Genomic DNA, 108,817 nt, shown 5'->3' with positions numbered 1-108,817 from the left:
GGCCCCCCCGCCCGGCGGTTCGTGGACCCAGCTGATCAACGCCGTTCTACGAGCCCAGTGCGGCGCCCACCACCGCCCGGGCCTCCTCCTGCACCTGGGCCAGGTGGTCGGGGCCCTTGAAGGACTCGGCGTAGATCTTGTAGACGTCCTCGGTGCCCGACGGGCGGGCGGCGAACCAGGCATTCTCGGTGGTCACCTTCAGCCCGCCGACCTTCGCGCCGTTGCCCGGTGCCTCGGTGAGCTTGGCGGTGATCGGCTCCCCGGCCAGCTCGGTCGCGGTGACGTCGGCGGGGGACAGCTTCCCGAGCTTGGCCTTCTCCTCGCGGGTCGCCGCCGCGTCCACCCGGGCGTAGGCCGACTCGCCGAAGCGGCCGGTCAGCTCCCGGTGCAGCTCGGACGGCGACTTCCCGGTGACCGCCTGGATCTCGCTGGCGAGCAGGGCCAGGAGCAGGCCGTCCTTGTCCGTCGTCCAGACGCCGCCGTCCCGGCGCAGGAACGAGGCACCGGCGGACTCCTCGCCGCCGAACCCGACCGACCCGTCGATCAGCCCGGGCACGAACCACTTGAAGCCGACCGGCACCTCGCGCAACTCACGGCCGAGGTCGGCGACCACCCGGTCGATCAGCGACGAGGACACCAGCGTCTTGCCCACCGCGGTGCTCGGCGCCCAGCCCGGCCGGTGCGCGAACAGGTAGGAGATGGCCACCGCGAGGTAGTGGTTGGGGTTCATCAGCCCGCCGTCGGGGGTGACGATGCCGTGCCGGTCGGCGTCGGCGTCGTTGCCGGTGGCGATCTGGAAGCGGTCCTTCTGCTCGATCAGCGACGCCATCGCCGACGGCGACGAGCAGTCCATCCGGATCTTGCCGTCCCAGTCCAGCGTCATGAACCGCCACGTGGGGTCGACCAGCGGGTTCACCACGGTCAGGTCCAGACCGTGCACCTCGGCGATCCGGCCCCAGTAGTCGACGCTGGCCCCGCCCAGCGGGTCGGCGCCGATCCGGACGCCGGCCGCCCGGACGGCGTCCAGGTCGAGCACCTCGGGCAGGTCGGCGACGTAGGTGCCGGTGAAGTCGTAGCCCTGGGCGGCGGCGCGGGCCTGCGCGAACGGCACCCGCCGGACGCCGTCCAGCCCGGCGCGCAGCAGCTCGTTGGCCCGGCCGGCGATCCAGCCTGTGGCGTCGGAGTCGGCCGGCCCGCCGTGCGGCGGGTTGTACTTGAAGCCGCCGTCGCGGGGCGGGTTGTGGCTGGGGGTGACCACGATGCCGTCGGCCAGGCCCGAGGTCTTGCCGCGGTTGGCCCGCAGGATGGCGTGGCTGACCGCCGGGGTGGGCGTGTAGCGGTCGGCGTCGTCGACCAGGACGGTGACGTCGTTGGCGGCGAGCACCTCCAGCGCGGTGACCCAGGCCGGCTCGGACAGCCCGTGGGTGTCGCGGCCGACGAACAACGGCCCGTCGTACCCCTGGCCCTTGCGGTACTCCACGATCGCCTGGGTGGTGGCCAGGATGTGCGCCTCGTTGAACGCACCGTCCAGGCTGGACCCGCGGTGGCCGCTGGTGCCGAACACGACCTGCTGGTCGGGGTCCGCTGGGTCGGGCCGGGTCGAGTAGTAGGCCGTGACCAGGTGCGGGACGTCGACGAGGTCCGACGGCTGGGCCGGGGTGCCGGCGCGCTCGTTGCTCATGGGGTGATCTTCGCCCCGGGGGACCTCCCCCGGCGACCGGGCGGTCTCAGTCCCACCAGAAATGCCAGGTGGTCGCTCCGCGGAGCAGCGCCGCGTACTGCTCCGCGGTGTAGGGCGGCTGGTCCCACCGCTCGTAGGTCTGCGGCGCGAAGTTGTCCGGGCAGAAGGCGTAGTGCTCGTTCGCGAGCAAGCGGAGGGTGTCGTCGTCCGTGGGCGGCCTGGTGACCACGAGATCCAGGTCCGCGAACCCGAGCTGCACCAGGTATGCGCCGAAGCGGTCCTCCCAGCTGCGCAGCACACCGGAGACCTGGGACGCCGACGTCCGCCGCTCGAGGTACCGGTCTCCGAAGTCGCTGTGCCAGTTGCACGCCCCGGTCCACCCCAACCGGGCGGGGACGTCGGCCGGTCGGGGCGCGGGGACCAGCGCCAGACGTGGGCCGCAGGGGACCTCGTCGATGCGGACCTGGTCGGCCTGCTCCCCGACCGGCGCGGCCAAACCAGGCCAGGATGGGTGCGGCAGCAGAGTGCCGTCAGGCCGCACGAGGCGGGCGCCCTCCCAGCACGTCGCGAGCACCTCGGCTGCGTCCCGCGGATCGCCGACCGGGTCCGCATGGGGCAGCCGCTCCTCCGATTCGTCCCGGTAGGCACCGGCGAGCCCGGTCACCGGCCACACCCCTGTCCGGTCGAAGACCTCGGCCCAGGCCCGCCAGATCCGCCAGGGTTCTCCGTAGCGGCCATCCGTGTGGGTGTCGTCGATCCGCCAAGCCCTGGGCGGGTCGGTCATGGTGAAGTCGCCGTCGCGATGGCTCAGCGTCGCCAGCGGACGGAGGTGGCCGCCCCGGGTGCGGTCCAGGCCCATGTCCCACTCGTCGTCCGGGGAGAGCGTCCCGAGCCGCCGCCGGATGGCGGCCGGCGTGGTCCCCACCAGCTCGGACTCCGGGAGAGGGGTACGGACGGGGATGAGGTGGGTCCCCGTCGCCCTGCTGCGCGGTTGCATGCCGGCATCGAGCCACAGGACGGCGACGTGCGGAGCCGGTCGTCCACACGACCGTGCGTTGTCCACAGATCTTCCGGTCGCGCCCAGACCGTCGGTGGGCGTGGCTACCGTCGTCGTCGTGACCGCAGCGCTCGCCCTCCCGCTCGACGAGGAATTCCTCGCGTCCTGCTTCGGCGATGCCGTCGTCTTCCGGGGGCGGGCCTGCGTGCGGGGCCGCAAGGTGCGTTCGGCAGTCGTCCAGTCCACCGATCACGTGTCCGGCGTCGTGGTGGGATCCCGCGGCGAGATCTACCAGGTCGCCGCATTCGCCGACCTGGAGGAGTGGGTCGGCCGGTGCAGCTGCCCGGTGAGCGCCCAGTGCAAGCACGCCGCCGCCGTGCTGCTTTCCCTGGGCCCCGACGGCCAGGGCACCGCGTTCGACCCGGTGGGCGACCTGGTCGAGAGCTGGCCACCGACCGCACCCCGGGTGGCCCCCAAGCCCGCGCGGCCGGCCTGGGAGACCGCGCTGGCCGACCTCACGCCGAACGCGGCCGCCACCGATCTCGTCCCGGTCGGCCTCCAGTTCGAGCTCAACGCCCCCACCGGGCGCGCCGGGCAGCGCGTCCCGGTGCAGGTGCGGCTGCGGCCGGTGGTCCCGGGCCGGGCCGGGCGGTGGGTCCGCACCGGGGTGACCTGGCGTGACCTGCCCTTCGAGCACGGGCCGGTCCGGCGGGTCCCCGAGCACCGCGACGTGCTGGTCGAGCTGTACCGGGCCGCGCAGTCGGCCGGGTCCTCGGGCTACTACGGCAACCCCGACGCCGTCTTCCTCGACGAGGTCGGGCCCCAGCTGTGGCGGCTGCTGCGCGAGGCGCAGCGGGCCGGCGTCACCTTCGTGACCGCCAAGACCCCGGCCGACCGGGTGGTGCTCGAGACCCCGGCCACGCTGCGGATGCAGGCCACCGCGAACGAGCGCGGCGACCTGCTGCTGGAGGCGGTGGTCGACCGCGCCGCCGGGCTGACCCCGCTGGCCGGGCTGACCCTGGTGGGTACTCCGGTGCACGGCGCCTTCGTTGTCGACGGCGACGCGCTGCGCCTGGTGCCCTTCGACGCCCGGGTGCCGGTCGAGCTGTCCCGGATGATCGCCCGCTTCCCCCGGCTGGAGGTGCCCGCGGCCGACGGCGACCGGGTCCGCCGGGAGCTGGTGCCCGCGCTGCAGCGCATGGTCGAGCTGGTCTCGCCCGACGGGTCGGTGGAGCTGCCCTCGGTCCAGCCGCCGGTGCTCGCGCTGACCGTCAGCCACGCCGACGGCGCCCGGCTCACCCTGGACTGGTCGATCGTCTACCCGGCCGCGGAGTCGACCGGGGACGAGGTCCCCGAGGGCCGGCGGGTGCCGCTGACCGGCGCGGTCGGCGACCCGGGGCGCAACGACCGGGCCGAGCGCACCCTGCTCAGCGGGGTCGTGCTGCCCGACGGCCGCTTCCCGCAGCTGCGGCAGGCGACCGTGCAGCGTGGCCTGGCCCCCTCGGTCGAGCTGCGGGAGCTCGACGCCGCCGTCTTCTGCGAGGGCGTGCTGCCCTCGTTGCGCGACCAGGGCGTCCGGGTCACCGAGCTCGGCGACGCCCCCGACTACCGGGCGGCCACCTCGGCACCGGTGGTCAGCGTGTCGGTCACCGACCCCGCGGTCGGCGACGCCGACTGGTTCGACCTGGGCATCACGGTCACCGTCGACGGCCAGGACGTCCCCTTCGCCCACCTGTTCCGTGCGCTGGCCACCAAGCAGACGCACCTGTTCCTGCCCGGTGGCACCTACTTCCCGCTCGACGGCCCGGAGTTCGCCGTGCTGGCCGAGCTGATCGCCGAGGCCGGGGCCCTGCAGGACCGCCGCAAGCCGCCCACCCGGATCAACCGGTGGCAGGCCGGCCTGTGGGGCGACCTGCGCCAGCTGGGCGTGGTCGCCGAGCAGAGCGCGCGGTGGGAGCGCAGCACCGCAGCCCTCCTGGAGCTGGAGTCGCTGCCGCTGCCCGAGGTGCCGGCCGGCATCACCGCCCAGCTGCGGCCCTACCAGCTGGAGGGCTTCCGCTGGCTGAGCTTCCTGTGGGACCACGACCTCGGCGGGGTGCTGGCCGACGACATGGGGCTGGGCAAGACGCTGCAGGCCCTGGCGCTGCTGCAGCGGGCCAAGGACGCCGGCCAGCTCACCGCCCCGGTCCTGGTCGTCGCCCCCACCAGCGTGGTCGGCAACTGGCTCTCCGAGGCCGCCCGCTTCGCCCCCGGCCTGGTGTGCACCGCGGTGGAGGAGACGTCGGCCAAGGCCGGGGTGCCGCTGGCCACCCGGGTCGCCGGCGCCGACCTGGTGATCACCTCGTACACGCTGCTGCGCCTGGACGAGGACGAGTACGCCGGGGTGACCTGGCGCGGGATGCTGCTGGACGAGGCGCAGTTCGTGAAGAACCGGCAGGCCAAGGCCTACCGGGCCGCCCGCACCGTCGACGCGCCGTTCAAGCTGGCCATCACCGGCACGCCGATGGAGAACAGCCTGATGGACCTGTGGTCCCTGCTGTCCATCTGCGCCCCGGGCCTGTTCCCCGACGCCGAGGGCTTCAACGAGCAGTGGCGCCGGCCGATCGAGCGCGGCACCGACCCGGGCCGGTTGGGGGTCCTGCGCCGCCGGCTGCGCCCGCTGATGCTGCGGCGCACCAAGGAGCTGGTGGCCGCCGACCTGCCGGCCAAGCAGGAGCAGGTGCTCGAGGTCCGGCTCACCGGCCGGCACGAGACCCTGTACCGGACCGCGCTTCAGCGGGAGCGCCGCAAGGTGCTCCGGCTGGTCGACGACATGGACGCGCACCGCTTCGAGATCCTGCGGTCGCTGACCCTGCTCCGGCAGCTGGCCCTGGACCCCGCGCTGGCCGACCCCGAGCACGACTCCGTCCGCTCGGACAAGACCGAGGCCTTCCTCGAGCACCTGCGCGAGGTGCTCGCCGAGGGCCACCGGGTGCTGGTGTTCAGCCAGTTCACCGGCTACCTGGCCCGCATCCGGGCCCAGCTCGACGCCGAGGGCATCGGCTACGCCTACCTCGACGGGTCCACCCGGCAGCGGCCGGCGGTCATCGCCAGCTTCACCGAGGGCGAGGTGCCGGTGTTCCTGATCAGCCTCAAGGCCGGCGGATTCGGGCTGAACCTGACCGCCGCCGACTACGTCTTCGTGCTCGACCCGTGGTGGAACCCGGCTGCCGAGGCACAGGCCGTCGACCGGGCGCACCGGATCGGCCAGACCCGCAACGTGATGGTCTACCGGCTGGTCGCCAAGGACACCATCGAGGAGAAGGTGATGGCCCTCAAGGCGCGCAAACAGGCGATCTTCGACCAGGTGGTCGACGAGGACGGCGTGCTGTCCGCACCGCTCACCGCCGACGACATCCGCGGCCTGTTCAGCTGACCGGGCGCTCCACCTGGACGAGGAACCGGCGCACCGCCTCGGTGAACACCTCCGGGGCCTCCGAGTGCACCCAGTGCCCGGCGTGCTTGACCCGCACCAGCCGGACGGCGGGGAACAGCTCGGCCATCCGTGCCCGGTCCTCCTCGAGCACGTAGGTGGAGCTGGCCCCGGCGATCCACAGCACCGGCCGCTCGAACACCGCTCCCGGCGGCGGCTCGGGGAAGCCGCGCAGCTCGCCGAGGTCACGGGCCAGCAGCGGCAGGTTCAGCCGCCACCGCCAGCCGGTCGTGCCGTCCCGCACCAACGACTGCAGCAGGAACCCGCGCACCATGTCGCTGGGCACCGCGGCCCGCAGCGCGGCGTCGGCGTCCTCCCGGGTGGCCAGCGAGTCCAGGTCGATCGCCCGCATCGCCGCGATGAACGCCGCGAACGGGGAGGCCTCCTCGTCCGGGTCGTCGGTCCGGCCACCGGTCTCCGGGTAGACCGACGGCGAGATGTCCACGACCACCAGCGCGCGCAGCAGCTCGGGCCGGCGCAGCGCCAGCTGCATCGACACCTTGCCGCCCATCGAGTGCCCCACCAGCGTCACCGGCTCGCCGAACCCGGCCAGCAGGTCACCCAGCAGCTGCGCCATGTCGACGTAGTCCACCCGGTCGGTCCAGGGCGAGTGCCCGTGGTTGGGCAGGTCGACCAGGGTCACCCGGTGCCCGTCCTCGGCCAGCCGGCGGGCCACCGTCGTCCAGTTGCGGCCCTGGCCGAACAGACCGTGCACGAATGCGACCCGGGGGCCCTCGTCGCCGATCGTCCGGGTGGCCAGCTCTAGGTCCGCGGTCACCGGGCGCCGGCCTCGGGGGCGACGTGCTCGTCCACCCGGCGGGGCGCGAGCGGATCACGGGGCAGGAGGAGCAGCACGGGACCAGTGTGACGCGACCGTGATCGGCGCCCCCGTGTCGCCGCCGGGGGTCGGCCGGTGCGACGGTCATGGTGGCTCGGTGATGAGCGGGCAGGCAGTGGTCTGGGCGGGCAGCGGTACCGCCTGGTCCTCCGTGGGGTGGGGCGAGCCGGTCGCCGAGGTGCTGGCCGGGCTCGGGTGGCAGGTCGCCGTCGTCCCGTGGGGCGACCCCGCCGCCGAGCACCAGGGCCGCCCCGGCGTCCTGCACGTCTTCAGCGGCGGCCTCGAGCCGGTGGACTCCGGCACGGCGGCGATGGCCGACCGCCTGGACGCCGTCCGCGCCGGACTCGAGGCGGCCGACGCCGACCGCGCCTCGGTGGTCGGCATCTGCCTCGGCGCCCAGATGATCGCGGCGGTGAGCGGCGGGGTGCTGCCCGACCCGGTGCCCGGCGGCGGCGAGGTCGGGACGACGACGCTGCGCGGCGACGGCGAGCCCACCCTGCACGTGGCGACCGCGCACGTGCAGCAGGTCCCCGCCGCGTACCTCCGCACCCCGGGGGTGCGGCTGACCTGGACCGGTGGCGCCACCCGGCTGCAGGGCTTCACCCTCGGCTCCCGGGTCACCGGGGTGCAGTTCCACCCCGAGCTCGGCGCGGCCGGGGCCGAGCGGGCCGGCAACGCCTTCACCGACCTCACCGGCGTGCCGGCGGTCGCCGCGGCCGAGTCCGCGCTGGACCCGGCCCGCTCCCTGTCCGTCGTGCTCGCCACCGCCGGGGCGCACCGGCTCGCGCCCTCCCTCGCCGCCTGACCGACGTCCCCGGGACCGTCGGACCCCTCGCCTAGCGTCGGGGGCATCCGTCCGCCTGCGCTGAGGAGTCCCGTGCCCGGTCGTCGCCGTCGCGCCACCACCACCCGCCGGTCCACCACGACCGCCCGGAAGGCCGCGTCCCCGAAGGCCGGGGCGACCAAGGCCGGGGCGACCAAGGCCGGGGCGACGAAGGCCGCGCCCCGCAAGGCCGCGGTTACCAAGGCGGCCCCGCGGAAGGCTGCGACGAAGGCGGCACCCCGCACGGCGTCCGTCCGGCCCGTGGCGGGCCCGGGGGAGCGGGTCTGGGTGCTCGCCGTCCCGTTCCGCGCCCCGGCGCCCGGGGCGGTCTGGGACAAGGACCTGCAGGCCCACCTCTGGGTCGGGGCCACTCCGCCGCCCGAGCTCGCGCCCTACCTGCCGGGCCCGTACACCTTCGAGCGGTTCCTGGAGGACGAGCTCAACGAGACCCCCCGCCCGGTGCCGGCCGGCGACCGGATGACCCCGCGGGCCGAGCAGGTCAGCGGGGCCGCGGCGATCGCGGCGCACGAGGCCGCCGGCGGGCGGATGTTCCTGCTGGGCGACGACCCCGGCGTGGGCAAGACCGGCACCGCCGTCCTCGCCGTGCAGCAGATCGCCGCCCGCCGCGGCGCCCGCACCGTGCTGGTGGTCGCCGACCGCCCCGCGGCCATCACGATCCCGCACTGGACGCGGTCGATCACCGCCTTCGGCGCGGGTGGGCTGCGCTGGTGCGTGACCACCTGGGACCGGCTGGGCAAGGTGCGCGGCCTGCACTTCGACGTCGTCGTCGCCGACGAGGCGCACATGGTCCGGCACACCACCACGCAGCGCTGGAAGCACTGGAAGGCGGTCTCGGGCTCCGGCCGGGTGAAGGACGCCCCGTTCGTGCTGCTGGCCACGGCGACCCCGGCGCACTCTCCGCTGGAGCTGCCCTACCTCGCCCCGCACCTGGCCCAGCTGCACGACGAGCCGCTGCGCGCCTGGTCGAACCTGCCGGTGAAGCTCGCCGAGCACGGGTTCCACGTGGAACAGGGCCGCTACGGCGCCGCCTGGACCGAGGACCCCGACGAGCGGCGGGCCGACCTGGCCACCCTGCGCGGCTGGCTGACCGACACCGACCCGCCGTCCACGCTGTACCGGCCGGCGCCGTGGGGCCAGGTGCAGGTCACCGGCACCCCGGTCGCCCTCACGCCGGCCGAGCGGGCGCAGTACGAGGGCGACTGGCAGGAGTTCCGGGCCGAGATGCAGCTGGCCCGCCGGGCCCGGCAGACCGCCCGCGGCCGGGCCGCGCTGCTGCGGTTCCGGCAGAAGGCGGGCCTGATCCGGGTGCCGGCGACGGTCGACTGGGTGAAGGCCCAGGTGGAGGCCGACCGGCAGGTGGCGGTCTCGGTCGAGTTCGTGGAGACCGCCGCCGACCCGATCCGGCAGGCGCTGCTGGACGCCGGCGTGCCGGTGTCGGGCATCTACGGCCGCGACCGGTTCGACGTCGAGGCCGAGCGGCTGCGCTTCCAGACCGGGGAGTCCAAGGTCTGCGTGTTCACCGTGACCGCCTCGATCAGCCTGCACGCCGGCGAGCAGCTGCCCGGCGGCGCCACCGCGTCGACCACCCCGCGGGTCGGGCTGTTCCACCAACCCCGGTTCTCCGGGATCGGCGCCCGGCAGGTCACCGGCCGCACCCACCGGGACCACCAGGTGTCGCCGTGGCGGATCGCCTACGCCGAGGACACCGTCGAGGAGCAGGTCGCCAAGGTGATGGTCGAGCGGCTGGCGGTCACCGGCTCGACCGCCGGCGGGGACACCGCCGGCCTGCAGCAGATCGCCGAGCTGCTGGACGCCGACTGGCTCCCGTCGACCTCCCTGACGGCCGCCGACTGACCCCGCCGGTGATCATGCAGATCGGCCACGCCGCCGCGCCCGTCCCGGGCGGGTCACCGTTGCCGATCTGCAGTCTCGGCGCCCGGGGTCAGGCCGGCGCGACCACCCGCATGGGGAGGTGCGGGATGCCGTCCTCCAGGTAGTCCTCGCCCGAGCGCTCGAAGCCGAACCGGGCGTACCAGCCCTCCAGGTAGGCCTGGGCGCCGATGTCCACCGTCCGGCCCGCGCACAGCTCCAGCCCGCGGGCGATCAGCTGGGCCGACAGCCCCCGGCCGCGGGCGCCGACCGCGGTGGCGACCCGGCCGATCGCCCGGTCCTCGCCGTTCTCCAGCACCCGGATGCAGGACTGCACCTCGCCGTCCTCGCCGGAGATCCAGACGTGCACCGTGCCGGGCTCGGTGTCCCGGCCGTCCAGCTCCGGGTAGGGGCAGGTCTGCTCCACCACGAAGACGTCGACCCGCAACCGCAGCAGGCCGTAGAGCTCGAGCGGGGACAGGTCGGCGAAGCGCTTCTCCACGATCACCGCCCCATCCTGCCGCCCGGGCCCGGGCGGTCAGACCGGGTGGCCGTCCACCGACCCGTCCACCGGCACCCGGGTCACCCCGTCGCCCACCGACTCGGCGGCGGCACCGGACAGCCGCTTGAGCAGCGAGGCCATGTCGATACCGGTCAGGTCACCGGACAGCTGCAGACCCTGCGCCACGTTGGAGGCCACCGAGCGGGACAGCGACCCCGGACCGTCGGCGCTGATCACGGTCATCTTGTCCACGCTGGACAGCGGGGCGGCCGCGGCGGCGACGACCTCGGGCAGCACCTTGACCAGCAGGTCCAGGATCGCGGCCTCGCCGTAGGTGCTGAAGGCCTGCGAGCGGGCGTCCATCGACTCCGCCTCGGCCTTGCCCTTGGCGAGGATCGCGGCGGCCTCGGCGACACCCTCGCGCTCGACGGCGTCGGCGATCGCCTGACGGCGCAGCTTCTCGGCCTCACCGCGCTTGGCGCCCTCGATCGCCTCGGCGTCGGCCAGCGCCGACCGGCGGGCCCGCTCGCCCTCACCGGAGAGCTTGGCCTGCTCGGCGGCGGCCTGGGCGGCGGCGATGGTGGCCTGCCGGTCGGCCTCGGCGGTGAGGATCTTCGAGTTCTTGCGGCCCTCGGCCTCCTGCTCGACCCGGTACCGCTCGGCGTCGGCCGGACGGCGGACCTGGGTGTCGAGCTGGGCCTGGGTCAGCGTCGCGGTGCGGGCAGCGACCTTCTCCTGCTCGGCGAGCACCTGCTGGTCCTGCGCGGCCTGGGCCAGCGGGCCGGCCGCGGCGGCGCGGGCCTTGGCGGCGTCGGTCTCGGCGGCGATCTCGGCCTGCTTGAGCGCCAGCTGCCGCTGGGAGACCGCGATGGCCTCGTCGGCCAGCAGCTGCTCCTGCTGCGCGGCCTGCCGGGCGCGGGCCTCGGCGATCGAGGCCTCCTTGAGCACCCGGGCGGCCTCGGGGCGACCCAGGTCGGCCAGGTAGGTGCCCTCGGCCTGGATGTCCTGCAGCTGGAAGGTGTCCAGCACCAGGCCCTGGCCGGTGAGGGACGACTCGGCCTCTTCGGCGACGGCGGAGGCGAACGCCGCGCGGTCCCGGATGATCTCCTCGATGGTCAGCCGGCCGACGATCGAGCGCAGCGCACCGGCCAGCACCTCCGAGGTGAAGGTGTCGATGCCGGCCTGCTGCTGCAGGAAGCGCTGGGCGGCGGCCCGGATCGAGGACTCGTTGCCGCCGACCTTGACGATCGCCACGCCCTCCAGGTCGCACTTGACGCCCTGCTTGCTCACCGCGCCGCGGATGCCGACCGGGATGCGCCGGCTGGACAGGTCCAGGGTGTGCAGCTTCTGCACGACGGGGAGCACGAAGATGCTCGCGCCCATCACGACCTTCTGGCCGGACATGTCGCGGCTGATCGACCCGTCGGCACCGGTGACCGACCGGCCCTGCCGCCCGGTGACCAGGAACGCCTGGTTGGGGCCGGCCACCTTGATCCGGGACAGCACCAGCAGGACGAGCAGGACGACCAGGACGGCGATGCCGCCGATCGCGATGAGCAGGGTCACGTGGGGGTGCCTCCAGACGGTTCCGGTGCGGTCGAGACGACCTCCACCGAGGTCGGCGACGGGGTGTCGACGACGTAGACAGGGGTGCCGGTCGGCAGGGCGACCTCGCTGCGGGCGGCGTACTTGAGCTGCTGGCCGCCCAGGGACAGCCGGACCTCGCCGAACCCGCCGGCCGGGACGGCGGAGACCACCACGCCCTGGCTGCCGAGCAGGTCGCCCTCGGTGAGGGTCGGCGCGGTGGGCATGTCGCGCAGGCCGCTGGCCAGCTTCACCGCACCGGCGGCCAGCGGGAGCGCGACGACCACCCCCACGACCAGGCAGAGCAGCACGGTGACCACGCCCGGCAGGTCCGGCAGCAGGGCCGACGCCGCCGCGCCGCCGAAGCCGACCCCGCCGACGAAGGCGGCGATCGCCGGGAGGGAGAACGGGCCGTCGGCGTCGGGGTGGCCCAGGTGGCCGATCTCCCCGCCGACCAGCGCGAGCACCAGGACGAGCACACCGACGCCGCCCACGGCGAGGAACGCGAGCGCGGTGGCGTCCAACGGGCTCCTCTCGGGCGGGCTGCGGGCGCCCCAGCCTCACAGGTGGGCGGCGTTCCGATCAAGCCGGGTCCCGGAACGGTCCGCCGGCCTCACCCGTCCGAGCGCCAGTCCGGTGGGTCGGCGGGGGACAGGTCGGGGTCGTCCCCGGCGTAGGTGCGCACCGGTCCGGGGGCGGTCCGCGGGCCCTCGAACCGGACGGTGACCCGGTTGAGGCCGCTGCCCCACACCCAGCCCCGGCCCATCTCCGCGTGCTCGACGTCCTGCCCCGGGTGCCACACCGGGACCGCCCGGACGGCCTCGGGCTCCGGGACGGCGTCGATGTCCTCCTCGAGGTCGGCGACCGGCTCGGGGTCCTCGGCGAACAGGTCGCCCTGCACATAGGTGGCCAGGCCGGAGACGCCGACCCCGAGCAGCCGCACCCCGCCGGTGCGGTCGATCCCGGCCAGCAGCCGGCGGGCGACGTCGGCGACCGTGCGGACGTCGTCGAAGGGCTGGGTCAGCGTCTGGGACCGGGTGAGGGTGGTGAAGTCGTAGCGGCGGAACTTCAGCGTCACGGTGCGCCCCGCCGTCCCGTCCTTCTGCAGCCGGGTCACCACCCGCTGGGCCAGCGAGCCGATCTCGTGCTCCAGCGTCGCGAGGTCGGTCAGGTCGGTGGCGTAGGTGCGCTCGGCGGAGACGCTCTTGGCCTCGCGGTCGGGCACGACCGGCCGGTCGTCGTCCGCCCGGGCCAGGCGGTACAGCCCCGACCCGTGCGCCTGGCCGACCAGGGTGACCAGGTCGGTCAGCGACCGCTCGTGCAGGTCGGCGACCGTGCGGACGCCGACCGAGGACAGCCGGTCGCCGGTGGCCGGGCCGACGCCGGGCAGCGACCGCACCGGCAGCGGGTGCAGCACGTCGAGCTCGCTGCCGGCGGGGATGACCAGCAGGCCGTCGGGCTTGTCGAGCTCGCTGCCGATCTTGGCCAGCGTCTTGGACGAGGCGATGCCGACCGAGCCGCGCACGCCGCCGGTGGCCGTGTGGAGCCGCTCCTTGAGGTCGTGCGCCAGCGCGGTCAACGACTCGACGTCCAGGGCGTGGCCGCCGGCGGCCAGGTCGACGTAGGCCTCGTCCACGCTCACCTGCTCGACCAGCGGCGACAGCTCGCGCAGCAGGTCCATGACCACCCGCGAGGTGAGGGAGTACGCGGCGAACCGGCCGCCCAGGAACGCCGTCCCCGGGGGGCACCGGCGGCGGGCCTCGCCGCTGGACATCGCGCTGCGCGCCCCGTAGGCGCGGGCCTCGTAGGAGGCAGTGGCGACCACGCCCCGGCCACCGGTCCCGCCGACCACCACCGGCTTGCCGCGCAGCGAGGGCTTGTCGCGCTGCTCGACGGCGGCGAAGAAGGCGTCCAGGTCCAGGTGGAGCACGCTGGCCTCGGATCGCACCCCATGGATGATGCCTGCATGTCCGACCACGCGAGCTGGGCCGAGATCGTCGCCGAGGACCCCAAGCACTCCCAGCGGTACGTGGACCGGTTCCGCACGCTGGCCGCCGAGGGCGCCGACCTGGACGGCGAGGCCCGGCTGGTCGACGCCCTGCTGCCGCGCGGCTCGCGGGTGCTGGACGCCGGCTGCGGCCCGGGCCGGGTGGGCGGCGCGCTGCACCGCGTCGGGCACGTCGTCACCGGGGTGGACGGCGACCCGGTGCTCGTCGCGGCCGCGCGCACCGACCACCCCGGCCCGACCTGGCTGGTCGGCGACCTGACCACGCTCGACCTGGGGACGACGTTCGACGGCATCGTCTGCGCCGGCAACGTGATCACCTTCGTGGCGCCGGACCGGCGACGGGACGCGCTGGCCCGGCTGCTGGCCCACCTGGAGCCGCCCGGTCGGCTGGCGATCGGGTTCGGCGACCACCGCGGCTACGGCTTCGCCGAGTTCCGCGCCGACGCCGCGGCGACCGGCTGGGCCGAGGACCTGCTGCTGGCCACCTGGGACCTGCGCCCGTGGACGCCGCAGTCGGACTTCCTGGTCGCCGTCCTGCGCCCCGCCTAGACCCCCGGCTGGACCAGCCGCAGCCGGCGAGCCGAGCGGCCGACGGTCACCTGCTGCCCCCAGGACAGCGTCAGGTGGTCGTCCTCCAGGCCGTCCCCGAAGACCACCAGCTGGTCGCTCTCCACGGTCAGCGCGAGCCGCTGGTCCCCGGTCAGCAGGCCCTCGGTGCAGGTCGTGCCGGTGACCGGCGAGGGCCACGCCTCCCGGACGAACCAGGCCAGGGCGTCGTCCGTGGGCCCGGGCAGCGCCAGCCCGCTGCGCCGCTCCAGCGCCGCGGAGCGGCACCAGCCGGTCGCCCCGGTGCCGGTGGAGACCAGCAACCCGGACGACGCCTGCCGCTCCGGCTCGCCGCCGGGCGCCCGCAGCCGGTACCGGGCCGTCTGGTGGGTGGGCTGACCCAGGTAGACCTCGTTGAGCGCGGTGAGGGCCTGCCCGTCGTCGGCTCGCGCCTCGACCATGGTCAGCTCGTCGGCCCGGTCCCGGTGGGCCAGGAGGCCGGCGACGTCGTCGGCCCGGTGCCGGACCAGGACGCCGGCGTTGCGGCCGGGCTCGGGGTCGACACCCACCACCGGCTGGCCGTCGAGGTACTTGGCCACGTTGGCCACCAGCCCGTCCTGGCCGACCACCAGCACCACGTCGTCCGGGGCGAAGAGGAACCGCGGCAGGTCGCCCCGCTCCACGCTGCCCCGCCGCCAGTCCAGCGGCACCTGCGCCAGCGCAGCGGCCACCGCGGCCCGCTGGGCGGCGTCGTGCGCGGCGACCTCCTCGACGTCCCGCCCCCGGCTGCGCAGGAAGAACGCCGCCTGCCCGCGGGTGCCGTGCCGGGCCACCACCTCGGTCAGCTCGGTGGCCCGGTGCACCAGCACCACCCGCGGCGCCAGGCTCACCGCTGTGCCCCCAGCTTGGCCAGCAGACCGGTCAGCAGCTCCGGGGTGATGGTGAGGTTCTGGATCTGCGGCAGGTTGTTCGCCAGCTGCCGCAGCGCCAGCGCGTGCACCGTCTCGATCGGCAGCTCGGCCCAGGCGGCCAGCTCCGCCCGGTTGGCCGCGCCCGTCGCCTCGCCGAGCACCCGCTTGCGGTCGGCCTCCACCTCCATGGCGGTGCGGTCCCGCCGGGCCTTCGACCCCGCCGCGACCTCGGCCGCCTCGGCCGCGTTCTCGGCCTCCCGGCGGGCGTTCACCCCGCGCTGGCCGACCAGCTCCTCCTCGCGGCGGGCCAGCTCGACCTGGTTGGCCAGCTCGTTCTCGCTGATCGCGCGCTCCCGCTCGACGGCGGTGGCCCGGCGGGCGTAGGTCGCGGCGTCCGCGGCGGCCTGCACCTGCTCGCGGGTCGGCGTCCGCAGCGCCCGCTCCATCTCGGGCTCGGGCCGGATCGCCACCACCCGGACGTCGACCACGGCGATGCCGGTCTCCACCAGCCGGGCGTCGGCGGCCAGCCCGGCGGCCACGGCCGCCCGCACCGGGCCCACCCCGGCGGTGAGCACCGTGGTCAGCACGCCGCCGGCCAGCAGGTCGATGGCGTGCTGCTGGGCCGACTCGGTGAGCAGCCCGGCGACCTGCTCCAGCGGGGTGCCCCGCCAGGTGCCGGTGTCCGGGTCGACGGAGAAGTCGACCCGACCGGCGGCCAGCACCGGGTCGGCGAACCGGAAGGTCAGCGTCATCTGCACGGTGACGTCCTGGAAGTCCGCCGTCCGGGCGTGGAACAGCAGCGGGAGCTCGCGGTCGTCGACCGGGATCTCGCTGAGCACCGCCGACAGCGGGCGGAACCAGAAGCTGGCGCCGGTGCCGCCGTGCCGCAGCCGGCCGGCGGTGACGTGCTGGACGTGCGCGGTCGCCGAGCCGCGCAGGTGCCGCACGAAGGGGTAGCGGGCGATGTCGGCCATGTCTGCCTCCTGAGGTTGTCGTCAGCACGACGATAAGCAGCAGGAGGGCTTGTCGTCAATTTGACGCTAGGGTGGCGGCGTGGCGCATCCCTCCTTCGCGGTGACCGTGGACCTCGTGGTGCTGACCGTCCGCACCGACGAGCTCTGCGTGCTGCTGGTGCGCCGCGGGGTCGAGCCGTTCGCCGGGCAGGACGCCCTGCCCGGCGGTTTCGTCCGCCCCGACGAGGACCTGGGGACGGCGGCCGCGCGCGAGCTGGCCGAGGAGACCGGCCTGGTCGTCGGCCACCTGGAGCAGCTGGCCTCCTACGGCGCGCCGGACCGCGACCCCCGCCAGCGGGTGGTGACCGTGGCGCACCTGGCCCTGGTGCCCGACCAGCCGGTGCCCACCGCCGGGTCCGACGCCGCCGAGGCCCGCTGGGTGCCGGTGCACGAGGCCCGCGGGCTGGCCTTCGACCACGACCGGGTGCTCGCCGACGGCGTCGAGCGGGCCCGTGCCAAGCTCGAGTACACCGCGCTGGGGACGGCGTTCTGCCCGGCCGAGTTCACCGTCGCCCAGCTGCGCCGGGTCTACGAGGTCGTGTGGGGCCGCGCCCTGGACCCGCGCAACTTCCACCGCAAGGTCACCGGCACCCCCGACCTGCTGGCGGCCACGGGGGAGACGACGACCCGGGACGGCGGCCGCCCCGCGCAGCTCTTCCGCCGCGGGACCGCCGACCAGCTGCACCCGCCGCTGCTGCGCACCGACACCTAGGGCCGGTCGGCCAGCAGCTTCTTCGGCGCCCGGCACCGCCAGGCGCCGACGACCAGCTCGGCGAGCAGGTCCTCGGCGACGTCGTCCAGCCGGACCAGGACGGCGGGGAACCCGTCGAAGTGCGGGATGGTGAAGCAGACCTCGGGCTCGGCGGCGAGCAGCTCGGCCTTCTCCCCCTCGCCGGCGACCCGGACGCCCAGGATCTCGCCGTCCGGCGCGTCGTCCCCCAGGTCGGCGCGGTCCTTCTTCCCCCAGCGGCCGGACCCAGACGATGGCCATGCCGGCCACCCTGGCGGGATCAGGCCGCGCCGGCAAGGGCTGCCCGCAGGCGGTCGGCGACCTGGGCCATCGTGTCCCGGGCGCGCACCGGGTCCTCGGTGAGGAAGTAGTGGTCGACCCCCGAGGTCTCGTGGTGCCAGACGTCGACGCCGGCCGCCCGCAGCCGCTCGACGTAGCGGACGCCGTCCGGGCGGAGGGTGTCCCGCTCGGCGGTGAGCACCAGCGCGGGCGGCAGCCCGGTGAGGTCGGGGGCCAGCAGCGGCGAGGCGTACGGCTCGCGGCGGCTGGCGACGTCGGGGAAGTAGACCCGGCGCACCAGGCCGCGCAGGCCCGGGGAGATCATCCCGGCACCGGCCGGCACCTCGGCTGCCATGTCCAGCGCGGGGATGCCCAGCACCTGCAGGACCGGGGTGAACGACCCGCGGTCACGGGCCATCAGGGCCACCGCCGCGGCCATCCCGCCGCCGGAGGAGAAACCGCCCACCGACACCCGCTCGTACCGGCCCGCCGCCCAGGCGGCGACGGCGTGCGCCTGCTCCTGGGCCACCGGGTAGGCGACGTGCGGACCGGTCCGGAAGTCGACGTTGAGCACCGCGGCCCCGGTGGTGGCGGCCAGGTAGCGGCACCACCAGTCGTCCATCTGCGGGTACCGCATCAGCCACGCGCCGCCGTGCAGGTGGACGTGCGCCGTCGTCCCCGTGCCGTAGACGTGCACGGGCACCCGGCCGTGCGCGGTGTCGACCCGGACCACCTCCGGGTCGGGCAGGTCCGAGCCCGCGAACCGCAGCTGCTCGCCGTAGCTGACCGTCCACCGGGCGGTCGCGTGCATGAGCGTGGCCTGCACCCGGTCGCTGATCCGCATGCCCGGTGTTCGGTGCGTCCGGCTCGGCGGTTCGGGTAGGACGCACCCGTGAGCTACCTCCCCGACCCGGCGACGACCTCCCGGCACGCGGACCAGGAGGTGGCCGGGCAGACCCGCTTCGTGGCCACCGGTGCGCAGACCCGCGGCGACTTCGGCCTGTTCGAGGTCACCCTGCCGCCCGGCGGAGGCGGACCGGGCCCGCACGTGCACCGGACGTTCAGCGAGTCCTTCCACGTCCTGGAGGGCCGGCTGGCCGTGCTGGACGGCGACACCTGGACGACGGCGGGTCCCGGCGACCTGGTCTACGTGCCGCGGTCGGGGGTGCACGGCTTCCACGCGGCCGACCAGGACGCCGGCTGCCGGTTCCTGATCCTCTTCACACCCGGCGCACCGCGGGAGGACTACTTCCGCGGCATGGTCGAGCTGCGGGCCGGCGGACGGGTGCCGACGACCGAGGAGCTCGACGAGCTGGCCGCCCGGTACGACCAGCTCAACCTGCGGGACTGACCGCCGGGGACGGCGCGTCCCGGTCCTGCGCATCCCGGTCCTGCCAGGTGCAGACGCAGACCTCGTTGCCCTCTGGGTCGGCCAGCACCCAGAACGCCCGGGCCTCGTCGTCGGACAGCAGCGTGCCGCCGGCGGCCAGCGCGGCCGCGACGCGGGCGTCCGCGACGTCGTGCGGCACGGTGATGTCGAGGTGGATCCGGTTGCGCTGCGGGCGGGCGGCGTCCATCTGCTGGAACCAGACGGCCGGGAGCCGGCCCGCCGGGTCGACCAGCGCCTCGTCGTCCCCGGGCTGGGGCACCATCGCCAGCACCGCTGCCCAGAACGGACGGACGGCGGGGATGTCCAGGGCGTCGACGGCGATCTCGAGCTCCTGCGCATCGCCGACCCGGCGGTCGCCGACCGGGGCCACCGGGCGGTCCAGCACCGCGGTGATCCGCCGCGCGAGGTCGACGTCGGCGGCGGTGACCGCCCCGCGGGACCGGTCCTGCAGGGTCAGGCGCAGGTGGTCCGGGCGCAGGTCGGCCCGCAGGTGCGCATCACCCTGCGCACCGAGGTCGGCGGTGACCGCGGCCAGCAGCCCGGCGCCCTCGGCCAGGGAGTCCAGCGGCACGGCGGTGACCAGCTCGCCGAGCAGCAACCGCCACCCGATGCCCTCCACCGCCTCCTGCGCCTGCGTCCGGGTCAGGGCCTGCGGGGGATCGTCCACGTCCGGACATGCTGCCCGGCCCCTCCGACAGCCTGGACGGCGGACACCCCTCGATGTGGCACGTCGTCGGATCCGGACACGCGGACCCGACGCGATGTCACATCGAGCGGTCGGTGAGGAGGGCGGCGAGGGCGCGCTGCTGCTCCGCCTGGAGCAGGGAGTCCGGACCGGTGATCAGCGCCTTCCACGGCGGGGACCGGGTGCACCCCGGCCAGCCACCCCAGGGCGTCCCGCTCACGGTCCAGGTCGACACCGGCCGCCATCAGCGCACGGCCGGCCCGCCCGGCGCCACCGCTTTTACCGGGTCAGTTGGCCATGTCCACGAAGCGGGAGTAGTGGCCCTGGAAGGCGACCGTGACGTTGGCGGTGGGGCCGTTGCGGTGCTTGACCAGCATGATGTCGGCCTCGCCGGCCCGCGGGGACTCCTTCTCGTACATGTCCTCGCGGTGGATCATCATGACCATGTCGGCGTCCTGCTCGATGGAGCCGGACTCACGCAGGTCCGACAGCATCGGCTTCTTGTCCTGGCGCTGCTCGGACCCACGGTTCAGCTGGCTCATCGCGATCACCGGGACCTCGAGCTCCTTGGCCAGCAGCTTGAGCGCACGGGAGAACTCCGAGACCTCCTGCTGACGGGACTCGACCCGCTTGCCCGACGTCATCAGCTGCAGGTAGTCGATGACCACCAGCTTCAGGTCGTTGCGCTGCTTGAGCCGCCGGGCCTTGGCCCGGATCTCCATCATCGTCATGTTCGGGGAGTCGTCGATGTAGAGCGGGGCGTCGGCGACCTCGCCCATCCGGCGGGCCAGCTTGGACCAGTCCTCGTCGCTGAGCGAGCCCGCGCGCATGTGGTGCAGCGGCACCTTCGCCTCGGCCGACAGCAGACGCATGGTGATCTCGTGCTTGCTCATCTCCAGGGAGAAGATGCAGGCGGCCTGGTGGTGCTTGACCGAGGCGTTGCGGGCGATGTCCAGCCCGAGGGTCGACTTCCCCACGCCGGGTCGGGCGGCGATGACGATCATCTGGCCGGCCTGCAGGCCGTTGGTCAGCTCGTCGAGGTCGCGGATGCCGGTGGGCACGCCGCGGGCGGTGCCACCGCGGCTGGCGATCGCGTCCAGCTCGTCCATGGTGGGCTGCAGGACGTCCTCGAGGCGCGAGTAGTCCTCGCTCATCCGCTTCTCGGTGACGTCGTAGATCTCCTGCTGCGCCCGGTCGACGATGTCGTCGACGTCGCCCTTGCCGCCGGCCGCGCCGTAGCCGAGCTGGACCACCCGGGTGCCGGCCTCGACCAGGCGGCGCAGCACGGCCTGCTCGGCCACGATCGCGGCGTAGTAGCCGGCGTTGGCCGCGGTGGGCGTGGACTGGATGAGCGTGTGCAGGTAGACCGCGCCGCCCATCTTGGACAGCTGGTCGGTGCGGTTGAGCTCGGCGGAGACGGTGATCGCGTCGGCGGGCTCGCCGCGGCCGTAGAGGTCGAGGATGCAGTCGAAGACGATCTGGTGCGCCGGGCGGTAGAAGTCCGCGCCGTGCAGGACCTCCACGACGTCGGCGATGGCGTCCTTGCTCAGCAGCATGCCGCCGAGCACCGACTGCTCGGCAGCGACGTCCTGGGGGGGCTGGCGGTCGTACTGCGGGGCCGAGGCCACCGGCCTGCTGATGTCGTCGAGCACTGCCACTGTCGTGAGCCCCCATCTGTTGCGCGCGCCTACCGGGACGGGGTCACCGCGGGGTGCCCCGTCCGTCGTCGTCCTTCGTAGCGCGGGGCACCGACAGAACCGGTGCAGACCACCCCGCGCGGTGGATTCCCGGGTGACGCTAGGCAGCCGGTGGGCCGTCGTCCACGAGCGCTGTGCACAGGCCTCTGCACAACCTGGGGACAGAGCCGTGGACGGAGGCGGCCAGCGTGTGGAGGGACCCGGGACGGGCCACCGTCATCCGCTGGCCCAGCCCCCGTCACCTGCCCGTCTCCTGCGCACGGCCTGTGGACGGAAGAAATATCGTGCCCCCGGAGTCACCCGGGCGCGTCGCGCAGGGCACCGTCCACAACACCTCACCACCGGCGCCGGCCCACCTGTCACACCCGTCCCACCGCCCCCTGCGCCGGGGGTGGATCAGCTACGACGACCGGTGTGCATCCTCCGCCGTCGACGTCGGTGGCGGAGGACGCACGTCGGTCGTCCCACCCGATCCACGCCGCGGGGAAGGCCAGGGGAACGCCGCAGGGGGCGCCGGACCGCGAGGTCCGACGCCCCCTGCGGGACGAGCGAGGTGGTGACTACGCGGCGACGACCTCGATGGCCAGCGTGGCGCTGACCTCGGGGTGCACGCGCACCGTGACGGTGTGCGAGCCGGTCGACTTGATCGAGCTGGGCAGCTCGACCCGGCGACGGTCCAGCGCGGGACCACCGGCGGCGGTCACCGCGGCGACGACGTCGGCCGTGGTGATCGAGCCGAACAGCCGACCGCCGTTGCCGGCCTTGGCCGGGACCGTGACGGTCAGCGAGGACAGCTGGCCGGCGACCTGCTTGGCCTCGTCCAGCGTGGCCACGTCGCGGGCGGCACGCGCCCGGCGCAGCCCGGCGACCTGCTTCTCGGCACCGCGGGTGGCCTTGATGGCCAGGCCGCGGGGCAGGAGGTAGTTGCGGGCGTACCCGCCCTTCACCTCGACGGTGTCCCCGGCGGAACCGAGGCCGGTGACCTCCTGGGTCAGGATCAACTTCGATGCGCTCATGGTCAGCGCGCCGTGGAGGTGTAGGGCAGCAGGGCCATCTCGCGGCTGTTCTTCACGGCCACGGCGACGTCGCGCTGGTGCTGGGAGCAGTTGCCGCTGACGCGACGGGCACGGATCTTGCCGCGGTCGGAGATGAACTTCCGCAGCAGGGTCGTGTCCTTGTAGTCGACGCCGGTCGCCTTGTCCTTGCAGAACTGGCAGACCTTCTTCTTCGGCTTGCGAATGGGAGGCTTGGGCACAGGGTTCTCTTTCTAGGCTTGCGAGATCAGAAGGGGGGCTCGTCGGACGACGATGCCGGGGTCGACCAGGGGTCGCTGCTGGAGGAGCTGCCGCCCCCGCCGCCGGAGGAGCTGAAGCCCCCACCGCCGCCGGAGCCGCCGCCGAACCCGCCCCCGCCGTCGCCGCCGCGGTTGGCCTTGGTGACCTTCGCGGTGGCGTAGCGGAGCGAGGGGCCGATCTCGTCGACCTCGAGCTCGATGACGGTGCGCTTCTCGCCTTCCTTCGTGTCGAAGGAACGCTGCTTCAACCGACCGCTGACGATGACCCGGGAGCCACGGGTGAGGGACTCGGCGACGTTCTCGGCCGCCTGCCGCCACACGTTGCACCGCAGGAAGAGGGCCTCGCCGTCCTTCCACTCCGACGTCTGACGGTCGAAGGTCCGCGGCGTGGAGGCCACGGTGAAGTTCGCGACGGCGGCGCCGGACGGCGTGAATCGCAACTCCGGGTCGGCGGTGAGGTTGCCGATGACGGTGATGACGGTTTCGCCGGCCATGGTCAGTGGACCTCGGGCCGCATCAGCTTCGTGCGCAGGATGGACTCGTTCAGGTTGAGCTGACGGTCCAGCTCGGCGACCGCTGCGGGCTCGGCCTGGATGTCGACGATGGCGTAGATGCCCTCGGCGTTCTTCTTGATCTCGTACGCCAGGCGGCGACGGCCCCAGATCTCGGTCTTCACGGTGCCACCGGAGTTGGTGACGACGGAGAGGAACCGGTCCAGGCTGGGAGCGATGGTTCGCTCCTCCAGCTCGGGATCGAGGATGATCATCAATTCGTAGTGACGCACGGAGAACCCCACCTCCTCTGGTCTTGGCGGCTGCAGGAGATCTGCAGCAGGAGGGCTTGCACGCGTCGCGCGTCCGGGCAGGTCGAAGGGACGACCGACCGGACGCGCACCGCCGAAGGTACCAGCAGCTAGCTGCGGGAGGCCGCCCGCTGGCCCAGGTGGGTGCGGACCAGCGCCGCGGTCACGCCGGCCAGGGCGATCACCGCGGCCAGGGCCGGCACCGACAGCGCCGGGTCCGGGGTGCTGGCCGAGGAGTCCGAGGCGATCTCGACGTCGTCGCCGCTGCCGGACAGGCTCGAGCCGTCGAGGCCGGCGAGCTGGCCGAACACCGGCACCGAGGCGCCGTCGTAGCTGCCCGGCACGCCGCCGCCGCCGCTGCCGCCGGCCGAGGAGGCCGCGTCGCTGAACACGAAGCGGGACGGGTCGAACGCCGCCGCCGCGGAGGTGTCCAGCGGGGCGAGCTGGCCGGCCGAGCCCGGCAGGCCGTAGGTGTAGCCGGTGCCGTCGGTCGTCGGCGCCTCGGCGGCGGGGGCCTCCGCGGCCGGCGCCTCGGCCACCGGGGCCGAGGTGCCCGGGACCTGCGGGGCCGGCACGGCGGCGGAGGGGACGCCCGGCACGGCGACGGCCACCGGCGGCAGCTGGGGCAGGTTGGCCGAGGGCAGGTTCGGCAGGGGAACGAGGGTGTTGACCACGAACGGGGTGCCGACCGGCAGCGCCGGCAGCGTAGCGATGATGCCGTTGACCAGCTGGCCGACGAGGGCGCCCGGGGTGTTGGCGGCGGGGACCACGCGGTAGGTGTAGGTGATCGCGCCGACCGTGCTGGCCGGGAAGGTGTAGGCCGCGGACTGGCCGGGCTGCAGGGCCTTCGTGGAGCCGTTGAAGGTGACGGAGATGTCGGTGTAGACCGTGCCGCCCAGGGTGCCGACCACGGGCAGGGTGAGCTGCGCCGGGTAGGAGGCGACCGAGTTGACGAAGGTGGCGGTGCCACCGGCGTCCAGGCTCACCACCGGCGGGGTGAGCGTCCTGATCTCCACCGTGGCCGTGGGCGCCGCCTGGGCGGGCGGGGTGGCGAGCACCGAGCCGACCATCGCCAGCAGCCACCCCAGCGTCAGCACGGCGATGCCGCGCCTGGCCGACCGGCCGATCCGTCCGCTCTGCATGTCCTGCGCCTCTCCGTCGAGACCCCACCGCGGCTGCCCACACTGGCAGTACCTGCGGGTAACACCTATCACGTGCGACAACGAGTGTGTGACCTGGGAGATACGCGCGCATCTCGATGTCACCCCCACCGCCTACGTTCGGGGGTATGTCGTCACACCCGGTAGGAGTGCACGTCGGATCCGGGCTCACGGAGTCCGGCGAGGTCGAGGACGGCGGGGTGCTGGCGCGCGCCGCCGAGGTCGACGCCACCGCCGTCCAGGTGTTCCTGGCCGACCCGCAGGACTGGAAGGCCCCGGCCCCGCGCCCGGACGCCGAGCAGCTGCAGGCCTCGGACGTCGTGGTGTTCGTGCACGCGCCCTACGTGCTCAACGTCGCCTCGACCAACAACCGGATCCGGATCCCCAGCCGCAAGCTGCTGGGCCAGCACGCCGCTGCCTCGGCGGCGATCGGGGCGGCCGGGATGGTCGTGCACGGCGGGCACGTGACCGGCAAGGACGACCCGGTGGCCGGGTTCGACAACTGGCGCAAGCTCTTCGAGCGGCAGGCCCGGGACGGCGGCTTCCCGGTGCCGGTGCTGATCGAGAACACCGCCGGCGGGGACAAGGCCATGGCCCGCGAGCTCGAGGCGCTGGCCCGGCTGTGGGAGGCCGTCGGCGAGTTCGGCGCCGGGTTCGTCCTGGACACCTGCCACGCCTGGGCCGCCGGCTGGGACCTGGGCACGGTGGTCGAGGACGTCCGGGCGATCACCGGCCGCATCGACCTGGTGCACCTCAACGACAGCCGCGACGAGGCCGGGTCGAACCGGGACCGGCACGCCCCGCTGGGGGAGGGCTCGATCCCGGTCGAGCTACTCCTGGAGGTGGCGCGGACCGCCGGCTGCCCCGTCGTCCTCGAGACCCCCGGCGACGTCGCCTCGCACGCCGGGGAGATCAGCCTGGTCCGGGACGCCCTGTCGTGAGGAGGGGGCCCGGAGGGTCCCCGATCGATCGACGGACGCGCTCGACCCGAGCGGAGCGGGCTCCTGGTCGCGGTGCGGTCCGGAGGACCGCGGTGTGCGCAGCCGCAGCCGGAAGCGGTCGGCGGTGTGGTCGAGGATGCCCCCGGCCGGGTCGTCGGTGCCCGGCCAGCTCCGCCGCACCCGGTCCAGCTCGGGGTGCCACACGTCGCGCACGACCAGCGCCATGAGCACCACGACGGCGACGTCGCGCACGCCCACGGCCAGGAAGAACCACTGGACGTCGATGCCCTTGTTCTCGGTGCCCAGGTACCAGAGCAGGCGGGGCACCCACAGCACGGCCTCGGTGGCCTGCCAGAGCAGCAGCGACTGCCAGGCCGGTCGGGCCAGCACGGCCAGCGGGAGCAGCCACAGCGAGTACTGCGGGCTCCACACCTTGTTGACCAGCAGGAACCCGGCCACCAGCAGGAACGCGAGCTGGGCGACCCGGGGCCGCACCGGGGCCGACAGCGCCAGCCAGCCGACCGCGGCGCAGACCAGCAGCGTGGCGACCGCGACCCAGGTGTTGAGCACCGTCGGGCTCTGACCGGGGTCGAGCGGGCCGTCGAACAGCGCGTCGTCGGTGGCGGCCAGGGCGATGTTCCACAGCGTGTCCGGGTCGGCCGGGCGGCTGTCGTTGAGGCTGAAGAACAGCCGCCAGTTCTCCGGTGCCAGGAGCGCGATCGGCACGTTCACCACCAGCCAGGCGGCGGCCGCCGCCAGGGCGGTGCCGGCCCAGACCTGCAGCCGCCCGGCCCGCAGGCACAGCACCAGCAGGACGCCGAGCAGCAGCACCGGGTAGAGCTTGGCCGCCGTCCCCAGGCCGATGAGCGCGCCGGCCAGCACCGGGTGCCGGGTGGCCCACGCCCACATGGCCAGCGAGGCCAGGGCGACGGCGAACAGGTCCCAGTTGGTGAAGGCATGCACGACCAGCAGCGGTGACAGGCCGACCATGGCGGCGTCCCAGGGCCGGCGCCCGGCCAGCCCGACCACCGAGCGGGTGATCAGCAGCGCGCAGACGCTGAGCATCAGGCAGGTGACGACGTAGTAGCTCTGCACCGGCACCACGGTCGGCAGCAGCCCGACCGCCTGGGCCAGCGAGTCGTAGCCGCGGGACAGCACGGCGGCCAGCCACATGAAGCCGCCGGTGAGCACCGGGTACTCCATCGCGGAGTCCAGGTAGGGCACCTGGCCGGTGTCCAGGCCGCGCAGGCCGAACAGCGGCACGGTGTCGGAGTAGCAGAAGTGGGTGTACTGCTTGGAGCCCACCCAGTTGCCGTCCGCGCACGGGTTCTGCTTGGCCCAGGCCAGCGCGAGGCCGAGCACGGTGAACAGCAGCGCGATCCGCAGCGGGGTCCAGAACAGCGCCCGCCCGGTGACCGCGTGCCGGCCCCACGGGCCGCCGAACGCCTCGCTGGCCTGCGCAACCACCCGGTCGGTCCAGGTGGGCACCACCCGGTCCGGCCACGGCGGCGCGGCCACCTGCGGCGGCTCGCTGACCTGCGTCCCGACCTGCGCCGGGGACGGGACGGGCCCGCCCTCCGGCTGGTCGGCCGAGGACGGGCCCGTGTCCTGCGTGCTCACCGGGTCAGTGTGCCTAACGCGTCGGCTGGCCCGGCGGGATGACCGCACCCGGTGGGGCGACGGTGGTCGTCGGCGTCGTCGTGGTGGGCGCCGCCGTCGTCGTCGGGGCCGGCGTCGTGGTCACCGGGGCCGGCGTGGTGGTCACCGGAGCCTGGGTGGTGGTCTCCGGGGCCTCGGACGTCGGACGGGGGGCCTGCGACGTGGTGACCGGGGCCTGCGTCGTCTCCTCGGGCACCGAGTTGCCGGTGTCCCCGTCGATGATCTGCTCGGTCGGCAGGTCCTCGACCGGTGTGCCGTCGAGCACCCGGTCCATGAACTCCTGCCAGATCTGCCCGGGCAGCCCGGAGCCGAAGATCGGGCCGCCGTCGGCGTTCTCGATCGCTGACGGGGTGTCCGACCCCATCCACACCGCCGTCGAGATCGACGGGGTGTACCCGACCATCCAGGCGTCGGTGTTGTCGCTGACGCTGCCCTGCAGGCCCTGGGTACCGGTCTTGCTGGCCACCGGGCGGTCGTCGTCCAGGCTGCGCCGGGAGTACTCGGCGACGCCCTCGGTGGACAGCGTGGTGTCGCTGGCGACCTCGGCCGGGATGGCCTGGGTGCCGGCGTCGACCACCGACTCGGGGGTGACGACGAGGCCGCCCTCGGAGTCGGTGACCTGGGCGATGTAGTGCGTGGCGTGCCGGACCCCGCCGTTGGCGAGGGTGGCGAAGCCGACTGCCTGGTCGACCGGGCGCACCTCGTACTCACCGATGCCGATCGCGGCACCGGTGAAGCCCTCCCGGTTGGCCAGGACCTTCGCGCCGTCCAGCGTGCCGCCCTGCCAGGTGTCGCCCAGGCCCATGGCGGCCAGCGCCGTCGTCCTTACGTTGTCCGGGCCGACCTCGTAGGCCAACCCGTAGAACGTCGTGTTCAGCGACCGGGTCATCGCCTGCACCAGCGTGCAGGAGGCGCAGGAGGCGCCCCCGGAGTTGCGGACCGGCTGGGTGCGGTCGGGGAAGGTCTGCGGCGAGCTGCCGTCGCGCCGGGAGTTGATCGCGATGCCCTGCTCCAGCGCGGTGGCCATCGCGTAGGGCTTGAACGACGAGCCCGGCGGCCGCTGCGCCTGCGCGTAGTCGAACCCGGTGCCGCTGGTGCCGCCGTAGTAGGCGAGCACGGCGCCGGTGCGGGGGTCGACGGCGACGAGGGCCTGGCGCAGCGTCTCGGGCTCGCCCTCCATCACCGAGTTCACCGTCTCCACGGCCGCCTGCTGGTAGGTCGGGTTGACCGTGGTGGTGATCCGGTAGCCGCCGCTGAGCACCTGGTCCTGGGTCAGGTCCAGCCGGGTCTGCATCTCCGCCAGCGCCTGCTGCACGATCAGCCCCTCGGGGCCGTCGGGCAGGCCCAGGGAAGACCCGGTCACCGGCAGCACGGCCGGGTAGGTGGACGCGCTGCGGTCCCCGGAGCTGAGCCAGCCCTGCTCGACCATGCCGTCCAGCACCAGGCCCCACCGGTCCTGGGAGCCCTCGGGGTTGTTGGCCGGGTCGTAGGCGCTGGGGCTGCGGACCAGGACGGCGAGGACGGCGCCCTGCTGGGCGGTCAGCGCGCTGGCGTCGACCCCGAAGTAGGTCTGCGCGGCGGCCTGGATGCCGTAGGCACCGCGGCCGAAGTAGATGGTGTTGAGGTACCCCTCGAGGATCTCGTCCTTGGAGTAGTTGTTGTCCAGCTTCACCGCCAGGAACAGCTCCTGGAACTTGCGGCTGAACGTCTGGTCCGCCGTCAGCAGGGTGTTCTTCACGTACTGCTGGGTGATCGTCGACCCGCCCTGCGTCGACCCACCGGTCAGGTTGTTCCAGGCCGCCCGGGCGATGCCGGTGATCGAGATGCCGGGGTCGTCGTAGAAGTTGCGGTTCTCCGCGGCCAGGATCGCCTCGCGGGCCGGCTCGGACACCTGGTCCAGCGTCACCGCGATCCGGTTCTCCGAGCCCAGCCGGGCCATCTCGGTGGTGCCGTCGGAGTAGTAGACGATCGTGGTCTGGGCCTGCGAGACGTCGTCCAGGCTGGGCACCGTGGTGTTGGCGTAGACCACGCCGACGAAGACGCCGAGCAGCACCAGGCCGCCGACGACCAGGGACGCGAGGACCTTGTAGATACGCCGGCGCTTCTGCTTCGCCGTCCGCTTGCCCTTGCCGCGCTTCTTGCCGGCCGGCCGGGCGGAGACCTTCGGGCCGTCACCGGTGCGGGATGCCGTCGTCCGGCCGCGGTCGGCCCGCTTGGCCGTGCGCGGGTCCGGGCGCCGGGGGTCGGGTCGCCCACCGCCGCCACCGGAGCGGGTGGCCCGGGCGGGCGGGGGTCGGCGGACGGAGCCGGCGGGCAGCCCGACGGGTGAGGTGTCGTCGTGGGGAGGCACGGCGGTGGCCCCTCTCTCGAGTCGGTGGGCGGCGGACGTCGGACGTCCCGGCGACCCGGGTGGGACCCGGGGTGCCGGGTCCAGGATGACGGGTGGAGCTGTGGAAGGTCGGGACCGTTCCGTCCACAGCGCGGCGCAGGTCGGCGGCCCGGTCAGTCCCTCGCGGTTCGGCGACGGGTACCGCGCCGGGCCCGGCCGGGCTCCGGCACCGCCCCGAGGACGTACGAGGTCGCCAGGTGGTTCCAGCCGCAGCTGCGGCAGACCTCCACGGCGTAGACGGCGAACTCGTCCTGCATCGCATCCATGCGCGTGAGCTCCGCCTGCCGCTTGGCCTGCCCCGCCACCGTACCCAGGGCCTCGCCGTAGACGTAGTTCACCCTGGTCAGACGCCTGCGGCTGCAGACCGGACAGGTCTCGTCGGTCTCCTCGCCGTGGTGCCGGGCGGCCTGGGTGAGGTAGGGCGTGGCGTCGCAGACCTCGGCCAGGGACGTGCGCCCGGAGCGGACGTCGGCCAGCAGCGCGCGCTTGCGCAGTGCGTAGTCCACCGTCGAACGCCGAGGCACGCGGACCAGCCTACGACCGCCGATCACCCCCGCCGACATGACAAACGAACTCGTATGTTCGTATGGTGGTCGGGACGGCCCGCCCGGCGGGCCAGCGGAGCTCCAGCGTCGGAGCCCGGCAGCGGGCACCCGGCAGCGTCGCCGGGGTCGGTCGCACGACCACCTGCAGCACAGACATCAATGCCGGCCGTCGTGCCGGCACGAGGAGGACCCATGGGTTCGGTGAAGGTCGCCATCGTCGGCGTCGGCAACTGCGCGGCGTCGCTGGTGCAGGGCGTCGAGTACTACCGGGACGCCGACGAGACGAAGTCCGTGCCGGGGCTGATGCACGTCCGGTTCGGCGACTACCACGTCTCCGACGTCCAGTTCGTCGCCGCGTTCGACGTCGACGCCAAGAAGGTCGGCCGCGACCTCTCCGAGGCCATCGTGGCCAGCGAGAACAACACGATCAAGATCGCCGACGTCCCGCCGCTGGGCGTGACCGTGCAGCGCGGCACCACCCTGGACGGCCTGGGCAAGTACTACCGCGAGATCGTCGAGGAGTCCGACGACGAGCCGGTGGACATGGTCACCGCGCTGCGCGAGTCCGGCGCCGACGTCCTGGTCTGCTACCTGCCCGTCGGCTCCCAGCAGGCCGCGGAGTTCTACGCGCAGGCCGCCATCGACGCGAAGGTCGCCTTCGTCAACGCGCTGCCCGTCTTCATCGCCGGCACGCCGGCCTGGGCGCAGAAGTTCACCGACGCCGGTGTGCCGATCGTCGGCGACGACATCAAGAGCCAGGTCGGGGCCACCATCACCCACCGCGTGCTCGCCAAGCTCTTCGAGGACCGCGGCGTGCAGCTCGACCGCACCATGCAGCTCAACGTCGGCGGCAACATGGACTTCAAGAACATGCTCGAGCGCGAGCGCCTGGAGTCCAAGAAGATCTCCAAGACCCAGTCGGTGACCAGCCAGGTCGACCGCGACATGGGCAAGGGCAACGTGCACATCGGCCCGTCGGACCACGTGCCGTGGCTCTCGGACCGCAAGTGGGCCTACGTCCGGCTCGAGGGCCGCGCGTTCGGCGACGTCCCGCTGAACCTGGAGTACAAGCTCGAGGTCTGGGACTCCCCGAACTCGGCCGGCATCATCATCGACGCCGTCCGCGCCGCGAAGATCGCCCTGGACCGCGGCATCGGCGGCCCGATCCTGTCGGCGTCGTCGTACTTCATGAAGAGCCCGCCGGAGCAGTACAGCGACTCCGAGGCCCGCGACGCGGTCGAGGCCTTCATCGCCGGCACCGTCGAGCGCTGAGAAAGGACCTCGGTGCCCCCCGCACCACGCTCCGCGCGGCACGGGGCCCTGCACCGAGGCCGTTCCATCGGGTGACCTGAGCCGGGCCGGCGTGCCGCACTACCGTGGCGGCATGCCGGCCCGTCCACGTCTGCTCGCCGTCCTGCTCACCGTGGTCGCCGTCCTCCTGGCCGGGTGCGGCGGGTCCTCGGCGGCCGACCGGAACCCCGGCGACCCGATCACCGACGACGAGGCCGACATCCTCGCCGGCCTGCTGCACCGGGACTACACCGAGGGCGGGGCCGACTTCACCGTCACCGCGCCCTACGCCGAGAACACCGTGCTCACCCTCACCGGGGAGATCGACTTCCGGCAGGGCGTCGGCAGCGCACAGGCGGTCACCACCTACGGCGGCGGCCAGCCCGACGACACCCGCACGCTGTTCTTCTCCACCGCCGACCTCTGGTACGGCGACGTCCCCGGGCTCAGCGACGCGCTGGCCGCGGCCGGCCGGCCGGACACCACCTACCTGCGCCGCCCGATCTCCAGCACCCAGGCCAACGGGACGGCGTCGCTGGTCGACGTGCTGGTCCAGCTGGTGCCCAACCTGTCCCAGCGGGCCGCCGACGACCCCCGCGCCTTCCTGGAGCGGGGCTACACCTGGCAGGGGCAGCGGTCGGTCAACGGCCAGCTCGCCGCCGCGTACCAGACCGGCACGGGCGCGACCATCCTCGTCTCGGCGGAGGACCAGTTGCTGCTGCAGTACACGACGCGGCTGCCCGACCAGAGCTTCGACGTGACGATCACCCTGGGCGACCACGGGCCGCGGACCATCACGCTGCCCGACGAGGCGGAGACCGCGCTGGTCTCGGACTACCCCCAGATCGCCGCCGACCTCGGGTTTTGAGGGAAGCGAAACGGGAGGGACGGTCTCTTCCCCAGACCGTCCCTCCCGCGGGGCTCAGTCTGCCAGAACCGGGCGCCCGGTGCGAGACCCCTGGGACGGGTGAGCCGCCCTCGTCAGTTCTGGGTCGGGTCGGGTGCCGCGGTGCTCAGCACGGCGCGCGCCCCGGCCTGCCGGCGCAGCACGCGGTGCCACAGCCGGTCGCCGCCGTCCTCGGACAGCACGTCGTCGGCCCGGCCCGGCACGCACGCCCAGGCGCCCTCGACCATCTCGGTGCGCAGCTGCCCCGGTGACCAGCCCGCGTACCCCGCGAAGACCCGCAGCCCCCGGACCGCGGACCGCACCTCCTCGGGGTCGCCGTCCAGGTCGACCAGGTGCACGTCGTCGCCCACCAGCTGCAGCCCCGGGACGCCGGTCGACGTGACCGCCAGGCACAGCGCGGTCTCGCTCTCGCACGGCCCGCCGACGTGGAAGACCCCCGGGTCCACCGCCAGGTCCGACCAGACCGGCAGCACGTCGGCGATCCGGACCTCGCTGGGCCGGTTGAGCACCACGCCGACCGTGCCGGTGGCCGAGTGGTCGACCACGTAGACGACGGTGCCGGCGAAGTTGGGGTCGGCCAGCACCGGCATGGCCACCAGCAGGCAGCCGGGCCGGACGTCCTCGGGCTCCCCGAGGGTCAGCCGCGGCGACGCGCCGTGGGGCCGCCGGCCGGCGGCGGGGGCCGTGGGCCGACGGTCGGGGTCTGGCGACGGGGGCACCGCGTTCATCGGCTCCAGTGTGCCCCAGGTCGGCCGCCGTGGGGGGTCGCCGGGTGCCGGTTCCTCCACCCGGGCAGCTGCGCCGCGCCGCCGTAGGGTGCGGGTGTGACGGGGCGGGTCCGGGGGTCCGGACGAGGGAAGACCACCCGTCTGCTGCTTGCCCGGCCCGACTTCCGCCGCCTGCTGCTCACCCGCCTGGCCTCCCAGTTCGGGGACGGCGTCTTCCAGGCCGCACTCGCCGGGACGGTCCTGTTCAACCCGCAGCGGGCCGCCGACCCGGTCGACGTCGCCGCCGGGTTCGCCGTCCTGCTGCTGCCCTACTCCCTGATCGGCCCGTTCGCCGGGGTGTGGCTGGACCGGTGGAGCCGCCGGCAGGTGCTGGTGGTGGCCAACTGCGTCCGGGCCGTCCTCGTCGTCGGTGTGGCGGCGCTGACCTGGTCGGGGGTCAGCGGGCCGCTGTTCTACCTGGCCGGGCTGGCGGTGTTCTCGGTCAACCGGTTCGTGCTCTCGGCGTTGTCGGCCGGGCTCCCGCACACCTGCGAACGGCCCCAGCTGGTGCCCGCCAACGCGCTGACCACCACCGCGGGCGCGGTGTCGGGCGTGCTGGGCGGCGGGGTGGCCATCGCGGTGCAGTCGTTGCTGGGCGGGTCCGACGGCGGCTACGCCCTGCTGGCCCTCTGCTCGGCCCCGCCGTACCTGGTCGGCGCCGCGGTCGTCGCCGGGTTCGCCCGGCCCTACCTGGGTCCCGACCACTCCTCGCGCACGGCCACGGTGTCCGCGCGCGACGTGCTGCACGGGATGCTCGCCGGCGCCCGGCACGTGCTCGCGTCCCCGGCGGCCACCCGGGTGCTGGCCGTCATGGCGGTGCACCGGGTGTGCTTCGGGCTGCTGACCCTGCTGACGCTGCTGCTCTACCGGAACAGCCTGGTGCCGACCGGCTGGTTCCCGGTGGGCCTGCCCGGTCTGGCCCAGGTGCTCGCCGCCGGCGCCGTCGGCACGCTGCTGGCCGCCGTCACCACCCCGCCCGCCGTCGCGCGGTGGGGCAAGGGCCGCTGGACGACGGGGGTGCTCCTGCTCGGCGCGGTGGGCCAGCTCGGGCTCGGTCTGCCGTTCACCCCGCCGACGATCGTGGCGGCCGGCTTCGTGCTGGGCTTCGTCAGCCAGGCGGTGAAGATCTGCGTGGACAGCACCCTGCAGGAGGTCGTGCACGACGACTTCCGCGGCCGGGTGTTCTCCGTCTACGACACCCTGTTCAACGTGACCTTCGTGGTCGCCGTCGTCACCGCCGCCCTCGTGCTGCCGGCGTCGGGCACCAGCGTGCCGGCGCTGGTCGTGGTCGCCGTCCTCTACCTCGCCACCGCCGTGGCCAACGGGCTCGTGGGGACCCGGGGGCGCGGTGCGGCGGTGCCGCTCAGCCCCGGGAGCGCCACCAGCTGAGCAGCTCGGCCTCGGCGGTCTCCGGGTCGACCGGGCCGCGCTCCAGGCGCAGCTCCTTGAGGAACCGCCAGGCGGCGCCGACGTCGGGGCCGGGGGAGATCTCGAGCAGCTCCATGATCCGGTTGCCGTCCAGGTCGGGGCGGACGCGGGCCAGGTCCTCGGCCTCGGACAGCTCCCGGATCCGCTGCTCCAGCGAGTCGTAGGTCGCCGACAGCATCGCCGCGCGCCGCTTGTTGCGGGTCGTGGAGTCCGAGCGGACCAGCTTGTGCAGCCGCGGCAGCAGCTCGCCGGCGTCGGTGACGTACCGGCGGACCGCGGAGTCGGTCCACTCGCCCGAGCCGTACCCGTGGAACCGCAGGTGCAGGAAGGTCAACCGGGCGACCTGCTCCACGATCTCCTTGGAGTACTTCATCGCCTGCAGCCGCTTGCGCACGAGCTTGGCCCCGACCACCTCGTGGTGGTGGAAGGAGACCCGGCCGCGCTCCTCGTGCCGGCGGGTGGCCGGCTTGCCGATGTCGTGCAGCAGGGCCGCGAGCCGCAGCACGAGGTCCGGCGGGGTGCCCGGCTCCTCCAGCGCGATGGCCTGGTCCAGCACGGTCAGCGAGTGCGTGTAGACGTCCTTGTGCTGGTGGTGCTCGTCGATCTCCATGCGCAGCGCGGCCAGCTCGGGCAGGACCACGTCGGCCAGCCCGGTCGACACGAAGAGCTCCAGCGCCGCGCGCGGGGCCGGGTTGAGCAGCGTGCGGGAGAACTCCTGCTGCACCCGCTCGGCGGTGATCCGGCCCAGCTCTGGCGCCAGGGCCATCATCGCCCCCACGACCTCGGGTGCCGGGGCCAGGCCCAGCTGCGCGACGAAGCGCACCGCGCGCAGCATGCGGAGGGGGTCGTCGGCGAAGGAGTCCTCCGCCCGCCCCGGGGTGCGCAGCCGACCGGCCAGCAGGTCGCCCAGGCCGCCGAAGGGGTCGGTGACGGTGCGGTCGGGCCCCAGCGAGATCGCCATGGCGTTGACGGTGAAGTCGCGCCGGGCCAGGTCGTCGACCAGCGAGCTGCCCCAGGCGACCTCGGGGTTGCGGGACTCCCGGTCGTAGCGGTCGGCGCGGTAGGTGGTGATCTCCAGCCGCTCGCCGCGGACCTCGGCGCCGACCGTGCCGAACGCGATGCCGGTGTTCCACGTGGAACTCGCCAGCCCGTCCAGCACCGCCAGGGTCTGCTCCGGGGTGGCCGACGTCGTCAGGTCCAGGTCGCCGATACGCCCCACGCCGGAGCCGGCGGCCAGCAGCGCGTCCCGGACCGACCCGCCGACCAGGTGCACCTCGTGCCCGGCCGCGGTGAAGCGCTCGCCGACCAGGCCGAGGACGGGGGTCAGGTCGACCAGCTCGCGGACGGTCTGCTGGACGGCTGCGGGGACCGGCTCGGGGTCGGGGCGCGCGGGCTGGTCGGACACGACCGCCCAGGCTACCGACGCCGGTCGCGCTACCCTGCAGGCATGGCTCCGACGGGCGGACGACGGCGCCCGGGCCGACGTCTGCGCCGGGTCGACGAGACCTCGGCCGGTGGCCTGGTGGTCGCCGACGACGACGGCACCGGCCCCCGCGCCGCGCTGATCGGCCGCACCGACCGCCGCGGTCGCCTGCTCTGGTCGCTGCCCAAGGGGCACATCGAGGCAGGCGAGACCCCGGAGGACACCGCGGTCCGCGAGGTCGCCGAGGAGACCGGCATCCAGGGCGTGGTCGTGGCACCGCTGGGCATCATCGACTTCTGGTTCGTCGCCGACGGCCGGCGCGTGCACAAGACCGTGCACCACTTCCTGCTCCGGGCGACCGGCGGCGAGCTGTCCGACGAGGACGTCGAGGTCACCGAGGTGGCCTGGGTCCCGCTGACCGAGCTGTCCAGCCGGCTGGCCTACGCCGACGAGCGGGCCCTGGTCGAGCGCGCCCCCGGGCTGTTGGCCGACACCGCGTGACCGGGTCCACCAGGCCCCGCACGGACACAGCAGGCCCGCCCGCGGCAGCGCCGAGCGCCAGCGAGGAGATGTCGTGAGGCGGCGGGCCACCGGCGGCGGCGTCCGCCCCGTGACCCCAGCCCCGCGGCGGGCCGCCGTGCTCGCGGCCGTCGTCGTCGCCGTCCTCGGCGCGCTGCTGCTGCCGGCCGGCACCGCGTCCGCCGCGCCCGGGGACGACCCGGCGGCGACCCCCTCGACCGGCCCCGTCGGCGTCTCCCTCACCAGCCTGGAGCCGCGCACCGTCCGGCCCGACAGCACTATCCAGCTGGTGGGCACGCTGACCAACGACGGCGACGACACGATCACCGACATCACGGTCCGCCTGCAGCGCGGCGACCGGCTCACCAGCCGGCAGGAGCTCGCCGACGACGCGGCCACCCCGTCGGCCGGCGACGCCGCCCAGGCACCCTTCTCCCCGCAAGTCGGCGTGCTGGAGCCCGGGGACTCGATCCCGCTGGGCTACACCGCCACCGCCGCCGACCTGGGCATCGTCGAGGACGGCGTGTACCCGGTGCTGGTCAACGTCAACGGCACCCGCAACGGGCTCGTCGAGCGGGTCGGTGAGCTGTCCACCTACCTGGTCGCCGCCGCCTCGACCACCAGCCGCACGTCGGTCGCCTGGCTGTGGCCGCTCACCGAGCGGCCGCACCGCGACGCCGCGGGTGCCTTCGTCGACGACGACCTGGCCGGCGAGATCTCGGCCGACGGCCGGCTGGACCGGGCGTTGGACGTGCTGGAGGACCTGCCCGACGGCGGCCGGACCGTGCCGGTCACCCTCGCCGTCGACCCGGCCCTCGTCGAGGAGGTCACCGCCATGGCGGCCGGCTACACCGTCGCCGGCGCGACCGGCCAGGGCGTGACGGCCGCCGCCGACTGGCTCGAGCGGCTCCGGGCGTTGGCCAGCGTTCACCCGGTCGTGGCGCTGCCGTACGCCGACGTGGACGCCGACGCCCTCCAGGCCGCGGGGCTACCCGCCGTCGTCACCCGATCGCTGCCCGGCACCCCCGAGGGCACCGCGTCCCAGCCGCTGGACGCCCAGGGCGACCCGGTGGCCACCCCGACCGCCGCCCCCACCGCACCCGCGGACGACGAGGACACCGACACCGGCGCCGGGGCCCGGATCCTCGCCGACGCCCTGGACGTCACCCCGCGGACCGACCTGGCGTGGCCGGCCGGCGGCACGGTCCGCCCCGACACCCTGGCCACGCTCCGGGCCGGCGGCGTCGGCGAGCTCGTCCTGGGCCAGGGCGCCTACGCCGACGCAGCGGCCGCGGTGGGGCGGACCGGCCGCGCCGCCGCCGCGCGGGTGCCGGTGACCACCGGGGCGGACACGCTCACCACCCTGGTGGCCGACGGTGCCCTGGGCGACGTCGTGGCGGCGGCGGACACCACCGCCGGCGGGGCCCGGGTCGTCGAGCAGCGCTACCTCGCCGAGCTCGGCGTGCTGACCAGCCAGCTCGCCGCGGTCGACCCGGCCGTCGCGCAGACCGTGCTGGTCGTGCCGCCGCGCGAGGTGCAGGCCGATCCCAGCTGGGCGACGGCGATGATGGCCGACACCGCCTCCGAGCCCTGGCTCGCCGCGGTCTCGGTCGACGACCTGACCCGGGGGCCGGTGGCCGACGCCGGCGCCCTCGTGGCGCCGACCGGCGACGGGCAGCTGTCCGGCGTCGGGCTGGCCACGGTCGCCGAGGCGGTCGCGATCCGGGACGACTTCGCCGCCGCGGTCGACGACGCCGGCGTCGTCCTCGCCGGGTACGACGCGGCGATCGCCCGCGCGTCGTCGGCGGCCTGGCGGGGCGACCCGTCCGGCTTCACCGCACGGACCACCGACCTGCAGCAGACCCTGACCGGGCTGCGCGGCCGGGTGGGCCTCGTGGCCCCGGCCGACGGCACCTACAGCCTGGCCTCCAGCGACGCCCCGCTGGTGCTCACCGTCCGCAACGACCTCCCCTTCGCGGTCACCGTCACCCTGGACCTGCAGACCCGCAGCGGGGTCGGCTTCGACGCCGACCCGGTCTCCGACCGACGCCTGGAACCGGACTCCCGCACCGTCGTGCAGGTGCCGACGTCGGTCCGCCAGTCCGGCAGCTTCACCGTCGTCGCCCGACTGGCCACCCCGGCCGGCGGGCAGCTGGGCACCCAGGTGGAGCTGCGGGTCAGCAGCACCGCCTACGGCCCGATCACCCTGGTCATCACCCTCGGCGCGGCCGCGCTGCTGGCCCTCCTGTTCCTGCGCCGGCTGGTGCGCTTCGTGCTGCGCCGCCGGCGCGGTGAACCCGGCCCGGTCGAGGACGACGCCCTGCCCGGTGCGGACGACGCACCCACCGCGCCGCCCGCCGCACCGCCCACCCGGAGCCCGGTGTGAGCGGCGACGACCACCGGCCCGACAGCCCGCCGGCCGCGCACTCCGGCGAGGGCCCCTCCGTGGCCGAGATCGTCGAGCGGGCCGAGGCCGAGCGGCGCAGCGGGGAGCAGCCCTCCGCGCGGCCAGCCCGACCAGCGTCCCGGCCGCTCCCGCCGGCGCCCTACGGCGCCGTCCCCCCTCCGCTGGCCGCCCCGTCGGCCAGCGCGCTGGCCGGGCACCCGACCACCGACGACCCGGCGTTCCCGCAGCAGCGCCGGACGCCGCCGCCGACCGACGGCACCGGCCGCAACCCGGGCACCCGGGCCAGCCCGCTGGGTGCCGCGCTGGCCCCCCCGTCCCGGCCGGCGCCCGTGCAGCCGCGCGCACCGCAGCCCCCGCCGCTCCCGCCGCAGCCCGCCGTGCAGCCGCCGGTGGCCGGGCCGCGCACCCGCTCGGGCGAGCAGGTCTCCTTCCGCACCCGGTTCGTGCCGGGACCCGACGACACGCAGGTCATCCCGGTCCTGCCGCCGGTGCCCGCGCCGTCGGAGGACGAAGACACCGGCACCGTCGAGGCCCGCGAGGGAACCCCGGGCGGCAGCCGCGGCATCCTCCGCGCCGCCGGCACGATGGCCGTGGCCAGCCTGGTCTCCCGGGTCACCGGGCTGGCCCGCACCGTCGTGCTCGCCGTCGTGCTGGGCGTGGCGGCGGTCAACGACGCCTACACCGTGGCCAACACGCTGCCCAACATCGTCTACGAGCTGCTGCTGGGCGGGGTCCTGACCTCGGTCATCGTCCCGCTGCTCGTGCACGCCCAGGAGCGCGACCCCGACGGCGGCGTCCGGTACGCGCAACGGCTGACCACCGTCGCGATGGCCGGGCTCGTGGTGATGACGGTCGCCGCCGTCGCGCTCGCCCCGGTGCTGACCCGCGCCTACGGGGTCAGCGGCGGCGAGGAGCAGGTCGCCCTGGCGACCTGGCTGGCCCGCATCCTGCTGGTGGAGATCGTCTTCTACGGCCTGGGGGCGCTGGCCACCGCGATCCTCAACGCGCGCGGGGTGTTCGGCTGGCCGGCCTGGGCCCCGGTGCTCAACAACGTCGTGGTGATCGCCACCGCCGTGCTCTTCGTCCTCGCCGGCGGGCCGGGCGACCTCACCCCGGTGACCATCACCGACACCCAGGTCTGGCTGCTCGGCGGCGGCACCACGCTCGGCATCGCCGTCCAGGCCCTGGTGCTGGTGCCCCAGCTGCGCAAGGTCGGCGTCCCGCTGCGGCCCCGCTGGGGGCTGCGGGGCACCGGGCTCGCCGAGGCCGGGACGCTGGGGCTGTGGGTGATCGCCTACGTCGCGATCAGCCAGGTCGGCGTGCTCGTCGCCACCCGGGTCGCCTACGCCGCCGCCGACGACGGCGGGCTGGGGCCCGGCGCCTTCTCCATCGCCAGCCTGCTCTTCCAGATGCCCTACGGGATCATCGGGGTGGCGCTGCTGACCGCTCTGGTGCCCCGGATGAGCCGGGCCGCGAGCCGGCAGGACGTGCCCGGCGTGGCCGCGGACCTGTCGCTGGGCATGCGGTTGTCGGCCGTCGGCCTGCTGCCGGTCACCGCGCTGCTCCTGGTGCTCGGCCCGGCCCTGGCCACCGTCGGCTTCGGCCACGGCCAGACGTCCGCGGACGAGGCGCGCGCCATCGGCACGGCCCTCGCCGTCGGCGCCTTCGGCCTGCTGCCGATGGCGGTCACCCTGCTCCAGCTGCGGGTCTTCTACGCGATGAAGGACGCCCGCACCCCCACGCTGATCCAGATCGCGATGGTCGCCGTCCGGGTGCCGCTCCTGCTGGCCGTGCCGGCGGTGGTCAGCCCCGAGCACGTGGTCGCCGGCCTCATGGTCGCCACGTCGATCACCTACCTGGCCGGCTGGGCCGTCGGGGCGCTGGCGCTGCGCCGGCGGCTGGGGGAGATGCGTACCGGCGACGCCGCGGGGCCGGTGCTGAAGCTGACCGCGGTCTCGGTGGTCGCGGCCCTGGTCGGGTGGGGTGCGGTGCACCTGCTCGGCGGTCTGGTGGGTACCTCCGTGATCGGTTCGCTCCTGACCCTCCTGGTCGGTAGCCTGGTCATCGGCGTCGTGGTCGTGGTCGGCGTCGTGCTGGTGGGTGTCCCCGAGATCGCGGGTCCGCTCGCCGCCGTCCGGGCGAGACTGGGCGGGGCACGGCGATGACCACCCCGGCTCCGCGACCGGCGCGCGTGGTGCCGGCAGGGGACACAGGAGGTCGGCAGCGTCCGTGACGTCGACGACCACCGGCTTGCCCGACCGCTACCGCCCGATCGACCAGCTCGCTCCCGACGAGCCCACCCCGACCGGGGTCATCCGGTCCTGGCGCGCCCGTGACCGCGTGCTCAACCGGGACGTCGCGCTGCGCGTGCACACCCCGGGTGGTCCCGCGGCCCGCGCCTGGATCGGCCGCGCGCTGACCGCCGGCGGCCTGGCCACCCCGGCCCTGTCGATGGTCTACGACGCCGCCGAGGGCACCCCGGACGACAGCCCCGCGGCCTACGTGGTCAACGAGTGGATCGACGGGCAGACCCTGGCCGAGCGCCTGGAGTCCGGCCCGCTGCCCGAGCGCGAGGCGCGCACCGTCGTCCGCCGGCTGGCCGAGGGCGTGGCCGAGGCGCACCGGGTCGGCCTCGCCGTCGGCGGGCTGACCCCCGAGCACGTCGTCCTGCGGCCCGGTGGCCTGGTCGGCCTGCTCGCCGTCCCGGCCGCCGAGGGCACCGTGCCGGGCGACGTCGCCGCCCTCGGTGCGCTCCTGGAGTTGTGCCTGACCGGTCGGCGCGGTGACGAGCCCGGGGTCACCCCGCCGGTCATCGTGCAGCCCGACCTCGCTGCGCTGGTCCGCCGCGCCCGCTCCACCGAGCCCGGGACCGCGCTGTCCAGCGTCGCCGCGATGGCCGCGCTGCTCGGCGACCGCCCCCGCTCCGGCAACACCGACCCGCACCACGCCGTGCGCGGCGACGAGTCCGAGAGCGGGTGGCTGCGCAAGCTGCGCGACCGCCGGGACGCCGAGGACGCCGCCGTCGTCGACCGGCCCGCCGCGCGGTCCGAGGCGCCGGTCCCGCTGTCCCCCCGTGACTACCCGCCGGTCCCGCAGCTGGTGGAGGACACCGCCGAGGACGACGAGCTGGACTGGGCCTCCTCCTACGCCGACGACGAGGCCGACGTCGTCGACGACGGGCCGACCGCCTCCAGCTGGCGCCGCAAGCTGGTGGTCGTCGGGCTCCCGCTGCTGGCCCTGGCGATGGTCATCGCCGCCGGCTGGTGGCTGGGCAACAACGTGATCTCCGCGGCCAGCAGCGTCGACGACGTGCAGGGCTCCACGCCGGGCAGCTCCGCCCCGGCTGCCGAGGAGAGCGCGGCCGACCCGGGCACCGCGGCCGGCACCCCGCTGCAGGTCAGCACCGCCCAGGTGTTCGACCCCTTCGGCGACGGCGAACCGGAGAACGACGACGAGGTCCCGCTGTCCTACGACGGCGACCCGGGCACCGCCTGGTCGACCCTGAACTACCGGGGCTCCGCCGACTTCGGCAACCTCAAGCCCGGGGTCGGCGTGGTCTACGACCTGGGCTCGGAGCAGGTGCTGTCCGGGGTCACCGTCACCGGCACCGCCGGCGCCACGGTCGAGGTCCGCACCGGCGACGGCACCGACGGCGACCTGGACTCCTTCGCGGTCGGGGCGCAGGGCCAGCTCACCGGCACCGACGACCTGGCCTTCGCCGAGCCGGTCACCACCCGCTATGTGCTGATCTGGGTCACCGGCCTGGTGCAGGGCGACGAGGGCTTCAGCGCCGACGTCGCCGAGGTCGCCCCCGTGGCGGCCGGCTGACCCCGGGGAATGCTCCCCCTAGGCTGGTCGTTGTGCCGCCCGTGACGACGAACCAGCCCACTCCCGGCCCCGCGGCCTCGGCCCCGGGCGACCCCGGTCAGCCGCCGGCCACGATCCCGCCGGCCGAGCACGACGGCGTCCGCGACCTGATCATCATCGGGTCCGGCCCCGCCGGGTACACCGCTGCCACGTATGCCGCCCGCGCGAACCTGCACCCGCTGGTGTTCGAGGGCAGCCAGTTCGGCGGCGCCCTGATGACCACCACCGAGGTCGAGAACTTCCCCGGCTTCCCCGAGGGCATCCAGGGCCCCCAGCTGATGGACGACATGCGCACCCAGGCCGAGCGCTTCGGCGCCGAGCTGGTGCCCAGCGACGTCACCGAGGTCGACCTCACCGCCACCCCCAAGGTGGTCAAGGTCGGCGGGGAGACCCACCTCGCGCACGCGGTGATCGTGGCGACCGGCTCCAAGTACCGGTACCTCGGCCTGGAGAACGAGGCCCGGCTGCTCGGCCACGGCGTGTCCGCCTGTGCCACCTGCGACGGGTTCTTCTTCCGCGACCAGGACATCGTCGTCGTCGGCGGCGGTGACTCGGCGATGGAGGAGGCCACCTTCCTCACCCGGTTCGCCAAGTCCGTGACCGTGGTGCACCGCCGGCCCGAGCTGCGGGCCAGCAAGATCATGCAGAAGCGGGCGCAGGACAACGAGAAGATCCGTTGGGCGCTGGGCAAGCAGGTCACCGACGTGCACGGCGACAACCAGGTCGAGTCGATCACGCTGACCGACACCGAGACCGGCTCCACCGAGTCGATGGACGTGTCCGGCCTGTTCGTGGCCATCGGCCACGACCCGCGCAGCGAGATCTTCGCCGGCCAGCTCAAGCTGGACGACGAGGGCTACATCCAGGTCGAGCACCCGACCACCCGCACCAACGTCGACGGCGTCTTCGCCTGCGGCGACGTGGTCGACCACATCTACCGGCAGGCGATCACGTCGGCCGGCACCGGTGCCGCGGCCGCGATCGATGCCGAGCGCTGGCTCGCCGACACCTTCGACGAGCGCTGACCCTCCCCGCACCTCCCGGACCACAGCACCAACCAACCGAAGGAGCCATCCCCATGGCAGGCAACACCGTGAAGGTCACCGACGACAGCTTCGCCGCCGACGTGCTCGGCAGCGACAAGCCCGTGCTCGTCGACTTCTGGGCCGAGTGGTGCGGTCCGTGCAAGATGGTCGCCCCCGTGCTGGAGGAGATCGCCTCCGAGCACGGCGACAAGCTCACCATCGCCAAGCTCAACATCGACGAGAACCCGCAGATCGCCCGCGACTACCAGGTCATGTCGATCCCGACCATGACGGTGTTCCAGGGCGGCAAGCCGGTCAAGAGCATCATCGGCGCCAAGCCGAAGGGCGCGATCCTCTCCGACCTGGCCGACTACATCTAGGTCGAGCACCTCACCTCGGCGGACGAGCTCGCCGCAGGTCCCCCTCAGGGGGCCCGCGGCGGGCTCGTTCGTCGTGGGGGACACCGTGGTCTCCCTCCCCGCCCTCGCCGTACCGCACGGCGGGGACCACAATCGGTGTTCACCGCACCACCTATCCCTGGGAGCGTCCCCCGCGTGCAGATCCTGCAACCCGGCAGTGCCGGCCCGGCCGTCGTGGAGGTCCAGGCAGCCCTGCGCGGCCTCGGGCTGCTGACCGCCGGTCCCGACGGCGCCGACGTGTACGACGAGGCCACCGCCCTGGCGGTCCGGCACTTCCAGCAGGTGCGCGGGCTGTCGGTGGACGGCCGGGTCGGCGAGGAGACCTACCGGGCGCTGACCGAGGCCCGCTGGTCGCTGGGGGACCGGCTGCTGCGGTACGACCCCGAGCGCCCGATGCGCGGGGACGACGTGCAGAACCTGCAGGAGCGGCTGCTCGAGCTGGGCTACGACGCCGGCCGGGCCGACGGCATCCTGGGCGCGGAGACCGAGTCGGGCCTGCGCGGCTTCCAGCGCGACTACGGCCTGACCGTCGACGGCACGTGCGGTCCGGGCACCATGCGCGCCCTGCGGCAGCTGGGCCGGCGGGTCACCGGCGGCCGCCCGCAGCTGCTGCGGCAGAGCGCCTCGCTGGTGGAGTCCGGCCCGCACCTGATCGGCCGGGTCATCGTCATCGACCCCGGCCACGGCGGCGACGACACCGGGTTCACCGCGGGGGAGACCACCGAGTCCGACCTGGTCTTCGACCTCGCCTCCCGGATCGAGGGCCGGCTGGCCGCGGCGGGCGCGACGGTCTACCTGACCCGCGGACGACGCGGCGGTCCCTCGCTGGCCGAGCGGACGGCGTTCGCCAACTCCGCCCGCGCCGACCTGTTCGTCTCCCTGCACATGGAGGCGCACGGCTCCCGGCACGCCCGCGGCGTGGCCAGCTACTACTACGGCACCGGCTCGGGGGTCTCCTCCACCGTCGGCGAGGAGTTCGCCAACCTGCTCCGCCGCGAGGTCATCGCCCGCACCGGGATGCTCGACTGCGGCTCGCACGCCAAGACGTGGGACCTGCTGCGGCTGACCCGGATGCCGGCCATCCGGCTGGACTGCGGCTACCTGTCGCACCCGGTCGACCGGCAGCTGCTGCTCGACGCCCGGCTGCGCAGCACCGTGGCCTCCAGCGTGCTGGCCGCCGTCCAGCGGCTGTTCCTGCCCGCCGAGGCCGACCCGCCGACCGGCACCTACCAGCTGTCCACCCCGGCTTAGTCGGCGGCAGGCCCGGCCGTGCACGGGTTTCGTCAGCTGCATCTCCTAGACTCCGGTGATGTCCTCCCTGACGCCTGACCCCTCGGTCGGCGCGTCGGTCCCGGTGCCGGCGCGTCACCCGCGGCTGGACCCGCTGGCCGACCGCTACGCCGCCCGCACCCACGGCATGAAGAGCTCGGAGATCCGGGCCCTGTTCTCCGTCGTCAGCCGGCCCGAGGTGGTGTCGCTGGCCGGCGGCATGCCCGCGGTCACCGCGCTGCCGCTGGACGCTGTCGGCTCCATGATCGGCGAGCTGGTCTCCGGCATGGGCGCCCAGACGCTGCAGTACGGCTCCGGCCAGGGCGACCCGCGGCTCCGCGAGCGGATCTGCGACGTCATGGCGCTGGAGGGCATCACCGACGCCTCGCCGTCGGAGGTCGTGGTCACCGTCGGGTCCCAGCAGGGCCTGGACCTGGTCACCCGGGTCTTCGTCGACCCCGGCGACGTGATCCTGGCCGAGGCGCCGTCCTACGTCGGTGCCCTCGGAGTCTTCCAGGCCGCGCAGGCCCGGGTGCAGCACGTGCTGATGGACGACGACGGCCTGGTGCCCGAGGCGCTGGAGGACGCGCTGATCGAGTGCCGCGCCCGCGGCGACAAGGTCAAGTTCCTCTACACGATCCCCAACTTCCACAACCCGGCCGGCATCACGCTCTCCGAGGAGCGCCGCGGCAAGGTCATGGAGATCGCCGACCGGTACGACCTGCTCGTCGTCGAGGACAACCCCTACGGGCTGCTCGGCTTCGACCGGGAGCCGATGCGGGCCCTGCGTGCGCGCGAGTCCGAGCGGGTCATCTACCTGGGCTCGTTCTCCAAGACCTTCTCCCCGGGCCTGCGGGTGGGCTGGGTGCTCGCGCCGCTCGCCGTGCGCGAGAAGCTCGTGCTGGCCACCGAGGCGCAGGTGCTGTGCCCGCCCTCGCTCACCCAGTACGCGGTCGCCCGGTACCTGGACACCCAGCCCTGGCAGCAGCAGATCAAGACCTTCATCGAGCTCTACCGCGAGCGCCGCGACGCCTGCCTGGACTCGCTGGCCGCCCTGATGCCGCCGGGCACCACCTGGACCCGCCCGGACGGCGGGTTCTACGTGTGGCTCAAGCTGCCCCGCGGCCTGGACGCCAAGCTCATGCAGCCCCGCGCGGTCAGCGCCCACGTGGCCTACGTGCCCGGCATCGGCTTCTACGCCGACGGCCAGGGCAAGGAGTACATGCGGCTGTCCTACTGCTACCCCGAGCCCGACCAGATCCGCGAGGGCGTGCGCCGGCTGGCCCGGGTGGTGGAGGCCGAGCTCGACCTGCACTCCACCTTCGACGGCGTCGACACCGGCTCGTTCCGCACCGTCGGGCGCAGCTCCGACCGCCCCCGCACGCCCGAGGTCGCCGAGCTGGCCGGCCCGGCGTCGACCGACCAGATCGGGGACCAGCCGTGACCGCGATGCCCGAGACCGACCTGCTGCGCGCCGTCGTGCTGGCCGGCGGGCTGACGTTCGAGCGGGAGGTCAGCCTCTCCTCGGGCACCCAGGTGGTGGAGGCGCTGCTGCGGGCCGGCCTGGACGCCGAGCTGCGGGACGCCGACGGCGACCTGCTGCCCGGGCTGGCCGCCGCCCCGGCCGACGCGGTGTTCATCGCGCTGCACGGCTCCACCGGCGAGGACGGCGCCGTCCGCGCGGTGCTGGACCTGGCGGGGGTGCCCTACGTGGGCTCACCGGCCGCGGCCTGCCGGCTGGCCTGGGACAAGCCGGCCGCGAAGTCCGTCGTCCGGTCGGCCGGGGTGACCACCCCGGATTGGGTGGCGCTGCCGCACTCGACCTTCCGCGAGCTGGGGGCCGGCGCCGTGCTGGACCTCATCGTCGCGCGGCTGGGGCTGCCGCTGATGGTCAAGCCCGCCTCGGGCGGCTCCGCGCTCGGCGCCCAGAAGGTCAGCCGGGTGGAGGACCTGCCGGCCGCCATGGTCAGCTGCTTCGCCTACGGCGACACGGTGCTGGTCGAGCGGTTCGTCGAGGGCATCGAGCTGGCCGTCTCGGTGGTCGACCTGGGTGAGGGGCCGCGCGCGCTGCCCGCCGTGGAGATCGTGCCGGAGTCCGGCGTCTTCGACTACACCTCGCGCTACACCCCGGGCCTGACCGAGTACCACACGCCGGCCCGCGTCCCGGACGACGTGGCCCGCCGGGCGGCCGAGGTCGCGGTCACCGTGCACGAGGAGCTCGGCCTGGCCGACCTCTCGCGGACCGACCTGATCGTCGACGCCGACGGCGCGGTGCACTTCCTCGAGGTGAACGTGTCACCCGGGCTCACCGAGACGTCGATGTTCCCGATGGCGGTCGAGGCCGCCGGGCACCGGCTCGGCGACGTCCTGACCACCCTGCTCCGCCAGGCCGCCGCCCGCGGCTGATTGCGTCAGTGACGCAATCAGCCCTGCGCCGGGGGCTGACTGCGGCCGGTGATGTCGGGGGCCATCATGCCCACGATCCGCTGCAGGTCGTCCACCGAGCCGAACTCGACGACGATCCGGCCTTTCGCCCGACCGATCTGCACCTTGACCTTGGTCTCGAAGACGTCGGAGAGCCGGAAGGCCAGGTCCTCGACACCGGGGGCGGTGATGGTGCGCCCGGACTTCCGCTTGGCCTCCGGCTGGTGCGCCACGGCGAGGGCGACGGCCTCCTCGGTCGCCCGCACGCTCATGCCCTCGGCCACGATGCGGGTGGCCAGGGCGTCCATCGCCTCGTTGGTCGGCAGGCCGAGCAGGGCGCGGGCGTGCCCGGCCGACAGCACGCCGGCGGCGACCCGGGTCTGCACCTTCACCGGCAGCTTCATCAGCCGGATGGTGTTGGTGACCTGCGAGCGGCTGCGGCCGATCTTGCTGGCCAGCTCCTCGTGGGTGGCGCCGAACTCCTGCAGCAGCTGCTGGTAGGCCGCGGCCTCCTCGAGCGGGTTGAGCTGCACCCGGTGGATGTTCTCCAGCAGGGCGTCGCGCAGCATCGCGTCGTCGGAGGTGTCCCGGACGATCGCCGGCACCGTCTCCAGCTCGGCGGCCCGGGCCGCGCGCAGCCGGCGCTCGCCCATGATGAGCTCGTAGCCGCCCTCGGCCCGCTCGCGGACCACGATGGGCTGCAGCAGGCCGAACTCCTTGACGGAGTGGGTCAGCTCCTCCAGCGCCTCGTCGTCGAAGACCAACCGAGGCTGCTTGGGGTTGGGGACGACGTCCCCGACGGCCACCTCGCGCAGCGACGCACCGGGGACGCCGACGACGTCGGTCGGCAGGTCGGCGACCGGGGTGAGCGCCGGTGTCGACACCGGCTCCAGGCCGGCGGCGGCCCGCTCGGCCGCGGCCTCGACCGCCTCGGCGGCGCGGGCCGCCGGGGTGGCCGTCGGTGCCGGCGCACTGGTCGGGATGAGGGCCGCCAGGCCCCGGCCGAGACCGCCACGCTTGCTCATGAGTTCTCCTGGGGATGGGTCGCCACGGACTGACCGAGGACGAGCGCGTTCAGCGGCGGCGCCGCGGTGGGTGGGGCAGCCGCCGGTGCGGGCTGGACGGGGACGAGGGGACCGAGCTCCGCGCCGCGGACCGCCAGCTCGCGGGCGGCCTCGACGTAGCTGGTCGACCCCCGGGAGCCCGGGTCGTAGGTCAGCACCGACTGGCCGTAGCCGGGGGCCTCGCTGACCCGCACGTTGCGCGGGATGACCGAGGACAGCACCAGCTCGCCGAAGTGGTTGCGCACCTCGTCGGCGACCTGGTCGGCCAGCTTGGTCCGGCCGTCGTACATCGTCAGCAGGATGGTGCTCACCGAGATGCCCGGGTTGAGGTGCGCCCGGACCAGCTCGATGTTGCTCAGCAGCTGACCCAGGCCCTCCAGGGCGTAGTACTCGCACTGGATGGGGATGAGCACCTCGTCCCCGGCCACCAGGGCGTTCAGCGTGAGCAGGCCCAGGGACGGCGGGCAGTCGATGAGCACGTAGTGCGGGCGCTCCTCGGCCGGCAGCGCGTGCAGGTGCGCCTCGATGGCCCGGCGCAGCCGGTGCTCCCGGGCGACCACGCTGACCAGCTCGATCTCCGCCCCGGCCAGGTCGATGGTGGCCGGGACGCAGCGCAGGTTGGGGGAGGCGGTGGTGGGGTGGGTGACCTCGGCGAGCGTCGACTCGCCGACCAGGGCGTCGTAGATCGACGGCGTCCCGACCACGTGGTCGACACCGAGGGCGGTGCTGGCGTTGCCCTGCGGGTCGAGGTCGATGACGAGGACGCGGAGCCCGAACAGCGACAGCGCGACACCCAGGTTGACCGTCGAGGTCGTCTTGCCGACCCCGCCCTTCTGGTTGGCGATGGTCACCACCCGGATCCGGCCCGGTGCCGGGAACGGGTCCTGGTCACCGGCGTGCAGCACCCGGGTGGCCCGCATGGCCTCCATCGCGATGGGGCTGTCGAACTCGGCGACCGGCGGCGGGAGATCGGCGGCCAGACTGCTGCGCAGCCGTTCGCCCGGGTCCGTCATGCCGAAGTCCTCCTCGCCCGCTGGTGTTCCACGTGGAACGCCGAGCGGGAAGCTGCTGTCAGTTCCACGTGAAACGCCGGCCGTGGACGTGTTCCACGGTCAGCCTACGGGTCGACGAGTCGACCCAGACCCATCGCTCAGCGGCCCCCGCGCGTCATGACGACGACCTGGGTGGCGGCCTCACCGAGCGCAGCGCCCACGGCGCGCACCTCGACGTCCCGCATGCCGGCCGCGGCCAGCTCGGGCAGCATCGCCGGGACCTCGGCCGCCGCCGAGCTGCCGATCATCGCCACCAGCTGGGCACCCGGGCGCAGCAGTCCGCGCACCCAGCCGACCAGGCGGGGGAGCGGCGCGACGGCCCGCGCGGTCACCACGTCGACCTCGCCGACGGCGCGCGCCACCGAGCGCTCCTCGGCCCGCCCGCGGACCACCCGCCAGTCCACCCCGAGGTCGGTGACCACGTCACCCAGGAACTCGACCCGGCGGGCCATGGGCTCCACCAGCGTCATCGCCAGGTCCGGCCGGGCCAACGCCAGGGGGATCCCCGGCAGCCCTGCCCCACTGCCCACATCCACCACACGCGCCCCGTGCGGCACCGCCTCGGCGACCGCGACGCTGTTGAGCACGTGGCGCTCCCAGAGGCGGGGCACCTCGCGCGGGCCGATCAGACCGCGCACCACCCCGTCGGTCGCGAGCAGCTCCACGAAGCGCCGGGCCGCGGGCAGCCGGTCCCCGAAGGCCGCCGCCGCCGACGGCGGTTCGACCGGCAGCTCGGGGAGCGGCCGGTCCCCGGGGGGCTGCGGGTCGGTCACGAGGCGGGCAGGACCACGACGCGGCGGTTCGGCTCCTCGCCCTCGGACTCGCTGCGCACGCCCTCGGCGGCGGCGATGACGTCGTGCACGACCTTGCGCTCGAACGGGTTCATCGGCGCGAGCCGCTCCGAGGTGCCGCTGGCCGCGACCCGCGACGCCGCCTGGCCGGCCAGCTCGGTGAGGTCGGCCCGGCGCTTGGCCCGGAAGCCGCCGATGTCGAGCATCAGCCGGCTGCGGGTGCCGGTGGACTGCGCCACGGCCAGCCGGGTGAGCTCCTGCAGCGCCTCGAGCGTGGCGCCGTCGGGCCCGATCAGGGTCCGCAGCTCACCGCCGACGACGGCGACCGAGGCGCGGTCGCCCTCGACGTCGAGGTCGATGTCGCCGTCCACGTCGAGGATGTCGAGCAGCCGCTCCAGGTAGTCACCGGCCACGTCGCCCTCCTGCACCAGCAGGTCGTCGACCTCGTCGTCGTCCTCGTCGTCGCTGTCGTCGGAGTCCTCGTCGGTCTCCACGACGTCGACCGGCTCGACCACCGCGTCGGCGTCGACCGGGTCCGGGTCGGGCAGGACGGTGCCGGTGTCGGCGTCGGCCGGTGCGTCGGCGGGGACGTCTACGACGACGTCGTCGGCGGCGGTGTCGGTGCTGCTCTGCGGTGTGCTCACGAGGTGTCTCCTACGACGGTGCCGGCGGCCGGGGCGTGCCCGGAGGTGGGAGGGGGCGCGACGACCGCGCCCGGTGGGTCAGCGGCGTCGGCGCTTGCCGCGGTTGGCCGGACCGGCCGTCCCGCCGGTGGCCCGCGGTCGGCTCGACCCGCCGCCCGCCCGGGTCGCGCCCGTGCCGGACTCGCCGGACCCGCTGCTGCTGTCCGCGACGGCGTCGGTGGACGGCGCGGTGGTCCCGGCGTCCTCGTCGGCGTCGACGGTGCTGCTCGGGCCCGCGGTGGGGGCCGCAGGGCCCTTGCGGGGCCGGACCGGCTTGGCGCCCGGCTTGGGGGCGAGCAGCTTCGGGTCGACCTTGGGGCGCTCGGCCTCGGCCTTCGCCAGCGCGGCGGGGGACCCGGGCGGCGGCAGGGCCTTGAGGATGTAGAACTGCTGGCCCAGGGTCCACAGGTTGTTGGTGAACCAGTACAGCAGCACCAGGATCGGGAAGAAGAAGCCGGAGACGAAGAGGCTGATCGGCATGCCGTAGAGCAGCAGCTTCTGGATCGTGGCGGCCTGGCCCTCGACCGGGCCGGAACGCTTCTGGATCTGCTTCTGGGTGTAGAAGGTCGTGAAGCACATGATGATGATCAAGATCATCGCCACGATGCGGATGTTGGTGTAGCTGCCGTCGGTGAGCGCGAGGATCGCGCTCTTCTTCGGCTCCATCATGTTGAACGACGCCGCGATGGGCGCACCGAACAACTTGGCGCTGGCGGCCTGCTGGGTGAGGTCGAAGTCCCAGCTGTACAGGCCCTCCTTGCCGGGCGCGATGCGCCGCAGCACGTGGAAGAGGCCGATGAAGATCGGGATCTGCGGCAGGATCGGCAGGCAGCCGGCCAGCGGGTTGACCCCGCGCTCCTTCTGCATGGCCATCATGGCCTGGCTGAAGCCCTGCTTGTCCGAGCCGTACTGCTTGCGCAGCTTCTGGATCTCGGGCTGGATCTCCTGCATCGCCCGCTGGCTCTTGACCTGCTTGACGAACAGGCGGAACAGCAGGATGCGGATCGTCACCACCAGCATGACCACCGACAGCGCCCAGGCGATGCCGCCGGCCGGGTCGAGGAAGGTGGAGAACAGTGCGTGCCACTGCTTCATCACCCACGCGATCGCGGTGTACAGCCAGTCAAGCAACGCGGGCCTCCGAGGGCGGGGTCGGGGGGCAGGGCCGAGACTCCGCCGGGATCGGGGGGCAGGGCCGGGACTCCGCCGGGGTGGTGGTCGTCGCTGTGTCCGACGAGTGGAGCAGCTGGGCGGTTCCGGGGGACCGGCGGGGCGGGACGAGGTCGATGCCGCCGCGGTGCCACGGGGCGCACTTGGCGATCCGCACCACGGCCAGCCCGGCACCGCGGGCGGCGCCGTGCACCTGCACCGCCTCCTGCGCGTACTCGCTGCAGGTGGGGGTGAACCGGCAGCGCGGCCCCAGCAGCGGGCTGATGCCGCGGCGGTAGAAGCCGATCAGGCCGAGCAGCGCCCGGGAGGCGATGGTCACGGCCGGTCCAGCACCCGGTCGAGGCCCCGGGTGAGGTCGCGTCGCAGGGTGCCGATGTCGGCACCGGCCGCCTCGGGACGGGCCCGGACGACGAGGTCGGCCATGGCCGGCAACCGGTGCAGCTCCTCGCGCACCAGGTGCCGCAGCTGCCGGGTCACCCGGTGCCGGCAGACCGAGTTGCCGACCGTCTTGCCCACGACGAAACCGGCCCGCGGTCCGCTCGGGGGGTCGCTGGGACCCCCGTCCAGGACGACGGGCCGTTCGGGGAGGTAGTGCACCACCATGGTGGGGCGCCCGGCACGCCGGCCGGAGCGGACGACCACGGTGAACTCCGGACGCCGGCGCAGGCGGGCCTGCGCAGGCAGCACGTCAGGCGGAGAGCTTCTCGCGGCCCTTGCGGCGACGGCCGGCAAGGATGGCGCGGCCGGCGCGGGTGCGCATCCGGAGCCGGAAGCCGTGGGTCTTGGACCGGCGACGGTTGTTCGGCTGGAACGTGCGCTTGCTCACGAGGGACTCCCACTGACGACGACGAGGCGGTGACCACCGGTCGAGGTGGTCACGCGGCGGTGCAGGTCGGGGGTCACGCACGACGTGCTGTCGCGACCCCTGCCCGCACCGAGGCTGGTGGTGCTGCGGCCACGTCCGGTCGACCGCGTGCCGGGCACGCTGCGACCGTCCGCTGTCCACAGACGTCCCAGAGCATAGCCGAGTCGGCGTGACCTGCGGCGGACGGGCGACGGGGAGGGGTCGGCAGGACCCGGCCGGGGTGCCCGCGGGGCCCCGGACCGGCCCGGTGGAACCACACCGATGTCGTTGCCCGCCTGTGGACGGTGCTGTTAGCGTCGCCTCGCTCGGCCCCGGTCGGAACGGTCTCGGGAGGCGGTCTGCACAGCCTCGGACCGCACCCGGCACCCGGTTCGTTCCACACCCACCCACAGCTCGCTGAGCTGGGCGGATCGTTCGCAGGACGCCGGCCGGGCCACCATCGACCACAGCACGTCCCCACCCGTCGTCCACACTCTGTGGACAGCGGTGTGGACCTGGCTGCCTGCCCCGGTCCACAGCGGTGGACCCGACCGGGGACGGCGGGCCGCACGGGGGACGGGCAGCAGGCACCACGGGGACGGAAGGGGACAGGAGTCGATGGCCGACACCACCAGCGAACTGGGGCCGGTCTGGGACCGGATCCGGGAACGCCTGGCCGGCGACCTGACCCGCCAGCAGAACGCCATGCTCAACCTGACCCGGCCGTTGGGCCTGGTGGAGGGCGTGTTCGTGCTCGCCGCCCCCAACGAGTTCACCCAGACGGTGCTCGAGTCGCGGATCCGCACCGCCCTCACGGAGGCGCTGACCGCGGAGTTCGGCCGGGACACCAAGGTCGCCGTCCAGCTCGAGGACGCACCGCCCGCCCCGGCGGCCGACCCGGCACCGGTGCTCGACGAGCCCCGCCGTCCCGGGTGGGACCGCGAGGAGCGCGCCGACCGCGACCAGCGCGACGCCGACGCCCGCGAGCGCGCCGAGCGGGACCGGGACGCCGAGGACCGGGCCGCCCGGGCCCAGCTCGACGACGGCCGCAGCGCCTTCGGGGTGCGCACCGACGCCCCGCGCAGCGACGTCTGGCTGCCCGAGTCCGGCGACGGCCGCGACTGGTCCCGCGGCAACGGTGCCCCCTGGGACTCCCCGCGCTCCGATCCCCGCCGGCCCGCTCCCTGGGACGCCGACGACACCGGGTCGCCCGACCAGGGCACCCGCGGCCGCCGGTCCGGCGACGGTGCGCCGTCCCAGTTCGGCAACGACCGCCGCTCCGGCGGCGGCGACCTCGGGCTCAACCCCAAGTACGTCTTCGACAGCTTCGTCATCGGCAACAGCAACCGGTTCGCCCACGCCGCGGCGGTCGCGGTCGCCGAGGCGCCGGCCCGGGCCTACAACCCGCTGTTCGTCTACGGCGACTCCGGGCTGGGCAAGACCCACCTGCTGCACGCGATCGGGCACTACGCGGCGCGGATGTTCCCCGACGTCCGGGTCCGGTACGTCTCCACCGAGGAGTTCACCAACGAGTTCATCAACCTGGTGCACTCCGGCCGGGCCGAGGACTTCCGCCGTCGCTACCGGGACATCGACTTCCTGCTGATCGACGACATCCAGTTCCTGGAGCGCGCCGAGCGCACCCAGGAGGAGTTCTTCCACACCTTCAACACGCTGCACAACGCCAGCAAGCAGATCGTCATCACCTCGGACCGTCCGCCGAAGAAGCTGACGACCCTGGAGGACCGGCTGCGCACCCGCTTCGAGTGGGGCCTGATCACCGACGTCCAGGCGCCGGACCTCGAGACCCGCATCGCGATCCTGCGGAAGAAGGCCTACGGCGAGCGGCTGCAGGCGCCGGACCCGGTGCTGGAGTTCATCGCCAGCAAGGTGCAGACCAACATCCGCGAGCTCGAGGGCGCGCTGATCCGGGTCACCGCCTTCGCCAGCCTGAACAAGCAGCCCGTCGACCTGGCCCTGGCCGAGCTGGTGCTCAAGGACCTGATCAGCGACGAGCAGGGCCCGCAGATCACCGCGGCGATCATCATGGCCGCCACCGCCGAGTACTTCAGCGTGACGATGGAGGAGCTGCAGGGCGCCAACCGCTCCCGCACGCTGGTCAACGCCCGGCAGATCGCCATGTACCTGTGCCGCGAGCTGACCGAGCTGTCGCTGCCCCGGATCGGTGCCTCGTTCGGCGGCAAGGACCACACCACGGTCATGCACGCGGTCAAGAAGATCACCGGCCTCATGGGCGAGCGCCGGGCCACCTACACCCAGGTCACCGAGCTCACCGCCCGCATCAAGAGCCGCGCGAGGCAGTAACCGGCCATGTCCCAGGGGCCCCGTGCGCGCGCAGCGCGTGCGGGGGAGTCGACAAGGCCGGTTGTCCCCAGAGCTGTGCACAGGTTGGGGAGACCGGATCCCCATGTCGACCGCCTCCGTACCCAGCTTCTCCCCGGGTCCGTCCCCCGGACGGGTGTGCTGGGGACGGACCCGGGGGTCCAGGCGGGAGAGAGGGTGGACCAGGGGTGGAGCGGGGCGGTCGCCGGTGGACGGGAGCCGATTCATCCCCATGTCGACCCCAGGTGGACGGTCACCGGCCCACACCGTGCGAACAGGCCCCCACCGGCCCTGACCTGCGCCGACGGCCTCGGTCCCCAGTACCCACACCTGTGATGACGGTGATGAGCTATCTCTTCCCAGGAGTTCTCGAACCACACCCTGGGTGTGCAGGCCCGGTCGACGAGTCGATCCGGGGAGCAGCAGGGCAGCGGTGGGGTCGGGGAGGGGCATTCGACGGCAGCCCCTGCGGCAGGGGAGACTGACCGCCGCAGGAGAGCCGGACGACGAGCAGGGGTGGACGACGAGATGAAGTTCCGGGTGGCACGCGAGGTGCTCGCCGACGCCGTGGCGTGGACGGCGCGCAGCCTGCCGCCGCGTCCGTCGGTCCCCGTCCTCGCCGGGATCCTGCTGGAGGTGCAGGGCAGCTCGCTGTCGGTCTCCGGCTTCGACTACGAGGTCTCCGCCCGCGCGGAGATCGACGTCAGCTCCACCGAGGACGGCCGTGCCCTGGTGCCCGGCCGACTGCTGGCCGAGATCACCCGGGCGCTGCCGCCGCACCCGGTGGAGGTCATCGCGGAGGGTGCGCGGCTGGCGATCAGCTGCGGCAACGCCAAGTTCTCCCTGCCGACCCTGCCGGTGGAGGACTACCCCTCGCTGCCGTCGATGCCCTCGACCGCCGGCGTGGTGGACAGCGACGCGTTCGCCGAGGCGGTCGCCCAGGTCGCCGTCGCCGCCGGCCGCGACGACACGCTGCCGATGCTCACCGGCGTCCGGCTGGAGATCGAGGACGACCGGGTCACCCTGGCCGCCACCGACCGCTACCGCCTCGCCGTCCGCGAGTTCGCCTGGCGGCCGGAGACCTCCGGGCTGTCCGCGGCGGTGCTGGTGCCCGCCCGCACGCTGGCCGACGCCGCGAAGACGCTGACGAGTGGCCCCGAGGTCGTCCTCTCGCTGTCCTCGGGCGGGTCCGGCGAGGGCATCCTGGGCCTGTCGGGCAAGGACCGGCAGACCACGACCCGCCTGCTGGACGCCGAGTTCGTCAAGTACCGGGCGATCATGCCCAACGAGTCGGCGTCGCACGCCCTGCTGCCAGTCGGGTTGTTCACCGACGCGGCCAAGCGCGTGGCCCTGGTCGCCGAGCGCGGCACGCCGCTGCGCTGCGAGTTCACCCCCGGCCAGGTCACCCTGCGCGCGGGCGGCACCGACGACGACGGCCAGGCCGAGGAGAGCTGCGACGTCGACTTCGACGGCGACCCGCTGACCATCGGCTTCAACCCGACGTTCCTGCTCGACGGGCTGGCCGCGGTGCACACCGACCGCGCCCGGATGGACTTCACCAGCGCGCTCAAGCCCGCGGTGCTCTCCGGCCACGAGGAGCCCGGGGAGGACGGGGTCGTCCGCCCCGGCTCCTACCGCTACCTGATCATGCCGGTGCGGCTCCCGGGCTGACCCCGGCACCCGCCGCGCGGCCCCGGACCGGGGCGAGCACGATGGGCACGACGACGCCGGAGGGCAGCGCAGCCTGCTCCGGGACGACACCGACTCGAGGAGAACCGCTGTGCAGCTGGGCCTGATCGGACTGGGCAAGATGGGCGGCAACATGGCCGAGCGCGTACGCCGCGCCGGCCACGAGGTCGTCGGCTACGACAACGCACCCGGCAAGCGGGACGTCGACAGCCTCGAGGCGCTGGTCGGCGCCCTGCAGGCGCCGCGCGTGGTGTGGGTGATGGTGCCCTCCGGCGACCCGACCCGGCAGACGGTCTCGGCGCTCAAGGAGCTGCTCGAGGAGGGCGACGTCGTCGTCGACGGCGGCAACTCCAAGTTCACCGACGACAAGATCCACGCCGACGACCTGGCCACCAAGGGCATCGGCTACGTCGACGCCGGCGTCTCCGGCGGCGTGTGGGGCCTGGAGAACGGCTACGCGCTGATGGTCGGCGGCTCGAAGGAGGACGTCGCCAAGGTCCAGCCCGTCTTCGACGCGCTGAAGCCGCCGGCGCCGCAGGACGAGACCGGTGCCTCGGTGCCCGGTGCGGGCTTCGTGCACGCCGGCCCCGTGGGTGCCGGCCACTTCGCCAAGATGGTCCACAACGGCATCGAGTACGCGATGATGCAGGCCTACGGCGAGGGCTACGAGCTGCTGGCCGCCGTCGACCTGGTCGAGGACGTCCCCGGCGTCATCGCCTCCTGGACCCAGGGCACCGTCATCCGCTCCTGGCTGCTGGACCTGCTGGTCCGCGCGCTGCAGGAGGACCCGGGCCTGGACGACATCACCGGCTGGGCCGCCGACTCCGGCGAGGGCCGCTGGACCGTCGAGCAGGCGATCGAGCACTCCGTCCCGATGCCGGCGATCTCGGCGTCGCTGTTCGCCCGGTTCTCCTCCCGCCAGGACGACAGCCCGACGATGAAGGCCGTCGCCGCGCTGCGGAACCAGTTCGGTGGCCACGCGGTCAAGGCCCGCGAGGTCGAAGACCCCGCCTGATGGGCCCCGCCCGTTGTACGTGAGACATCTCCAGCTGGGGTCCTTCCGCAGCTGGGAGTCCGTCGACCTGCCGCTGACGCCGGGTCCGACGGTCTTCGTCGGCCGCAACGGCCAGGGCAAGACCAACCTGGTCGAGGCGGTCGGCTACCTGGCGACGCTGGGCAGCCACCGGGTGTCCTCGGACAACCCGCTGGTCCGGCACGGCGCCGAGCAGGCCGTCGTCCGGGCGGCGCTGCGCAAGGACGACCGGGAGCTCCTGGTCGAGGTGGAGATCAACCCCGGCCGGGCCAACCGGGTGCGGGTCAACCGCTCCCCGTTGCCCCGCCCGCGGGAGCTCCTCGGCCTGGTCAAGACGGTGCTCTTCGCCCCCGAGGACCTCGCGCTGGTCCGCGGCGACCCGACCGAGCGCCGCCGGTTCCTCGACGACCTGCTGGTCAGCCGCACGCCGCGGCTGGCCGGCGTCCGGTCGGACTACGAGCGGGTGCTCAAGCAGCGCAACGCCCTGCTCAAGACCGCGAAGCTGGCCCGCGGCGGGGCGATCGCGACGCTGGAGGTCTGGGACGGGCACCTCGCCGACCTCGGCGGGCAGCTGCTGGCCGCCCGGCTGCAGCTGGCCGCCGACCTGGACCCGCACGTCGGCGCGGCCTACGAGGGGGTCGCCGGCGAGGGCGCCGACCGGGCCCGGCTGGGCTACACCAGCACCGTGCCGCTGGCCGGCGACGGGACGGCGTTCCTGCCCGGCCTCGGCGTGCCCAGCGCGGCCGACCTCACCGCGGCCCTGGCCCGGCGGGTGGAGGAGCGGCGCAAGGAGGAGGTCGACCGCGGCGTGACGCTGGTCGGCCCGCACCGCGACGACCTGGTGCTGCACCTGGGCCCGGCCCCGGCGAAGGGCTACGCCAGCCACGGCGAGTCCTGGTCGTTCGCGCTGGCGCTGAAGCTGGCCTGTTTCGCGCTGCTGCGCGCCGACGGCGAGGAACCGGTGCTGGTGCTCGACGACGTCTTCGCCGAGCTCGACGCCGGCCGGCGCACCGCGCTGGCCGACGTGGCGCGGACGGCCGAGCAGTGCCTGATCACGGCCGCGGTGGCCGAGGACGTCCCGGTCGCGCTGCGCGGGACACGGGTGCAGGTGGCCGACGGGACGGCGACCGTGCTGCCGCCCGACGACGCACCGGCTGCGCTCGACCTGACCGGTGCGGCGGAGGACGCTGGGTCGCATGGCTGACCAGCCCGCGCAGCGGCCGTCGCGCCCCAGCGACATCGCCCGGGCCGCGCTGGACGCCGCCCGGGCCGCCTCGGCCGCCCGGCCCCGGCCCACCCGGCGACGGGTGGCCGGCCCCCGGCGGTCCTGGAGCGGGCCGCACCCGGGCGCCGACGACCCGCAGACCCTGGGTTCGCTGGTCGACTCCCTGGTCAGCGCGGAGGACTGGAGCGAGCGCACCAAGGTGGGCTCGGTGTTCGGCCGCTGGGACGCCCTGGTAGGCGCCGACATCGCCGCGCACTGCGCGCCGCAGTCCCTGAGCGAGGGCGAGCTGACCGTGGTCGCGGAGTCCACGGCCTGGGCCACCCAGCTGCGGATGATGGCGCCGACCATCCTGGGCAAGCTGCACAACCAGGTGGGCGGGGACGTCGTGACCCGGTTGCGCGTTGTCGGACCGACGGCACCCAGCTGGAAGAAGGGCCCGCGGACGGTCCGGGGACGCGGTCCGCGCGACACCTACGGCTGACCCGGCGCCCCCGAGTCCGACCCCCACCGAGAGAGAGCAGCAGATGAGCACCCCCCGCGACGGCTCCGGCGGCTTCGACGACCGACCCGAGGACCAGCGCGGCTGGTCCGAGCCCTCCCACCTCGGCGACGGCTCCACCGGCTCCGACCGGCCGGCGGACCAGCCCGCCGACCAGCCCGCCGACCGCGCGGCGGACCGCGGGTGGGAGCCGCCGGGCTGGTCGCTGCCCGACGCCGCCCCCGACCGGCCGGCGCAGCAGCCCCCCGCCCAGGCGCAGCCGCCGGCGCAGGACTGGGAGGCCACCCCGCCGCCGGCCCCGCAGCAGGGGTGGGAGTCCCACCGCGCCGAGCCGCAGCAGTGGGACGCACCGCAGACGCACGAGGCGCCCCCGCAGGAGGAGAAGCGCGGCGGGGTCCTCGGTGGCCTGTTCGGCCGCGGCCCCCGCAAGCTCTCGGAGGTGCAGCAGCAGTTCCTCCCCAAGGGCGGCGGGTCGCAGGACCTCGCGGCGTGGGGCCAGGCCTACGGCTGGACGGCGTCGGACGGCACCGGCCCCGAGGACGCCGTCCTGGTGGAGCTGACCCGGTCGGCCCCGGTGCGCCCGGCGAAGTCCGAGGTGCCCAGCAACGTGCTGCGCGGCCGGGCCGACGGGCTGGACCTGGTGGCCTTCGACATCGTGTCCCCCTACGGCCGGGGCTGGGTGGCCACCCACGCGGTGACCGCGGCACCGGTGCTGGGCCAGCTGCCCGGTTTCCGGCTGACCCCCGCCCGGTTCTGGCGGCACGGCACCGGCGGGCTGCTGCAGCTGCCCAGCGGCGACCCCGAGTTCGACACCCGCTGGGTGCTGCTGGCCGCCGAGGACTCCCCGCAGCTGCGCCGGGTGGTCGAGGACCCGGTGGTCCGGCAGGCCCTGCTCGGCTCCGACGACGGCGACGAGCTGTGGTCGGCGGTCGGCTTCGTGGCCGCGATCCGGCCCGACGGCCACCGCCCGCTCCTCGTCGAGCACCACGCCCGCATCCTCGCCGCGGTCGGCGCGGCCCTCGGCTCGCATCGGTGACCGCACCCCCGGTCGGGTCGGCCGGGCTGCGCGAGCTGCTCCCGCTGCTGCGCCCGCACCGGCGGGCGCTGGTCGCGGCCGCGGCGCTGTCCCTGGTGGCCGCCGCGGCCGCCCTGGCCCAGCCGCTGCTGGTCTCCCGGGTGGTCGACGCCGTCGGCTCCGGTGCCGCGCTGCTGCCCGGGGTGGCCACGCTGGTCGTCGTCCTGGTCGCCTCGGCGGTGCTCAGCGCCGGCCAGCAGTACCTGCTGCAGCGCACCGCCGAGGGCGTCGTGCTCAGCACCCGGCGCACGCTGGCCGACCGGCTGCTGCGGCTGCCGGTGGCCGAGTACGACCGGCGGCGCACCGGTGACCTGATGAGCCGGGTGGGCTCGGACACCACGCTGCTGCGGGCCACCGTCACCAGCGGCGTCGTCGAGGTGGGCGGCTCGCTGGTGCTGGGCATCGGCGCGCTGGTCGCGATGGCGCTGGTCGACGTGTGGCTGCTGCTGGTCACGCTGGCGTCGGTCTCGATCGGCGTGGGGACCGCCATCGCGGCGGCCCGCCGGGTGCGGGTGCTGTCCCGGCAGGCGCAGGAGCAGGTCGGCGCGATGAGCGCGGCGGTGGAGCGGGCACTGTCCGCCGTCCGCACCATCCGGGCCAGCGGCGCCACCGGCCGCGAGGTGGTCACGGTCGGCTCGTCGGCGGAGAAGGCCTTCACCGCCGGCGTCGCGGTGGCCCGGCTGCAGGCACTCGTCGCACCGGCCACCGGCATCGCGATCCAGGGCGCGTTCCTGGCCGTGCTCGGCGTCGGCGGCTACCGGGTCGCCAGCGGCGCGATCGGCATCCCCGACCTGATCGCCTTCATCCTCTACCTCTTCCTGCTCATCCAGCCGCTGGGCCAGGTCATCCGCGCCTACACCGAGCTGCAGACCGGGCTCGGTGCGCTGGCGCGGGTGCAGGAGGTGCTCTCGCTGGACCCCGAGGACGACGACCGGCCCGCCCGCCCCGGGACGACGACCGCGCCCCGGCTGCCCGCCGCCGGTGACCCGACCCCGCTGCTGGAGCTGCGCGGGGTCGACTTCGACTACCCCGATGGCACCCGGGTGCTGCACGACGTCTCGTTCTCGGTCCCCGCCGGGACCCGGACGGCGCTGGTGGGGCCCTCGGGTGCGGGCAAGTCCACGCTGCTCGCGCTGGTCGAGGGCTTCTACCCGCTCAGCGGGGGCAGCATCCGGTGGGCCGGCACCGACGTCCGCGACCTGCCGCGCTCGGTGCTGCGGGCCCGGATGGGCTACGTCGAGCAGGAGGCCCCGGTGCTGGCCGGCACCATCCGGGAGAACCTGCTGCTGGCCGCGCCGGACACCCCCGAGGCCGCGCTGCGGCAGGTGCTCGAGGACGTCGGGCTGACCCCGGTGGTCGACCGGTCCGAGCTGGGCCTGGACGTGCTGGTCGGCGACGACGGCGTGCTGCTGTCCGGTGGTGAGCGGCAGCGGCTGGCCATCGCCCGCTCGCTGCTGGCCCGGCCGGCGCTGCTGCTGCTCGACGAGCCGACCGCGAGCCTGGACGCCCGCAACGAGACCCTGCTCCGGCAGACGCTGGAGACCGCCGCGCGGGACCGGGCGCTGCTGGTGGTCGCCCACCGGTTGTCCACGGTCCGCGACTCCGACCAGATCGTGGTGCTGGAGGGCGGCCGGGTGGTCGCCGTCGGCACGCACGACGAGCTGGTGGAGACCGACCCGCTCTACCGCGAGCTGGCCACCGCCCAGCTGCTGGTGTGAGGCCGCGGGGTCAGCCGGCCAGCGCGACCCGGACGGCGTCCTCGAAGCCCAGCCGCGGGGGCGAGCCGATCACCTCGGCCAGGTCGTCCTCGCCGGCGACCACGGTGTTGGCCAGCGACTCCACCAGCGAGCGGGCCAGGTCGCGGGACACCGGCGTGAGCAGGTCGATGCCCACCGCGGCCAGCGCCGCGCTGCGGATCGGCACCGGCAGGAAGCGGCGGCGGCCGAGGCCGGCGACCGCGGCGTACCGCTGCACCAGCTCGGCGTAGGTCATCACGTCGGGACCGGCGACGTCGAAGGCCCGGCTGACCTCCGCCGGCAGGGTCGCGCACCCGACCAGCGCGGTGACCACGTCGACCAGCGCCACGGGCTGCACCCGGGTGCGCACCCAGTCCGGGGCGGGCAGCACCGGCAGCCGCTCGGTGACGTGCCGCAGCATCTCGAAGCTGGCCGACCCGGCGCCGACCACGATGGCCGCACGGAGCACCGCCGTCGGCACTCCGGAGGACAGCAGCAGCGCGCCGACCTCCTCGCGGGAGCGCAGGTGGTCCGACAGCGGCTCGTCCACCGGGCGGGGTCCGCCGAGGTAGACCAGCCGGCCGACCCCGGCCCGGCGGGCGGCGCGGGCCAGGCCGCGGGCGTGCGCCCGGTCGGCGGCGGCGAAGCCCGGACCGGCGTCCAGGGCGTGGACCAGCCAGTACGCGGTGTCGACCCCGGTGCAGGCCCGGGTCAGCGCGTCGTCGTCCGCGGCGTCGCCGACGACCACCCGCACGTCGGGCAGCCACGGCCGGTCGGCCAGGCGGTCGGCGTCCCGGGTCAGGACGGCGACCTCGTGGCCGGCGGCGAGCAGGGCGGGGACGAGGGCTCCGCCGACGTGGCCGGACGCGCCGGTGACCAGGCTGTGCACCGCTGCAGTGTGCGGTTCCACGTGGAACCGCGCCCCCGAGCGGCGGTGGCCCGAGGCACTCACCGGCGACCACCCCACGGGGCCGAGGAACTGAGTTTCGTCGGCCGGGGCAACACCGGTGGTGGTCGAGGTCCTCCTGGTGCGTCAGGGGTGACCTCAGGGCGTGGACGGCGCCTCCTGGGTCGATGGACCCGGTATGATCGAGAGGTCACACCGCCAGCAGCCCGCTGAGCGCCGTCCTGCGCCCGTCACCCTCCCCGGTGGCGCCGGTGCCCGCGGCCGGCGGCGTCGCGCGAGAAGAAGGGCCCCACGTGGCTGGATCCGGCAAGCCTGCCGAGCAGAACTCCTACTCCGGTAGCTCGATCACCGTCCTCGAGGGTCTCGAGGCCGTCCGCAAGCGCCCGGGCATGTACATCGGCTCCACCGGCGAGCGCGGCCTGCACCACATGGTGTGGGAGGTCGTGGACAACGCGGTCGACGAGTCGCTGGCCGGCTACTGCGACACGGTCCGGGTCACCCTGCTCGACGACGGCGGGGTCCGGGTCGAGGACAACGGCCGTGGCATCCCGGTCGACGAGCACCCGGTGCAGAAGCGCCCGACCGTCGAGGTCGTGCTGACGATCCTGCACGCCGGCGGCAAGTTCGACGGCAAGAGCTACGGCGTCTCCGGCGGTCTGCACGGCGTCGGCGTCACCGTGGTCAACGCGCTGTCGACCACCCTGGACGTCAACATCTGGCGCGACGGCGTCGAGTACTTCCAGCACTACACCGACACGGTGCCCGGCCCGCTGCAGACGGTCGGGGACACGAAGAAGCGCGGCACGGCGATCACCTTCTGGGCCGACCCCTCGATCTTCGAGACCACGGTCTACAACTACGAGACGATCCGTCGCCGCCTGCAGGAGATGGCCTTCCTCAACAAGGGCCTGACGATCATCCTGCGCGACGAGCGGCGCACCCAGGTCGCCGCCGAGGCCGCCGCGGACGAGCTGCTGACCGGCGAGGCCGAGCCCGCCGCCGAGGACGACAAGCCCTTCACCGCCACCGAGGTCAGCTACCGCTACGTCGACGGCCTGTCGGACTACGTCAAGCACGTCAACGCCAAGCGCAGCCCCATCCACAAGTCGATCATCAGCTTCGCGGCCGACGGCGTGGGCAAGAACGACACCGCGATGAGCCTCGAGGTCGCGATGCAGTGGTCGGAGTCCTACTCGGAGTCCGTGCACACCTTCGCCAACATCATCAACACCCACGAGGGCGGCACCCACGAGGAGGGCTTCCGCGCGGCGCTCACCTCGATCGTGAACCGGTACGCCGTAGAGAAGAAGATCCTCAAGGACAAGCCCGAGGACAAGCTCTCCGGCGAGGACATCCGCGAGGGCCTGGCCGCGATCGTCTCGGTGAAGCTGGGCGACCCCCAGTTCGAGGGCCAGACCAAGACCAAGCTGGGCAACACCGAGGTCAAGGGCTTCGTGCAGCGGGTCTGCAACGAGCAGATCGGCCACTGGTTCGAGGCCAACCCGGCCGAGGCCAAGGTCATCATCACCAAGGCCAGCTCGGCCGCCCGCGCCCGGCGCGCGGCGCAGGACGCCCGCAAGCTGGCCCGCAAGAGCCTGCTGTCGGTCTCCGGCCTGCCCGGCAAGCTGTCGGACTGCCGCTCGACCGACCCCGCCCGCAGTGAGGTCTACATCGTCGAGGGCGACTCGGCCGGCGGCTCGGCGAAGTCCGGCCGCGACTCGATGTTCCAGGCGATCCTGCCCATCCGCGGCAAGATCATCAACGTCGAGAAGGCGCGCATCGACCGGGTGCTGAAGAACACCGAGGTCCAGTCGATGATCACCGCCTTCGGCACCGGCATCCACGACGAGTTCGACATCACCAAGCTCCGCTACCACAAGATCGTGCTGATGGCCGACGCCGACGTAGACGGCCAGCACATCAGCACTCTGCTGCTGACCCTGCTGTTCCGGTTCATGCGGCCGCTGGTCGAGGGCCAGTACGTCTACCTGGCCAAGCCCCCGCTGTACAAGATCAAGTGGGGCGGCAAGCACGACGACGACTACGCCTACTCCGACCGCGAGCGCGACGCGCTGGTCAAGGCCGGCGCCGACTCCGGCCGCAAGGTCAAGGAGGAGATGATCCAGCGGTACAAGGGGCTCGGCGAGATGAACGCCGGCGAGCTGTGGGAGACCACGATGAACCCCGAGACCCGGATCCTGCGCCAGGTGACCCTCGAGGACGCCGCCGCCGCCGACGAGATCTTCAGCGTCCTCATGGGTGAGGACGTCGAGGCCCGCCGCTCGTTCATCACCCGCAACGCCAAGGACGTCCGTTTCCTGGACGTCTAGCGGGGCGATCCGGGCTGATCCGGGTCCCGGTGGACGGTGTGGTAACCCACCGTCCACCCGCCCGCCACTCGGACGTCGTCCCAACCCCATGTCGACCTGGGGTTTTGTCCACCGCTGTGCACTGACCTGTGGAGAACTGAACCGTGACGGAGACCCCGAGCCGCGACCGCATCGAACCGGTCGACCTGCAGGAGGAGATGCAGCGCAGCTACATCGACTACGCGATGAGCGTGATCGTGGGCCGCGCGCTCCCCGAGGTGCGCGACGGCCTCAAGCCGGTGCACCGCCGCGTGCTGTTCGCGATGTACGACCAGAACTTCCGGCCCGACCGCGGGTACGTGAAGTGCGCGCGACCGGTCGCGGAGGTCATGGGCAACTACCACCCCCACGGCGACACCGCGATCTACGACGCCCTGGTCCGGCTGGCCCAGCCCTGGTCGATGCGCTACCCGCTGATCGACGGGCAGGGCAACTTCGGCTCGCCGGGCAACGACCCCGCGGCCGCCATGCGCTACACCGAGTGCCGCCTCACGCCGCTGGCCATGGAGATGCTGGCCGGCATCAACGAGGAGACCGTCGACTACCAGGGCAACTACGACGGGCGCACCGAGGAGCCCGTCGTCCTCCCCGCCCGGGTGCCGAACCTGCTGATCAACGGCTCGGCCGGCATCGCCGTCGGCATGGCCACCAACATGCCCCCGCACAACCTGCGCGAGGTGGCCGAGGCCGTCTACTGGATGCTCGACCACCCCGAGGCCCCCGCCGAGGAGGCCCTCACCGCGTGCATGGAGCGGGTCAAGGGCCCGGACTTCCCGACCCACGGCCTGATCGTCGGCCGCGACGGCATCGAGGACGCCTACCGGACCGGCCGCGGCTCGGTGCGCATGCGCGCCGTCGTCGCCGTGGAGGAGGACTCCCGCGGGCGGGTGCAGCTGGTGGTCACCGAGCTGCCCTACCAGGTCAACCCGGACAACCTGGCCGAGAACATCGCCGAGCAGGTCAAGGACGGCCGGCTGCAGGGCATCTCCGAGATCGCCGACGAGTCCTCCGACCGCGTCGGCCGCCGGCTGGTCATCACCCTGCGCCGCGACGCCGTGGCCAAGGTGGTGCTGAACAACCTCTACAAGCACACCCAGCTGCAGACCTCCTTCGGCTGCAACATGCTCTCCATCGTCGACGGCGTGCCCCGCACGCTGCGCCTGGACGAGCTGGTCCGGTACTGGGTGATCCACCAGATCGAGGTCATCCAGCGGCGCACCCGCTACCGCCTGCGCAAGGCCGAGGAGCGCGCGCACATCCTGCGCGGCTACGGCAAGGCCCTCGACCAGCTCGACGAGGTCATCGCCCTCATCCGGGCCAGTGCCTCCGCCGACGCCGCCCGCACCGGGCTGATGGAGCTGCTGGAGGTCGACGACATCCAGGCGCTGGCCATCCTGGACCTGCAGCTGCGCCGGCTGGCCGCTCTCGAGCGCCAGCGGATCATCGACGAGCTGGCCGAGATCGAGGCCACGATCGCCGACCTGCAGGCGATCCTGGCCGACCCCGAGCGGCAGCGGCGGATCGTCCGCGACGAGCTCAAGGAGATCGTCGACCGGTTCGGCGACGACCGGCGCACCCAGTTCGTCGCGCACGACGGCGACGTCTCCATGGAGGACCTCATCGCCGAGGAGCAGGTGGTCGTCACGATCACCCGCACCGGCTACGCCAAGCGCACCAAGGCCGACCTGTACCGGTCCCAGCGCCGCGGCGGCAAGGGCGTCATGGGCGCGACGCTCAAGCAGGACGACCTGATCCAGCAGTTCTTCGTGGGGTCGACCCACGACTGGATCCTGTTCTTCACCAACAAGGGCCGGGTCTACCGGGCCAAGGCCTACGAGCTGCCCGAGGCCGCCCGCACCGCCCGCGGGGCGCACGTGGCCAACATCTTGGCGTTCCAGCCCGACGAGAAGATCGCCCAGGTCATCCAGATCAAGGACTACGCGGTCGCCCCGTACCTGGTGCTGGCCACGGCGAACGGCCAGGTCAAGAAGACCCGGTTGACCGACTTCGATTCCCCGCGCAGCGGCGGCGTCATCGCGATCAACCTGCGCGACGGCGACGAGCTGGTCGGTGCGGCGCTGATCGACCCCGAGCAGAACCTGCTGCTGGTCACCCGCAAGGCCATGAGCATCTGCTTCAAGGCCGACGACGCCCAGCTGCGCCCCATGGGCCGGGCGACCGAGGGCGTGCGCGGCATCTCGCTCACCGACGACGACCGGCTGCTGTCGATGATCGTGGTGACCGAGGGCGTCGACGTCCTGGTGGCGACCGAGGGCGGGTACGCCAAGCGCACCGGCATCGAGAACTACCCGGAGCAGAACCGCGGCGGCAAGGGCGTGCTCACCGCCGACCCGAAGTCCCGCAAGGGCGTGCTGGTCGGTGCGCTGTCGGTCGTGCTCGGCGACGAGCTGTACGCCATCACCTCCACCGGCGGGGTCATCCGCACCCCGGTCAACGGCGTCCGGCACAACAAGGACCGGGCGACCATGGGCGTCAAGCTGATGAACCTGCCCGAGGACGTCTCGATCGTGGCCATCGCGCGGACGACTGACGACGAGGAGGTCGAGGTCGCCGACCCGACCTCGCTCTGACCCGGCAAGCCGTGCACCTTGCTCGACCGGGGGTGCACGGCGTGCCGGTCGGTCAGTCGGGGCGGGATAGGCACCCCGGCGCCTAGGCTGGGGCGAATGCCGTCACCCGGTGCGGGTCGCGAGGTCCACCCGGGACGGCTGAGCGACCACCGATGTGCGGTCGCCACCCCACCGGGTGGCACCGGGCGCGACGGGGGCGGGAGACCGGCCCCGGGACGGAGAGCGGGATGAGCGACCGGACCCAGTCCTCGGTGCGGACCGAGGACTCCTCGGCGGCAGCCGACCCCGAGACCGCGGCGATCACGCCCGACGAGCCGGCCCGGTCCTCGTCGGCGCCGGCCGCCGGCGCGAAGGGCGCCCCGGCCACCGCGCCGGGCTGGGGCGGTGCGACCCCGAGCAAGCAGAACCCGGCCAAGGGCGCCGGCGGGCAGAAGCCCGCCCAGCAGGCCCCGCCGGCCGGTCAGGCCCCGGCCGGGCCCACGCAGCCGGCCGGCAAGCCGGCCCAGCAGTCCGGCCGACCGGCCGGCAACGGCCAGCCCGCCGGTGCACGTCCGGCCGGCCAGCGCCCGGCCGCGGCCGCCGGTGCCACCGTGGGTGCGGCCCGCCAGGGTGCTCCGCAGACCGGGGCCCGCCCGGCCAACCGGGCCGCCGCCGGTGCGCCCCGGCCCGCGACCGACCGGCCCCCGTCGGTCGTCGCCCGCGCGGCCGAGGGTCGTGGCCCGGAGTCCGCCGAGGGCGAGCGGCCCAGCGGCAAGGTGCGCGGCTCCGGTCGCGGACCCCGCCGGGCCCGCCTGCAGCTGCGGCACATCGACACCTGGTCGGCGCTGAAGATCTCGCTGGTGCTGGCCATCGCGCTGTTCTTCGTGTGGATGGTCGCCGTCGGCGTCCTCTACGGGGTGCTCAACGGCCTCGGCGTGTTCACCACCGTCAACGACCTGATCGGCCAGCTCGGCTCCAGCTCCGGGGACGCCGGCCCGACCGACGTCATCACCCCCGGCATCGTGTTCGGCGGCGCGGCGGTCATCGGTGCGGTGAACATCGTGCTGTTCACCGCGCTGTGCACCGTGGGCACGTTCGTCTACAACCTGTGCGCGGACCTGGTCGGCGGCCTCGAGGTCACCCTGTCCGAGCGCGACTAGCCGGCCGGACCCCGCGCGGCGGCGCCGCACGAGGTCCAGGTATGGTTTCCGAGGTTCACGGGCCTGTAGCTCAGACGGTTAGAGCGCATCCCTGATAAGGATGAGGCCGGAGGTTCAAGTCCTCCCAGGCCCACCGTGCACCGCTCGACGGCGAGGAGGTCGGCACCCGTGCTGAAGAAGGTCGCCGTGGCGGCACTGGCCGCAGGGGCACTGCTGGCCCTGCGCAAGCGGTCGGCAGCCCAGATCGACGAGGACCTGTGGGCCGAGGCCGCCCGCAGCCCCGACGCCGTCCGCACGACCCAGCGCTAGACCCGGTGGTGCCCGCACCGCCTCCCGGGGACGTAGCTCAATTGGTAGAGCACCGCCTTTGCAAGGCGGGGGTCAGGGGTTCGATTCCCCTCGTCTCCACAGCGTCCCGGTGGTCCGCCGTCCCGGTCCTGGCCCTGCTGCTGGCCGGTTGCGGCACCTCGACCACGGACGAGCCGGCGGCGTCGTCGAGCGCACCGGCCAGCACGGCCGCGACCAGCGCCCCTGCCCCGCCGACCAGCAGCGCAGCGGTGCCCGCCGAGCCGGTGACCACCAAGCAGGACTGCCCCTACCTCGACACCGCCTTCGTGCAGGACACGGTGGGCCAGCAGACGCCCACCGTCACCACCACCGGGGTCCCCGGCGGCCCGCCGCCGGGCTGCACGTTCGCCAAGCCGAACGGGGAGCCGGCGCTGACCGTCGAGATCACCCAAGCCGCGGACGGGGTCGCTGCGCGCACCGCCGCCGTCGAGCGGGTGGCCGGCATCGGCGGCACGGCGGTCACCGACATCGCCGACGGCGGGGGGATCGCCGTCGGCACCGGCCAGACCGTGCTCGCCGTCGCCGACGGCACGCTCGTCGTCGTGGTGACGGTCAACCAGGAATCCAGCCTGCAGGCGCGCGAGATCACCCAGACCGTCGTCGCCGCGGTCTGAGGCGGGTCGGCAGCCCATCGCCGCAGGTGGGACGATGGGGGGCGTGACCGAATCGACTCCTGCGCGGCGCGCAGTCCTGCACACCAACCACGGCGACATCACCGTGGACCTGTTCCCGGACCACGCCCCCAAGACCGTCGCCAACTTCGCCGAGCTCGCCGAGGGCAGCCGCGAGTGGGTGGACCCCCGTACCCGGGCGAAGACCACCGACAAGCTCTACGACGGCACGATCTTCCACCGGGTCATCGACGGCTTCATGATCCAGGGCGGGGACCCCCTCGGCCAGGGCACCGGCGGCCCCGGCTACCGCTTCGGCGACGAGTTCCACCCCGACCTGCAGTTCTCCAAGCCCTACCTGCTGGCCATGGCCAACGCCGGGCCGGGCACCAACGGCTCGCAGTTCTTCATCACCACCACCAACACCCCGCACCTGAACAACAAGCACACGATCTTCGGCGAGGTGGCCGACGACGCCTCCCGCCAGGTCGTCGACGCCATCGGCAAGGTCCCCACCGCCCGCGGTGACAAGCCCCTCGAGGACGTCGTGATCACCTCGGTCGAGGTGCAGCGCAGCTGAGCACCACCGACGGACCCGGGGGTGCGGGCGCCCAGCCCGCGCCCCCGGCCACCACCTGCTACCGGCACCCCGACCGGCCGACCCGGATCTCCTGCGTCCGCTGCGGCCGGCCGATCTGCCCGGAGTGCATGAACCCCGCCTCGGTCGGCTTCCAGTGCCCCGAGGAGCTCGCCGACGCCCGACGCACCGTGCGGACCCCCAAGCGCACCACCGGCGTGCGGGTCGCCGGCAAGCGCTGGGGCCCGGTCACCCTCGTGCTGGTGGCCATCAACGTCGCGGTCGGCATCGCCACCGCGGTCGCCGCGCTGGTGTCCGGCGGCAACCCGGTCAACTCGTTCAACTCACCGCTGACCAGCGAGCTGCTCAGCGCCCCCGTCCTGGTCGACCAGGGCGAGTGGTGGCGCGTGGTGACCAGCGCCTTCACCCACGCCAGCATCCTGCACCTGGCCCTGAACATGCTCGCCCTGCTGCTGTTCGGCTCCGAGCTCGAGCGCCTGCTGGGCAAGGGCCGCTACCTGACCGTCTACCTGGTCTCCGCCCTCGGTGGCGCCGCTGCCCTGCAGCTGTTCGGTGCCTACCTGGGCGGGGTCGTCGGTGCCTCCGGTGCCATCTACGGCCTGCTCGGTGCCTTCGGCGTCGTGCTGCTGCGGCAGAAGCAGGACCTGCGCGGCCTGCTCACCCTGCTGGCGATCAACCTGGTGATCAGCTTCCTGCCCGGCGTCTCGCTGCTGGGGCACCTGGGTGGCCTGGTCGCCGGTGCGGTGACCGCCGTCGTCCTGCTGTGGGCCGGACAACGCCGGGTGCTGGCCGTCGCCGGGGTCGCCGCCGTGGTGGCCGTGCTGCTCGTGCTGACCTTCGGCGGCCTGCGCTAGACCTGCCGCGCTACACCGGTCGGTGCCCCAGGAGCTGGGCGCCGACCTGCTCCGGGTCGGTCCCCAGGTCCCGGCGGCCGAGCACCAGCAGCACCGCGTCGTCGCCGGTGTCCTCCAGCTCGAGCGTGGTGCTGCGCATCCCGAGCCGTCGGCCGGTGCGCACCCGGGCCCGCAACCGCTCCCGGGGGATGACCGTGCGCCCGCCCAGGGTGGCGACGACGACCTGCGCCTCGTCGGCCAGCAGGCGCGGCCTCAGCACCAGGTCCCGCACGACGACGGCGACCAGCAGCAGCGTCGCCGCGCCGAGCAGCACCCGGCCCGGGGTGTCCACCAGGAGCACGCCGGCCCCCAGGACGACGGCCACCGCGGCGGCCACGAACGTCTCGCCGGGGCGGGTCGACCAGTGCACCGGGCCAGCTTCCTCCACACCGTCCACCTGGTTGTCCACAGGGCGGGGTGTCGACACCGGGACGCGCCGTCCGACCTCGGCGTTCGTGCTCCCGGCCACCGTCCGGACACGCCCGGTGACCGCCCCCGGGACGGGGTGGTCACGGTCGCGGAGTCGATTCGTCCACACCTGTGTGCACAGGTGGGGACAGAAGAACAGGGATGTAGTTACGCCGGTGCGCCTGGCGTCCCACCCGTCACAGCCGGGGCGGAACCGCAGGTCAGCAGCCGGTCGACCGGTGCGCTCCCTCCACACTCGGTGGACAAACCTGGGGGCGGTCGGTCACCGCCGTTGTGGATCAGGTCGTCGTCCTGTGCACACGTCGGGGACGGACCGGGCGGCCCGCAGTGGTCGACATCTCGACACCGACCGGACCGGTTCGTCGCACTCGGGCTGCGGGGTGGCCCGCGAACCCGGACGCTGGACGGGTGCAGGTTCTGGTGACTGGAGCGTCCGGGTTCGTGGGTGGTCGGCTGGCGCCGGCCCTGGTGGAGGAAGGGCACCGGGTGAAGGCGATGACCCGACGCCCGGCGGAGTACACCGGTGCCGGGGAGGCCGTGGCCGGCGACGTGGCCGACGAGGCGTCGCTGCGGGTCGCCCTGGAGGGCTGCGAGGCCGCCTACTACCTGGTGCACAGCCTGGACAGCTCGGACTTCCAGGACAAGGACGCCGACGCCGCGCGCAGCTTCGGCCGGGCCGCCGCCGACGCCGGGGTCCGCCGGATCGTCTACCTGGGCGGCCTGGGCGACGACGCCGACGACCTCTCCGCGCACCTGCGCAGCCGCCGCCAGGTCGAGCACCTGCTGGGCGAGGGCGGGGTGCCGGTCACCGTGCTGCGGGCCGGCATCGTCGTCGGCCACGGCGGGGTGTCGTGGGAGCTGACCCGTCAGCTGGTCGCCCACCTGCCGGCGATGGTCACCCCGCGCTGGGTGCACACCCGGACCCAGCCGATCGCCGTCGCCGACGTCGTGCGGTACCTGGTGGGCGTGCTGGAGTCCCCCGAGGCGGAGGGGCGGGTCTTCGAGGTCGGCGGTCCCGACGTCCTGGAGTACCTGGAGATGATGACCCGGGTGGCCGACATCCAGGGCAGGCACATGTTCGTCGTCCCGGTGCCGTTGCTGACCCCGCAGCTGTCGGCCCGCTGGCTGGCGCTGGTCACCGATGTCGACCTGCAGACCGGCAAGTCGCTGATCGACTCGATGACCAACGAGGTCGTGGTCCGAGACGACAGCATCCGGCAGGTCGTGCCGTTCGAGCCGATGGACTACGACACGGCCGTGCTGACGGCGCTGGGCGAGCGCGCGGCCGAGCGCCGCGCCAAGGCCGGCGGCCGGACCCGGCACGGCGGACTGCTCGCCCGCGGGGCCCGGTCGTGACCGGCCTGCCCCGCTGGGGCACCCGGGCGCTGCGGCCCTCCGGTCCGCTGGACCGCACGATCACCCGGTGGGCGCGGCGCGCGCCGGCCTGGCTGATCGACCCGGTGCCGCGCGACCACCGGGAGTCCGACCAGGCCTTCCGCCGCCGCCGGAAGGTCACCGCCGGGGTCTCGGTGCTCGGTGCGGGCCTGCTGGGGGTCTCGCTGTCCCAGAAGCCGGACTCCAAGGAGTTCTACAGCTTGACGATGGCCGTCGCGGGCACCTGGGTGGCCGGCGGGATCGCCTCCGGGCCGCTGCACCTGGGCTGGATGCGGTCGTCGAAGGAGGTGCTGCACCGGCCGGTGATCACCCCGGTGCTCAGCGGCGTCGGCATCTTCGGGGTGTTCTACAGCGCGGCCCTGGTGGCCCGGAAGATCCCGGTGCTCAACGCCGCGGTGACGCGGATCCTGCGCTACGCCCACCAGGGCAACCCGGCGCTGGTGGCCACCACGACGCTGGCCAACGGCATGGCCGAGGAGGTGTTCTTCCGCGGCGCGCTGTACGCCGCGGCGGGCACCACGCACCCGGTCGCGAAGTCCACCGCGGTCTACGCGCTGGCGACCACGGCCACGCGCAACCCGGCCCTGGTGCTGGCCTCGGTGGTGATGGGTGCGCTGTTCGGGTGGCAGCGCAAGGTCACCGGCGGCATCCAGGCCCCGGTGCTGACCCACCTGGTGTGGTCCACGTTGATGCTCAAGTTCCTGCCGGCGCTCTTCGACGACCAGCCCGAGATCGAGGTCGAGCGCCCGCAGGATGAGTAGGGCGCGGGCGCGTCAGCGCCAGCGCATCGACATGACCAGCCCGGCCACCATCGCGCCGAAGCCGATCGCGAAGTTCCAGGCCGACAGCGAGACCATGAACGGGATCTTGTCGCCGGCCACGTAGTAGACGACGATCCAGACCAGCCCGACGAGCATCAGGGCGATCATGAGGGGTGCGTACCAGCGGGGGCTGGGCTGCGCGGCCCGCACCCGGTTCGCGCTGGAGGGCAGCACGCCCTCCGGCGGGGTGTACACCGACTTCTTGCGCACCTTGGACTTGGGCACCGCGACGTCTCCTCGACCTCGATGAGCACCGGCTCGCCGGTCCTGGCCTGCCGGCCGGGCCCTGCTACCAGACGGGGGACCGGCCGTCGTGGCCGGTCCGGTTCCTCCCCAGCCTAAGCTGCAGGCAGCGCGGGTGAGGCCGACGGCCTGCACCGCGCGCCGTCGAGGTCCCGGGAGGTGCACGTGCGCAGGAGCAGGGCACGCCGCCGGCGGACCGCGTGGGACGCCCTGGTGCCCGTGGTCGCGCTGGCCGCCGGGCTGCTGTTCGCAACCTCCGGGCAGACCGCGCGCGGCACCGACCTGCGGGCCGGGGACGTCACCGAGCTGTCCCAGCTGATCCGGCAGCTCCAGCGGGACAACGACGGCCAGCAGGTCGTGCTCAACGACCTGCAGGACCGGGTGCAGGCGCTGACCGCCGCCGAGGCCGGCAGCAACGGCGAGGTGGCCGAGGCCGCCGCGCAGGGTGCCGCGCAGGAGGCGTCGGCCGGGTTCACCGCGATGTCGGGTCCGGGCCTGGAGATCACCCTGGACGACGCCCCGGAGTCCGCCGACGGCACGCTGCCGCGCGGGGCCACCCCCGACGCGCTGGTCATCCACCAGTCCGACGTGCAGGGCGTGGTCAACGCGCTGTGGGCGGCCGGCGCCGACGGGGTCACCATCATGGGCCAGCGGCTGATCGCCACCAGCGCCGTCCGCTGCGTCGGCAACGTCCTGCTGCTGCAGGGCCGGACCTACTCCCCGCCCTTCGTGGTCACCGCGGTCGGCGACGCCGACGCGATGCGCGAGCGCCTCGGCCAGTCCTACGAGGTCTCCCTGCTCCAGCAGGCGGTGGACCGCTTCGGCCTCACCTACCGGGTGGAGGACTCCTCGCAGGTCGACCTGCCCGCCTACGATGGCGCGCTGGACCTGCAGTACGCCTCCGCCGCCGGCTGAGACCTGCTGCGGGGCGGGGAGGCACCATGGACGACACCGAGGCCGGGCGACCCCGGCGCGGCCGGCACGCCCCGGAGGAGCCGACCGACCGGGTCGCCGCACCGCCGCCGGCGGCCGATGCCACCGTCCGCACGACCCGGGTGCCCGACGTCCCGCAGGACGACGACCTCCCCGCCCGCGACGCCGACCCCCGCGCGGCCGACGACGAGCAGGACAGCGAGCTGGACGACGAGCCGGACGACGACGCGTCCGACCGCCGTCCGCCGCGGCCGGCGCGCAGCCGGGGCGACCTGGTCCGCACCGGTGTGCGCGGGGTGGGCCAGCTGCTGGTCACCGCCGGTCTCGTGGTGCTGCTGTTCGTGGTCTACGAGGTCTGGATCACCGATCTGTCCAGCGACCGCAAGCAGGACGCGCTGTCCCAGGAGCTGCGCGAGGACTGGGGCGGCGGCTCCGACGACCCGACCGTGCCCACGCTGCCCGGGGGCGGGCTCTCCGAGGTCCCCCTCGGGGAGGGCTTCGCGTTCATCCGCATCCCGCGGTTCGGCGCGGACTACGTGAAGGTGATCCTCGAGGGCACCGACGAGGACGAGCTGGTCGAGGGCCCGGGCCACTACGTGGACACCGCCATGCCGGGAGAGCAGGGCAACTTCGCCCTGGCCGGCCACCGGGTCGGCAAGGGCTCGCCGTTCCTGGACCTGGACCAGCTGCAGTCCGGCGACCCGATCGTGATCGAGACCGAGGACACCTGGTACGTCTACCGGGTGGTCGGCGACGACGACCCGAACGGCGTGCCTGCGCAGCAGATCGTGCTGCCCACCGATGTGTCGGTCATCGCCCCCATCCCGAACGGTCCGCTCGACGGCCCGCCGGGCGGGGCATACCTGACGCTGACCACCTGCCACCCGAAGTTCTCCGCCCGCCAGCGCCTCATCGTGCACGCGGCGCTGGACGGCGACCCGATCCCCAAGGCCGACGCCCCCGATGGCCCGCCGGCGCTGAGCGAGGGCTGATGTACACCTGGATCTGGCGGCACCTCCCGGGCGGGACGGCGCTGAAGAGCATGCAGGCACTGCTGCTCGTGCTCGCCGTCTGCGCGCTGCTGCTGTTCGTCGTCTTCCCGTGGGTGGAGCCGAAGCTCCCCTTCAACGAGGTCACGGTGGGCGGATGACCGCGCGGGTGCTCGTCGTCGACAACTTCGACAGCTTCGTCTACAACCTGGTCCAGTACCTCGGCCAGCTCGGCGTGGACAGCGAGGTGCGCCGCAACGACGCGGTGACCGTCGAGGAGCTCGCGGACCTCGACGTGGCCGGTGTGCTGCTCTCGCCGGGCCCGGGGACGCCGACCGACGCCGGGGTGACCGTGCCGATGGTGCGGGCCGCCGCCGAGGCCGGGGTGCCGGTGCTGGGTGTCTGCCTGGGCCACCAGGCCATCGCCGAGGCCTTCGGCGGGGACGTCGTCCGGGCGCCGGAGCTGCTGCACGGCAAGACCAGCCAGGTGGTGCACGACGGCGTCGGGGTGCTGGCCGACCTGCCGTCGCCGTTCACCGCCACCCGCTACCACTCGCTGGCCGTGGAGTCCTCCACCGTCCCGGCCGAGCTGGAGGTCACCGGCCGCACGCCGTCGGGGATCGTGATGGCCCTGCGGCACCGCGAGCTGCCCATCGAGGGCGTGCAGTTCCACCCCGAGTCGGTGCTCACCGAGGGCGGCCACCAGCTGCTGGCCACCTGGCTCACCCAGTGCGGCCTGACCCCCGACCCCGCCTTGGTCGAGTCCGCGAGTGCAGCCGCGAAGCGCCTCCTGACGGCGGTCAGTTAGCCGGCGAACCCGACCACCTACGGATACGGACGCGCGCAGCGCCGTGCGCCGCCGGTGCGGAGGACGGAGTCCTCCCGCCGAAGGTGCACAGACGCGCTCGCCGCAGCTCGGGTACGGCTCCTGACCGCGGTGCGATCCGGAGGATCGCCATGTGCTCAGTTCGACGGCAACGTCGGGATCGGGATGCCGGTGCCGGTGCTCGGCGCGGTGGTGGTGGGCACCGAGGTCGTGGTGGTCTCGGTGGGGATCGGCACCGCGATGAGCACGGTGATCTGGTCGTCGGCGGTCGCCTGGGTGTTGGTGCCGGGCTCGGTGCCGATGGCCTGGCCAGCCGGGACGTCGTTGCTCTCGGCGTTCTGCTGGGTGATGTCGGTGAACCCGGCGGCCTGCAGGGTGGCGCGGGCCTGGTCGTAGGTCTGGCCGCGGACGTCGGGGATCGGTGCGCTGCCGCTGGACAGGCTGAGCGTGATGACCTGGGTCTCCGGGTTGGCCTCGCTGCCCTCGGCGGGGCTGACCGACACCACGGTGCCGGCCGCCTCGGTGGAGGGCACCTGGCTGGTGTTGATCCGGGTGAAACCAGCGTTCTCCAGGTTGGCGCGGGCCGCGGCCTCGGCCAGACCCACCACGTTGGGGATGGTCTCGGTGTCGGGTCCGGCGCTGACCAGCAGGTTGACCGCGGTGCCCTCGTCGACCGACTGGCCGGCGGCGGGGTCGGTGCTGATGACCGAGCCCTCGGCCACGGTCGTGCTGGCCTCGGTGCTGACGGTGCCGAGCTCCAGGCCCTGCTGGGTGAGCGCGGCCTCGGCGGCCGCCTGGGGCTGGTTGACCAGGTTGGGCACCTGCACGGTGGCGGTGGTGGGCGCGGCCGGGGTGTCGCTGCCGCCGCCCCCGCTGTAGAGCGCGACGAGCAGGGCGATCAGCCCGCCGAGCACCAGGACACCGGCCACGACCAGGGCGATGATGCCGCGCTTGCGGCGCTGGGCGGCGGCCTCGTCGTCGGCGTCCCACTGGTCGTCGTGGCCGGGGTAGCCGCCGGCGCCGATGTAGGAGGTGCGCTCGGCGTCGCCCATGACCGGGGTGGCCTCGACCCGCTGGCCGGCGACGGCCCGCAGCAGGTCGCTGCGCATCTCGGCGGCGGACTGGTACCGGTTGGCCGGGTTCTTGCTCATCGCCTTGAGCAGGATGGCGTCGAGCTCCGGCGGCACGCCCGGGTTGATCGAGGACGGCGTCCGGGGGTCCTCGCGCACGTGCTGGTAGGCCACCGCCACCGGGGAGTCGCCGGTGAACGGCGGGGCGCCGGTGACGAGCTCGTAGAGCAGGCAGCCGGCGGAGTAGACGTCGGAGCGGGCGTCGACGCCCTCGCCGCGGGCCTGCTCGGGGGACAGGTACTGCGCGGTGCCGATCACCGCTGCGGTGGAGGTCATCGTGGCGGCGGAGTCCGACACCGCGCGGGCGATGCCGAAGTCCATCACCTTGACGGTGCCCTGCGGGGTGATCATGACGTTCCCGGGCTTGACGTCCCGGTGCACGATGCCGTTGCGGTGGCTGAAGTCCAGCGCGGCGCAGATGTCGGCGGTGAGCGACATCGCGCGGTCGGGTTCGAGCCGGCCCTCGCGGCGCAGCACGTCGCGCAGCGTCTCGCCCTCGATGTACTCCATGACGATGTACGGGGTGGCGCCGGTGGTGGTGCGGTCCTCGCCGGTGTCGTAGACCGCCACGATCGCCGGGTGGTTCAGCGACGCGGAGGCCTGCGCCTCGCGGCGGAAGCGGACCTGGAAGGACGGGTCGCGCGCGAGGTCGCTGCGCAGCACCTTGACCGCGACCTCGCGGCCCAGCCGCAGGTCCCGGCCGCGGTGCACCTCGGCCATGCCGCCCCGGCCGAGGACTCCACCGATCTCGTAGCGCTCACCGAGCACCTGCGGGGTGGTCATCGTCGGTCCTCTCGGGCGGCGGCCGGGATCCCCGGGCCACCAGGCAGCGTAGGCGATCCGGGGTGCGGGATCGGGGAGATGCGGGGGGTGGTCACGGGACCGGCTGCCCCTCGGCGACGGACGACTCGGTGGTGGTCGTCGCGGTCGTCGGCGGGGTCGTGGTGACCGGCGGCGGCGCCTGGGTCGTGGTGGTCCGCGTGGTCGTCGGCGCCTGGGTCGTGGTCGCCGGCGGGGGAGCCTGCGTGGTCTCCTCGCCGGGCTCCTCGGTCGGCTCCTCCTCCCCAGCAGTGGTCTCCTCGGCCGTGGTCTCCGCCGCGGTCGTGCTGGGCGCGCTGGTCGCCGGGGGCGCCGAGGTGGTGGTGGCCGGGGTGGTGGTCGTCGAGGGTGATCCGTCGTCGTCGCCGGAGTCGCTGAGCAGCGTGAAGGCCAGCACGGCGCCGAGCACCAGCAGGAGCACCGCGGCCGCGGCGACCCAGGGCCAGGGCGACCGGCGCCGGGGCTCGTCGTCGTCCCAGCCGTCGGTCTCCTCGTCGACCGGGGGGCCCTGCAGCGGGGGCATGGTGCGCGGGGCGGTGTCCGAGGCGGAGACCGCGGCCGCCGCCGCGGCGCCACCGCCGATCAGCTGCGTGCTGCCGCCGCCCACCGCGGGGATGAAGGCGGTCGCGGCGGAGGTGTCCGGTCCCGGTCCGCCGGCGGCGATCCGGCGGGCGGCCGCGGCGAAGGCACCGCCGTCGGGGAAGCGGGCCGCGGGGTCCTTGGACAGCGCCTTCTCCACCAGCGCCCGCACCGGGGCGGGGACGGCGGCCGGCAGCGGCGGCGGGGGCCGGTTGATCTGGGCCAGCGCGATGGCCACCTGGGAGTCGCCGTCGAAGGGCCGGTTGCCGGCCAGGCACTCGTAGCCGAGCACGCCGAGGGAGTAGACGTCCGACGCCGCGGTGACCTGGAAGCCCTGCGCCTGCTCGGGCGAGAGGTACTGGGCGGTGCCGACCACCATGCCGGTGCGGGTCAGCGGGGCGGCGTCCCGCGCCCAGGCGATCCCGAAGTCGGTCAGCTTGACCACGCCGTCGGGCCGGACCATGAGGTTGCCGGGCTTGATGTCGCGGTGCACGACGCCGGCCCGGTGCGCGGCGGACAGGCCCTCGCCGGCCTGGGCGAGCACGTCCAGGGTGCGCTCCGGGGAGAGGGTGATCTCCCGGTCCAGGATGGCGACCAGCGGCTCGCCCTCGACGTACTCCATGACCAGGAAGGCCAGCGTGCGGCCGTCGTCGTCCTGGGTCTCGCCGTAGTCGTAGACCGACGCGATGTTGGCGTGCGTCAGCCCGGCGGTGTGCCGGGCCTCGTTGCGGAACCGCTCCAGGAAGTTCTTGTCGCCGGTGTACTCGCTCTTGAGCACCTTGGCGGCGACCGTGCGGCCCAGGGTGCGGTCGGTGGCCTGCCAGACCTCGCCCATGCCGCCGGTGGCGATCGGGGCCGTGATCTCGTACCGGCCGGCCAGGATGCTGCCGATGTGCAGGGCCATCTAGTCCTCCCCGTTCGCGGCCAGGTACGCCGCCATGACCTGCTGGGCGACCGGGGCGGAGAGGTCGCCCCCGGTGCCCTGCCCGCCCTGGATGAAGACGGCGACGGCGATCTGCGGATCCCCGTCGGGGCCGGCGAAGCCGACGAACCACTGGTTGTCGTCGTCGTCGGCGCTGGTCTGGGCGGTGCCGGTCTTGCCGCCGACGGTGTAGCCGTCGATCTGCGCGCGCCGGCCCGAGCCGTTCTCCACGACGCTGACCATCATGTCCTGCAGCTGGCCGGCGACCTCGGCGGAGACGGGCTGGCCCATGACCTCGGGGTCGGTCTGGTCGACGACGCTCAGGTCGGGGGCCTGCAGCTGGTCGACGAGGTAGGGGGTCATCAGGTCGCCGTCGTTGGCGATCGCGGCAGCGATCATCGCCCCCTGCAGCGGGGTGATCTGCACGTTCTGCTGGCCGATGGAGGCCACCGCGAGCTGCGCGTCGCCGTCGATGTCGCCCACGGTGCTCTCGACGACCGGCAGCGGCATCTCGAACCCGCCCTGGTCGATGCCGAACGCCTCGGCCGCCTCGCGCACCCGGTCCTCGCCGAGCTCCACGCCCAGCTGGGCGAAGGCGGTGTTGCACGAGATGGTCAGCGCGTCGATCAGCGGCTGCTCGCCGCTGGGGTCGCAGCTCTCGCCGTTGTAGTTGTTCAGCGGCCGACTGGTGCCCGGCAGCGTGTACTGCTGCGGGGCCGGGACGACGGTCTCGGACGTGTAGCCGTCCTCCAGGGCCGCAGCCGAGACGACCAGCTTGAACACCGAACCGGGCGAGTGGCGCTCGGCGACGGTGGTGTTGATCCGCGGGTCGGGGTCCATCGCGCCGAGGGAGTCGGAGTAGGCGCGGATCGCAGCCGGGTCGTGGCTGGACAGCTGGGCCGGATCGTACCCGGGGCTGCTCACCATCGACAGCACCGCACCGGTCGAGGGGTCCAGGGCGACGACCGCGCCCTGCACGCCGGCCAGGGCGGTGACCGCGGCCTGCTGCGCGGCCGCGTCCAGGGTCAGCTCGACGTTGCCGCCCGAGGGGTCGCGGCCGGTGAACAGGTCGGCGATGCGGCGGAAGGCCAGCCGGTCGTCGGAGCCCGAGAGGATCCCGTCCTCGGCGTCCTCGATGCCGGTGTTGCCGTAGACCAGCGAGTAGTAGCCGGTGACCGTGGAGTAGAGGTCGGCCTGCGGGTACTGGCGGAGGTAGGTCAACGTGTCGTCGGTGGCGACCGACATCGCGACCGGGTTGCCGTCGACCACGATCGCGCCGCGCTCGCGGTCGTACTCCTCGGCCAGGATGCGGGTGTTGGACGCGTTGCCCCGCAGCTCGTCGGAGCGGACCACCTGGATGTAGTTGGCATTGAGGATCAACAGGGTGAACAGCACCAGCACGCTGATCGCCACCTTGCGCAGCGGCGAGTTCACGGCCGGACCACCTCGGTGAGCGCCTCGCCCAGCTTGGGCGCCGGGGGAGCCGGCGGCGCGGCAGGCCGGCGGGCGGCGTCGCTGATCCGGACCAGCAGCGCGACCAGGCCGAAGTTGGCCACCAGCGAGGACCCGCCGTAGGCGACGAACGGCGTGGTCAGCCCGGTCAGCGGCAGCAGGCCGGTGACCCCGCCGAGGACGACGAAGACCTGCCAGGCGACCCCGAAGGCCAGGCCGGCGGCCAGCAGCTTGCCGAAGCCGTCGCGCACCACGAGGGAGGTGCGCAGCCCGCGCTCGACCAGCACCAGGTACAGCACGACCACCGCGACCAGGCCGAACAGGCCCAGCTCCTCGCCGATCGCAGCGGCGATGAAGTCGCTCTTGGCCACCGGGACCTGGTCGGGGCGGCCGCCGCCGAGACCGGCGCCGAACAGCCCGCCGGTGCCCAGCCCGAACAGCGACTGCACGACCTGGTAGCCGCCGCCGTCGGGGTAGTAGGCGAAGGGGTCCAGCCAGGTGTCCACGCGCACGCGGACGTGGCCGAACAGCTGGTAGGCCAGCGTGCCGCCGGCGGCGAAGAGCAGCACACCGATGACCAGCCAGGAGGCGCGCTCGGTGGCGACGTAGAGCATCACCACGAAGATGCCGAACAGCAGCAGCGAGCTGCCCAGGTCGCGCTCGAAGACCAGCACGAGGATCGACACGCCCCAGGCGACCAGCACCGGGCCGAGGTCCCGGGCCCGGGGGACCTCCAGGCCCAGCACCCGGCGGCTGGCCAGCGCCAGCACGTCGCGCTTGTCCACCAGGTAGGCGGCGAAGAAGATGACCAGGCAGATCTTGGCGAACTCACCGGGCTGGATGGAGAAGCCGGCCACCCGGATCCAGATCTTGGCGCCGTTCACCTCCGACAGGGCCGAGGGCAGCACGGCCGGGATGGCCAGCAGCACCAGGCCGACCAGCCCGATCGTGTAGGCCAGCCGGGACAGTGCGCGGTGGTCGCGGACGACCAGCAGGACGGCGACGAAGAGCACCAGGCCCACCGTGGCCCACAGCAGCTGGGTCGGGGCGTCCTCGCGGCTGGAGACCGACTCGCCGAGGGCGTTCGCCGCGATGTCCAGCCGGTGGATCATGGCCAGACCGAGGCCGGTCAGCACCGCGACGCAGGGCAGCAGCAGCGGGTCCGCGTAGGGCGCGAACCGACGCACGACCAGGTGGGCGACCAGCCAGATGCCGGTGAACCAGGCGCTGAAGGTGGCGATCTCCGGGCTCGGCGAGCCGGTGATCGTGATGTCGACGATCGTCTGCGCAGCCACGGTGATGAGCACGGCGAAGCCGAGCATCACCAGCTCGGTGCCGCGACGCCTGGGTGGGGTGGTCACACCCGGTGCGGCGTTCTTGGGATCGGTGCCGGGGCCGATGGCGGGGGCGGCCATCAGCCTGCCTCCCGGCAGTCCACTCCGGGCTCCTGCGTCCGGGTGGACGTCGACGTCTGGGCGGTGGTGCTCGGGGCCGAGCTGGTGGTCGGCAGCGCCGGGGTGCCGGTCGCACCGGGGTCGGTGGTGGTCGGTGCGCTCGTGGTCGGGCTCGGTGAGGCGCTGGTCGTCGCCGACGCCTCGGTGGTGCGGCACAGCGGGAGCAGCTGCTGGCGCAGGTTCTCCAGGATCCGCTCGGCGTCGGCGCGGTCGTCGGCCTCGATGCCGGAGCCGACCCGGCTGCGGGCGGCCTGGGTCAGGTCGGTGTAGGCCAGGTCGGTCGCGGTGTCGAGGCGGTACAGGTCCAGGCCGACGATCGAGGCGTTGATCCCGCGGTAGACGCCGATGTCGCCCTCGTCGACGGAGCGGACGAACCAGTGGTTGCCGACGAAGGCGTAGAAGCCGACGGCGGCGGCCCCGAGGACGACGACCGCGGCCAGGGTGATCAGCACGGTGCGCAGCGGCCGGCGGCGCTTCACCGGGGGGCCGGCGGAGGCCACCGACGGCGGCGGGGCGGCCGGCCGGGGGTCGGCCAGCGCGGCGCGGCCGGCGGCCGAGCGGGGGTCGACCTCGCGCTGACCGCGGTTGTCGCCGGCCGCGCCGTCGATCACGGGGTCGATCCGGGAGCTGCCGTCGTCGTCGACGACGTCGGCCACGATGCAGGTGATGTTGTCCGGGCCGCCGCTGCGCAGCGCGAGCTCGATCAGCCGGTCGGCGGTGGCCTGCGGGTCGGGGTCGCGCAGCGCCTCGGCCATCGTCTCGTGGCTGACCACGCCGGACAGGCCGTCGGAGCACAGCAGGTAGCGGTCGCCGGCGCGGGCCTCGCGCATGGACAGGTCGGGGTCGACGTCCTGGCCGTTGAGCGCGCGCAGCAGCAGCGAGCGCTGCGGGTGGCTGTTGGCCTCGTCCTCGGTGATCCGGCCGTCGTCGATCAGCGTCTGCACGAACGTGTCGTCGTGGGTGATCTGGGACAGCTGGCCGTCGCGCACCAGGTAGGCGCGGGAGTCCCCCACGTGGCACAGCGCCAGCCGGCCGCCGGCGAACAGGACGGCGGTGAGCGTGGTGCCCATGCCCTCGAGCTCGGGGGACTCGCGGATGACCTCGCGCAGGTGCTCGCTGCCGTCGAAGACCGCGTTGCGCAGCGAGGCGAGCATGTCGCCGGTGGGGGCGTCGTCGTCCAGGTGCTCGAGGGCGGCGATCACCACCTTGCTGGCCACGTCGCCGGCGGCGTGACCGCCCATCCCGTCGGCCACGGCGAGCAGCCGTGGGCCGGCGTAGACGGAGTCCTGGTTGCTGCCGCGGATGAGACCGCGGTCCGAGCGGGCGGCGTAGCGCAGCACCAACGTCATGAGCGGAGCTCCAGCACTGTCTGTCCGATCCGGATCGGTTGGCCCTGGGCGACCAGCAGCGGGCCCTGCACGCGCTGCTGGTCCAGGTAGGTGCCGTTGGTGGAGCCGAGGTCCTCGACGTACCACTGGCCACCGCGGTTGGTGAGCCGGGCGTGCCGCGAGCTGGCGAAGTCGTCGGTGAGCACCAGGGTGGAGTCGTCGGCGCGGCCGATGAGGATCGCCTGCTCACCGAGGGTGATCTTGGTGCCGGACAGCGGTCCGGCGGTCACGAACAGGTTCTTGGGGCCCCGGGCGCCCTTCTTCTTGCCCGCCTGCGCGCGCGGCGGCACCGATGCGACCCGGCCGGTGCGCCCACCGAGCAGGTCGGCGCGGACGACGCGGAACGCGGCGAAGATGAACAGCCAGAGCAGCAGCAGGAACCCGAACCGGAAGACCTGCAGCACGATCTCGGCGGTCATGCGCCGTCCTGCCGGTAGACCAGCACGGAGTGCCCGATCCGGATGACGTCGCCGTCGCTCAGCGGCTGGCGGCCCACGCGCCGGCCGTTGACCAGCGTGCCGTTGGTCGAGCCGAGGTCCTGGACGACGGCGACCGGACCCTCGAGGACGACGTCGACGTGCTTGCGGCTGACCCCGGTGTCGGGCAGCCGGATGTCGGCCTCGGTGCCGCGGCCGATGACGTTGCTGCCGGGGCCGAGCACGTGCCGGGTGCCCGGGCCGTCGACGACGAGCACGTGGCTGACCCCGGGGCGCTGGCCGGAGCGGCCGACCACGGAGGGACCGGCCGGCCCGCGGCCCTGGATGGAGGGCAGCGGCGGCAGCGGCGGGACCGGCGGGCGACCGGGCACCGGCGGGACGGCGGGGGCCCCGGGTCCGGCGGTGCTCTGGTGGCCGGGGACGGGTCCGCCCCAGTCGTCGTCGAGGCCCGCGGACAGCCGGGCCTGGCGCTCGGGCCGCGGTGCGGACTTCGGGTCGGCGACGTGCGAGGCGACCTCGAAGACCCCGGTGTGCAGCTCCTCGTCGAGCTCGAGCCGGACCTGGACGTCGCCGAAGGTCTGGAACCCCTCGTCGGCGATGTGCTCGGCGACCATGTCGGCGAGCTCGGCGGCCAGCTGCTCGGACCACTCGGCGAGGTTGTCGTAGTCGACCTGGCCCAGGCGCACGTCGTAGACGTTGGGGACGAGCACGCGGCCCTCGCCCATCACCTTGCGCTGCTCGGTTGCCTCGCGCTGCAGGGCCTTGGCGATCTCGGCGGGGTGGACCTTGCCCTTGAAGATCCGGGCGAACGCCAGACCGACCATGCCCTCGAGGCGACGCTCGAAGCGCTGCAGCACACCCACAGTCGCTCCCTACGCTCGGCTGACCTCCCACTGACTGAGGGCCGATCGTAACCGTGACCAGGCTCCGGGGACGTCAGACGAGCCCGCGACGCCCCGGCGGAAACCTCTCCGACCCGGCTGATACTGTTCTCCCTCGCCAGGGCAAGTGGCGGAATGGCAGACGCGCACGGTTCAGGTCCGTGTGTCCGAGAGGACGTGGGGGTTCAACTCCCCCCTTGCCCACAGCACACGAGAGGCCCCACCCGGTTCCGGGTGGGGCCTCTCGTGGTTCCGGGGACCGCGGCTCAGCGGCGGGTGAGGGACCCGCGGGTGGTGACGGTGCGGGCGAGCAGCACCGCGCCCCACGGGCCCACGACCCAGACCGGCCAGGGGTAGTGCCAGTCCCCGGTGCCCAGCGAGCTGGCCAGGTAGACCGCGGACACGATCATCGCGACGATGATCCACGCGCGCCAGGCGCCGCGCAGGTCGCCGTCCCCGCCGCAGCTGCCGTAGGCCGCCCGGCCGGCGTCCTCGGTCGTGGGCTCCTGCGCCGCCGTCGGCAGGTCGGTGGTGAGGACGGCGAGGTCGGCGTGGGTGCGGGCCGCGTAGGTGGCGGCCAGCCGCTCGTCGTACTCCTCGACGGTCAGGCGCCCCTCCCGCAGTGCGGTGCCGAGGACCTCGGCGACGATGGCGCGGTCGGTGTCTGCGGCTCGCAACGTGGTCTCGGGCATGACCCGAGTCTTCGCCGGGGTGCCCCTCCGGCACCACTGACGTCTGTCACCGATGTGCCCTGGCCGCCGTCATGGGTAGGGGTGCCGCATGACGCACCGGGAGACCGCCGACGCCGTCCTCGAGCGGTACGGCACCACCTACGCCGCCGACGCCGGGATCCGGCTGGCCGACACCCCCGCCCCGCTCTGGCAGCTGCTGGTGCTCGCCGAGCTGCTCAGCGCCCGGATCGACGCCGGGATCGCCGTCGCGGCCACCACCGAGCTGCTCGACGCGGGGCTGACGACGCCCGACCACATGCTGGAGGCGAGCTGGCAGGACCGGGTCGACGCGCTGGGCCGGGGCCACTACCGGCGCTACGACGAGCGCACGTCCCGCCAACTGGGTGACCTGGCCACGCAGGTCCGCGACCGCTGGCACGGCGACCTGCGCCGGCTGGCCACCGAGGCCGACGGCGACGCCGACCGGGCGGCCGCGCTGCTGCAGAAGTTCCCCGGCTTCGGGCCGACCGGCGCGCAGGTGTTCCTCCGCGAGGCCCAGGCGGTGTGGCCCTGGCTGCGCCCGCACCTGGACGACCGCGCCCTGCGCGGTGCCGAACGGGTGGGTCTGCCGACCGACCCCGCAGCCCTCGCCGAGCTGGTGGACGGCGACGACCTGGCCCGGTTCACCGCCGGCCTGGTGCGCGTCTCGCTGCTGCCCGCCGCCGAGGACCCGCTCGGCGACAGCTGACCGGTCGCCCGCGGTGCCCGGCCGTGGTGAGGTGACACCGTGCCGATCGACCCGCACTTCACCCCGTTCCTGCAGCGCCTGGCCGAGCTCGGTGCCACCCCGCTGGTGAGCGGGGACGCCGTCGTCGACCGCCAGCGCTACCGCGCGCTGTCGCTGGCCCGCCGAGGGGAGGGCTACCGCCCCGAACCGGTGGCCGACGTCGAGGACCGCACGATCGCCGGCCCCGACGGCGACCTCGCCCTGCGGATCTACCGGTCGGGGCTGGGCCGGGTCGGCGGCCAGACCCGGCCGGTGGTGGTCTGGCTGCACGGCGGTGGCTGGGCGGTGGGCGACCTGGACACCCACGACCCGGTGTGCCGGGCGGTGGCCAACCGGCTGGGCGCCACCGTGCTGGCGGTGGACTACCGGCTGGCCCCCGAGCACCCGCACCCCGCGCCGCTGGACGACTCCGTCGCCGCGGTCCGCTGGGCCGCGCACCGCTGGCCGACCGCGCCCCTCGTGGTGGCCGGGGACAGCGCCGGGGCCGGCCTCGCGGCCGGGGTGGCCCTGCGCTGCCGCGACGAGGGCGGGCCGGTGCTGGCCGCCCAGCTGCTGGCCTACCCGGGCCTGGACCCCACGATGGGGATGCCGTCCACCGACGAGAACGGCACCGGCCTGTTCCTGGAGAAGGTCGACATGCGCCGGTTCTGGGACTGGTACCTGCCCGACGGCGGCGACCGGTTCACCGCACCGCTGGGCACCGACCTGACCGGGCTCCCCCCGGCGGTGGTGGCCACCGCCGAGTTCGACCCGCTCCGCGACGAGGGCGACACCTACGCCGTGGAGCTCGCCGCCGCCGGCGTGCACGTCGTCCACCTGCCCGGGCCCGGCCTGGTGCACGGGTACTTCGGGCTGACCGAGATCGCCCCTGCGGCCGCCGTCCGGCGGTCCGAGGTGCTCGACGTGCTGGCCGACCTGCTCGGCACCCCGGGCGTCGGCCCGGAGGAGCCGGCCTGGCCGACCACCGAGCCGCTCGGGGCCTGGCTGGAGCGCGGTGCCGCCCGGGTCGCGGTGGACCTGCGCGGCGGCGGGCTGCGCCGGCTGGCCGTCGGGGACTGGGACGTGCTGGACGGCTACCCGACCGGCGTCGTGCCCAAGGGCCGCCGCGGCGGCCTGCTGCTGCCCTGGCCCAACCGGCTGCGCGACGGCGCGTGGTCCTGGGACGGCGCTGACCTGCAGCTGGACGTGACCGCCGAGGGCGCCGCGATGCACGGCCTGCTGTCCTGGCAGCCCTTCGCCGTCCTGGCACGCACCCAGGACACCGTCACCGTGGGCACCGTGCTGGAGCCGCGGTCGGGCTACCCGTTCCGGCTGGCCGTCGCCGTGGACTACCGGCTGGAGCCCGACCGGCTCACCGTCACCGTGCGGGTGCGCAACGCCGGCACTCACCCGGCGCCGTTCGGCGTCGGCATGCACCCCTACCTGCACGTCGGCTCGGACGCCGACGGCGCTGTCGGGGCCGCGGACCTCGACGTGCCCGCGCGCACCGCGCTTGACCTGGACGGCGGCCTGCCCACCGGCGGGCGGCACGCCTTCGACGGCGCGGTCGGCACGATCGGCGACCGCGCGCTGGACGACGCCGTCACCGACCTGGTCCGGGACGACGACGGCTGGGCGCGGGTCCGGCTGAGCGGCCCGGCCGGTGCGCTGGAGCTGGCCGTGGACCGCAGCTGGCCCTGGCTGCAGGTCTACACCGGCGACACCCTGCCCGAGGGCCAGCGGCGCCGGAGCCTGGCGGTGGAGCCGATGACCTGCCCGCCGAACGCACTGGCCGACGCCGCCGACCTGGTGGTCCTGGCCCCCGACGCGACGTGGTCGGGGACCTGGACCCTCGGGTGGACGCCGGCCTAGAGGTCGCCGCGCCGGGCCAGGTGGCGCAGCCGCTCGAACACGCGGCCGCGCACCTGGTCCTGGGCGCGCTCGGGCCAGTCGAGGAAGACCAGCGAGGCCTCCAGCCGGCCGTCGGTGACCGGGAAGCCGCGGCGGACCTCGGCCGGCCCGCTGATCGAGGACCCGTCGGTCAGCTGCAGGGTCACCGTGACCCGGTCCAGCACGGCCGGCCAGCCCGCCTCCACCGGCCACCGGCCCCGGAGACCCGTCTCGCTGAGGTCCAGGCTGGTGCCGGTCACGGTGCGGCCGCCGTCGGCGAGGACGACGGGCAGCCCCACCTCGGCCCGGACCGCGCCGCGCCGCTGCGCCGAGCGGGTGCCGGACACCAGCTGCAGGCGCCAGGTCGGCTCGCCGTCCAGCACCACCTCGAGGACCTCGGCGGTGCGGGCGCGGGGTCCGGACCGGGTGGACCAGACCAGCTCGACCTGGTCGCCGACCGGGACCCGGATCCGCCGTCCGGTGCAGTCCTGGGCCACGGTGACGACGAGGACGCCGTCCCCGGGCTGGTCCTCCGGGACGAACGCCACGAGCAGGTCGTCGCGGTCGGCCACCTGCACGTCGATCACGCTGCGGGGGCCGGGCAGCTCCTCGCCGTCGGTCATGGTCGTCTCCTGGGGGGATGTGCGGTGCGGGCGACAGGTTGGCATCCCGGCGGGCGCAGCGGGGGCGGACCCGCCGCGCGACACTGATCGCATGCGGGTCATCGAGCTCTGGCGCTACCCGGTGAAGTCCCTGCAGGGCGAGCGGTGCACGGCCGTCGACGTCGGGCCCGAGGGGTTCGCCGGCGACCGCGCCTGGGCCCTGTTCGACACCGGCACCGGGTTCGGGCTGACCGCCCGGCGGGTGCCCGACCTGCTCTTCGCGGCGGCGCGGTCCACCGGTGGCCGCCCCGAGGTGGTGCTGCCCGACGGCACGGTCACCGACGACGACGCCGTCCTGTCGGCTTGGACCGGTCGGTCGGTGGAGCTGCGGCCGGCGTCCTACACCGGGCCCCGCACCTACGAGAACCCCGCCGACGTCGACACCGAGTCGCGGTGGAACCCGTTCTCCGGCGCCGACGGCGCCTTCCACGACAACGCCACCGCCCGGGTCACCCTGCTGTCCACCGGGACGACCGGGTCGTGGTCGCCGCGGCGGTTCCGGGCCAACGTGCTGCTCGACGGCGCCGGGGAGGACGAGCTGGTCGGCCGGCAGGTCCGGCTGGGGACGGCGGTGCTGGAGATCGGCGAACCGGTGCCCCGCTGCGTGATGACCACCCGGCCGCAGCCGGGCGGGGTCGGCCGGGACACCGGGGTGCTCAAGACCATCCACCGCGAGCACGACGGCACCCTGTCGGTCGGCGCGATGCCGGTCGCCGGTGGCCGGATCGCGGTCGGCGACGAGCTGCAGGCAGGCTGAGCACCGTGCAGACCGTGGAGCTCCGTGCCGGCGAGGACGTCATCCGGCTGGGCCAGCTGCTGAAGCTGGTCGACGCCGTCCCGACCGGGGCGCAGGTGAAGGACGTCCTGACCAGCGGGGACATCACCGTGAACGGCGAGCCCGAGGAGCGGCGCGGGCGCCAGCTGCACCGCGGCGACGTCGTCACCGTCGAGGGCCTGGACTCCTTCCGCATCTCCTAGCGGGGGTACACCTAGCGGGCTTGCGGAAGGACCCCGTCGCCCCCCACGGCACGCTCCGCGCGCCGCGGGGCCCTGCGACGGGGCCAACGGTCAGGTCCCTAACGGGGCTGGCAGCTGGGGCACCACCAGACCTTGCGGGTGCCCATCTCGGCGACCCGGATCTCGGTGCCGCAGCGCAGGCAGGGCTCGCCGTCGCGGCGGAAGACGTAGAACGCGTCGTCCCGGCCGACGTGGCCGTCGGTCTCCGGCCGGTCCGCCGGGTCGGTGGTGATCTCCTTGCCGCCGCGCTCGACCGCCTCGGACATGACCCGGGCCATCTCCGACCACATGGTCGTGAACTCGTCCTCGGCGACGTCGACCCCGGGCCGGTGCGGGTCCACCCCGGCCAGGAACGGCACCTCGGCCCGCCAGATCAGCCCGGCGCCGGCCGTGACCGCCTGGTCCAGCAGCAGCCCGCCGATCGGCTTCTTCGATTTCCGCACCTTGGCCCACGCGAGGCCGGGGTCGGCGTCGTCCCGGAGCGGGTCGGGGCCCAGCTTGGCGACGGCCCGGTCCATGCCCTCCTCGTCGACCAGCGTGCAGGTGATCGCCCCGCGCAGCTCGGCGCTGCGCTCGGCGTCCCCGCGCCCGGTGCGCAGCCGCAGCCGCACGTTGCTGGAGTCGGCGTTCACCACCGGGCGGCCGGACAGCTGCTGGTGGTCGGCGTCCCACCACGTCCAGCCGCCGATCAGGCCCAGGTGCACGTGCAGGTACTGCGGGGAGGCCCCGGAGAACCGCAGGAACAGGTTCTTGCCGAAGGCCTCGGTGTCGCGCAGGGTGCGCCCGTCCAGCGCCGCGGCGCCGTCGGCGAACCGGCCTTGCGGGCTGTCGGTGTGCACCACGCGGTCACCCATCGCCTCGTCGAAGCGGCGTGCGTCCACGTGGATCATGTGTCCCTCGGGCATGGGGCCTGTCTACCTGCCCCGCCCGCATACCCGGCCGGCACCCGGCTGGCACCCGCTCGTTCCACGTGGAACGTCGCGCTGTGCCACCGTGGCGCCGTGGCTCGCGTGCTGAAGGTGTCCGCCCCGCTCGACTCCGCCCCCCTCGACTTCGCCGCGGTCCGGGCGGAGTTCGACGTCCCGACGGACTTCCCGGCCGAGGTGCTGGCCGAGGCCGACCGGGTGGCGGCCGACCCGCCGCTGCCCGAGCACGACGCGACCGACCTGCCGCTGGTGACCATCGACCCGCCCGGGGCCCGAGACCTCGACCAGGCGATGCACCTGGCCCGCACGGACGGCGGCTACCGGGTCTCCTACGCGATCGCCGACGTCGGGGCGTTCGTGCCGCTGGGCAGCGCGATCGACGCCGAGGCCCGCCGCCGAGGCCAGACGGTCTACTGCCCCGACGGCCGGACGCCGCTGCACCCGCCGCAGCTGTCCGAGGGCGCGGCCAGCCTGCTGCCCGGCGAGCTCCGCCCGGCGGCGCTGTGGACGATCGACCTGGACGCCGAGGGCGAGGTCACCGCGGTCGACCTGCGCCGGGCCCGGGTCCGCAGCCGCGCGCAGCTGGACTACGCGTCGGTGGGTGCCGACGTGCCGCCGGAGCTGGAGCTGCTGCCCGAGATCGGCCGGCTGCTGCAGGCCCGCGCCCGGGACCGCGGGGCGATCGAGCTGGGCACGCCGTCCCAGGAGGTCGAGGCCGGGCCGGACGGCGGGTGGACCGTCGTCTTCCGCGGACAGTCCGACGTCGAGGACTGGAACGCGCAGATCTCGCTGCTCACCGGCCGGTGCGCCGCCCGGCTGATGCTCGACGGCGGGGTCGGCGTGCTCCGGACCCTGCCGCCGGCCGACCCCGGCGCGATCGCCGCGCTGCGCCGGCTGGCCCCCGGGCTGGGCGTCGACTGGCCGGACGGCGCCACCCCCGGCGAGGTCATCGCCGGGCTGGACCCCGCGCAGCCCCGGCATGCCGCCTTCCTCGACGCCGCGGCGTCGCTGCTGCGCGGCGCGGCCTACACCGCCTTCGACGGCACCCCGCCGGCCGAGCCGGGGCACGGCGGCGTCGGCGGGCCCTACGCCCACGTCACCGCGCCGCTGCGCCGGCTGGTCGACCGGTTCGGCACCGAGGTCTGCCTGGCCCTGGCCGCCGGCGGGCAGCCCTCGGCGGAGCTGCGGGCGGCGCTGCCCGAGCTGCCCGCGCTGATGGCCGCCTCCGACCGGCGCACGCACGCCGTCGAGCGCGCCGTGGTGGACCTGGTCGAGGCGACGCTGCTGGCCGGCCGGGTGGGCGAGGTGTTCGACGCCGTGGTGCTGGACACCGAGGAGAAGCGGTCGACCGTCGTCCTCACCGACCTGGCCGTGCAGGCCCGCTGCGACGGCAGGCTGACCCCCGGCGACCGGGTCCGGGTGCGGCTGACCGCGGCCGACCCGGCCACCCGCGCCGTCCGCTTCGAGCCGGCCTAGACCACCTTGCCGGGGTTGAGGATGCCGGCGGGGTCCAGGGCCTGCTTGACCGCGCGCTGCATCGCCATCACCGCCGGGCCCACCTCGTCGGCCAGCCCGGGGCGCTTGAGCAGCCCGACGCCGTGCTCGCCGGTGACGGTGCCGCCGACGGCCAGCGCGGCGGTGATGATCTCCTCGAAGGCCAGCTGGGCGCGGGCACGGGCGGGCTCGTCGCCGGGCGGCGTGATGATCAGAGGGTGCAGGTTGCCGTCGCCGGCGTGCGCGATGTTGGCGATCAGCACGTCGTGCGCGAGCGCGATCTCCTCGATCCGGCCCAGCACGGCGGGCACCGCGGCGATCGGCACGCAGACGTCCTCGGTGAGCACCGGGCCCAGCCGCTCCAGCGCCGGGTAGGCCAGCCGCCGGGCGGCGAAGAGCGCGTCGGCCTCCTCCTGGTCGGTCGAGCGCGCGGCCCAGGTGGCCCCGGCGGACTCGAAGCAGGCCAGCAGCGCGTCCGCCTCGGCCTCGCCGGCCGCGCCGGGGGCGTCGGTGCGGCCCAGCAGCACGACCTGCGCCTCGGTGGACAGGCCCATGTTCTTCCAGGCGTCCACGGCGGCCAGGCAGTGCCGGTCCACCAGCTCCAACGCGGACGGCGTCAGGCCCGCGGCGCCGACCGCCCGCACCGCCTCCCCGGCCGCGACCACGGAGTCGAAGTACCCGGCCACGGTGTGCTCGGGCAGCCGGGCCGGCCGCAGCCGCAGGGTGACCTCGGTGACGACGCCCAGCGTGCCCTCGCTGCCGACCATCAGGCCGGTCAGGTCGTAGCCGGCCACGCCCTTCGCCGTCCGGCGGCCCAGCCGGACCACCTCGCCGGTGCCGGTCACCACCTCCATGCCGAGCACGAAGTCCCGGGTGACGCCGTACTTCACGCAGCACAGCCCGCCGGCGTTGGTGGCCACGTTGCCGCCGATCGTCGACCAGGGGGAGGACGCCGGGTCCGGCGGGTACCAGAGGCCGAAGCCGGCCACGTGCGCCCGCAGGTCGTCGTTGACCACGCCGGGCTGCACGACGCACAGCCGCTCGACCGGGTCGACCTCGAGCACCGCGGTCATCTGCTCGGTGCTGAGCACCACGCAGCCCTCGACCGCGTTCGCCCCGCCGGACAGCCCGGTGCCCGCGCCCCGGGTCACCAGCGGGACCCCGTGCCGCAGGCAGGCCTGCACCACGACCTGGACGTCGGCGGCGCTGCGCGCCCGGACGACGGCCAGCGGCGTGCCGTACGGCGCCCACTCGGCCTCGTCGTGCCGGTAGGAGGCGGCCACCTCCGGGTCCTCGACCAGCCGGCCGTCGGGGAGGGCGCTGCGCAGCTCGTCGACCAGGGTCGCGGTGGACGTCGTCATCCCCCGAGTGCACACCCGCGGCGCCCGTCGCGCACACGGAGGGGTCAGACTCGACGGGGTGGGCGACTTCGTGGACTACCGCGGCGACCCGATCGCCGTCGACGACCGGGTCCGGATCGCCCCGACCCGCACCCGGCGCGGCGTCCCGGCCTACCTGGGCGGCGAGGTCGGGCGGGTCGCCTCCCTCGGCCGGTCCAAGGTCACGGTGGTCCTCGACCGCTACCCCGACCGTCCCTGGGTGGTGCCGCCCGACGTCCTGGCCCGGGTGCACCCGGACCGCGGCGCGGGTCTGGGAGGCTCGCCGGCGTGAGCACCCCGCACCTCGCCGCGCGCCTGCAGGGCTTCGGGACGACGGTCTTCGCCGAGATGAGCGCACTGGCGGTGGCCACCGGCTCGGTCAACCTGGGCCAGGGCTTCCCGGACACCCCCGGCCCGCCCGAGGTCCTCGACGTCGCCCGGGCCGCGATCGGCACCCCGCTGGACCAGTACCCGCCGGGCCCGGGGCTGCCGGTGCTGCGCGAGGCGGTCGCCGCCCACGTGCAGCGCTTCCGCGGCCTGGCCTACGACCCCGACACCGAGGTGCTGGTGACCGCCGGGGCCACCGAGGCCCTGGCCGGGGCGCTGCTGGGCCTGCTGGACCCCGGTGACGAGGTCGTGGTCTTCGAGCCCCTCTACGACAGCTACGCGGCCGGGATCGCGATGGCCGGGGCGGTCGCCGTCCCGGTGCCGCTGCGGCCCCCGGTCACCGACGGCGTGGGCGCCGACCCGTGGACCTTCGACCCCGCCGAGCTGCGGTCCGCGGTCGGGCCGCGCACGAGGCTGGTGCTGCTCAACACCCCGCACAACCCGACCGGCAAGGTGTTCGACCGGGCCGAGCTCGAGCTGGTGGCCGAGGTGGCCCGCGAGCACGACCTCCTCGTGGTGACCGACGAGGTCTACGAGCACCTGGTGTTCTCCGGGTCCCAGCACGTCTCCCTCGCCGAGCTGCCCGGCATGCGGGAGCGCACGCTGGTCGTCTCCAGCGGCGGCAAGACGTTCTCCACCACCGGCTGGAAGGTCGGCTGGGTGTGCGGTCCGGCCGAGCTGGTGACCTGCGTCCGGACGGCGAAGCAGTTCCTCACCTACGTCAACGCCGGCCCGTTCCAGCCGGCGATCGCCGCCGGTCTCGGCCTGCCGGACAGCTACTTCGGGCAGCTGGCGGCCGACCTGGAGCGCAAGCGCGACCTGCTGGTCGCCGGGCTCGCGGCGGCCGGGCTGCCCGTCGTCTCCCCGCAGGCCACCTACTTCGCCACCGTGCGGGTGCCCGGGGACGGGCTGGAGTTCTGCCGGGAGCTGCCGCACCGGGTCGGGGTGGTCGCCGTCCCGATGTCCGCGTTCTACCTGGCCGAGCACGCCGAGCTGGGGCTCGACCTCGTCCGGTTCGCGTTCTGCAAGCGCGACGAGGTCCTCGCCGAGGCCGTCGGGAGGTTGTCCGCATGAGGGTCGCCGCGGTCCAGCACGACATCGTCTGGGAGGACCGGGCGGCCAACCACGCCGCGCTGGCCGGACCGGTCGCCCGGGCGGTCGACGAGGGCGCCGGGCTGGTGGTGCTCTCGGAGACCTTCTCCACCGGGTTCTCGATGACCCCGGGCATCGGCGAGCCCGAGGGCGGGTCGAGCGCGACGTGGCTGGCGGAGCAGGCCCGGCGGCACGGCGTCTGGGTGGGCGGCTCCAGCGCGGAGGTCGCGGCGGGGGAGACCCTGCCGCACAACGCGTTCGTGCTGGCCGGCCCGGGCGGGGAGCTGCACCGCTACCGCAAGGTGCACCCGTTCACCTACGCCGGCGAGCACGAGCGCTTCCGGGCCGGGATGGCGCCGCTGACCGTGCAGGTCGGTGACCTGCGGGTGAGCCTGTTCGTCTGCTACGACCTGCGCTTCGCCGACGAGTTCTGGGCGCTGGCCCCGGACACCGACCTCTACCTGGTGCCGGCCAACTGGCCCGCCGCCCGCCGGGTGCACTGGCAGACCCTGCTGCGGGCCCGGGCGATCGAGAACCAGGCCTACGTGGTCGGGGTCAACCGGGTGGGCACCGCCGGCGACGGCACCGAGCACTGCGGGGACAGCGTCGTCGTCGGCCCGCAGGGCGAGCTGCTGGCCGAGGCCGGCGACGGCGAGGCGGTGCTGCTCGCCGACGTCGACCCGGCCGAGGTCGCCCGCGTGCGTCAGCAGTTCCCCTTCCTGCAGGACAGGCTCTGACCCGGCCTGCCTCCAGGGGACCGCGGCGCGCGCAGCGTGGCGTGGGGAGGAGGTAGGTCCTTCTTCCATCAGTCGTCGGCCTCGACGCCCAGGAGGCGGACCTCCTCGACGTCCAGCTGGGCCATCAGCCGGCGCATGACGATGTCGTCGATGGTGTGCTCGTCGCGCAGCCGGACCACCGCCTCCCGCTTGTCGGCCAGCAGCGCCAGCCGCAGCCGCTGCTCGACGGCGGCCTCGTCCAGCACCCGGCGCTTGGCGGCCCGGTGGTCGGGGTCGGTGACCCGGCCGTCGGCGAGCACCTCCTCCAGGTGCTGCTGCCGGATCCGGGTCTCGTAGGCCTCCCGCACCCGCTCCACGACGGCCTCGGGTGCACCGATCTCGGCGGCCCGGCCGTCGATGGCCTCGGCGCCGGCCCGGGTCATCTCGCGCTCGGCGAGCAGCCGCTCCTCCTCCTCGGCCGGGTCCTGCTGCAGCCGGGAGAACCGGATCACCGCCGGCAGGGTCAGCCCCTGCACCACCAGCAGGACCACGATGACGCCGAAGGTCACCAGCAGCACCAGGTCCCGGCCCTCCAGCGGACCGCCGGCGGCGGTCGTCGTCGGCACGGCCAACGCGGCGGCCAGCGACACCGCACCGCGGAACCCGGCCCACTGGGTGGGCAGCCGGCCGCGGAAGCCGACCCGCCGCAGCCGCTGCTGGGGACGACGGTCCAGCGCCCGGATGACGTAGGGCAGCGTGTTGCCCCACAGCAGGCGGGTGGCCACCACGGTGAGCGACACCCACAGCGTGGCGGCGACCCCGGTCCACAGCTCGGCGGCCGACCGGCCCTCGACCACGGCGTGCAGCTCCAGGCCGACCAGGACGAACAGCGACCCGTTGAGCAGGAACGTGGTCAGCGTCCAGAACCCGGCCGACTGCACGCGGGCCCGGGCGGAGATCACCCGCGAGGCGATCTGGGTGAGAGTCAGCCCGCAGGTCACCACCGCGACCACCCCGGAGGCGTGGATCAGCTCGGCCGGCAGGTAGGCCAGGAACGGGGTGAGCACGCTCATCACGTTCTCCAGCCGGGCGTCGTGCAGCCGGCGGCGCACCTCGACGACCAGGAACGCCAGTGCCAGGCCGACGGCGATGCCCCCGGCGTAGGACCCGACCAGCCGCCACGCGATCCCGGCCGGCCCGACGTCCAGGGTGCCCACGGCCACCCCGACCGCGACGCCGAAGATCACGAGGGCGGTGCCGTCGTTGACCAGGCTCTCCGCGCGCAGCAGGGTGCGGGCCCGGCGGGGGAGCAGACCGGCCACGGTGGACACCGCCGTCGCGTCGGTCGGGGCCAGCACCGCGCCGAGCACGAAGGCCATCGGCCAGGACAGCCCCAGCGCGTGCGCCACCACGGCGACCGTGCCGGCGGTGACCAGCACCAGCCCGACCGACATCAGGCTGATCACCCGCAGGTCGGCCCGGATCTGGCGCAGCGAGATGGTCAGCGACTCCCAGTACAGCAGCGCGGGGAGGAACAGGAAGAGGACGACGTCCGGGGGCATCTCGACCCCGCCGACGCCGGGCAGGAACCCGACCACGGTGCCCAGCGCCAGCAGGACCAGGGGAGGGGGGAGCCGGAGCCGGCGGGCCAGCACGGTCCCGGCCAGCACCAGCACCCCGACGACGACGAGGACCTCGAGCGCGCGCACCGGCAGATCCTCCGCCCTACCGGGCCGGCAGCACCAGTTCCGCGGCCACGGCCCGGTGGTCGCTGCCGGGCAGGTCGTGCACCGTGAACGACGCGACGCCGATCCGCCGGTCGGCCAGCACGTGGTCGATGGTCAGCCGGGGCTGCGGCCGGGTCTCCGGCGTCCAGGTGTGCACCAGGCCCTGGCCGGCCCGCGTCGCGGCGTCGGCGTACCCGCGGGCGAGCAGGCGCCGGAACGCGCCGTGGTCGCGGGTGGCGTTGAAGTCCCCGGCCAGCACCCGCAGGACGTCGTCCCCGGTCGAGGGCAGGGCGGCCATCTCGCGCTCCCAGCGCGCGGTCCGGCCCACCGACATCGGCGGGTCGGTGTGCACGGCGGTGACCTCGAGGTCGGGGCCGCCGGGGACGGCGAGCCGGACGACGGGCTGCTCGAACCGGCCCGGCGCGCCGCCGCGGTCCAGCACCTCCAGCCGGGTCCAGACCGCCCCGCCGGCCGCCGGCGGGGCACCGGGCCGGTGCCCGCGCACGTGCTCGGTGGGCAGCAGGTCGCGCAGCCCGGCGGCGCGCAACCGCTCGTCGGCGGTCGGGGTCAGCTCCACCAGGCACAGCACATCGGCGTCCAGCGAGCGGACCAGCTCGACGACGGCGGCGGGGTCGGCCCGGCCGTGCAGCAGGTTCGCCGACACGATCCGCACCCGGGCGCCGTCGGTGCGCACCGGCGAGACCCGGGCGCGGGCCAGCGTCACCCCGGCCAGCACCCCGGCCGCCGTCGCCGAGAGCAGGGTCGCGGCGGGGGAGCGGCGGGCCACCGCGAGGGCGAGCGGGAGCACCGACGACGCGGCCGCGTAGGGCACGAAGGACATCGCGGGGACCAGCGGCCAGCCCCGCTCGTACCCCGTCACCCGCAGCGCGGCGCACACCGCCCACGGGGTGGCCACGGCCAGGGGCAGGAGGTCGCGCCGCACGGGTTCCACCGGGACCATGATCGACCACAGGGGGTTGTTCACCTCGCTGAGGTAGAAAGCGCACCTCAACCCGTACGTCGAGCAGGAGTGGATGCACCGTGGCGACCGAGCACACCGAGATCGAGCGCAAGTACGACGTCGAGGAGACGTTCGTGCTGCCCGACCTCAGCGGCGTCCCGGGGGTGGCCTCGGTCGGCGCCCCCGTCGTGCACGAGCTGGCCGCCACCTACTTCGACACCGCCGACCTGCGGCTGGCGAAGGCGAAGATCACCCTGCGGCGGCGCACCGGCGGCACCGACGAGGGCTGGCACCTCAAGCTGCCGGCCGCGGCCGGTGCGCGGCGCGAGCTGCAGTCCCCGCTCGGCCGGGCGGTCAAGGCGCCGCCGCGTGCGGTGCTGGCCCCGGTGCTGGGCGTCGTCCGGCGGGCCCCGGCCGCGCAGGTCGCCACCCTGCACACCCGGCGCACCCTGGTGACGCTGCTGGCCGAGGACGGCCGGGTGCTGGCCGAGGTCGCCGACGACCAGGTCACCGGCACCGCGCTGCCGGCCGCCGCCGGGGAGGCCGCGGTGGTCACCACCTGGCGCGAGGTCGAGGTCGAGCTGGTGGACGGCGACGAGGAGCTGCTCGGTGCGGTCGGCGCCGAGCTGGTGGTCTCCGGCGCCCGCCCGTCGGCGTCGGCGGCCAAGCTGACCCGCGTGCTGGCCGACCGGCTGGCCGGCCCGCCGCCGGCCACCGTGCAGGACGAGGCCGACGACGAGCCCGACGAGGACGACACCGAGGACGACGTCGTCCCCGAGCCCGTGGTCGAGGAGCCGCTGCCCGAGGGCAAGAAGGCCCGCGCCAAGGAGATCGCCCGCCGGGCGAAGGCCGCCGAGGACGCGGCCGCCGCGGTGAAGGCGGAGAAGAAGGCCGCGAAGAAGGCGGAGAAGGCCGCCGCGGCGGAGGCCGCGGAGCGGGCCCGCCTGGCCGCGATCCCGAAGGCCGGCGAGGTCGTCGTCGCGGCGCTCGCCGAGCAGCTGACCGCCCTGCAGCGCGCGGACCTGATGGTGCGCACCGACGTCCCCGACGGCGTGCACCAGGTGCGCGTCGCCTCCCGCCGGCTGCGCAGCGTCCTGGCCGCCTACCGGCCCGTGCTGGACCGCACCCGCACCGACGCCGTCCGCGACGAGCTGCAGTGGCTGGGCCAGGAGCTGTCGGGCACCCGGGACGCCGAGGTGTCCCTGGAGCACCTGCGCGAGCTGGTCGCCGCCCAGCCGGTGGAGTTCGTGCTGGGCCCGGTGGCCGCCCGGCTGCAGCAGGCCGAGCTGCAGGGCGAGACCGCCGGCACCGGTCACGCCGTGGCCGCGCTGAGCACCCCGCGCTACCTGACCCTGCTGGACACCCTGCACGCCCTGGTCGCCCAGCCGCCGCTGGCCGAGCGCGCCGCCGAGCCGGCCGCCGACGTGGTGGCCGACGTCCTGCGGCACACGGTGAAGCGGCTGCGGAAGCTCGTGGACACCGCCGAGGACGCCGAGTTCGCCGAGCCCGAGGGTGCCGGGTCCGAAGCCGTCGAGAGCCCCTACGAGCTGGCCCTGCACGAGGTGCGCAAGGCCGGCAAGCGGGTGCGCTACACCGCCGAGGTCGCCGCCCCGGTGCTGGACGGGACGAAGAAGAACGGCGCCGTCATGGGTGTCGTGGACGCGATGAAGCAGCTGCAGGACGTGCTGGGCGACCGGCAGGACACCGTGGTCACCCGCGAGCTGTGCCGCACCCTGGGCCTGGCCGCGTTCGGCGCGGGGGATAACGCCTGGACCTTCGGCCGGCTGCACGCCCTGGAGGAGGCCCGCGCGATGCAGGCCGAGCGGGACTTCTGGGCGTTGTGGCCCTCGCTGGGGCCCGTGCTGAACGGCGTCGCCGGCGAGCGATGACAATGGCACCGTGATCGCCTTCGGTGCCGTCGTCGGGCTCGCGATGGTGCTGCTGCACGGCTGGCTGTGGTTCCGGCTCGTGCGCAGCACCACGCGGCCCGGCCGCACCCGTCGCCTGCTGACCGGGCTCACCGTGGTGCTGGCGCTGCTGCCCACCGCGGCGGTGCTGGGTCGCCGCTCCCTGCCGCTGGACGTGCAGGCGCCGCTGGACTGGGTCGGCTACACCTGGCTGGGCGTGGCGTTCTACGCCTTCCTGGCGCTGCTGGTGCTCGAGCCGGTGCGCTGGGTGCTCCGGGCGGTGCAGCGCCGCCGGCCGGCCCCCGCCGCCGACGTCTCCGCCGTCCCTGCCTCGGCGTCCGAGCCGGCGCCGGAGCCGGCCGCGCAGCGCGAGCCGGCCGACGTCCCGCGCCGGTTGTTCCTGGCCCGGTCGTTGGCGGTCACCGCCGGCGTGGCCGCGGTCGGCACGGCCGGGTACGGGGTGTGGGCGGCCAACTCCGCGCCGGTGGTGCGCCGGGTGCCGATCGCGCTGGCCGGCCTGGACCCCTCGTTGGCCGGCTACCGGATCGTCACCTTCTCCGACGGCCACCTGTCCGCCACCTACGGCGGGCGCCGGTTCGAGCGGCTGGTCGAGATGGTCAACGCGCAGTCCCCCGACGCGGTGGCGATCGTCGGTGACCTGGTCGACGGCGAGGTCGACGAGCTGCGCGAGGACGCCGCCCCGCTCGGGGACCTGGTCAGCCGGGACGGCGCCTACTTCGTCACCGGCAACCACGAGTACTTCGTGGACACGAACGCCTGGCTCACCCACCTGTCCGGCCTGGGCATCGACGTGCTGCGCAACGAGCGGGTCGCGCTGGGCCGCGGCGGGGCGACCTTCGACCTGGCCGGCATCGACGACCGGACGGCGGCCGCCTCCGGGCTGGCCGGGCACGGCGCGAACCTGGACGCGGCGCTGGACGGGCGGGACGACGCCGTCCCGGTCGTGCTGCTGGCCCACCAGCCGGTGCAGGTGGAGCAGGCCCGGGCCGCCGGGGTCGACCTGCAGCTGTCCGGGCACACCCACGGCGGGCAGCTGTGGCCCTTCGACTACGGCGTCCTGCTGGACCAGCCGGCGGTGGAGGGGTTGTCCCGGCAGGGCGACACCCAGCTCTACGTGACGTCCGGCGCCGGGTACTGGGGCCCGCCGATGCGGGTGGGCGCCCGCCCCGAGATCACCGTGATCGAGCTGCGCCCGGCGGGCTAGATCGAGCGGAGGGCGGCGAAGGCCTCGTCGAGCAGGTCACCGAGCACGCGCTCGCCGCCGGTGGCCGCCCAGCGCACGAAGGCCGTGGTCGCCGCGGTCAGGCAGGCCGCGATCACCACCACGTCGGCGGCCCCCTCGGACGTGGTGAGGTCGATCCCCAGCTGGTCGCCCAGCACGGTCGTGGAGGCGTGCTGCCGGTCCGCGGCGCGCAGCAGGAGCGCCGGGGAGGCGAGCACCATCGACCAGCGGGACAGCAGCTCGGCGAGGACCTCGGGCGGCAGGTCGTCGGTCATCGCCCGCAGACCGCGCCGGATGCGCTCGGTGAGGGGCAGGTCGGCGGGTTGCCGGCTGAAGTGGTCGCCGATCCAGAGCGCGTCCTGGTCGGGCAGGACGACGTGCTCCTTGGTGCGGAAGTAGGCGTAGAACGTCGGCACCGAGACCCCGGCGGCGTGTGCGATCTCGGCGACGGAGACCGCGTCGTAGCCGCGCTCGTCGAAGACCGCGAAGGCCGCGGCGGTCAGGCGGCGACGGGTGGCGTCGCGTTTCTGAGCTCGCCAGTCTCGTCCTGCCACCTGCACATCGTGGCACGTGGGCAGATCCGGCGGCGGGTCGTCGCAGGTCAGCCCGCCAGGTTGGGCCGCACCAGCACGTCCGTGAGCTCGGCGACCAGATCGAGCCCGTCGGCGTCCTCGGCACCACCGCCGGTGAGCCAGCGCTCGACCAGCACCGCGCAGGCGGCGCGCAGGGCCAGCACGGGGAACGTGCCCGGTGGCACCTCGCCCCGCTGCTCGGCCCGGACCACCAGCGCCCGGACGGCGTCGGACCACTCACCCACCGGGCCGCGGGGCAGCAGCGGCAGCAGCGGGGAGTCCGGGCCGAGCGCCGGCACCGTGCGCCGCCAGGCCAGGGCCCGGGGGGACCGCAGCGCCGCGGCGAGGGCGGTCAGCAGGGCGGTGGTGTCCGCGGTCAGCGAGCCGTGGTCCTCGGCGGGCAGGAGGTCCGGGGCGGTGCTGCCGAAGGCATCGCGCACCAGGGCGTCCTTGCTGGGCCAGCGGCGGTAGATCGTCGCCTTGCCCACCCCGGCCCGCCGGGCCACGGCGTCCAGGGCGCAGGTCTCCAGCCCGCCCTCGCCCAGCAGGTCCAGCGCGGCGGCGAGGATCGCGACGTCGAGGGCCGGGTCCCGGGGTCTGCCCACGGGCCGCGGCGGCAACGGAGGTGCACCGGTCAGCACGACACCCTCCTCGGCCGGAACGAATGTGTCCGGAAGGCTAGCGCTGCCGGAACGCGCTGGCCAGAGCCCATCCGGTGGCCCGGCGATTGGTCATGACGTCTAGACGTCTGCCGATCGAGTACCTTTCAGTGGTGACCGAGCCGGAGGGACGCGAGTGAGCCCGGACGCCGGTCCGAAATACCTGGCGGTGCGTGAGCACCTGCGTCGACGGGTCGCCGACCTGCCCGAGCACACCCTCCTCCCGCCGGAGCCCGTGCTCTGCGAGGAGTACGGGGTCAGCCGCATCACGCTGCGGCGGGCCGTCGACGGGCTGGTGGCCGACGGCCACCTGGTGCGCGAGCAGGGCCGCGGCACCTACGTGACCCGGCCGGGCATCCGGCACGAGTACCGCGAGAGCTTCGTGCACCGGATCGCCGGGTTCCACTCGGTGATGACCGAGCAGGGCGCCCAGGTCGGCACCACGGTGCTCGGCCAGCAGGTGCTCGCCGTCCCGCCGGCGGTCGCGGCCGAGCTGCGGCTCGAGCCCGCCGACCAGGTCGTCGAGCTGGTGCGGCTGCGGTCGGTCGACGGGCAGCCCAACCACGTCGTGCGGTCGTTCCTGCCCGCCGAGGACTACCCGAAGGCCGCGACCGAGGACTTCGGCCACGGGTCGCTGTACGAGTTCCTGCGCCGGGAGTACGAGGCCGACCTCGCCCGCGCGCGCATCGTCGTGGACGTCGGCACCGCCGGCGCTGAGGAGGCCGAGGTGCTGCAGGTGGTCGCCGGTTCACCGTTGCTGGTGGTGCGCACGACCGTGCACGACGGGTACGGCAACCCGCTGGTGCACTCGTTCTCCCGGCTGCGGCCCGACGTCAGCCAGGTCGAGTTCGAGGTCTCGGTGAACGGGCGATGAGCACCACGGCCAGCGGCACCCGCCGGGTGCCCGACCGCCGCGAGGACGTCTGGCGGGCCCTCGCCGTCCTGCACCCGTACTGCGCGGTGTGCGAGGTGTCCTACGTGGTCTCCGGCCCGACCCGCAAGGGGACGACGTTCGTCTGCGTGCCCGGCGAGCTTGCCGAGGGGACGCCGCCGCCGGCGGGCGCGCCGAAGGGCACCATCGTGGAGTGGACGCCGGCCCGCGTCGTCGTCACCCGGCTGGAGCTGACGCCCGAGACGTGGACGACGCGGATCGAGCTGGCCGACGCCGGCAAGGGCGGGGCCGACGGCACCGACGTGACGATCACCGTCACCCACGAGCCGGTCGGCGGGTCGGCCCTGATGCGCTTCGTGCAGCGCAAGGCGATGGCCCGGCTGGTGCGCCGGACCGTCGACAGCGAGCTCGACCGGCTGCCGGAGCACCTCGCCGCGGCCGTCTGACCTCGCGGGGAACCGCAGCGCGGCCGGTGCGTTGGACCGGTGTGACGGCGCACGCACTCGAGTGGCAGCGGGCCGCGGCCGCCCTGACCCGGGCCATGCCGCGGCACCGCATGGTGGGCAACGGGATGCAGGCCACCGACGCCGACGAGCTGCACGCCGGGGTGTCCGCCGGCACCCCGTGGTCGGAGGTGGCGGCCCGGCTGGCCCGCCGGCAGACCCGCGCCGCGATGGCCGCCATCGAGGCCGGGGACCGGCAGACCGCGCGGGAGAGGTTCCTGCGCGCGGCGGCCTGCTACAGCTTCGGCCAGGTGCCGCTGGAGGACGGGCCGGCCAAGCGGTCGCTCTACCGCGACCTCGTCGAGGCGTTCGGCCGGGCCGGCGCCCTGCTCGACCCGCCGGCCGAGCACGTCGAGGTGCCGTGGCGCGGGCGCAGCCTGCGCGGGTGGCTGCTGCGCCCGGCCGGGGTGGTCCGCCCGCCGGTGGTCGTGGTGCTGGGCGGCATCGACGCCTGGCGCGAGGAGTACGCCGCCGGTGCCGAGCTGGTCCGCGACCGCGGGGTGGCGCTGTTCCTGCTCGACGCCCCCGGCCAGGGCGAGACCCGGGTGCTGGGCGGGCTCCACCTGGACCGCGACGTCCGGCTGGCGCTGTCGGCCGCGGTCACCCACGTGCTGGCCGACGAGCGGCTGGGCGACCGGGTGGCCGTGTGGGGCAACAGCATGGGCGGCCACCTGGCTGCGCTGCTGGCCGCCCAGGACCCGCGGGTCGCCGCCTGCGTGGTCACCGGGGGCACGGTCCGCCCGGCCGAGACGCACACCCGCTTCCCGCGGTTCCTGGCCAAGGTGCAGGCGATGCTGGGGCTGGACCCCGAGGCCTCCCGCTCGCTGATGGACGACCTCGAGCTCGACGCCGCCACCCTGGCCGGCCTCACCTGCCCGCTGCTGGTGCAGCACGGCCGGCGGGACGCGGTGTTCAAGGTGGCCAACGCGCGCGAGGTGCACGACCTGGCCGGGTCGGCGGACAAGACCTGGCAGGAGTGGCACGACGGCGACCACTGCGTGGACAACCACGCGGACGAGAAGTACCTCGCGGTCGCCCGGTGGCTGGCCCCCCGGCTCACCGGCGCGTGGTGACGGCCTCCTCGTAGTCGGGGTAGCTGGCCAGCACGTCCTCGATCTCGACGATCGAGGGGAAGTCGGCGACGTCCTGGTGCGTGCGCAGGAAGTCGACGGTGGCCGCGACCAGGTCGGCCTCGTCACCCGGTGCGACGCCGAGCTGCTGGGCGACGTCCGGTGTCACGTGGAACCAGGCCTCGACGTCCTCCTCGCCGTCGGTCATGCGGACGACGTACTGCTGGTCGCCCTGGTCCTCGATGTCGTAGTCCTCGGCAGCCATGACCAGGCACTACCCGCCCGGGGGCGTGGGAATCAGAGGGTGACGGACTCCCCAGGAGCGAGCCGGGTGTAGCTGCCGGGGACGCCCGGGCCGTTCTCGCCGAGGAAGTTCGCGCCCACCATCAGCCCGGTGTCGTTGAGCAGTCCGTCGTGCACCGCGTAGGACCGGGTCGGCTGCACCTCGCGCACGTAGTCCACGAGCTCGCCGGTCTTGGACCACGGGGCGTGCAGGGGCAGCAGCAGGGTCTCGACACCGGTCCCGGGGACGGTCAGCGCGTCGCCGGGGTGGAAGACCGTGCCGTCGACCAGGAAGCCGACGTTGGTGATCCGCGGGATGTCGGGGTGGATCACCGCGTGCCACTCGCCGTGGGCCTGGACCTCGAACCCGGCGGCGGTGAACGCGTCGCCCTGGCCGACCACGTGTACCTGCGCCCCGGCGTCGAGCTGGTCGGCGACCGCCTGGTTGGTCCACACCTGCAGGTCGCCGTCCTCGGCGAGGGCGCGCTTGGTGCGCTCGACGTCGAGGTGGTCGAAGTGCTCGTGGGTGATGAGCAGCGCCGAGGCGCCGGTCCAGGCCGCCTCCTCGGTGAACGCGCCCGGGTCCAGCAGCAGCCGGCGGTCGCCGTCGGAGAGGACGACGCAGGCGTGCCCGTGCTTGGTGAGCTCCATGACCGCGACGCTGCCACGCTCGAGGTCCGGCCGCACGGCGGGACGGGCCGGTGACACGCCGTCCCCACCTGGGGGTTCCTGAGCTTGATGGTGCACAAGTGACCAACCCGGACGGGTGATTCGTGTTGCGCATCCCTGCTCGGGTGGTCCGCTCGCGCCGAACCAGGGGGCATGAGCGAACTCGTCCTGACCCTCGCTGCCGCCCAGGGCCGCAGCACCGGCATCTGGCACGCCGTGGAGCTGCACCGCAGCCCGTCCGAGGTGGACGGCGCCTGCGAGGTGGCCGTCTGCGGTGCCCTGGCCCGCGTCGACCTCGACCAGGCCTGGGACGGCGACGACGAGGAGAGCTGCGAAGCCTGCGCCGACCTCCTCTACTGACCCACCCCACCCCACCCCCCCCCCCACCACCAC

104 protein-coding genes and 3 tRNA genes are annotated in these 108,817 nt (G+C 74.3%); 56 read left to right on the top strand and 51 right to left on the bottom strand.

Going from position 1 to position 108,817, the window contains the following annotated elements; all coding sequences use genetic code 11:
- Positions 1-46: 46 nt before the first annotated feature.
- Together pgm and UXQ13_RS15880 are read right to left on the bottom strand one after the other, a co-directional pair.
- Positions 47-1,681 carry a phosphoglucomutase (alpha-D-glucose-1,6-bisphosphate-dependent) gene (gene pgm / locus UXQ13_RS15885; protein ID WP_225233668.1) on the bottom strand — a complete coding sequence of 545 codons (1,635 nt, stop codon included), beginning with the start codon at positions 1,679-1,681 and terminating at the stop codon, positions 47-49.
- A 46-nt stretch (positions 1,682-1,727) separates the two neighbouring features.
- Positions 1,728-2,606 carry a DUF4253 domain-containing protein gene (locus tag UXQ13_RS15880; protein WP_225233669.1) on the bottom strand — a complete coding sequence of 293 codons (879 nt, stop codon included), beginning with the start codon at positions 2,604-2,606 and terminating at the stop codon, positions 1,728-1,730.
- Positions 2,607-2,796: 190 nt separating this feature from the next.
- On the opposite strand from UXQ13_RS15880, the gene UXQ13_RS15875 reads away from it, so the two are divergent.
- The gene (locus tag UXQ13_RS15875) at positions 2,797-6,093 is read left to right on the top strand and encodes a DEAD/DEAH box helicase (RefSeq protein ID WP_225233670.1); all 3,297 of its coding nucleotides are present in this window, start codon (positions 2,797-2,799) and stop codon (positions 6,091-6,093) included.
- Here the strand turns inward: UXQ13_RS15875 and UXQ13_RS15870 are convergent.
- Positions 6,086-6,928, bottom strand: coding sequence for an alpha/beta fold hydrolase (locus UXQ13_RS15870; protein ID WP_225233671.1), 843 nt, complete (start codon positions 6,926-6,928; stop codon positions 6,086-6,088). The two genes, UXQ13_RS15875 and UXQ13_RS15870, sit on opposite strands and share 8 nt — an antisense overlap.
- A gap of 160 nt (positions 6,929-7,088) precedes the next feature.
- On the opposite strand from UXQ13_RS15870, the gene UXQ13_RS15865 reads away from it, so the two are divergent.
- Both UXQ13_RS15865 and UXQ13_RS15860 read left to right on the top strand, forming a co-directional pair.
- Positions 7,089-7,793, top strand: coding sequence for a glutamine amidotransferase-related protein (locus UXQ13_RS15865; protein WP_225233672.1), 705 nt, complete (start codon positions 7,089-7,091; stop codon positions 7,791-7,793).
- A 72-nt stretch (positions 7,794-7,865) separates the two neighbouring features.
- Positions 7,866-9,686 (top strand): DEAD/DEAH box helicase, encoded by a 1,821-nt coding sequence (locus UXQ13_RS15860; RefSeq protein ID WP_225233673.1) that lies wholly within the window; start codon positions 7,866-7,868, stop codon positions 9,684-9,686.
- An 88-nt stretch (positions 9,687-9,774) separates the two neighbouring features.
- Here the strand turns inward: UXQ13_RS15860 and UXQ13_RS15855 are convergent, their stop codons facing one another.
- The 4 genes from UXQ13_RS15855 to UXQ13_RS15840 form a co-directional block, all read right to left on the bottom strand.
- Positions 9,775-10,209 carry a GNAT family N-acetyltransferase gene (locus UXQ13_RS15855; RefSeq protein ID WP_225233674.1) on the bottom strand — a complete coding sequence of 145 codons (435 nt, stop codon included), beginning with the start codon at positions 10,207-10,209 and terminating at the stop codon, positions 9,775-9,777.
- A 30-nt stretch (positions 10,210-10,239) separates the two neighbouring features.
- A complete protein-coding gene (locus tag UXQ13_RS15850) occupies positions 10,240-11,769 on the bottom strand; it encodes a flotillin family protein (protein ID WP_336392532.1) in 1,530 nt (509 codons plus the stop codon).
- The gene (locus UXQ13_RS15845; protein ID WP_336392531.1) at positions 11,766-12,311 is read right to left on the bottom strand and encodes a hypothetical protein; all 546 of its coding nucleotides are present in this window, start codon (positions 12,309-12,311) and stop codon (positions 11,766-11,768) included. The genes UXQ13_RS15850 and UXQ13_RS15845 overlap by 4 nt, the downstream gene beginning before the upstream one ends.
- Before the next feature lie 89 nt (positions 12,312-12,400).
- Positions 12,401-13,735 carry a DNA polymerase IV gene (locus tag UXQ13_RS15840; RefSeq protein ID WP_225233676.1) on the bottom strand — a complete coding sequence of 445 codons (1,335 nt, stop codon included), beginning with the start codon at positions 13,733-13,735 and terminating at the stop codon, positions 12,401-12,403.
- 18 nt (positions 13,736-13,753) lie between these two features.
- Between UXQ13_RS15840 and UXQ13_RS15835 the strand changes: the two genes are divergently transcribed.
- The gene (locus tag UXQ13_RS15835) at positions 13,754-14,344 is read left to right on the top strand and encodes a class I SAM-dependent DNA methyltransferase (protein WP_225233677.1); all 591 of its coding nucleotides are present in this window, start codon (positions 13,754-13,756) and stop codon (positions 14,342-14,344) included.
- Here the strand turns inward: UXQ13_RS15835 and UXQ13_RS15830 are convergent.
- The gene (locus UXQ13_RS15830; protein WP_336392530.1) at positions 14,341-15,231 is read right to left on the bottom strand and encodes an NAD(+)/NADH kinase; all 891 of its coding nucleotides are present in this window, start codon (positions 15,229-15,231) and stop codon (positions 14,341-14,343) included. The two genes, UXQ13_RS15835 and UXQ13_RS15830, sit on opposite strands and share 4 nt — an antisense overlap.
- Positions 15,228-16,226, bottom strand: coding sequence for an SPFH domain-containing protein (locus UXQ13_RS15825; RefSeq protein WP_336392529.1), 999 nt, complete (start codon positions 16,224-16,226; stop codon positions 15,228-15,230). The genes UXQ13_RS15830 and UXQ13_RS15825 overlap by 4 nt, the downstream gene beginning before the upstream one ends.
- Positions 16,227-16,305: 79 nt before the next feature.
- Between UXQ13_RS15825 and UXQ13_RS15820 the strand changes: the two genes are divergently transcribed.
- Positions 16,306-16,977, top strand: coding sequence for an NUDIX hydrolase (locus UXQ13_RS15820; protein ID WP_225233680.1), 672 nt, complete (start codon positions 16,306-16,308; stop codon positions 16,975-16,977).
- A gap of 298 nt (positions 16,978-17,275) precedes the next feature.
- Here UXQ13_RS15820 and UXQ13_RS15815 read toward each other — a convergent pair whose 3' ends face one another.
- Positions 17,276-18,118, bottom strand: coding sequence for an alpha/beta hydrolase fold domain-containing protein (locus UXQ13_RS15815; RefSeq protein ID WP_225233681.1), 843 nt, complete (start codon positions 18,116-18,118; stop codon positions 17,276-17,278).
- Between the two features lie 48 nt (positions 18,119-18,166).
- Here UXQ13_RS15815 and UXQ13_RS15810 point away from each other — a divergent pair, with 48 nt between their 5' ends.
- Positions 18,167-18,625, top strand: coding sequence for a cupin domain-containing protein (locus UXQ13_RS15810; protein WP_225233682.1), 459 nt, complete (start codon positions 18,167-18,169; stop codon positions 18,623-18,625).
- Here UXQ13_RS15810 and UXQ13_RS15805 read toward each other — a convergent pair.
- The 8 genes from UXQ13_RS15805 to UXQ13_RS15770 form a co-directional block, all read right to left on the bottom strand.
- Complete coding sequence (locus UXQ13_RS15805) at positions 18,609-19,331, bottom strand: VOC family protein (protein ID WP_225233683.1); 723 nt, start codon at positions 19,329-19,331, stop codon at positions 18,609-18,611. The two genes, UXQ13_RS15810 and UXQ13_RS15805, sit on opposite strands and share 17 nt — an antisense overlap.
- A 97-nt stretch (positions 19,332-19,428) precedes the next feature.
- Positions 19,429-19,569 carry a hypothetical protein gene (locus UXQ13_RS15800; RefSeq protein ID WP_225233684.1) on the bottom strand — a complete coding sequence of 47 codons (141 nt, stop codon included), beginning with the start codon at positions 19,567-19,569 and terminating at the stop codon, positions 19,429-19,431.
- Positions 19,570-19,636: 67 nt separating this feature from the next.
- Positions 19,637-21,001 (bottom strand): replicative DNA helicase, encoded by a 1,365-nt coding sequence (gene dnaB / locus UXQ13_RS15795; protein ID WP_225233685.1) that lies wholly within the window; start codon positions 20,999-21,001, stop codon positions 19,637-19,639.
- Between the two features lie 605 nt (positions 21,002-21,606).
- Complete coding sequence (gene rplI / locus UXQ13_RS15790; protein ID WP_225233686.1) at positions 21,607-22,062, bottom strand: 50S ribosomal protein L9; 456 nt, start codon at positions 22,060-22,062, stop codon at positions 21,607-21,609.
- Between the two features lie 2 nt (positions 22,063-22,064).
- Entirely contained in the window at positions 22,065-22,301 is a 237-nt protein-coding gene (gene rpsR / locus UXQ13_RS15785; RefSeq protein ID WP_056296079.1) for a 30S ribosomal protein S18, read from the bottom strand.
- A gap of 26 nt (positions 22,302-22,327) precedes the next feature.
- Positions 22,328-22,834 carry a single-stranded DNA-binding protein gene (locus UXQ13_RS15780; protein ID WP_336392528.1) on the bottom strand — a complete coding sequence of 169 codons (507 nt, stop codon included), beginning with the start codon at positions 22,832-22,834 and terminating at the stop codon, positions 22,328-22,330.
- A 2-nt stretch (positions 22,835-22,836) separates the two neighbouring features.
- Positions 22,837-23,124 (bottom strand): 30S ribosomal protein S6, encoded by a 288-nt coding sequence (gene rpsF, locus UXQ13_RS15775; protein ID WP_225233688.1) that lies wholly within the window; start codon positions 23,122-23,124, stop codon positions 22,837-22,839.
- Between the two features lie 128 nt (positions 23,125-23,252).
- Positions 23,253-24,284, bottom strand: a complete 1,032-nt coding sequence (locus UXQ13_RS15770; RefSeq protein WP_225233689.1) for a hypothetical protein — start codon at positions 24,282-24,284, stop codon at positions 23,253-23,255.
- A 167-nt stretch (positions 24,285-24,451) separates the two neighbouring features.
- Here UXQ13_RS15770 and UXQ13_RS15765 point away from each other — a divergent pair, with 167 nt between their 5' ends.
- Entirely contained in the window at positions 24,452-25,243 is a 792-nt protein-coding gene (locus UXQ13_RS15765; protein ID WP_225233690.1) for a deoxyribonuclease IV, read from the top strand.
- Here UXQ13_RS15765 and UXQ13_RS15760 read toward each other — a convergent pair.
- From UXQ13_RS15760 to UXQ13_RS15750, 3 genes are all read right to left on the bottom strand, one after another.
- Complete coding sequence (locus UXQ13_RS15760) at positions 25,133-26,863, bottom strand: glycosyltransferase family 87 protein (RefSeq protein ID WP_225233691.1); 1,731 nt, start codon at positions 26,861-26,863, stop codon at positions 25,133-25,135. The genes UXQ13_RS15765 and UXQ13_RS15760 overlap by 111 nt on opposite strands.
- A 13-nt stretch (positions 26,864-26,876) precedes the next feature.
- Positions 26,877-29,252: a transglycosylase domain-containing protein gene (locus UXQ13_RS15755; RefSeq protein WP_336392527.1), complete on the bottom strand. Its 2,376-nt coding sequence runs from the start codon at positions 29,250-29,252 to the stop codon at positions 26,877-26,879.
- A 152-nt stretch (positions 29,253-29,404) separates the two neighbouring features.
- A complete protein-coding gene (locus UXQ13_RS15750) occupies positions 29,405-29,815 on the bottom strand; it encodes a DUF5318 family protein (RefSeq protein ID WP_225233693.1) in 411 nt (136 codons plus the stop codon).
- 213 nt (positions 29,816-30,028) lie between these two features.
- On the opposite strand from UXQ13_RS15750, the gene UXQ13_RS15745 reads away from it, so the two are divergent.
- Positions 30,029-31,108 (top strand): inositol-3-phosphate synthase, encoded by a 1,080-nt coding sequence (locus UXQ13_RS15745; RefSeq protein WP_225233694.1) that lies wholly within the window; start codon positions 30,029-30,031, stop codon positions 31,106-31,108.
- Between the two features lie 112 nt (positions 31,109-31,220).
- On the top strand, positions 31,221-31,994 hold the full coding sequence (locus UXQ13_RS15740) for a hypothetical protein (protein WP_225233695.1): 774 nt from the start codon (positions 31,221-31,223) through the stop codon (positions 31,992-31,994).
- 113 nt (positions 31,995-32,107) lie between these two features.
- Here UXQ13_RS15740 and UXQ13_RS15735 read toward each other — a convergent pair whose 3' ends face one another.
- Positions 32,108-32,761, bottom strand: a complete 654-nt coding sequence (locus tag UXQ13_RS15735) for a YqgE/AlgH family protein (RefSeq protein WP_225233696.1) — start codon at positions 32,759-32,761, stop codon at positions 32,108-32,110.
- Between the two features lie 96 nt (positions 32,762-32,857).
- On the opposite strand from UXQ13_RS15735, the gene UXQ13_RS15730 reads away from it, so the two are divergent.
- A complete protein-coding gene (locus tag UXQ13_RS15730; RefSeq protein WP_225233697.1) occupies positions 32,858-34,189 on the top strand; it encodes an MFS transporter in 1,332 nt (443 codons plus the stop codon).
- Here UXQ13_RS15730 and UXQ13_RS15725 read toward each other — a convergent pair.
- Entirely contained in the window at positions 34,164-35,633 is a 1,470-nt protein-coding gene (locus tag UXQ13_RS15725) for a CCA tRNA nucleotidyltransferase (RefSeq protein ID WP_225233698.1), read from the bottom strand. The genes UXQ13_RS15730 and UXQ13_RS15725 overlap by 26 nt on opposite strands.
- Before the next feature lie 42 nt (positions 35,634-35,675).
- On the opposite strand from UXQ13_RS15725, the gene UXQ13_RS15720 reads away from it, so the two are divergent.
- The 9 genes from UXQ13_RS15720 to UXQ13_RS15680 all read left to right on the top strand — a co-directional run bounded on the left by UXQ13_RS15720 (position 35,676) and on the right by UXQ13_RS15680 (position 47,563).
- Positions 35,676-36,152, top strand: coding sequence for an NUDIX hydrolase (locus UXQ13_RS15720; protein WP_225233699.1), 477 nt, complete (start codon positions 35,676-35,678; stop codon positions 36,150-36,152).
- 73 nt (positions 36,153-36,225) lie between these two features.
- Complete coding sequence (locus UXQ13_RS15715; RefSeq protein WP_336392526.1) at positions 36,226-38,556, top strand: DUF6049 family protein; 2,331 nt, start codon at positions 36,226-36,228, stop codon at positions 38,554-38,556.
- Positions 38,553-40,742, top strand: coding sequence for a murein biosynthesis integral membrane protein MurJ (gene murJ, locus UXQ13_RS15710; RefSeq protein ID WP_225233701.1), 2,190 nt, complete (start codon positions 38,553-38,555; stop codon positions 40,740-40,742). The genes UXQ13_RS15715 and murJ overlap by 4 nt, the downstream gene beginning before the upstream one ends.
- A gap of 64 nt (positions 40,743-40,806) precedes the next feature.
- Positions 40,807-42,405: a protein kinase family protein gene (locus UXQ13_RS15705; RefSeq protein WP_336392525.1), complete on the top strand. Its 1,599-nt coding sequence runs from the start codon at positions 40,807-40,809 to the stop codon at positions 42,403-42,405.
- A 32-nt stretch (positions 42,406-42,437) separates the two neighbouring features.
- A complete protein-coding gene (gene trxB, locus UXQ13_RS15700) occupies positions 42,438-43,469 on the top strand; it encodes a thioredoxin-disulfide reductase (RefSeq protein WP_225233703.1) in 1,032 nt (343 codons plus the stop codon).
- A gap of 53 nt (positions 43,470-43,522) precedes the next feature.
- The gene (gene trxA / locus UXQ13_RS15695) at positions 43,523-43,849 is read left to right on the top strand and encodes a thioredoxin (RefSeq protein ID WP_225233704.1); all 327 of its coding nucleotides are present in this window, start codon (positions 43,523-43,525) and stop codon (positions 43,847-43,849) included.
- Between the two features lie 174 nt (positions 43,850-44,023).
- On the top strand, positions 44,024-45,139 hold the full coding sequence (locus UXQ13_RS15690) for an N-acetylmuramoyl-L-alanine amidase (RefSeq protein WP_225233705.1): 1,116 nt from the start codon (positions 44,024-44,026) through the stop codon (positions 45,137-45,139).
- 58 nt (positions 45,140-45,197) lie between these two features.
- Positions 45,198-46,601, top strand: coding sequence for an aminotransferase-like domain-containing protein (locus UXQ13_RS15685; RefSeq protein ID WP_336392524.1), 1,404 nt, complete (start codon positions 45,198-45,200; stop codon positions 46,599-46,601).
- Positions 46,602-46,606: 5 nt separating this feature from the next.
- Positions 46,607-47,563, top strand: a complete 957-nt coding sequence (locus UXQ13_RS15680) for a D-alanine--D-alanine ligase family protein (protein WP_225236048.1) — start codon at positions 46,607-46,609, stop codon at positions 47,561-47,563.
- Positions 47,564-47,580: 17 nt separating this feature from the next.
- Here UXQ13_RS15680 and UXQ13_RS15675 read toward each other — a convergent pair whose 3' ends face one another.
- From UXQ13_RS15675 to rpmH, 8 genes are all read right to left on the bottom strand, one after another.
- Complete coding sequence (locus UXQ13_RS15675) at positions 47,581-48,606, bottom strand: ParB/RepB/Spo0J family partition protein (protein ID WP_225233707.1); 1,026 nt, start codon at positions 48,604-48,606, stop codon at positions 47,581-47,583.
- On the bottom strand, positions 48,603-49,658 hold the full coding sequence (locus UXQ13_RS15670; RefSeq protein WP_225233708.1) for a ParA family protein: 1,056 nt from the start codon (positions 49,656-49,658) through the stop codon (positions 48,603-48,605). The genes UXQ13_RS15675 and UXQ13_RS15670 overlap by 4 nt, the downstream gene beginning before the upstream one ends.
- A gap of 137 nt (positions 49,659-49,795) precedes the next feature.
- A complete protein-coding gene (rsmG, locus tag UXQ13_RS15665; protein WP_336392523.1) occupies positions 49,796-50,470 on the bottom strand; it encodes a 16S rRNA (guanine(527)-N(7))-methyltransferase RsmG in 675 nt (224 codons plus the stop codon).
- Complete coding sequence (locus UXQ13_RS15660) at positions 50,467-51,132, bottom strand: Jag family protein (RefSeq protein WP_225233710.1); 666 nt, start codon at positions 51,130-51,132, stop codon at positions 50,467-50,469. Before UXQ13_RS15660 ends, rsmG begins: the two co-directional genes overlap by 4 nt.
- Positions 51,133-51,210: 78 nt before the next feature.
- Positions 51,211-52,302, bottom strand: a complete 1,092-nt coding sequence (gene yidC, locus UXQ13_RS15655) for a membrane protein insertase YidC (protein WP_225236049.1) — start codon at positions 52,300-52,302, stop codon at positions 51,211-51,213.
- Complete coding sequence (yidD, locus tag UXQ13_RS15650) at positions 52,295-52,660, bottom strand: membrane protein insertion efficiency factor YidD (protein WP_336392522.1); 366 nt, start codon at positions 52,658-52,660, stop codon at positions 52,295-52,297. Before yidD ends, yidC begins: the two co-directional genes overlap by 8 nt.
- The gene (gene rnpA / locus UXQ13_RS15645; RefSeq protein WP_225233711.1) at positions 52,657-53,028 is read right to left on the bottom strand and encodes a ribonuclease P protein component; all 372 of its coding nucleotides are present in this window, start codon (positions 53,026-53,028) and stop codon (positions 52,657-52,659) included. Before rnpA ends, yidD begins: the two co-directional genes overlap by 4 nt.
- 1 nt (position 53,029) lies before the next feature.
- Positions 53,030-53,167, bottom strand: a complete 138-nt coding sequence (gene rpmH / locus UXQ13_RS15640; RefSeq protein WP_040338882.1) for a 50S ribosomal protein L34 — start codon at positions 53,165-53,167, stop codon at positions 53,030-53,032.
- A 636-nt stretch (positions 53,168-53,803) separates the two neighbouring features.
- Here rpmH and dnaA point away from each other — a divergent pair.
- From dnaA to UXQ13_RS15605, 7 genes are all read left to right on the top strand, one after another.
- Positions 53,804-55,510, top strand: a complete 1,707-nt coding sequence (gene dnaA, locus UXQ13_RS15635; protein WP_336392521.1) for a chromosomal replication initiator protein DnaA — start codon at positions 53,804-53,806, stop codon at positions 55,508-55,510.
- A gap of 534 nt (positions 55,511-56,044) precedes the next feature.
- A complete protein-coding gene (gene dnaN / locus UXQ13_RS15630; RefSeq protein WP_336392520.1) occupies positions 56,045-57,199 on the top strand; it encodes a DNA polymerase III subunit beta in 1,155 nt (384 codons plus the stop codon).
- Positions 57,200-57,308: 109 nt separating this feature from the next.
- On the top strand, positions 57,309-58,232 hold the full coding sequence (gnd, locus tag UXQ13_RS15625; protein ID WP_225233714.1) for a phosphogluconate dehydrogenase (NAD(+)-dependent, decarboxylating): 924 nt from the start codon (positions 57,309-57,311) through the stop codon (positions 58,230-58,232).
- 19 nt (positions 58,233-58,251) lie between these two features.
- The gene (gene recF / locus UXQ13_RS15620) at positions 58,252-59,454 is read left to right on the top strand and encodes a DNA replication/repair protein RecF (RefSeq protein ID WP_225233715.1); all 1,203 of its coding nucleotides are present in this window, start codon (positions 58,252-58,254) and stop codon (positions 59,452-59,454) included.
- Positions 59,447-59,956, top strand: coding sequence for a DciA family protein (locus UXQ13_RS15615; RefSeq protein WP_225233716.1), 510 nt, complete (start codon positions 59,447-59,449; stop codon positions 59,954-59,956). The genes recF and UXQ13_RS15615 overlap by 8 nt, the downstream gene beginning before the upstream one ends.
- A 43-nt stretch (positions 59,957-59,999) precedes the next feature.
- Complete coding sequence (locus UXQ13_RS15610) at positions 60,000-61,010, top strand: hypothetical protein (protein ID WP_336392519.1); 1,011 nt, start codon at positions 60,000-60,002, stop codon at positions 61,008-61,010.
- Entirely contained in the window at positions 61,007-62,767 is a 1,761-nt protein-coding gene (locus tag UXQ13_RS15605) for an ABC transporter ATP-binding protein (RefSeq protein WP_225233718.1), read from the top strand. Before UXQ13_RS15610 ends, UXQ13_RS15605 begins: the two co-directional genes overlap by 4 nt.
- Before the next feature lie 10 nt (positions 62,768-62,777).
- Here the strand turns inward: UXQ13_RS15605 and UXQ13_RS15600 are convergent, their stop codons facing one another.
- Complete coding sequence (locus UXQ13_RS15600; protein WP_225233719.1) at positions 62,778-63,674, bottom strand: NAD(P)H-binding protein; 897 nt, start codon at positions 63,672-63,674, stop codon at positions 62,778-62,780.
- Positions 63,675-63,985: 311 nt separating this feature from the next.
- Here UXQ13_RS15600 and gyrB point away from each other — a divergent pair, with 311 nt between their 5' ends.
- The 9 genes from gyrB (at position 63,986) to UXQ13_RS15555 (ending at position 72,202) form a co-directional block, all read left to right on the top strand.
- Positions 63,986-66,022, top strand: coding sequence for a DNA topoisomerase (ATP-hydrolyzing) subunit B (gene gyrB, locus UXQ13_RS15595; protein ID WP_225233720.1), 2,037 nt, complete (start codon positions 63,986-63,988; stop codon positions 66,020-66,022).
- A 143-nt stretch (positions 66,023-66,165) separates the two neighbouring features.
- Positions 66,166-68,652 (top strand): DNA gyrase subunit A, encoded by a 2,487-nt coding sequence (gene gyrA / locus UXQ13_RS15590; protein WP_225233721.1) that lies wholly within the window; start codon positions 66,166-66,168, stop codon positions 68,650-68,652.
- 227 nt (positions 68,653-68,879) lie between these two features.
- Positions 68,880-69,791: a DUF3566 domain-containing protein gene (locus UXQ13_RS15585; RefSeq protein ID WP_225233722.1), complete on the top strand. Its 912-nt coding sequence runs from the start codon at positions 68,880-68,882 to the stop codon at positions 69,789-69,791.
- A 59-nt stretch (positions 69,792-69,850) separates the two neighbouring features.
- Positions 69,851-69,924: transfer RNA gene (locus UXQ13_RS15580), tRNA-Ile, on the top strand.
- Between the two features lie 35 nt (positions 69,925-69,959).
- Entirely contained in the window at positions 69,960-70,100 is a 141-nt protein-coding gene (locus UXQ13_RS15575; protein ID WP_225233723.1) for a DLW-39 family protein, read from the top strand.
- A gap of 26 nt (positions 70,101-70,126) precedes the next feature.
- Positions 70,127-70,199, top strand: a tRNA-Ala gene (locus UXQ13_RS15570).
- Between the two features lie 149 nt (positions 70,200-70,348).
- Positions 70,349-70,753 (top strand): DUF2020 domain-containing protein, encoded by a 405-nt coding sequence (locus UXQ13_RS15565; protein ID WP_225233724.1) that lies wholly within the window; start codon positions 70,349-70,351, stop codon positions 70,751-70,753.
- Positions 70,754-70,796: 43 nt separating this feature from the next.
- The gene (locus tag UXQ13_RS15560) at positions 70,797-71,330 is read left to right on the top strand and encodes a peptidylprolyl isomerase (RefSeq protein ID WP_336392518.1); all 534 of its coding nucleotides are present in this window, start codon (positions 70,797-70,799) and stop codon (positions 71,328-71,330) included.
- Positions 71,331-71,458: 128 nt separating this feature from the next.
- Positions 71,459-72,202 carry a rhomboid family intramembrane serine protease gene (locus tag UXQ13_RS15555; protein WP_225233726.1) on the top strand — a complete coding sequence of 248 codons (744 nt, stop codon included), beginning with the start codon at positions 71,459-71,461 and terminating at the stop codon, positions 72,200-72,202.
- Between the two features lie 10 nt (positions 72,203-72,212).
- Here UXQ13_RS15555 and UXQ13_RS15550 read toward each other — a convergent pair whose 3' ends face one another.
- Positions 72,213-72,611, bottom strand: coding sequence for a PH domain-containing protein (locus UXQ13_RS15550; protein ID WP_225233727.1), 399 nt, complete (start codon positions 72,609-72,611; stop codon positions 72,213-72,215).
- 467 nt (positions 72,612-73,078) lie between these two features.
- Between UXQ13_RS15550 and UXQ13_RS15545 the strand changes: the two genes are divergently transcribed.
- Both UXQ13_RS15545 and UXQ13_RS15540 read left to right on the top strand, forming a co-directional pair.
- Positions 73,079-74,026 (top strand): NAD(P)H-binding protein, encoded by a 948-nt coding sequence (locus tag UXQ13_RS15545; RefSeq protein WP_336392517.1) that lies wholly within the window; start codon positions 73,079-73,081, stop codon positions 74,024-74,026.
- The gene (locus UXQ13_RS15540; RefSeq protein WP_225233729.1) at positions 74,023-74,826 is read left to right on the top strand and encodes a CPBP family intramembrane glutamic endopeptidase; all 804 of its coding nucleotides are present in this window, start codon (positions 74,023-74,025) and stop codon (positions 74,824-74,826) included. The genes UXQ13_RS15545 and UXQ13_RS15540 overlap by 4 nt, the downstream gene beginning before the upstream one ends.
- Before the next feature lie 12 nt (positions 74,827-74,838).
- Here UXQ13_RS15540 and crgA read toward each other — a convergent pair whose 3' ends face one another.
- Positions 74,839-75,111, bottom strand: a complete 273-nt coding sequence (crgA, locus tag UXQ13_RS15535) for a cell division protein CrgA (protein WP_225233730.1) — start codon at positions 75,109-75,111, stop codon at positions 74,839-74,841.
- Between the two features lie 183 nt (positions 75,112-75,294).
- Here crgA and UXQ13_RS15530 point away from each other — a divergent pair, with 183 nt between their 5' ends.
- Genes UXQ13_RS15530 through UXQ13_RS15515 form a run of 4 tightly spaced genes read left to right on the top strand, consistent with a single transcriptional unit; the run spans position 75,295 to position 77,859 of the window.
- Entirely contained in the window at positions 75,295-76,044 is a 750-nt protein-coding gene (locus tag UXQ13_RS15530; RefSeq protein WP_225233731.1) for a DUF881 domain-containing protein, read from the top strand.
- 26 nt (positions 76,045-76,070) lie between these two features.
- Complete coding sequence (locus UXQ13_RS15525) at positions 76,071-77,054, top strand: class E sortase (RefSeq protein WP_225233732.1); 984 nt, start codon at positions 76,071-76,073, stop codon at positions 77,052-77,054.
- Positions 77,054-77,212: a hypothetical protein gene (locus UXQ13_RS15520; RefSeq protein WP_225233733.1), complete on the top strand. Its 159-nt coding sequence runs from the start codon at positions 77,054-77,056 to the stop codon at positions 77,210-77,212. Before UXQ13_RS15525 ends, UXQ13_RS15520 begins: the two co-directional genes overlap by 1 nt.
- Positions 77,209-77,859: an aminodeoxychorismate/anthranilate synthase component II gene (locus UXQ13_RS15515; protein WP_225233734.1), complete on the top strand. Its 651-nt coding sequence runs from the start codon at positions 77,209-77,211 to the stop codon at positions 77,857-77,859. The genes UXQ13_RS15520 and UXQ13_RS15515 overlap by 4 nt, the downstream gene beginning before the upstream one ends.
- A 155-nt stretch (positions 77,860-78,014) precedes the next feature.
- Here the strand turns inward: UXQ13_RS15515 and pknB are convergent, their stop codons facing one another.
- From pknB to UXQ13_RS15480, 7 genes are all read right to left on the bottom strand, one after another.
- Positions 78,015-79,790, bottom strand: a complete 1,776-nt coding sequence (pknB, locus tag UXQ13_RS15510) for a Stk1 family PASTA domain-containing Ser/Thr kinase (RefSeq protein WP_225233735.1) — start codon at positions 79,788-79,790, stop codon at positions 78,015-78,017.
- Positions 79,791-79,881: 91 nt separating this feature from the next.
- Positions 79,882-81,309: a serine/threonine-protein kinase gene (locus tag UXQ13_RS15505; RefSeq protein ID WP_225233736.1), complete on the bottom strand. Its 1,428-nt coding sequence runs from the start codon at positions 81,307-81,309 to the stop codon at positions 79,882-79,884.
- Positions 81,310-82,761, bottom strand: a complete 1,452-nt coding sequence (locus tag UXQ13_RS15500; RefSeq protein ID WP_225233737.1) for a peptidoglycan D,D-transpeptidase FtsI family protein — start codon at positions 82,759-82,761, stop codon at positions 81,310-81,312.
- Positions 82,758-84,194, bottom strand: coding sequence for an FtsW/RodA/SpoVE family cell cycle protein (locus UXQ13_RS15495; protein ID WP_225233738.1), 1,437 nt, complete (start codon positions 84,192-84,194; stop codon positions 82,758-82,760). The genes UXQ13_RS15500 and UXQ13_RS15495 overlap by 4 nt, the downstream gene beginning before the upstream one ends.
- A complete protein-coding gene (locus UXQ13_RS15490) occupies positions 84,194-85,582 on the bottom strand; it encodes a PP2C family protein-serine/threonine phosphatase (protein ID WP_336392516.1) in 1,389 nt (462 codons plus the stop codon). The genes UXQ13_RS15495 and UXQ13_RS15490 overlap by 1 nt, the downstream gene beginning before the upstream one ends.
- Positions 85,579-86,040, bottom strand: a complete 462-nt coding sequence (locus tag UXQ13_RS15485; RefSeq protein WP_225233741.1) for an FHA domain-containing protein FhaB/FipA — start codon at positions 86,038-86,040, stop codon at positions 85,579-85,581. The genes UXQ13_RS15490 and UXQ13_RS15485 overlap by 4 nt, the downstream gene beginning before the upstream one ends.
- Positions 86,037-86,921 (bottom strand): FhaA domain-containing protein, encoded by an 885-nt coding sequence (locus UXQ13_RS15480; protein ID WP_225233742.1) that lies wholly within the window; start codon positions 86,919-86,921, stop codon positions 86,037-86,039. Before UXQ13_RS15480 ends, UXQ13_RS15485 begins: the two co-directional genes overlap by 4 nt.
- Positions 86,922-87,060: 139 nt before the next feature.
- Between UXQ13_RS15480 and UXQ13_RS15475 the strand changes: the two genes are divergently transcribed.
- Positions 87,061-87,143 (top strand) — tRNA-Leu (locus tag UXQ13_RS15475).
- Between the two features lie 62 nt (positions 87,144-87,205).
- Here the strand turns inward: UXQ13_RS15475 and UXQ13_RS15470 are convergent.
- On the bottom strand, positions 87,206-87,631 hold the full coding sequence (locus UXQ13_RS15470) for a DUF1707 SHOCT-like domain-containing protein (RefSeq protein ID WP_225233743.1): 426 nt from the start codon (positions 87,629-87,631) through the stop codon (positions 87,206-87,208).
- Positions 87,632-87,719: 88 nt separating this feature from the next.
- Here UXQ13_RS15470 and UXQ13_RS15465 point away from each other — a divergent pair, with 88 nt between their 5' ends.
- Positions 87,720-88,358 carry an HhH-GDP family DNA glycosylase gene (locus UXQ13_RS15465; RefSeq protein WP_225233744.1) on the top strand — a complete coding sequence of 213 codons (639 nt, stop codon included), beginning with the start codon at positions 87,720-87,722 and terminating at the stop codon, positions 88,356-88,358.
- A gap of 39 nt (positions 88,359-88,397) precedes the next feature.
- Entirely contained in the window at positions 88,398-90,248 is a 1,851-nt protein-coding gene (locus tag UXQ13_RS15460) for an aldose epimerase family protein (RefSeq protein ID WP_225233745.1), read from the top strand.
- Here UXQ13_RS15460 and UXQ13_RS15455 read toward each other — a convergent pair.
- Complete coding sequence (locus tag UXQ13_RS15455) at positions 90,245-90,889, bottom strand: PilZ domain-containing protein (protein WP_225233746.1); 645 nt, start codon at positions 90,887-90,889, stop codon at positions 90,245-90,247. The two genes, UXQ13_RS15460 and UXQ13_RS15455, sit on opposite strands and share 4 nt — an antisense overlap.
- A gap of 91 nt (positions 90,890-90,980) precedes the next feature.
- Here UXQ13_RS15455 and UXQ13_RS15450 point away from each other — a divergent pair, with 91 nt between their 5' ends.
- Both UXQ13_RS15450 and UXQ13_RS15445 read left to right on the top strand, forming a co-directional pair.
- Complete coding sequence (locus tag UXQ13_RS15450; protein ID WP_225233747.1) at positions 90,981-91,685, top strand: MOSC domain-containing protein; 705 nt, start codon at positions 90,981-90,983, stop codon at positions 91,683-91,685.
- A 14-nt stretch (positions 91,686-91,699) separates the two neighbouring features.
- Positions 91,700-91,906, top strand: a complete 207-nt coding sequence (locus UXQ13_RS15445) for an RNA-binding S4 domain-containing protein (RefSeq protein ID WP_225233748.1) — start codon at positions 91,700-91,702, stop codon at positions 91,904-91,906.
- Positions 91,907-92,004: 98 nt separating this feature from the next.
- Here the strand turns inward: UXQ13_RS15445 and UXQ13_RS15440 are convergent, their stop codons facing one another.
- The gene (locus UXQ13_RS15440) at positions 92,005-92,850 is read right to left on the bottom strand and encodes an Fpg/Nei family DNA glycosylase (RefSeq protein WP_225233749.1); all 846 of its coding nucleotides are present in this window, start codon (positions 92,848-92,850) and stop codon (positions 92,005-92,007) included.
- A gap of 96 nt (positions 92,851-92,946) precedes the next feature.
- Here UXQ13_RS15440 and UXQ13_RS15435 point away from each other — a divergent pair, with 96 nt between their 5' ends.
- Positions 92,947-94,347: an RNB domain-containing ribonuclease gene (locus tag UXQ13_RS15435; protein ID WP_225233750.1), complete on the top strand. Its 1,401-nt coding sequence runs from the start codon at positions 92,947-92,949 to the stop codon at positions 94,345-94,347.
- On the opposite strand, the gene UXQ13_RS15430 is transcribed toward UXQ13_RS15435, so the two are convergent.
- Entirely contained in the window at positions 94,344-95,726 is a 1,383-nt protein-coding gene (locus tag UXQ13_RS15430; RefSeq protein WP_225233751.1) for an FAD-binding oxidoreductase, read from the bottom strand. The genes UXQ13_RS15435 and UXQ13_RS15430 overlap by 4 nt on opposite strands.
- A 58-nt stretch (positions 95,727-95,784) precedes the next feature.
- Between UXQ13_RS15430 and UXQ13_RS15425 the strand changes: the two genes are divergently transcribed.
- Genes UXQ13_RS15425 through UXQ13_RS15415 form a run of 3 tightly spaced genes read left to right on the top strand, consistent with a single transcriptional unit; the run spans position 95,785 to position 97,960 of the window.
- On the top strand, positions 95,785-96,036 hold the full coding sequence (locus UXQ13_RS15425) for a hypothetical protein (RefSeq protein ID WP_225233752.1): 252 nt from the start codon (positions 95,785-95,787) through the stop codon (positions 96,034-96,036).
- On the top strand, positions 96,033-97,205 hold the full coding sequence (locus tag UXQ13_RS15420; protein WP_225233753.1) for a pyridoxal phosphate-dependent aminotransferase: 1,173 nt from the start codon (positions 96,033-96,035) through the stop codon (positions 97,203-97,205). The genes UXQ13_RS15425 and UXQ13_RS15420 overlap by 4 nt, the downstream gene beginning before the upstream one ends.
- Positions 97,202-97,960: a nitrilase-related carbon-nitrogen hydrolase gene (locus UXQ13_RS15415; RefSeq protein WP_336392515.1), complete on the top strand. Its 759-nt coding sequence runs from the start codon at positions 97,202-97,204 to the stop codon at positions 97,958-97,960. Before UXQ13_RS15420 ends, UXQ13_RS15415 begins: the two co-directional genes overlap by 4 nt.
- Before the next feature lie 68 nt (positions 97,961-98,028).
- Here UXQ13_RS15415 and UXQ13_RS15410 read toward each other — a convergent pair whose 3' ends face one another.
- Together UXQ13_RS15410 and UXQ13_RS15405 are read right to left on the bottom strand one after the other, a co-directional pair.
- Positions 98,029-99,648 (bottom strand): Na+/H+ antiporter, encoded by a 1,620-nt coding sequence (locus UXQ13_RS15410; protein ID WP_225233755.1) that lies wholly within the window; start codon positions 99,646-99,648, stop codon positions 98,029-98,031.
- A gap of 16 nt (positions 99,649-99,664) precedes the next feature.
- Complete coding sequence (locus UXQ13_RS15405) at positions 99,665-100,651, bottom strand: endonuclease/exonuclease/phosphatase family protein (protein WP_225233756.1); 987 nt, start codon at positions 100,649-100,651, stop codon at positions 99,665-99,667.
- A 56-nt stretch (positions 100,652-100,707) separates the two neighbouring features.
- Between UXQ13_RS15405 and UXQ13_RS15400 the strand changes: the two genes are divergently transcribed.
- On the top strand, positions 100,708-102,516 hold the full coding sequence (locus UXQ13_RS15400; protein WP_225233757.1) for a CYTH and CHAD domain-containing protein: 1,809 nt from the start codon (positions 100,708-100,710) through the stop codon (positions 102,514-102,516).
- Between the two features lie 10 nt (positions 102,517-102,526).
- Complete coding sequence (locus tag UXQ13_RS15395; protein ID WP_336392514.1) at positions 102,527-103,759, top strand: metallophosphoesterase; 1,233 nt, start codon at positions 102,527-102,529, stop codon at positions 103,757-103,759.
- On the opposite strand, the gene UXQ13_RS15390 is transcribed toward UXQ13_RS15395, so the two are convergent.
- Together UXQ13_RS15390 and UXQ13_RS15385 are read right to left on the bottom strand one after the other, a co-directional pair.
- Positions 103,756-104,331, bottom strand: coding sequence for a TetR/AcrR family transcriptional regulator (locus UXQ13_RS15390; RefSeq protein ID WP_225233759.1), 576 nt, complete (start codon positions 104,329-104,331; stop codon positions 103,756-103,758). The genes UXQ13_RS15395 and UXQ13_RS15390 overlap by 4 nt on opposite strands.
- Positions 104,332-104,378: 47 nt before the next feature.
- On the bottom strand, positions 104,379-104,954 hold the full coding sequence (locus tag UXQ13_RS15385; RefSeq protein WP_225233760.1) for a TetR/AcrR family transcriptional regulator: 576 nt from the start codon (positions 104,952-104,954) through the stop codon (positions 104,379-104,381).
- A gap of 223 nt (positions 104,955-105,177) precedes the next feature.
- On the opposite strand from UXQ13_RS15385, the gene UXQ13_RS15380 reads away from it, so the two are divergent.
- The 3 genes from UXQ13_RS15380 to UXQ13_RS15370 are packed head-to-tail and all read left to right on the top strand — an operon-like array spanning position 105,178 to position 107,476.
- Positions 105,178-105,882, top strand: coding sequence for a GntR family transcriptional regulator (locus UXQ13_RS15380; protein WP_225233761.1), 705 nt, complete (start codon positions 105,178-105,180; stop codon positions 105,880-105,882).
- Positions 105,879-106,346 (top strand): SRPBCC family protein, encoded by a 468-nt coding sequence (locus UXQ13_RS15375; RefSeq protein ID WP_336392513.1) that lies wholly within the window; start codon positions 105,879-105,881, stop codon positions 106,344-106,346. The genes UXQ13_RS15380 and UXQ13_RS15375 overlap by 4 nt, the downstream gene beginning before the upstream one ends.
- 41 nt (positions 106,347-106,387) lie before the next feature.
- Complete coding sequence (locus UXQ13_RS15370) at positions 106,388-107,476, top strand: alpha/beta hydrolase family protein (RefSeq protein ID WP_225233763.1); 1,089 nt, start codon at positions 106,388-106,390, stop codon at positions 107,474-107,476.
- Here the strand turns inward: UXQ13_RS15370 and UXQ13_RS15365 are convergent.
- On the bottom strand, positions 107,460-107,738 hold the full coding sequence (locus tag UXQ13_RS15365) for a TOBE domain-containing protein (RefSeq protein WP_225233764.1): 279 nt from the start codon (positions 107,736-107,738) through the stop codon (positions 107,460-107,462). The genes UXQ13_RS15370 and UXQ13_RS15365 overlap by 17 nt on opposite strands.
- 32 nt (positions 107,739-107,770) lie before the next feature.
- Positions 107,771-108,406 (bottom strand): MBL fold metallo-hydrolase, encoded by a 636-nt coding sequence (locus tag UXQ13_RS15360; protein WP_225233765.1) that lies wholly within the window; start codon positions 108,404-108,406, stop codon positions 107,771-107,773.
- Positions 108,407-108,577: 171 nt separating this feature from the next.
- Here UXQ13_RS15360 and UXQ13_RS15355 point away from each other — a divergent pair, with 171 nt between their 5' ends.
- Complete coding sequence (locus UXQ13_RS15355) at positions 108,578-108,784, top strand: hypothetical protein (RefSeq protein WP_225233766.1); 207 nt, start codon at positions 108,578-108,580, stop codon at positions 108,782-108,784.
- The last annotated feature ends 33 nt before the right edge of the window (positions 108,785-108,817 follow it).

The sequence above is a fragment of the Klenkia terrae genome, from assembly GCF_037083865.1.
Classification (GTDB): Bacteria; Actinomycetota; Actinomycetes; order Mycobacteriales; family Geodermatophilaceae; genus Klenkia; species Klenkia terrae.
Note: the sequence above shows the minus strand (reverse complement) of the source record. Positions and strands in the feature narration are given on the sequence as shown.

Coding starts and splice junctions, on each gene's coding strand:
- pgm (WP_225233668.1), bottom strand. CDS start 1,681: ATGAGCAACGAGCGCGCCGGCACCCCGGCCCAGCCGTCGGACCTCGTC.
- UXQ13_RS15865 (WP_225233672.1), top strand. CDS start 7,089: ATGAGCGGGCAGGCAGTGGTCTGGGCGGGCAGCGGTACCGCCTGGTCC.
- UXQ13_RS15835 (WP_225233677.1), top strand. CDS start 13,754: ATGTCCGACCACGCGAGCTGGGCCGAGATCGTCGCCGAGGACCCCAAG.
- UXQ13_RS15825 (WP_336392529.1), bottom strand. CDS start 16,226: ATGGCCGACATCGCCCGCTACCCCTTCGTGCGGCACCTGCGCGGCTCG.
- UXQ13_RS15815 (WP_225233681.1), bottom strand. CDS start 18,118: ATGCGGATCAGCGACCGGGTGCAGGCCACGCTCATGCACGCGACCGCC.
- rplI (WP_225233686.1), bottom strand. CDS start 22,062: ATGAGCGCATCGAAGTTGATCCTGACCCAGGAGGTCACCGGCCTCGGT.
- UXQ13_RS15780 (WP_336392528.1), bottom strand. CDS start 22,834: ATGGCCGGCGAAACCGTCATCACCGTCATCGGCAACCTCACCGCCGAC.
- UXQ13_RS15770 (WP_225233689.1), bottom strand. CDS start 24,284: ATGCAGAGCGGACGGATCGGCCGGTCGGCCAGGCGCGGCATCGCCGTG.
- UXQ13_RS15745 (WP_225233694.1), top strand. CDS start 30,029: ATGGGTTCGGTGAAGGTCGCCATCGTCGGCGTCGGCAACTGCGCGGCG.
- UXQ13_RS15740 (WP_225233695.1), top strand. CDS start 31,221: ATGCCGGCCCGTCCACGTCTGCTCGCCGTCCTGCTCACCGTGGTCGCC.
- UXQ13_RS15735 (WP_225233696.1), bottom strand. CDS start 32,761: ATGAACGCGGTGCCCCCGTCGCCAGACCCCGACCGTCGGCCCACGGCC.
- UXQ13_RS15720 (WP_225233699.1), top strand. CDS start 35,676: ATGGCTCCGACGGGCGGACGACGGCGCCCGGGCCGACGTCTGCGCCGG.
- trxA (WP_225233704.1), top strand. CDS start 43,523: ATGGCAGGCAACACCGTGAAGGTCACCGACGACAGCTTCGCCGCCGAC.
- UXQ13_RS15685 (WP_336392524.1), top strand. CDS start 45,198: ATGTCCTCCCTGACGCCTGACCCCTCGGTCGGCGCGTCGGTCCCGGTG.
- UXQ13_RS15680 (WP_225236048.1), top strand. CDS start 46,607: ATGCCCGAGACCGACCTGCTGCGCGCCGTCGTGCTGGCCGGCGGGCTG.
- UXQ13_RS15675 (WP_225233707.1), bottom strand. CDS start 48,606: ATGAGCAAGCGTGGCGGTCTCGGCCGGGGCCTGGCGGCCCTCATCCCG.
- UXQ13_RS15670 (WP_225233708.1), bottom strand. CDS start 49,658: ATGACGGACCCGGGCGAACGGCTGCGCAGCAGTCTGGCCGCCGATCTC.
- dnaA (WP_336392521.1), top strand. CDS start 53,804: ATGGCCGACACCACCAGCGAACTGGGGCCGGTCTGGGACCGGATCCGG.
- UXQ13_RS15615 (WP_225233716.1), top strand. CDS start 59,447: ATGGCTGACCAGCCCGCGCAGCGGCCGTCGCGCCCCAGCGACATCGCC.
- UXQ13_RS15610 (WP_336392519.1), top strand. CDS start 60,000: ATGAGCACCCCCCGCGACGGCTCCGGCGGCTTCGACGACCGACCCGAG.
- UXQ13_RS15585 (WP_225233722.1), top strand. CDS start 68,880: ATGAGCGACCGGACCCAGTCCTCGGTGCGGACCGAGGACTCCTCGGCG.
- UXQ13_RS15555 (WP_225233726.1), top strand. CDS start 71,459: ATGAACCCCGCCTCGGTCGGCTTCCAGTGCCCCGAGGAGCTCGCCGAC.
- UXQ13_RS15525 (WP_225233732.1), top strand. CDS start 76,071: ATGGACGACACCGAGGCCGGGCGACCCCGGCGCGGCCGGCACGCCCCG.
- UXQ13_RS15520 (WP_225233733.1), top strand. CDS start 77,054: ATGTACACCTGGATCTGGCGGCACCTCCCGGGCGGGACGGCGCTGAAG.
- UXQ13_RS15515 (WP_225233734.1), top strand. CDS start 77,209: ATGACCGCGCGGGTGCTCGTCGTCGACAACTTCGACAGCTTCGTCTAC.
- pknB (WP_225233735.1), bottom strand. CDS start 79,790: ATGACCACCCCGCAGGTGCTCGGTGAGCGCTACGAGATCGGTGGAGTC.
- UXQ13_RS15505 (WP_225233736.1), bottom strand. CDS start 81,309: ATGGCCCTGCACATCGGCAGCATCCTGGCCGGCCGGTACGAGATCACG.
- UXQ13_RS15495 (WP_225233738.1), bottom strand. CDS start 84,194: ATGGCCGCCCCCGCCATCGGCCCCGGCACCGATCCCAAGAACGCCGCA.
- UXQ13_RS15490 (WP_336392516.1), bottom strand. CDS start 85,582: ATGACGTTGGTGCTGCGCTACGCCGCCCGCTCGGACCGCGGTCTCATC.
- UXQ13_RS15485 (WP_225233741.1), bottom strand. CDS start 86,040: ATGACCGCCGAGATCGTGCTGCAGGTCTTCCGGTTCGGGTTCCTGCTG.
- UXQ13_RS15470 (WP_225233743.1), bottom strand. CDS start 87,631: ATGCCCGAGACCACGTTGCGAGCCGCAGACACCGACCGCGCCATCGTC.
- UXQ13_RS15465 (WP_225233744.1), top strand. CDS start 87,720: ATGACGCACCGGGAGACCGCCGACGCCGTCCTCGAGCGGTACGGCACC.
- UXQ13_RS15455 (WP_225233746.1), bottom strand. CDS start 90,889: ATGACCGACGGCGAGGAGCTGCCCGGCCCCCGCAGCGTGATCGACGTG.
- UXQ13_RS15450 (WP_225233747.1), top strand. CDS start 90,981: ATGCGGGTCATCGAGCTCTGGCGCTACCCGGTGAAGTCCCTGCAGGGC.
- UXQ13_RS15440 (WP_225233749.1), bottom strand. CDS start 92,850: ATGCCCGAGGGACACATGATCCACGTGGACGCACGCCGCTTCGACGAG.
- UXQ13_RS15430 (WP_225233751.1), bottom strand. CDS start 95,726: ATGACGACGTCCACCGCGACCCTGGTCGACGAGCTGCGCAGCGCCCTC.
- UXQ13_RS15415 (WP_336392515.1), top strand. CDS start 97,202: ATGAGGGTCGCCGCGGTCCAGCACGACATCGTCTGGGAGGACCGGGCG.
- UXQ13_RS15375 (WP_336392513.1), top strand. CDS start 105,879: ATGAGCACCACGGCCAGCGGCACCCGCCGGGTGCCCGACCGCCGCGAG.
- UXQ13_RS15365 (WP_225233764.1), bottom strand. CDS start 107,738: ATGGCTGCCGAGGACTACGACATCGAGGACCAGGGCGACCAGCAGTAC.
- UXQ13_RS15360 (WP_225233765.1), bottom strand. CDS start 108,406: ATGGAGCTCACCAAGCACGGGCACGCCTGCGTCGTCCTCTCCGACGGC.
- UXQ13_RS15355 (WP_225233766.1), top strand. CDS start 108,578: ATGAGCGAACTCGTCCTGACCCTCGCTGCCGCCCAGGGCCGCAGCACC.